At 63.0% G+C, this 114,510-nt stretch carries 99 protein-coding genes and 7 pseudogenes (1 of these 106 only partly in view); 45 read left to right on the top strand and 61 right to left on the bottom strand.

The window, feature by feature from the left end:
* From ACFSQT_RS24250 to ACFSQT_RS24235, 4 genes are all read right to left on the bottom strand, one after another.
* Positions 1-267: the beginning of a transglutaminase family protein gene (locus ACFSQT_RS24250; protein WP_379022877.1), read on the bottom strand. The gene continues 528 nt to the left of window position 1, outside the view; 267 of the gene's 795 nt are visible here — the first part of the coding sequence; it begins with the start codon at positions 265-267; its stop codon lies off the left edge, out of view.
* Between the two features lie 112 nt (positions 268-379).
* Positions 380-1,321 carry an alpha-E domain-containing protein gene (locus ACFSQT_RS24245; RefSeq protein ID WP_379022875.1) on the bottom strand — a complete coding sequence of 314 codons (942 nt, stop codon included), beginning with the start codon at positions 1,319-1,321 and terminating at the stop codon, positions 380-382.
* A gap of 21 nt (positions 1,322-1,342) precedes the next feature.
* On the bottom strand, positions 1,343-2,755 hold the full coding sequence (locus ACFSQT_RS24240; protein ID WP_379022873.1) for a circularly permuted type 2 ATP-grasp protein: 1,413 nt from the start codon (positions 2,753-2,755) through the stop codon (positions 1,343-1,345).
* Between the two features lie 269 nt (positions 2,756-3,024).
* A complete protein-coding gene (locus ACFSQT_RS24235) occupies positions 3,025-3,261 on the bottom strand; it encodes an Lrp/AsnC family transcriptional regulator (protein ID WP_010909609.1) in 237 nt (78 codons plus the stop codon).
* 275 nt (positions 3,262-3,536) lie between these two features.
* Here ACFSQT_RS24235 and ACFSQT_RS24230 point away from each other — a divergent pair, with 275 nt between their 5' ends.
* Complete coding sequence (locus ACFSQT_RS24230) at positions 3,537-3,956, top strand: DUF4864 domain-containing protein (protein ID WP_379022871.1); 420 nt, start codon at positions 3,537-3,539, stop codon at positions 3,954-3,956.
* Positions 3,957-3,959: 3 nt separating this feature from the next.
* Here the strand turns inward: ACFSQT_RS24230 and tgt are convergent, their stop codons facing one another.
* From tgt to coaD, 7 genes are all read right to left on the bottom strand, one after another.
* Positions 3,960-5,090: a tRNA guanosine(34) transglycosylase Tgt gene (gene tgt, locus ACFSQT_RS24225; RefSeq protein ID WP_379022869.1), complete on the bottom strand. Its 1,131-nt coding sequence runs from the start codon at positions 5,088-5,090 to the stop codon at positions 3,960-3,962.
* A complete protein-coding gene (locus tag ACFSQT_RS24220; RefSeq protein ID WP_379022867.1) occupies positions 5,083-5,352 on the bottom strand; it encodes a hypothetical protein in 270 nt (89 codons plus the stop codon). Before ACFSQT_RS24220 ends, tgt begins: the two co-directional genes overlap by 8 nt.
* Positions 5,342-6,430, bottom strand: a complete 1,089-nt coding sequence (gene queA / locus ACFSQT_RS24215; protein WP_379022865.1) for a tRNA preQ1(34) S-adenosylmethionine ribosyltransferase-isomerase QueA — start codon at positions 6,428-6,430, stop codon at positions 5,342-5,344. Before queA ends, ACFSQT_RS24220 begins: the two co-directional genes overlap by 11 nt.
* Positions 6,430-6,879: a DMT family transporter gene (locus ACFSQT_RS24210; protein WP_379022863.1), complete on the bottom strand. Its 450-nt coding sequence runs from the start codon at positions 6,877-6,879 to the stop codon at positions 6,430-6,432. Before ACFSQT_RS24210 ends, queA begins: the two co-directional genes overlap by 1 nt.
* A gap of 12 nt (positions 6,880-6,891) precedes the next feature.
* Positions 6,892-7,404 carry a peptidylprolyl isomerase gene (locus tag ACFSQT_RS24205; protein ID WP_379022862.1) on the bottom strand — a complete coding sequence of 171 codons (513 nt, stop codon included), beginning with the start codon at positions 7,402-7,404 and terminating at the stop codon, positions 6,892-6,894.
* Positions 7,405-7,432: 28 nt separating this feature from the next.
* Positions 7,433-7,927, bottom strand: coding sequence for a peptidylprolyl isomerase (locus ACFSQT_RS24200; protein WP_379022893.1), 495 nt, complete (start codon positions 7,925-7,927; stop codon positions 7,433-7,435).
* Between the two features lie 110 nt (positions 7,928-8,037).
* Positions 8,038-8,538: a pantetheine-phosphate adenylyltransferase gene (gene coaD, locus ACFSQT_RS24195; protein ID WP_379022860.1), complete on the bottom strand. Its 501-nt coding sequence runs from the start codon at positions 8,536-8,538 to the stop codon at positions 8,038-8,040.
* A 195-nt stretch (positions 8,539-8,733) separates the two neighbouring features.
* Between coaD and ACFSQT_RS24190 the strand changes: the two genes are divergently transcribed.
* The gene (locus tag ACFSQT_RS24190; RefSeq protein WP_379022858.1) at positions 8,734-8,886 is read left to right on the top strand and encodes a hypothetical protein; all 153 of its coding nucleotides are present in this window, start codon (positions 8,734-8,736) and stop codon (positions 8,884-8,886) included.
* Positions 8,887-8,953: 67 nt separating this feature from the next.
* Here ACFSQT_RS24190 and gyrA read toward each other — a convergent pair whose 3' ends face one another.
* On the bottom strand, positions 8,954-11,749 hold the full coding sequence (gene gyrA / locus ACFSQT_RS24185) for a DNA gyrase subunit A (RefSeq protein ID WP_379022856.1): 2,796 nt from the start codon (positions 11,747-11,749) through the stop codon (positions 8,954-8,956).
* Between the two features lie 210 nt (positions 11,750-11,959).
* Between gyrA and ACFSQT_RS24180 the strand changes: the two genes are divergently transcribed.
* Positions 11,960-13,660 carry a SulP family inorganic anion transporter gene (locus ACFSQT_RS24180; RefSeq protein WP_379022854.1) on the top strand — a complete coding sequence of 567 codons (1,701 nt, stop codon included), beginning with the start codon at positions 11,960-11,962 and terminating at the stop codon, positions 13,658-13,660.
* Positions 13,657-14,279: pseudogene (locus ACFSQT_RS24175) on the top strand (ParB-like protein). The gene ACFSQT_RS24180 and the pseudogene ACFSQT_RS24175 overlap by 4 nt, the downstream one beginning before the upstream one ends.
* On the opposite strand, the pseudogene ACFSQT_RS24170 reads toward ACFSQT_RS24175, so the two are convergent.
* Positions 14,243-15,143: pseudogene (locus ACFSQT_RS24170) on the bottom strand (helix-turn-helix transcriptional regulator). The pseudogenes ACFSQT_RS24175 and ACFSQT_RS24170 sit on opposite strands and share 37 nt — an antisense overlap.
* An 85-nt stretch (positions 15,144-15,228) precedes the next feature.
* Here ACFSQT_RS24170 and ACFSQT_RS24165 point away from each other — a divergent pair.
* The 3 genes and pseudogenes from ACFSQT_RS24165 (at position 15,229) to ACFSQT_RS24155 (ending at position 16,908) form a co-directional block, all read left to right on the top strand.
* Positions 15,229-15,760 (top strand): annotated as a pseudogene (locus tag ACFSQT_RS24165) (hypothetical protein).
* 32 nt (positions 15,761-15,792) lie between these two features.
* A complete protein-coding gene (locus tag ACFSQT_RS24160) occupies positions 15,793-16,170 on the top strand; it encodes a VOC family protein (protein ID WP_379022852.1) in 378 nt (125 codons plus the stop codon).
* A 108-nt stretch (positions 16,171-16,278) separates the two neighbouring features.
* Complete coding sequence (locus ACFSQT_RS24155) at positions 16,279-16,908, top strand: MarC family protein (protein ID WP_023670949.1); 630 nt, start codon at positions 16,279-16,281, stop codon at positions 16,906-16,908.
* A 29-nt stretch (positions 16,909-16,937) separates the two neighbouring features.
* On the opposite strand, the gene ACFSQT_RS24150 is transcribed toward ACFSQT_RS24155, so the two are convergent.
* Genes ACFSQT_RS24150 through ACFSQT_RS24140 form a run of 3 tightly spaced genes read right to left on the bottom strand, consistent with a single transcriptional unit; the run spans position 16,938 to position 18,375 of the window.
* Complete coding sequence (locus tag ACFSQT_RS24150) at positions 16,938-17,363, bottom strand: OsmC family protein (protein WP_379022850.1); 426 nt, start codon at positions 17,361-17,363, stop codon at positions 16,938-16,940.
* Positions 17,364-17,412: 49 nt separating this feature from the next.
* Positions 17,413-17,826 (bottom strand): DUF2306 domain-containing protein, encoded by a 414-nt coding sequence (locus ACFSQT_RS24145; RefSeq protein ID WP_379022848.1) that lies wholly within the window; start codon positions 17,824-17,826, stop codon positions 17,413-17,415.
* Between the two features lie 27 nt (positions 17,827-17,853).
* The gene (locus tag ACFSQT_RS24140; RefSeq protein WP_379022846.1) at positions 17,854-18,375 is read right to left on the bottom strand and encodes a single-stranded DNA-binding protein; all 522 of its coding nucleotides are present in this window, start codon (positions 18,373-18,375) and stop codon (positions 17,854-17,856) included.
* A gap of 226 nt (positions 18,376-18,601) precedes the next feature.
* Here ACFSQT_RS24140 and ACFSQT_RS24135 point away from each other — a divergent pair, with 226 nt between their 5' ends.
* The 8 genes and pseudogenes from ACFSQT_RS24135 (at position 18,602) to ACFSQT_RS24100 (ending at position 26,722) form a co-directional block, all read left to right on the top strand.
* On the top strand, positions 18,602-18,916 hold the full coding sequence (locus ACFSQT_RS24135) for an ArsR/SmtB family transcription factor (RefSeq protein ID WP_379022844.1): 315 nt from the start codon (positions 18,602-18,604) through the stop codon (positions 18,914-18,916).
* 14 nt (positions 18,917-18,930) lie between these two features.
* Positions 18,931-19,431 (top strand): SRPBCC family protein, encoded by a 501-nt coding sequence (locus ACFSQT_RS24130; protein ID WP_379022842.1) that lies wholly within the window; start codon positions 18,931-18,933, stop codon positions 19,429-19,431.
* A 25-nt stretch (positions 19,432-19,456) separates the two neighbouring features.
* A complete protein-coding gene (locus ACFSQT_RS24125; protein ID WP_379022840.1) occupies positions 19,457-20,062 on the top strand; it encodes an ATP-dependent Clp protease proteolytic subunit in 606 nt (201 codons plus the stop codon).
* An 88-nt stretch (positions 20,063-20,150) separates the two neighbouring features.
* A complete protein-coding gene (locus ACFSQT_RS24120; protein ID WP_379022838.1) occupies positions 20,151-20,453 on the top strand; it encodes a hypothetical protein in 303 nt (100 codons plus the stop codon).
* 700 nt (positions 20,454-21,153) lie between these two features.
* On the top strand, positions 21,154-24,075 hold the full coding sequence (uvrA, locus tag ACFSQT_RS24115; RefSeq protein WP_379022836.1) for an excinuclease ABC subunit UvrA: 2,922 nt from the start codon (positions 21,154-21,156) through the stop codon (positions 24,073-24,075).
* Between the two features lie 34 nt (positions 24,076-24,109).
* Positions 24,110-24,580, top strand: coding sequence for a GNAT family N-acetyltransferase (locus ACFSQT_RS24110; RefSeq protein ID WP_379022834.1), 471 nt, complete (start codon positions 24,110-24,112; stop codon positions 24,578-24,580).
* A 24-nt stretch (positions 24,581-24,604) separates the two neighbouring features.
* On the top strand, positions 24,605-25,411 hold the full coding sequence (locus tag ACFSQT_RS24105; RefSeq protein ID WP_379022832.1) for a DUF72 domain-containing protein: 807 nt from the start codon (positions 24,605-24,607) through the stop codon (positions 25,409-25,411).
* 161 nt (positions 25,412-25,572) lie between these two features.
* Positions 25,573-26,722, top strand: a pseudogene (locus ACFSQT_RS24100) (GGDEF domain-containing protein).
* 38 nt (positions 26,723-26,760) lie between these two features.
* Here the strand turns inward: ACFSQT_RS24100 and ACFSQT_RS24095 are convergent.
* The 7 genes from ACFSQT_RS24095 to urtA all read right to left on the bottom strand — a co-directional run bounded on the left by ACFSQT_RS24095 (position 26,761) and on the right by urtA (position 34,161).
* Positions 26,761-27,294, bottom strand: coding sequence for an inorganic diphosphatase (locus tag ACFSQT_RS24095; protein ID WP_379022830.1), 534 nt, complete (start codon positions 27,292-27,294; stop codon positions 26,761-26,763).
* A gap of 445 nt (positions 27,295-27,739) precedes the next feature.
* Positions 27,740-27,916: a hypothetical protein gene (locus tag ACFSQT_RS24090; protein WP_111546440.1), complete on the bottom strand. Its 177-nt coding sequence runs from the start codon at positions 27,914-27,916 to the stop codon at positions 27,740-27,742.
* 465 nt (positions 27,917-28,381) lie between these two features.
* Complete coding sequence (urtE, locus tag ACFSQT_RS24085) at positions 28,382-29,077, bottom strand: urea ABC transporter ATP-binding subunit UrtE (RefSeq protein WP_379022828.1); 696 nt, start codon at positions 29,075-29,077, stop codon at positions 28,382-28,384.
* A 69-nt stretch (positions 29,078-29,146) separates the two neighbouring features.
* Positions 29,147-29,893, bottom strand: a complete 747-nt coding sequence (urtD, locus tag ACFSQT_RS24080; protein ID WP_379022826.1) for an urea ABC transporter ATP-binding protein UrtD — start codon at positions 29,891-29,893, stop codon at positions 29,147-29,149.
* Positions 29,894-29,899: 6 nt separating this feature from the next.
* A complete protein-coding gene (gene urtC, locus ACFSQT_RS24075; RefSeq protein ID WP_379022824.1) occupies positions 29,900-31,132 on the bottom strand; it encodes an urea ABC transporter permease subunit UrtC in 1,233 nt (410 codons plus the stop codon).
* A complete protein-coding gene (gene urtB / locus ACFSQT_RS24070) occupies positions 31,129-32,742 on the bottom strand; it encodes an urea ABC transporter permease subunit UrtB (protein WP_379022822.1) in 1,614 nt (537 codons plus the stop codon). The genes urtC and urtB overlap by 4 nt, the downstream gene beginning before the upstream one ends.
* A gap of 108 nt (positions 32,743-32,850) precedes the next feature.
* Positions 32,851-34,161: an urea ABC transporter substrate-binding protein gene (urtA, locus tag ACFSQT_RS24065; protein ID WP_379022820.1), complete on the bottom strand. Its 1,311-nt coding sequence runs from the start codon at positions 34,159-34,161 to the stop codon at positions 32,851-32,853.
* 312 nt (positions 34,162-34,473) lie between these two features.
* On the opposite strand from urtA, the gene ACFSQT_RS24060 reads away from it, so the two are divergent.
* Positions 34,474-34,899: a hypothetical protein gene (locus ACFSQT_RS24060; protein WP_379022818.1), complete on the top strand. Its 426-nt coding sequence runs from the start codon at positions 34,474-34,476 to the stop codon at positions 34,897-34,899.
* Positions 34,900-35,015: 116 nt separating this feature from the next.
* A complete protein-coding gene (locus tag ACFSQT_RS24055) occupies positions 35,016-36,929 on the top strand; it encodes a PhoX family protein (RefSeq protein WP_379022816.1) in 1,914 nt (637 codons plus the stop codon).
* Positions 36,930-37,045: 116 nt separating this feature from the next.
* On the opposite strand, the gene ACFSQT_RS24050 is transcribed toward ACFSQT_RS24055, so the two are convergent.
* The 3 genes from ACFSQT_RS24050 to ACFSQT_RS24040 form a co-directional block, all read right to left on the bottom strand.
* Positions 37,046-38,617: a GMC family oxidoreductase gene (locus tag ACFSQT_RS24050; protein ID WP_379022814.1), complete on the bottom strand. Its 1,572-nt coding sequence runs from the start codon at positions 38,615-38,617 to the stop codon at positions 37,046-37,048.
* A 47-nt stretch (positions 38,618-38,664) separates the two neighbouring features.
* Entirely contained in the window at positions 38,665-39,195 is a 531-nt protein-coding gene (locus tag ACFSQT_RS24045) for a gluconate 2-dehydrogenase subunit 3 family protein (RefSeq protein WP_379022812.1), read from the bottom strand.
* 81 nt (positions 39,196-39,276) lie between these two features.
* Positions 39,277-39,672 carry a VOC family protein gene (locus ACFSQT_RS24040; protein WP_379022810.1) on the bottom strand — a complete coding sequence of 132 codons (396 nt, stop codon included), beginning with the start codon at positions 39,670-39,672 and terminating at the stop codon, positions 39,277-39,279.
* Positions 39,673-39,889: 217 nt separating this feature from the next.
* On the opposite strand from ACFSQT_RS24040, the gene ACFSQT_RS24035 reads away from it, so the two are divergent.
* Positions 39,890-40,195, top strand: coding sequence for a ribbon-helix-helix domain-containing protein (locus tag ACFSQT_RS24035; RefSeq protein WP_379022808.1), 306 nt, complete (start codon positions 39,890-39,892; stop codon positions 40,193-40,195).
* On the opposite strand, the gene ACFSQT_RS24030 is transcribed toward ACFSQT_RS24035, so the two are convergent.
* Positions 40,192-40,902: a purine-nucleoside phosphorylase gene (locus tag ACFSQT_RS24030; protein WP_379022806.1), complete on the bottom strand. Its 711-nt coding sequence runs from the start codon at positions 40,900-40,902 to the stop codon at positions 40,192-40,194. The two genes, ACFSQT_RS24035 and ACFSQT_RS24030, sit on opposite strands and share 4 nt — an antisense overlap.
* Positions 40,903-40,988: 86 nt before the next feature.
* The gene (cckA, locus tag ACFSQT_RS24025) at positions 40,989-43,562 is read right to left on the bottom strand and encodes a cell cycle histidine kinase CckA (RefSeq protein WP_379022804.1); all 2,574 of its coding nucleotides are present in this window, start codon (positions 43,560-43,562) and stop codon (positions 40,989-40,991) included.
* A gap of 224 nt (positions 43,563-43,786) precedes the next feature.
* Between cckA and ACFSQT_RS24020 the strand changes: the two genes are divergently transcribed.
* Positions 43,787-44,533: a hypothetical protein gene (locus ACFSQT_RS24020; protein WP_379022802.1), complete on the top strand. Its 747-nt coding sequence runs from the start codon at positions 43,787-43,789 to the stop codon at positions 44,531-44,533.
* Between the two features lie 165 nt (positions 44,534-44,698).
* Here ACFSQT_RS24020 and dksA read toward each other — a convergent pair whose 3' ends face one another.
* The gene (dksA, locus tag ACFSQT_RS24015) at positions 44,699-45,115 is read right to left on the bottom strand and encodes an RNA polymerase-binding protein DksA (protein ID WP_352733669.1); all 417 of its coding nucleotides are present in this window, start codon (positions 45,113-45,115) and stop codon (positions 44,699-44,701) included.
* 319 nt (positions 45,116-45,434) lie between these two features.
* On the opposite strand from dksA, the gene ACFSQT_RS24010 reads away from it, so the two are divergent.
* The 4 genes from ACFSQT_RS24010 (at position 45,435) to ACFSQT_RS23995 (ending at position 49,276) form a co-directional block, all read left to right on the top strand.
* A complete protein-coding gene (locus ACFSQT_RS24010) occupies positions 45,435-45,938 on the top strand; it encodes a SixA phosphatase family protein (RefSeq protein WP_379022799.1) in 504 nt (167 codons plus the stop codon).
* A 63-nt stretch (positions 45,939-46,001) separates the two neighbouring features.
* Positions 46,002-47,480 carry a YcjX family GTP-binding protein gene (locus ACFSQT_RS24005; RefSeq protein ID WP_379022797.1) on the top strand — a complete coding sequence of 493 codons (1,479 nt, stop codon included), beginning with the start codon at positions 46,002-46,004 and terminating at the stop codon, positions 47,478-47,480.
* On the top strand, positions 47,477-48,586 hold the full coding sequence (locus tag ACFSQT_RS24000) for a YcjF family protein (RefSeq protein WP_379022795.1): 1,110 nt from the start codon (positions 47,477-47,479) through the stop codon (positions 48,584-48,586). The genes ACFSQT_RS24005 and ACFSQT_RS24000 overlap by 4 nt, the downstream gene beginning before the upstream one ends.
* Before the next feature lie 135 nt (positions 48,587-48,721).
* Complete coding sequence (locus ACFSQT_RS23995) at positions 48,722-49,276, top strand: hypothetical protein (RefSeq protein ID WP_379022793.1); 555 nt, start codon at positions 48,722-48,724, stop codon at positions 49,274-49,276.
* A 102-nt stretch (positions 49,277-49,378) separates the two neighbouring features.
* Here ACFSQT_RS23995 and ACFSQT_RS23990 read toward each other — a convergent pair whose 3' ends face one another.
* Entirely contained in the window at positions 49,379-49,645 is a 267-nt protein-coding gene (locus ACFSQT_RS23990; protein WP_095085087.1) for a hypothetical protein, read from the bottom strand.
* A gap of 248 nt (positions 49,646-49,893) precedes the next feature.
* Here ACFSQT_RS23990 and ACFSQT_RS23985 point away from each other — a divergent pair, with 248 nt between their 5' ends.
* The 3 genes from ACFSQT_RS23985 (at position 49,894) to ACFSQT_RS23975 (ending at position 53,329) form a co-directional block, all read left to right on the top strand.
* Complete coding sequence (locus ACFSQT_RS23985; protein ID WP_379022791.1) at positions 49,894-51,729, top strand: monovalent cation:proton antiporter-2 (CPA2) family protein; 1,836 nt, start codon at positions 49,894-49,896, stop codon at positions 51,727-51,729.
* A gap of 14 nt (positions 51,730-51,743) precedes the next feature.
* Positions 51,744-52,289, top strand: a complete 546-nt coding sequence (locus tag ACFSQT_RS23980) for a DUF924 family protein (protein ID WP_379022789.1) — start codon at positions 51,744-51,746, stop codon at positions 52,287-52,289.
* A 96-nt stretch (positions 52,290-52,385) separates the two neighbouring features.
* A protein-coding gene (locus ACFSQT_RS23975) for an IS630 family transposase (protein ID WP_379018015.1) occupies positions 52,386-53,329 on the top strand; the annotation gives its coding sequence in 2 pieces (ribosomal slippage) (positions 52,386-52,722 and positions 52,722-53,329; 945 coding nt in all).
* Positions 53,330-53,341: 12 nt separating this feature from the next.
* On the opposite strand, the gene folK is transcribed toward ACFSQT_RS23975, so the two are convergent.
* Genes folK through folP form a run of 3 tightly spaced genes read right to left on the bottom strand, consistent with a single transcriptional unit; the run spans position 53,342 to position 55,052 of the window.
* Positions 53,342-53,854 (bottom strand): 2-amino-4-hydroxy-6-hydroxymethyldihydropteridine diphosphokinase, encoded by a 513-nt coding sequence (folK, locus tag ACFSQT_RS23970; RefSeq protein ID WP_379022787.1) that lies wholly within the window; start codon positions 53,852-53,854, stop codon positions 53,342-53,344.
* Complete coding sequence (gene folB / locus ACFSQT_RS23965) at positions 53,838-54,197, bottom strand: dihydroneopterin aldolase (protein ID WP_056582260.1); 360 nt, start codon at positions 54,195-54,197, stop codon at positions 53,838-53,840. The genes folK and folB overlap by 17 nt, the downstream gene beginning before the upstream one ends.
* Positions 54,198-54,200: 3 nt before the next feature.
* Complete coding sequence (gene folP / locus ACFSQT_RS23960) at positions 54,201-55,052, bottom strand: dihydropteroate synthase (RefSeq protein ID WP_379022785.1); 852 nt, start codon at positions 55,050-55,052, stop codon at positions 54,201-54,203.
* Between the two features lie 138 nt (positions 55,053-55,190).
* On the opposite strand from folP, the gene ACFSQT_RS23955 reads away from it, so the two are divergent.
* Together ACFSQT_RS23955 and ACFSQT_RS23950 are read left to right on the top strand one after the other, a co-directional pair.
* Positions 55,191-55,808: a DUF922 domain-containing Zn-dependent protease gene (locus ACFSQT_RS23955; RefSeq protein ID WP_379022891.1), complete on the top strand. Its 618-nt coding sequence runs from the start codon at positions 55,191-55,193 to the stop codon at positions 55,806-55,808.
* A 215-nt stretch (positions 55,809-56,023) separates the two neighbouring features.
* Complete coding sequence (locus ACFSQT_RS23950) at positions 56,024-57,502, top strand: MDR family MFS transporter (RefSeq protein WP_379022783.1); 1,479 nt, start codon at positions 56,024-56,026, stop codon at positions 57,500-57,502.
* 70 nt (positions 57,503-57,572) lie between these two features.
* Here the strand turns inward: ACFSQT_RS23950 and ACFSQT_RS23945 are convergent.
* The 3 genes and pseudogenes from ACFSQT_RS23945 to ACFSQT_RS23935 all read right to left on the bottom strand — a co-directional run bounded on the left by ACFSQT_RS23945 (position 57,573) and on the right by ACFSQT_RS23935 (position 59,529).
* Positions 57,573-58,602 (bottom strand): annotated as a pseudogene (locus ACFSQT_RS23945) (NAD(P)/FAD-dependent oxidoreductase).
* A 137-nt stretch (positions 58,603-58,739) separates the two neighbouring features.
* Positions 58,740-59,060 carry a 2Fe-2S iron-sulfur cluster-binding protein gene (locus tag ACFSQT_RS23940; protein WP_095085095.1) on the bottom strand — a complete coding sequence of 107 codons (321 nt, stop codon included), beginning with the start codon at positions 59,058-59,060 and terminating at the stop codon, positions 58,740-58,742.
* A gap of 100 nt (positions 59,061-59,160) precedes the next feature.
* Positions 59,161-59,529: an Hpt domain-containing protein gene (locus ACFSQT_RS23935; RefSeq protein ID WP_379022781.1), complete on the bottom strand. Its 369-nt coding sequence runs from the start codon at positions 59,527-59,529 to the stop codon at positions 59,161-59,163.
* Between the two features lie 270 nt (positions 59,530-59,799).
* On the opposite strand from ACFSQT_RS23935, the gene ACFSQT_RS23930 reads away from it, so the two are divergent.
* Positions 59,800-66,372 carry an apolipoprotein A-IV repeat region-like domain-containing protein gene (locus ACFSQT_RS23930; protein WP_379022780.1) on the top strand — a complete coding sequence of 2,191 codons (6,573 nt, stop codon included), beginning with the start codon at positions 59,800-59,802 and terminating at the stop codon, positions 66,370-66,372.
* Between the two features lie 159 nt (positions 66,373-66,531).
* Here ACFSQT_RS23930 and ACFSQT_RS23925 read toward each other — a convergent pair whose 3' ends face one another.
* The 4 genes from ACFSQT_RS23925 to ACFSQT_RS23910 form a co-directional block, all read right to left on the bottom strand.
* Positions 66,532-67,140 (bottom strand): ABC-type transport auxiliary lipoprotein family protein, encoded by a 609-nt coding sequence (locus ACFSQT_RS23925; RefSeq protein ID WP_417568617.1) that lies wholly within the window; start codon positions 67,138-67,140, stop codon positions 66,532-66,534.
* Between the two features lie 79 nt (positions 67,141-67,219).
* Complete coding sequence (locus ACFSQT_RS23920; RefSeq protein ID WP_379022776.1) at positions 67,220-68,593, bottom strand: MlaD family protein; 1,374 nt, start codon at positions 68,591-68,593, stop codon at positions 67,220-67,222.
* Between the two features lie 14 nt (positions 68,594-68,607).
* Positions 68,608-69,429 carry an ABC transporter ATP-binding protein gene (locus ACFSQT_RS23915; protein ID WP_379022774.1) on the bottom strand — a complete coding sequence of 274 codons (822 nt, stop codon included), beginning with the start codon at positions 69,427-69,429 and terminating at the stop codon, positions 68,608-68,610.
* A gap of 1 nt (position 69,430) precedes the next feature.
* Positions 69,431-70,618, bottom strand: coding sequence for an ABC transporter permease (locus tag ACFSQT_RS23910; protein WP_379022772.1), 1,188 nt, complete (start codon positions 70,616-70,618; stop codon positions 69,431-69,433).
* A gap of 78 nt (positions 70,619-70,696) precedes the next feature.
* Between ACFSQT_RS23910 and dgcA the strand changes: the two genes are divergently transcribed.
* Positions 70,697-71,680: an N-acetyl-D-Glu racemase DgcA gene (gene dgcA, locus ACFSQT_RS23905; protein WP_379022770.1), complete on the top strand. Its 984-nt coding sequence runs from the start codon at positions 70,697-70,699 to the stop codon at positions 71,678-71,680.
* Here the strand turns inward: dgcA and ACFSQT_RS23900 are convergent.
* Together ACFSQT_RS23900 and ACFSQT_RS23895 are read right to left on the bottom strand one after the other, a co-directional pair.
* On the bottom strand, positions 71,651-72,865 hold the full coding sequence (locus ACFSQT_RS23900; RefSeq protein ID WP_379022768.1) for an MFS transporter: 1,215 nt from the start codon (positions 72,863-72,865) through the stop codon (positions 71,651-71,653). The genes dgcA and ACFSQT_RS23900 overlap by 30 nt on opposite strands.
* A gap of 125 nt (positions 72,866-72,990) precedes the next feature.
* Positions 72,991-73,773 (bottom strand): UDP-2,3-diacylglucosamine diphosphatase, encoded by a 783-nt coding sequence (locus ACFSQT_RS23895; protein ID WP_379022766.1) that lies wholly within the window; start codon positions 73,771-73,773, stop codon positions 72,991-72,993.
* 152 nt (positions 73,774-73,925) lie between these two features.
* On the opposite strand from ACFSQT_RS23895, the gene ACFSQT_RS23890 reads away from it, so the two are divergent.
* The 3 genes from ACFSQT_RS23890 (at position 73,926) to ACFSQT_RS23880 (ending at position 78,481) form a co-directional block, all read left to right on the top strand.
* Entirely contained in the window at positions 73,926-74,705 is a 780-nt protein-coding gene (locus tag ACFSQT_RS23890) for an SDR family oxidoreductase (protein WP_379022764.1), read from the top strand.
* A 176-nt stretch (positions 74,706-74,881) separates the two neighbouring features.
* Positions 74,882-77,206 carry an NADP-dependent malic enzyme gene (locus ACFSQT_RS23885; RefSeq protein WP_379022762.1) on the top strand — a complete coding sequence of 775 codons (2,325 nt, stop codon included), beginning with the start codon at positions 74,882-74,884 and terminating at the stop codon, positions 77,204-77,206.
* Between the two features lie 75 nt (positions 77,207-77,281).
* The gene (locus ACFSQT_RS23880; protein ID WP_379022760.1) at positions 77,282-78,481 is read left to right on the top strand and encodes a DUF2865 domain-containing protein; all 1,200 of its coding nucleotides are present in this window, start codon (positions 77,282-77,284) and stop codon (positions 78,479-78,481) included.
* Here the strand turns inward: ACFSQT_RS23880 and gltX are convergent.
* The 6 genes from gltX to ACFSQT_RS23850 form a co-directional block, all read right to left on the bottom strand.
* On the bottom strand, positions 78,399-79,772 hold the full coding sequence (gene gltX / locus ACFSQT_RS23875) for a glutamate--tRNA ligase (protein WP_379022758.1): 1,374 nt from the start codon (positions 79,770-79,772) through the stop codon (positions 78,399-78,401). The two genes, ACFSQT_RS23880 and gltX, sit on opposite strands and share 83 nt — an antisense overlap.
* Positions 79,773-79,865: 93 nt before the next feature.
* Positions 79,866-80,198, bottom strand: coding sequence for a hypothetical protein (locus ACFSQT_RS23870; RefSeq protein ID WP_379022756.1), 333 nt, complete (start codon positions 80,196-80,198; stop codon positions 79,866-79,868).
* A gap of 169 nt (positions 80,199-80,367) precedes the next feature.
* Positions 80,368-81,033 (bottom strand): hypothetical protein, encoded by a 666-nt coding sequence (locus ACFSQT_RS23865; RefSeq protein WP_379022754.1) that lies wholly within the window; start codon positions 81,031-81,033, stop codon positions 80,368-80,370.
* A 225-nt stretch (positions 81,034-81,258) separates the two neighbouring features.
* Positions 81,259-83,064 (bottom strand): ABC transporter ATP-binding protein, encoded by a 1,806-nt coding sequence (locus tag ACFSQT_RS23860; protein WP_379022752.1) that lies wholly within the window; start codon positions 83,062-83,064, stop codon positions 81,259-81,261.
* A gap of 458 nt (positions 83,065-83,522) precedes the next feature.
* A complete protein-coding gene (locus ACFSQT_RS23855) occupies positions 83,523-85,199 on the bottom strand; it encodes an NAD+ synthase (RefSeq protein ID WP_379022750.1) in 1,677 nt (558 codons plus the stop codon).
* Between the two features lie 177 nt (positions 85,200-85,376).
* Positions 85,377-86,093: a DNA-3-methyladenine glycosylase I gene (locus tag ACFSQT_RS23850; protein WP_379022748.1), complete on the bottom strand. Its 717-nt coding sequence runs from the start codon at positions 86,091-86,093 to the stop codon at positions 85,377-85,379.
* Between the two features lie 191 nt (positions 86,094-86,284).
* Here ACFSQT_RS23850 and ACFSQT_RS23845 point away from each other — a divergent pair, with 191 nt between their 5' ends.
* Together ACFSQT_RS23845 and ACFSQT_RS23840 are read left to right on the top strand one after the other, a co-directional pair.
* Entirely contained in the window at positions 86,285-86,848 is a 564-nt protein-coding gene (locus ACFSQT_RS23845; protein ID WP_379022746.1) for a DUF1003 domain-containing protein, read from the top strand.
* Positions 86,845-87,432 carry a DedA family protein gene (locus ACFSQT_RS23840; protein WP_379022744.1) on the top strand — a complete coding sequence of 196 codons (588 nt, stop codon included), beginning with the start codon at positions 86,845-86,847 and terminating at the stop codon, positions 87,430-87,432. The genes ACFSQT_RS23845 and ACFSQT_RS23840 overlap by 4 nt, the downstream gene beginning before the upstream one ends.
* 146 nt (positions 87,433-87,578) lie before the next feature.
* On the opposite strand, the gene ACFSQT_RS23835 is transcribed toward ACFSQT_RS23840, so the two are convergent.
* The 3 genes from ACFSQT_RS23835 to ACFSQT_RS23825 all read right to left on the bottom strand — a co-directional run bounded on the left by ACFSQT_RS23835 (position 87,579) and on the right by ACFSQT_RS23825 (position 89,121).
* Complete coding sequence (locus tag ACFSQT_RS23835; protein ID WP_379022742.1) at positions 87,579-88,166, bottom strand: hemerythrin domain-containing protein; 588 nt, start codon at positions 88,164-88,166, stop codon at positions 87,579-87,581.
* 97 nt (positions 88,167-88,263) lie between these two features.
* Positions 88,264-88,623 (bottom strand): diacylglycerol kinase, encoded by a 360-nt coding sequence (locus ACFSQT_RS23830; RefSeq protein WP_379022740.1) that lies wholly within the window; start codon positions 88,621-88,623, stop codon positions 88,264-88,266.
* 81 nt (positions 88,624-88,704) lie between these two features.
* Positions 88,705-89,121, bottom strand: coding sequence for a GFA family protein (locus ACFSQT_RS23825; RefSeq protein WP_379022738.1), 417 nt, complete (start codon positions 89,119-89,121; stop codon positions 88,705-88,707).
* A gap of 430 nt (positions 89,122-89,551) precedes the next feature.
* On the opposite strand from ACFSQT_RS23825, the gene ACFSQT_RS23820 reads away from it, so the two are divergent.
* A complete protein-coding gene (locus ACFSQT_RS23820; protein WP_379022736.1) occupies positions 89,552-90,622 on the top strand; it encodes a GGDEF domain-containing protein in 1,071 nt (356 codons plus the stop codon).
* Between the two features lie 142 nt (positions 90,623-90,764).
* On the opposite strand, the gene ACFSQT_RS23815 is transcribed toward ACFSQT_RS23820, so the two are convergent.
* The 3 genes from ACFSQT_RS23815 to ACFSQT_RS23805 form a co-directional block, all read right to left on the bottom strand.
* Complete coding sequence (locus tag ACFSQT_RS23815) at positions 90,765-92,138, bottom strand: class II 3-deoxy-7-phosphoheptulonate synthase (RefSeq protein ID WP_379022889.1); 1,374 nt, start codon at positions 92,136-92,138, stop codon at positions 90,765-90,767.
* A gap of 216 nt (positions 92,139-92,354) precedes the next feature.
* Positions 92,355-95,852, bottom strand: coding sequence for a transcription-repair coupling factor (gene mfd / locus ACFSQT_RS23810; RefSeq protein WP_379022734.1), 3,498 nt, complete (start codon positions 95,850-95,852; stop codon positions 92,355-92,357).
* Positions 95,853-95,923: 71 nt separating this feature from the next.
* The gene (locus tag ACFSQT_RS23805; protein ID WP_379022732.1) at positions 95,924-96,211 is read right to left on the bottom strand and encodes a succinate dehydrogenase assembly factor 2; all 288 of its coding nucleotides are present in this window, start codon (positions 96,209-96,211) and stop codon (positions 95,924-95,926) included.
* 92 nt (positions 96,212-96,303) lie between these two features.
* Between ACFSQT_RS23805 and recG the strand changes: the two genes are divergently transcribed.
* On the top strand, positions 96,304-98,412 hold the full coding sequence (gene recG / locus ACFSQT_RS23800) for an ATP-dependent DNA helicase RecG (protein ID WP_379022730.1): 2,109 nt from the start codon (positions 96,304-96,306) through the stop codon (positions 98,410-98,412).
* Here the strand turns inward: recG and ACFSQT_RS23795 are convergent.
* The 4 genes from ACFSQT_RS23795 to glmS form a co-directional block, all read right to left on the bottom strand.
* On the bottom strand, positions 98,364-99,119 hold the full coding sequence (locus ACFSQT_RS23795; protein WP_379022728.1) for a DUF502 domain-containing protein: 756 nt from the start codon (positions 99,117-99,119) through the stop codon (positions 98,364-98,366). The genes recG and ACFSQT_RS23795 overlap by 49 nt on opposite strands.
* A 178-nt stretch (positions 99,120-99,297) precedes the next feature.
* Entirely contained in the window at positions 99,298-99,597 is a 300-nt protein-coding gene (locus ACFSQT_RS23790; RefSeq protein ID WP_379022726.1) for a HigA family addiction module antitoxin, read from the bottom strand.
* A 37-nt stretch (positions 99,598-99,634) separates the two neighbouring features.
* Positions 99,635-99,916 carry a type II toxin-antitoxin system RelE/ParE family toxin gene (locus ACFSQT_RS23785; protein ID WP_379022887.1) on the bottom strand — a complete coding sequence of 94 codons (282 nt, stop codon included), beginning with the start codon at positions 99,914-99,916 and terminating at the stop codon, positions 99,635-99,637.
* A 109-nt stretch (positions 99,917-100,025) separates the two neighbouring features.
* Positions 100,026-101,849, bottom strand: a complete 1,824-nt coding sequence (glmS, locus tag ACFSQT_RS23780; protein WP_379022724.1) for a glutamine--fructose-6-phosphate transaminase (isomerizing) — start codon at positions 101,847-101,849, stop codon at positions 100,026-100,028.
* 355 nt (positions 101,850-102,204) lie between these two features.
* Here glmS and ACFSQT_RS23775 point away from each other — a divergent pair, with 355 nt between their 5' ends.
* The gene (locus tag ACFSQT_RS23775; RefSeq protein WP_379022722.1) at positions 102,205-102,426 is read left to right on the top strand and encodes a hypothetical protein; all 222 of its coding nucleotides are present in this window, start codon (positions 102,205-102,207) and stop codon (positions 102,424-102,426) included.
* Between the two features lie 105 nt (positions 102,427-102,531).
* On the opposite strand, the gene glmU is transcribed toward ACFSQT_RS23775, so the two are convergent.
* Entirely contained in the window at positions 102,532-103,908 is a 1,377-nt protein-coding gene (gene glmU, locus ACFSQT_RS23770; protein WP_379022720.1) for a bifunctional UDP-N-acetylglucosamine diphosphorylase/glucosamine-1-phosphate N-acetyltransferase GlmU, read from the bottom strand.
* A 155-nt stretch (positions 103,909-104,063) separates the two neighbouring features.
* The gene (locus ACFSQT_RS23765) at positions 104,064-104,810 is read right to left on the bottom strand and encodes a cytochrome c biogenesis CcdA family protein (protein ID WP_379022718.1); all 747 of its coding nucleotides are present in this window, start codon (positions 104,808-104,810) and stop codon (positions 104,064-104,066) included.
* Positions 104,811-104,990: 180 nt separating this feature from the next.
* Between ACFSQT_RS23765 and ACFSQT_RS23760 the strand changes: the two genes are divergently transcribed.
* The 7 genes and pseudogenes from ACFSQT_RS23760 (at position 104,991) to rpmG (ending at position 114,040) form a co-directional block, all read left to right on the top strand.
* Positions 104,991-105,368, top strand: a complete 378-nt coding sequence (locus tag ACFSQT_RS23760; RefSeq protein ID WP_379022716.1) for a COG4315 family predicted lipoprotein — start codon at positions 104,991-104,993, stop codon at positions 105,366-105,368.
* 368 nt (positions 105,369-105,736) lie between these two features.
* The gene (topA, locus tag ACFSQT_RS23755) at positions 105,737-108,373 is read left to right on the top strand and encodes a type I DNA topoisomerase (RefSeq protein WP_379022714.1); all 2,637 of its coding nucleotides are present in this window, start codon (positions 105,737-105,739) and stop codon (positions 108,371-108,373) included.
* 6 nt (positions 108,374-108,379) lie between these two features.
* Positions 108,380-110,686, top strand: coding sequence for a ribonuclease R (rnr, locus tag ACFSQT_RS23750; protein WP_379022712.1), 2,307 nt, complete (start codon positions 108,380-108,382; stop codon positions 110,684-110,686).
* 11 nt (positions 110,687-110,697) lie between these two features.
* Entirely contained in the window at positions 110,698-111,132 is a 435-nt protein-coding gene (locus ACFSQT_RS23745; RefSeq protein ID WP_379022885.1) for a DUF983 domain-containing protein, read from the top strand.
* A gap of 74 nt (positions 111,133-111,206) precedes the next feature.
* Complete coding sequence (locus tag ACFSQT_RS23740; protein WP_379022710.1) at positions 111,207-111,947, top strand: NUDIX hydrolase; 741 nt, start codon at positions 111,207-111,209, stop codon at positions 111,945-111,947.
* 22 nt (positions 111,948-111,969) lie between these two features.
* Positions 111,970-113,146, top strand: a pseudogene (locus tag ACFSQT_RS23735) (MFS transporter).
* 745 nt (positions 113,147-113,891) lie between these two features.
* Positions 113,892-114,040 (top strand): annotated as a pseudogene (rpmG, locus tag ACFSQT_RS23730) (50S ribosomal protein L33).
* Between the two features lie 112 nt (positions 114,041-114,152).
* Here the strand turns inward: rpmG and ACFSQT_RS23725 are convergent.
* Positions 114,153-114,510 (bottom strand): type 1 glutamine amidotransferase family protein (locus tag ACFSQT_RS23725; RefSeq protein ID WP_465264370.1); only part of this gene is annotated, 358 nt, incomplete at its 5' end.

The raw sequence follows: 114,510 nt of genomic DNA, 5'->3' as shown, positions 1-114,510 counted from the left end.
GGAGACGCCTGCGGTGTCGCGCGTCACCACTTCGCCTGCCGCTTCCACCGTGATGAAGTCGCGCTCGCCCTCGACGCTCAATAGCCTTGTGTCGTTGCCGAAATGGTCGACAAAGCGAACCTCTTCGCGCGCGCCCTCGATGGCCAGCGCCCAGGACAGAACGGTCTGCGTCGACCCGCTAACCGGAAGCAGCCGCAGCCGCTGCAACAGATAGTGCACCGGTGCATCGTAGCGGTATTCGGTCCTGTGGGTGATCTTCAGCCGCATGCACTATGTCCCGCTTGTGAGCATGATCTTGTCCTACTTTTCGCGATCATGCTCACTCTGTTTTTAAGCATGATCTTGTCCGAAAACCGGTACCCACTTTTCGGGATCATCCTCAGTTGAACCGGTAGTCCTGCGCGATCTCGTCGCCGAGCCTGGTGTTCTCACGAATGAAATTGGCCAGGAATTCATGCAGGCCGGCGTCGAATATGTCCTTGATCGACTCGGCTCTCAGCATGGCTTGCGTCTTGTCGGCCGTCGTATGGCAGGCATGGCGTTCGCCGTAGTCGTCGCCGAGGAATTTCAGATGTTCGACCAGGAAGCGATAGCAGAAGGTCAGCGAACGCGGCATGCGCACATTGAGGATCAGATAGTCGGCAATGTTGGTGGGCTTGTAGTCGGCCTCGTAAACCCAGCGGTACGAGCGGTGCGCCGACACCGATCGCAGGATCGATTCCCACTGATAATTGTCGAGCGTCGAGCCGACCCAGGAGATCGACGGCAACAGCACGTAGTATTTCACGTCGAGAATGCGCGCCGTGTTGTCGGCGCGCTCGACATAGGTGCCGAGCTGCGAGAAATCGAAAATCTCGTTGCGCAGCATGGTGCCGTAGAACGAGCCGCGGATCAGCGCCGTCTCGCGCTTGATCGCATCGAGCACACTGGGCAGGTCGCGTTCGTCGATCGGCCTTGCCAGCATCCGCTTCAGCGACATCCAGGCTTCGTTGATGCTTTCCCAGGTCTCACGCGTCAGCGCCGTGCGCACCATGCGGGCGTTGTTGCGGGCCGTCTCGATCGCCGCCATCGTGCTCGACGGGTTCGACGTGTCGCGCAACAGGAAGTCGGCGACATTGGCGGCGGTATAGTCATGGTATTTCTGCGTGAAGGCGACGTCGGAGCCGGCGCTGAGCAGCACCGAATTCCACTCTTCCGAGGCGCTCTGGGTGCGGGTAAGCGCCATGCGCAGGCCGGCATCGACTAGGCGCGCCATGTTTTCTGCCCGCTCGATATAGCGGTTCATCCAATAGAGCCCGTTGGCGGTGCGGCCTAAAAGCATCAAAAACCCTTCAAGTGAAAATCAATCATCGAGCACCCACGTATCCTTGGTGCCGCCGCCTTGCGAGGAATTGACGACCAGCGAACCTTCCTTGAGCGCGACGCGGGTCAATCCGCCGGGCACGATCTGGATGCGGTCGGAGACCAGCACATAGGGCCGCAAATCGACGTGGCGCGGCGCCAGGCCCTTGTCGGTCAGGATCGGGCACGTCGACAGTGCCAGCGTCGGCTGGGCGATGTAGTTCGACGGTTTTGCCGCCAGTTTCTTGGAAAAATCCTCGCATTCCTTCTTGGTCGCCGCTGGTCCGACCAGCATGCCGTAGCCACCGGAGCCGTGCACTTCCTTGATCACCAGCTCGTCGATGTGCTCGAGCACGTATTTCAGGCTGTCCGGTTCCGAGCAGCGCCAGGTCGGAATGTTGCCGAGGATCGCCTTGCGGCCGGTATAGAATTCGACGATCTCGGGCATGTAGGAATAGATCGCCTTGTCGTCGGCGATGCCGGTGCCCGGAGCGTTGGCAATGGTGATGTTGCCGGCGCGGTAGACATCCATGATGCCGGGTATGCCAAGTGCCGAATCCGGCCGGAAGGTCAGCGGGTCGAGGAAAGAATCATCGACGCGGCGGTAAAGCACATCGATCTGCTTGTAGCCTTCGGTGGTGCGCATTGCGACATGACCGTCGACAACACGCAGATCCTGCCCTTCGACAAGCTGCACCCCCATCTGGTCGGCAAGGAAGGCGTGTTCGAAATAGGCGGAGTTGTAGCTGCCGGGCGTGAGCACCGCGATGGTCGGCGTGCCCTTGGTGCTTTGCGGCCGCACCGCCGCCAGCGACTGGCGCAGAAGCTGGGGATAGTTTTCCACTGGCCGCACCTTGATCTTCTGGAACAGCTCGGGGAACAGCTGCATCATCGTCTCGCGGTTCTCCAGCATGTAGGAAACACCGGACGGCGTGCGCGCATTGTCTTCCAGCACATAGAATTCGTCCTCGCTGATGCGGACGATGTCGACGCCGATGATGTGGGTGTAGACGCCGGCCGGCGGCCTGACCCCGATCATTTCCGGCAAAAACGCCTCGTTCCTGGCGATCAATTCCCTCGGAACCCGCCCGGCGCGCAGGATTTCCTGGCGATGGTAGATATCGTCAAGGAAGGCGTTCAGCGCCTGCACGCGCTGTTCGATGCCTTGCGTGAGGCGCCGCCACTCATTGCCCGAAATGATGCGGGGAACGATGTCGAACGGGATCAGCCGTTCGGAGGCTTCCTGCTCGCCGTAGACGGCGAAGGTGATACCAGTCTTGCGGAAGACGCGTTCGGCGTCCTGCATCTTCTCGGTAAGCCTGGCCGGATCCTGCTCCTTCAGCCAGCGATCATAAGCCGAATACGGTCTTCTCAATCCGGAAACTTCCGGAAGCATTTCATCGAACGCTGCCAATCGCATACTCCCCTGTGACGCCATTTCACTGGCGTCGCCGGAGAAAATCAAGCGCAATCGGTGATTTGGAGGATCCAGACGATCAGTATGTCGAGCCTGCCTAAAATTGAGGCAGCGGAAATATGACCTTGATCAGGCTTTGCCTCGTAGCCGGGCAAGTGCGTTCAGCGGCTGGAGCATGACCCCGAAAAGTGGAATCCGGTTTTCTCGGACAAACGGAAAAACACTGAGATAGAGCCCCATCCCGATTCTATCGGGATGGAACGGGCTTAGAAGGCGCGGAACGTGACGACGGTAAAGGTGTCCTTGATGCCGGGGAGAATCTGCACCTTCTCGTTGACGAAATGGCCAACGTCTTCCTCATCGTCGACGTAGAATTTGGCGAGCAGATCGTAATTGCCGGCAGTGGAGTAGATCTCCGAGGCAATCTCGGCGTCGGCAAGCGCGCTGGCGACCTCATAGGATTTGCCGAGCTCGCATTTGATCTGCACGAAAAACGCCTTCATGGCTTCGTCCCGCTAAACGTCCAAGTCCAAGCGGCCCTTCTGGCAGACTGGAGGCGGGCTTTCAAGCGTTGGAATGCGTACTTAGCCGGCCCGGGCCTGGGCTACGGCTTCCCGCGGCTCTGCCACCGGCATGCCACGCGATGATCGCAATCCGCCGAGGCGAGACGAATATTCGCCGCAGCTGAAACCGTGAAGCGCCGCCAAGCGTATGTTAGGATGCTTCCAGGAACAGTTTTTCTGGAGAGACCGCTTTCGAGGGACAACGGAGACAGGCCATGCGCCGCATGTTTTTCGCATTCGCGTTCGTTCCGCTTATCCTGGCCTCGACGGCGTTTGCCGGCGACGCCGAAATCAGGGCGGCGCAAGCTGCCATCGACGGCCAGTTGAAAGCCTTCATCGCCAATGACGGCGCCACCGCCTACAGCTTCGCCGCACCCAATGTGAAGCAGATCTTCCCGACCGTCGACACGTTCATGAACATGGTGACCAACGGCTATCCGCCGGTGCGCAAGCCGCAGACCTACTCCTTCGGCAAGGTCGAGCAGACGAGCCCGACATCGATCGTCCAGCAGGTGTTGATCGTCGGCCCCGACGGCAAGGACTACGAGGCTGTCTACACGCTGCAGCGACAGCCCGACGGCACATTCCAGATCACCGGCTGCAGCCTGCGCGCATCGAACTCGCTCAGCACCTGAGCCTCACACGACTGATATATCGCCCCTCGCCCAGCCCTCGGTGATTTCGGCCGCCCGCGCCTCGAAAGCGCTGCCCTCGATCGCGGCGCGGATGTCCTGCATAAGATTTTGATAATACGAGAGATTGTTCCAGGTCAGGAGCATGGCGCCGAGCGCTTCCTGTGAGCGCACCAGGTGGTGCAGATAGGCGCGTGAGTAGTCCCTCGCCGCCGGGCAGTCGCTTTCCTCGTCGAGGGGGCGCGGATCGTCGGCATGGCGAGCGTTGCGCAGATTGACCTTGCCGCGCCTGGTGTAGGCAAGGCCGTGCCGGCCGGCCCGCGTCGGCATCACGCAATCGAACATGTCGATGCCGCGCGCCACCGACTTCAAAATATCGTCCGGCGTGCCGACGCCCATGAGATAGCGCGGCTTGTTATCAGGCAGTTCGGGACAGGTGATGTCGAGCATCTCGAGCATCACCGCTTGCGGCTCGCCAACGGCCAGGCCGCCGATGGCATAACCCTTCAGATCCATCGCGCTCAGCGCCTGCGCCGACCGTACCCGCAGTGCTGCATTGTCGCCGCCTTGTACGATGCCGAACATCGCCTTGCCCGGCTGGTCGCCGAACGCCGTCTTGCAACGTTCGGCCCAGCGCAGCGACAGCTCCATGGCACGCTCGATCTCCTTCATCTCGGCGGGCAATGCAGTGCATTCGTCGAGCTGCATCTGGATGTCGGAATCGAGCAACCCCTGGATTTCGATCGAGCGCTCCGGCGACATCTCGTAGGCGGCGCCGTCGATATGCGAGCGGAAGGTGACGCCTTTTTCAGTGAGCTTTCTCAGCTTCGACAGCGACATCACCTGGAAGCCGCCGCTGTCGGTCAGGATCGGATGCGGCCAGCGGGCGAATTCATGCAGGCCGCCGAGCCGCGCCACACGCTCGGCGCCGGGCCGCAGCATAAGATGGTAGGTGTTGCCCAGGATGATGTCGGCGCCGACGCCGCGCACCTGATCCATATACATGGTCTTGACGGTGCCGCCGGTGCCGACCGGCATGAAGGCAGGTGTGCGGATTTCACCGCGCGGCATGTCGATCACGCCGCGCCGCGCCTTGCCGTCGGTGGCGAGAACCTTGAAGCTGAACGGCTTAGCCATTGAATTCCTTGTCATGAATCGGGGCGCCAGGTGCCTGCCTGTCGAGCGACTGGCGGTATTGGATGCAGCCGCGCATGAATTTTGGCCAGGGCGGCACCGCGATCGATGGCTCGGTCTTCTCGGGCAGCAGATCCCAGAGCTCCGGATGATGCCAGCAAAGATCATGGCCGGTCGTGTCGCGGTGCGCACGAATGCCGGCGCGCAGTTTTTTGACTTCCGCGATCAGGTTTTCGCGATCAAAGGCTTGCAGATCATCGTCCATCGCTCATCTCCGCTCGATAAAGCAGGCTTGCGTCTCCATAGGAGTAGAACCTGTAACGGTTCTCGATGGCATGCGCATAGGTCGCACGCATCGTGTCGAGGCCGCTGAAGGCCGAAACCAGCATGAACAGGGTCGAGCGCGGCAGATGGAAATTGGTCATCAGCATGTCGGCGGTGCGAAAGCGGTAGCCGGGCGTGATGAAGATATCGGTCGCACCGAACCACGCGGCGAGCGTGCCATCTGCGCGGGCGGCACTCTCCAGCAGGCGTAGCGAGGTCGTGCCGACAGCGACGATGCGCCCACCCTTTGCCCTGGCGGCATTGAGCGCTTCGGCGGTCGCCTCGCTGACCGAGCCGGTCTCGGCGTGCATCTTGTGGTCGGCGGTGTCATCCGCCTTCACCGGCAGGAACGTGCCGGCGCCGACATGCAAGGTGACGAAGCGGCACTCGACACCCTTGGCGTCGAGGGCGGCAAAAAGCTCCGGCGTGAAATGCAGACCCGCCGTGGGCGCCGCAACGGCGCCTTCCTCCCGGGCATAGATGGTCTGGTAGTCAGCCCGATCGCGTTCATCGTCGTCGCGCTTCGAGGCGATGTACGGCGGCAGCGGAATATGGCCGACCGCGCGCAGCGCCTCGTCCAGGAAGGGCCCCGATAGGTCGAAGCCGAGCAGCGCCTCGCCGCCCTCGCCTTTCTCGATCACGGTGGCGTCGAGCTGGCCGAGGAAACAGGAATTGCCGTCATGGCCGAAATGGATGCGGTCGCCGGCGGCAATGCGCTTGCCCGGCCGCATGAAGGCCAGCCAGCGGTCCGGCGCCATGCGCATGTGCAGCGTGGCTTCGACTTGCGCCTGTGCCTCGCCGCGCCGCCTGATGCCCTTCAGCTGCGCCGGAATGACCTTGGTGTCGTTGAAAACCAGCACGTCGCCGGCGCGAAGCAGGGACGGCAGGTCGCCAACCGTCCGGTCATCGAGCCCTTCGCCGGGCTTGACCACAAGCATCTTGGCGCTGTCGCGCGGCTCTGCCGGGCGAAGCGCGATACGCTCCTCCGGCAATTCGAAATCGAAGAGATCGACGCGCATCAGTAGAGCCGGACGAGCAGCGCTCCGGCCAGCAGCAGCACCGCGCCGGCGACACGGCCGAGCGAGATTTCACGCACCGCGACGCCGAGGAAGCCGACGCGATCGATGAGCATGCCGGCGAGCAACTGGCCGGCCACCAGAAACGCCATCAGCGCGGCGGCGCCGATGCGCGGCGTCAAGATCGTCGACAGCGTGACATAGAAGCCGCCGAGCATGCCGCCGACGACGAACAACCAGGGCGCCGGCGCCTTCCAGTCGAGCGTAACGCCTTGCAGCTTCACCACCGAGACGGAGATGATGCCGAGCACGATCGCGCCGGACAGGAACGAAAACGCAGCCGCCGCGACCGGGAGCCCCAGGCCGCGCGCCAGCTGCGAATTGATCGGCGCCTGAATGGCAATGAAGGCGCCGGACAGGATGCCGAAAAGCGACCAGACGACGCCCATCATTGTCGTTTTACCTTACTTGACGTCGGCCGCGACCTTCAGCGACACGATCTTGTCGGGATCCTGCACTGGCTCGCCGCGCTTGATCTTGTCGACATTGTCCATGCCTTCCATGACCTGGCCCCAGACCGTGTACTGGCGATTGAGGAAAGCGGCTTCATCGAAGCAGATGAAGAACTGCGAATTGGCCGAGTTCGGGTTCTGCGAACGGGCCATCGAGCAGGTGCCGCGGCCATGGTTGGCGTTGGAGAATTCGGCCTTCAGGTCCGCTTTGTCGGAGCCGCCCATGCCAGCCCGCGACGGAGCGAAAGAGGGCTTGCTGGAATTGCCGAACTTGACGTCGCCGGTCTGCGCCATGAAGCCGTCGATGACGCGGTGGAAGATCACGCCGTCATAAGCGCCTTCGCGTGCCAGCTCCTTGATGCGGGCGACATGGCCGGGCGCCAGGTCGGGGAAAAGTTCGATGACGACCGTGCCCTTGGTCGTTTCCATGATGAGCGCGTTTTCGCGGTCCTTGATCTCGGCCATGTCAGATATCCTTTTTTCAAAAACAGTTCTATTTGTCGGCGGCGATGCGCACCTTGATCATCCGGTCGGGATCGGTCACCGTGCCATTGTCCGCTTCGTCGCCCTTCTTGATGTGGTCCACTAGGTTCATGCCGCTGACGACATTGCCGACGATGGTGTACTTGCCATCGAGCGGCGGCGCCGGCGCGAACATGATGAAGAACTGCGAATTGGCGGAGTTGGGATCGTCCGAGCGAGCCATGCCGACCACGCCGCGCTTGTATTGCTCGGTCTGTGAGAATTCGGCCGGCAGGTCGGGTTGATCGGAACCGCCGGTGCCGACGGCCTCGGGGCGGAATCCCTTCTTCATGTTGCCGAACTTGACGTCGCCGGTCTGCGCCATGAAGCCGTCGATGACGCGGTGGAAGGCGACGTTGTCATAGGCGCCCTGGCGCACCAGCTTCTTGATTTGGGCAACGTTCTTGGGCGCGAGATCGGGGCGAAGTGCGATGGTCACGTCGCCGTCCTTCAGCGTGATGATCATGGTGTTTTCCGGGTCGGCGGCGAAGGCCGAGACCGACGCGGTCACAAGACCGGCAAGCACAATGAGGAACGAGGCGAGCTTTTTCAGCTGCATAACTATCTCCGGGATTTTTATTTCGCGAATTTGGCGGTGAGCGCACCGGCTACCGCCGCCGGCACGAAGGGGCGGATGTCGCCTCCCATCGAGGCAATCTGGCGGACAAGTGTGGCGGTAATGGTGCGCACGGAGGGGCTGGCGGGCAGAAAGACCGTTTGCAACTCAGGCGCCATGGTCTCGTTCATCCCGGCCATCTGCATCTCGTAGTCGAGGTCGGTGCCGTCGCGCAGGCCGCGGATCATGATCGAGGCGCCCTGCTTCCTGGCCGCCTCGATGACCAGCCCGTCGAAGGCGACGACCTTGATGCGCGCGCCGTCGCGGCCGAACAAGGTCTTGGTTGCATTCTCGATCAGCGCCACCCGTTCCTCGAAGGAAAACAGCGGCTGCTTGCCCGGATGGATGCCGATCGCGGCATAGACGATGTCGGCCACCGCGAGCGACGCTTTCAGCACGTCGAGATGGCCGTTGGTCAACGGGTCGAAGGAGCCGGCATAGAGAGCGATGCGTTCAGTCATGGCTGGTGCTTCTAGCGAGCCTCTCTCGCAAAGGCAAATCCGATCGGCGAGCCGGTCGTGAACCTTTTCCGAGCACATGAACGACAGATGAACACGATGATCACGAAGCCTTCACGCAGCGTTCACTAGGTTGCACCTTCATAAGATGAAACCAAAATCCCATCTATCCGTTGTTAGGCGCAGGAGAACACGTACATGCTGATCTACATGCTCGCCACCGCAATGACCGTCGCCATGCTGATCGCCACCGTATTCGGTTTGCATCAGGAGGCCGAGCGCGTCCGCATCAAGGCCAACACCAAGCGTTTCGAAGGTTTTGGCGCCCGCAAGCCATATCGCCACTACTAAGCCGCCTGAACTTGCCGCCGCGCCGGCCAATGGGCCGGCGTTGCTATGTCAAAACCTGGTGCCGGACTTACTCCGCACCATCCGGGCCGGCGTCCGCCGTCGGATCAATCTCGGCACCGGCGCCTTCGTCGGTTTCCTCGTCGGACTGCGGCTCCGATATCCGCTCGACCGAAACCACCTTTTCACCTTCAGCCGTGTTGAAGATGGTCACGCCCTTGGTGGCGCGGCTGGCAAAGCGGATGCCGTTGACCGGCACCCGGATGACGGTGCCGCCGTCCGACACCAGCATGATCTGGTCGTCATTGCCGACCGGGAAGGTCGCCACCAACTTGCCGATCTCAGCCGTCTTCGACACGTCGGTGGCACGGATGCCCTTGCCGCCGCGCCCGGTCAGGCGGAAATCGTAGGACGAGGAGCGCTTGCCGTAGCCATATTCGGTAACCGTCAGCACGTATTGCTCATGCGCCTTGAGTTCTTCGTAACGGACGTCGGAAAGCTCCGTCTCCTCGCCGATCTCCTCATTGGTGAGCGCGATCTCTTCCTCTTCTCCAGCCGTCTCGGTGGCAAGGCGCCGCTCCGCTGCCGCTCGCTTGAGGTAAGCGGCGCGCTCCGCCGGTGAAGCGTTCACATGCTCGATCACCGACATCGAGATGATGCGGTCGGTCTCGGCCATGGTTATGCCACGCACGCCGACCGAATTGCGGCTCTGGAAGACGCGCACGTCGCCGACCGAGAAGCGGATGCACTGGCCGGAACTGGCGGTCAGCAGCACGTCGTCATTGTCGGTGCAGGTCTCGACGCCGAGGATCTCGTCGCCCTCCTCCTCCAGCTTCATGGCGATCTTGCCGTTGCGGTTGACCTGGACGAAGTCGGAAAGCTTGTTGCGGCGCACGGTGCCGCGCGTGGTGGCGAACATCACGTCGAGCTCACCCCAGCTGGTCTCGTCCTCGGGCAGCGGCATGATCGTGGTGATGCGCTCGCCCTGTTCGAGCGGCAGCATGTTGATCAGCGCCTTGCCGCGTGACTGCGGGTTGCCGATCGGCAGCCGCCAGACCTTCTCCTTGTAGACGATACCGCGCGAGGAGAAGAACAGCACCGGCGTGTGGGTGTTGGCGACGAACAGCCGGGTGACGAAATCCTCTTCCTTGGTCGACATGCCGGAGCGGCCCTTGCCGCCGCGGCGCTGCGCCCGGTAAAGCGACAGCGGCACGCGCTTGATGTACCCGGAATGGCTCACCGTCACGACCATGTCCTCGCGCTGGATCAGGTCCTCGTCTTCCATGTCCGCGCCACCGTCGGTGAGCTCGGTGCGACGTGGCGTGCCGAACTCGTCGCGCACGGCGGCAAGCTCGTCCTTGACGATCTGCTGGACGCGCGCGCGGGACGACAGGATGTCGAGATAGTCGATGATTTCGGCGCCGATCGTGTTCAACTCGTCGGCGATCTCGTCGCGGCCGAGCGCCGTCAGGCGCTGCAGGCGCAGTTCGAGGATGGCACGCGCCTGCTCCTCGGAGAGGTTGTAGGTGCCGTCCTCGTTGATGCGATGACGCGGGTCGTCAATCAAAAGGATCAGCGATTCGACGTCGCCCGACGGCCAGCGCCGCTCCATCAACTGCTCGCGCGCCGTCTGCGGATCCGGCGCGGTGCGGATCAGCTTGATCACTTCATCGATGTTGGCGACGGCGATGGCGAGACCGACCAGCACATGGGCGCGATCGCGCGCCTTGCGCAGCAGGAATTTCGTCCGCCGGGTGATCACCTCCTCACGGAAGGCGACGAACGCCCTCAGCATGTCGGTCAGTGTCAGCAGTTCCGGCTTGCCGCCATTCAGCGCCACCATATTGGCGCCGAAGGAGGTCTGCAGCGGCGTGAAGCGGTAAAGCTGGTTGAGAATGACGTCGGCGACGGCGTCGCGCTTCAACTCGATGACGACACGGTAGCCCTGGCGGTCGCTCTCGTCGCGGATGTCGGAAATGCCCTCGATGCGCTTGTCGCGCACCAGTTCGGCCATCTTCTCGATCATCGATGACTTATTCACCTGGTAGGGAACCTCGGTGATGATGATCGATTCACGGTCGTTGCCGCGCTGTTCGATGTTGACCTTGCCACGCATGACGATGGAGCCGCGGCCGGTCGAATAGGCGCTGTAGATGCCGGAACGGCCCAGCACGATGCCGCCGGTCGGGAAATCCGGTCCCGGAATGATCTCCATCAGCGCCGGCAGGTCGATCGCCGGATTGTCGATGATGGCGATGGCACCGTTGCAGACTTCGCCGAGATTGTGCGGCGGGATGTTGGTCGCCATGCCGACGGCGATGCCGCCGGAGCCGTTGACCAGCAGATTGGGGAACCGCGCCGGCAGAACCTTCGGCTCGCTGCCGGATGCATCGTAAGTATCCTGGAAATCGACGGTGTCCTTGTCGATGTCCTCCAAAAGCTCATGCGCGACCTTGGTCAGCCGCGATTCGGTGTAGCGCATCGCCGCCGGCGGATCGCCGTCGATAGAGCCGAAATTGCCTTGCCCGTCGATCAGCGGCACGCGCAGCGACCAGTCCTGCGCCATGCGCACCAAGGCATCATATATGGAGGCGTCGCCATGCGGATGGTATTTACCCATCACGTCGGCGACCGGGCGCGCCGACTTCACATATTTGCGATTCCAGTGGTAACCGCTCTCATGCGAAGCGAAGAGAATGCGGCGGTGCACCGGTTTCAGGCCGTCGCGCACGTCCGGCAGCGCACGGCTTACGATCACGCTCATCGCGTAATCGAGATAGGAGCGCTGCATCTCCTCGACGATGGATATCGGCTCTATGCCGGTGGGGCCGCCGTCGGCGCCGCGCGGTGTCTTCTGGTCGGTCAAATCGGATCACAATCTAATCAGGAATCACTTGCTGCTTATATAGGAAGCAAGCCCGAAACTCCAACATCCGCGGCACTTTTCCAGTATCAATTTTGATGGTAATTTCAAAAGGATACCACCGATTGCGACGATATGGCCAAGGCGGTTTCGACGGCGCCGAGGCAAAAGTCTGCGATGGACTGTTTTCCCTGAGCGAAAGCCGCGAGAGCAATGAATTGGACCCCGTGGCTGCCTTTGCGAGCGTTGAGCGGTTGGACGCCGAGGGATCTCAATGGTGATCTGATCGCGGGCTTGACGCTGGCGGCGATCGCCATTCCCGAACAGATGGCGACCGCCCGTCTCGGCGGCTTTGCCCCCGGGATCGGCTTCTTCGCCTTTGTTGCCGGTTCGGTGGCGTTTGCCCTGTTCGGCGCCAATCGCCACCTGTCGGCCGGGGCGGATTCGACCATCACGCCCTTGTTTGCCGGCAGCCTCGCCGTGCTCGCCGCATCCGGGTCGCCGCACTATTTGGCGCTGGCTTCCATACTGGCGCTGATGGTCGGGCTGATCGTGACCCTGAGCGGTATTTTTCGTCTTGGCTGGGTTGCCGACCTCTTGTCGGTGCCGGTCACGACGGGTTTTCTGGCCGGCATCGCCGTCCATATCATCGTTTCGCAATTGCCCGGACTGCTCGGCCTGCCCGCCGAGAACGGTGAAACCATGCGCCGTATCGGCGCGATCGCCGGCAGCCTCCATCTCACCAATCCCTGGAGCCTGACGCTCGGCCTTGGCGTGTTCGGAACCGTGTTCTGTGCCGAGCGCATCAGCGCCCGCATCCCCGGCGCGTTGATCGGCATGGTGCTCGCCACCTCGGCGGTAGCCGTTTTCGACCTCAGGAATCGCGGCGTCGAGGTACTCGGCGCCTTGCCCAATGGCCTGCCGCAGGCCGGCCTGCTGCGTGCCAGGCTTGACGATGTGCAGACGTTGGTGCCGCTGGCATTGCTGATCGCCATCGTCGTCATGGTGCAGACGGCGGCCACCTCCCGCTCCTTCGCGCCGCAACAGGGTGACGCTCCCGACATCAATCGCGATTTCGTCGGCGTCGGTGCCGGCAGCATCGCGTCCGGCCTGTTCGGCGCCTTTGCCGTCAATGCCAGCCCGCCGCGCACCGCAATCGTCTCGCAGTCGGGCGGCCGCTCACAGGTCGCCGGCCTCATCGCCGCCGCCATCGTGCTGGCGCTCGGTGCTTTCGGTGGCGGCCTGCTTGCCGATGTTCCGCAGGCCGCACTTGCCGGCGTTCTGCTGTTCGTTGCCCAGCACATTTTGCGCTGGAAGGTGTTCGCCAATGTCTACCGACAGGCGCCGATCGAATTCGCATTGATCCTTATCACCATGGCGGCCATCGTCGTGCTGCCCATCGAGGCCGGCGTGGCGATCGGCATCGGCCTGTCGCTGCTGCATGGCATCTGGAGCGCAACCCAGACGCAGCCGATCGAACTGGAACAGGTGCTGGGTACTTCGGTGTGGTGGCCACCCGGCGAGCCAGCCGCCGGCGAACAGGTCCCCGGCGTGCTGGTCGCGGCATTCCAGGCGCCGCTGTACTTCGTCAATGCCGACGGCTTCAAGCGCGGCCTTGTCGATCTTGTCGACGCCCGGCGTGAAAGCGTGAAGCTGGTCGTGCTGGAAGCCAGCAACATTGTCGAAATCGACTACACGGCCGCTCAAGCGTTGATCGAAACCATCACCCATTGCCGCGAGGCGGGCGCGGTCTTTGCCATCGCGCGGATGGAATCGCTGCGCGCCCAGGCGGCGCTGGCACGATTTGGCATTGCCAACCTGGTTGGTCCGGAGCGGATTTTTCACAGTGTCGATGCCGCCATCAAGGCGCTCGGTCCGGATCAACAGCCGCAACAACAGGACAAAGCCAAATGACGACGCAGCGGGAACCCTTGTTGACACCAGTCGTAGTAGAAGATTTGCGGCCGACACAGATCACCGTCGGCATGCGGGAGGTCGCCTTGAAGCGCCAGATGATCCGCTCGCAGAGCGCGAGGAAGACCGGCACCTTTCTCGGCACCCATATGGTCCCCGTTGTGCTGGGGCCGAAGAAGCGCAACTACGTCACCGATCACCACCATCTCGCCCGCGCCCAGCTCGAGGAAGGCACATCGGGGATGTTCTGGTTACGGTGATCAGCGACCTGTCGGGGCTCGACAAGGACGCCTTCTTCGTCGTGCTCGACAATCGTGGCTGGATGCATCCGTTCGACGAGGACGGCGGGCGCCGGGGCTATGACACAATTCCCAAAACCATGGCCGAACTCGTCGACGACCCCTACAGGAGCATGGCCGGCGAACTGCGCCGACAAGGCGGCTTTGCCAAGGACAGCACCCCGTTCAGCGAATTCCTGTGGGCGGACTTTTTGCGCCGACGCATCGACCGGGATGCTGTGGCGAAGAATTTCGATAGGGCGATGAAAGACGCCCTGAGCCTGGCCAAGGGCAAGGATGCAGACTACCTGCCCGGCTGGTGCGGACCGACATCCGACTGACGCTGCTTGGCCGCAGCGACGGATAAAGCCGGGACAACGCCGCTCGCGCGGCGGGCGCGATACTGGCCCGGCGTTTCGCCCATGACGCGTCGGAACCGGCGATTGAAAGTCGACAAATCGTTGAAGCCTGCGTCGAAGGCGATCGCCGAGACCGCATCGTCTGACAGGCGCAGCCGCACCGCCGCGCGGTGCAACCGGGTCTTGAGCAGGAACTGGTAAGGCGTCATACCCGCGACCTGCCGGAAAATGCGCAGGAAATGATAGGGGCTGGTCGCGGTCTCATCGGCAAGCGCTGAAAGCGAAACCGGCCTGTCGGCATCGAGTTCGATCCGCCGCACCGCTTCGGCCACCCGTTTCTGATCGCGGCGGCTTGGCGCGCGCCTGACATGAGTGGTGCCAGCGGCGGCAGCGACCGAAGCCCCTGCAATGCGCAGGGAAAATTCCTCGAAGGCGTCGATATCGGCCATCTCGCGAGCGGTTTCCGCCTCGGCGAGCAAGGACGCCAAGGCCGGCAAAGGGGGCAGGCGTGGCGTCTCGAAGGCCAGTTTTTTTCGCACCCGGCACACCCGCCACGATGCGTTCCATGTAGGCCGGTCCGAAATGGAACGAGAGGCAACGGTCGCCGTTGCCATGCTCGTGTCCGCATTCATAGCACGTGCTGGGATTGCCGAGCAGGAGCGCGCCGGGCGCCAGCATCGCCGTGCCTTGTTGCGCCCGATAGCGGAAAGTGCCGCTGGTGACCGCGGCGACACAGAAATCCCGATGGGCTTCCTCGAACGGCCGGTCACCGGCGCCGGCCGTGCAGATCATATCCGCCACGTGCCAGCCGGCCCCCGATGCGAGAGTGTGCGTGGTCGCTGTCATGACCGAAATATAGCAATTTTTCCCAAGCCCAGAACCCCGTCACGGCCTACTCCTCCCGGTCTCCTGACAAAAAGAGACCGGAACCATGTACGACCAATCCTCCTTTGCCGAAGCCTTGCACAGTGCCGGACCATTCGATGGACTCGCCGAAAAACTGAAGCTCTATGGCCGCTTCGTCGGCGCCTGGACTTTTGACGCCACGCGCCATCTCGAGGATGGCACGGTGCTGACCGGGCGTGGCGAGGTGCATTTCGGCTGGGTGCTGGAAGGCCGAGCTCTCCAGGATGTGTGGATCCTGCCCGCCCGCGACGCCGGCCCCTCGCCGTCCCTCGGCAAATGGACGTTCTACGGCACGACATTGCGCCTCTACGACCCCGGACGCCTGGCACATCTTCTGGAGCGACCCGCGCAACCAGTACTACAGCCGCCAGGTCGGCCGCGCCCAGGGCGACACCATCGTGCAAGTGGGCACCGATGGCACCGGCTCGTCGGTGCGCTGGAGTTTTTCGCGGATCACCGAGAATTCCTTCCGCTGGCTCGGCGAGCGCTCGCACGACAATGGCGCGACATGGCGGTTGGAAGTCGAGTTCCTGGCGCGCCGAACAGCAGGAAAATGACGCCACAAGACATTGTAAGAATGGAGAAAAACATGTTCGACCATATTTCGATCGGCGTTCGCGATGCCGCCGTTTCCAAGCGCTTTTACGATGCTGCACTGAAGCCGCTGGGCTATAGCTGCCTCAGCCAGTCGCCGGGCTCGCTGGGTTACGGCGCGCAAGGCATCGTGCTGTGGGTCAACGAGGCCGCGCGGCCGGTGCCATCAGACGCAAATTCCGGCCTGCATTTCTGCTTCGCGGCACCGACACGGGCCAGCGTCGACGCTTTCCATGCCGACGCGTTGCGCGAAGGCGGCAGCGACAACGGTGCGCCGGGCCTGCGCGCCGACTATGGCGAAAACTATTACGCCGCCTTTGTCGTTGATCCGGACGGCTATCGTATCGAGGCCTATTGCGGCGCTGCCGGCTGAAGCAAGGTTGTCGAAGTCTTCGGTTTCGTCCCTCCGACAGTTCCCACCGACCGGGCTTTGCTCTACCAATATCATGGTGCGGGCACGGCCCGGCGGGAGGGGTCAGAGATGCCGAGCTTCGACAGCCTGTTCAACGCCTTCGTCACCATTCTCGTGACCATCGATCCGCCTGGCCTGGCGCCGCTGTTCCTCGCCGTGACACGCGGCATGAACCGCGAGGAGCGCCAGCAGGTTTCCGTCCGCGCCTCGATCATCGGTTTTCTGGTGATGGCGCTGTTTGCGGTTGCCGGCGCCTCGATCCTGTCGGTGTTCGGCATCACGCTGCCGGCCTTCCGCGTCGCCGGCGGTTTTCTCTTGTTCTTCATCGCCTTCGAAATGGTGTTCGAGCGCCGGCAGGACCGCAAGGAGAAGATCGGCGACGTCGCCATCACCAAGGACATGATCCACAACATCGCCGCCTTCCCGCTGGCGATCCCGCTGATCGCCGGCCCCGGCGCGATTTCGGCGACGGTGCTGCTCTCCGGCTCGTTTCAGGGTTTTGCCGCGCAGGCGGCGCTGGTCGGCATCATCTTCGTCTGCCTCGCCATCACCTATCTGGTGTTCGTGCTGTCGGAACGCATCGACCGCATCCTCGGCCAGACCGGGCGCTCGATACTGACCCGGCTGCTCGGCGTCATCCTGGCGGCACTTGCCGTGCAGTTCGTGGCGGACGGCATCAAGGCGCTGATGGCCGGCTGACACGCGGCGAACCGCCGCCGAAGCCGGCCCTACTTCGTCATCGTGTCGATGACCTCGAAATCGTGGGTGATCGTGGCGGTCTTGGCCAGCATCGCGGAGGCGGAACAGTATTTTTCGATCGAAAGGTCGATCGCCCGTTTGACCTTGTCGCTGGAGAGCGACCGGCCCTTGACGACGAAATGCATATGGATGCGGGTGAACACCCTGGGCTCGGTTTCGGCCCGGTCGGCGTCGAGCTCGACGACGCAATCCTCGATCGCCTCGCGTCCTTTTTCGAGGATATGCACCACGTCATAGGCCGAACAACCGCCAGTGCCGATCAGCAGCAGTTCCATCGGGCTCGGCCCCGGCGTCTTGCCTTCCGGTCCGAGCGCCGTTCCGAGCACCAGTTTGTGGCCGCTAGCGGACTCGCCGACGAAGGTGCGCTCCTCGACCCATTTTACGCGTGCTTTCACCTGATATTCCTTTCCACTTGAGGTCATCCGCCTCAAGGATCAAATAGGATCATGGCCCGGCTCGCGCGATGCCAAAGACGACATCGTGCATGACCCTGCCCGGCAACAGCGTGAAGATGCCGGCCCCGATCAACGCAAAGACATACAGCACAATCATCGACTTGCGATGCTTGGCGACGCGGTGATTGAGGGCGTGCCACACCGCCAGCGGCACGGTGACCAGCACCAGGATCGACAGGAGATGGATCGGACTGAAAGGGCCGATGAGGCGGATCTGATGAATCCAGAAACTCGAGACGGCGATGACCAGCATCAGCGCGGCCCAGACATAACCCGCGATGCGATGGCGCGGCGTTCCCTTCGGCAGGACCAGTTGCGTGGCTCCTAGCGCCAGGGCGGCGAAGGCCGCAAAGGTATGCCAGGGGACCGGAGAGGGCGCGGCAAGCAGCGGTTGCAGCGACATTGCCGCCTCTCCTGTCGTCAATTGTCCTCAGAACGGGATTTCGTCGTCCAGTTCGCGCGACGAACCACCGCCACCACCGCTCTTGGCACCGCCGCCGCCACGATTGAAGCCTTCGCTCGGGCTGGACTGGCCGAAATCGGACCCGCGGCTGCTGCCGCCACCGGCATAACCGCCGACCTGGCCGCCCTCGCCCTGTCCGCGCGCGTCGAGCATCTGCAGCTCGCCGCGGAATTTCTGCAGCACGACCTCCGTCGTGTACTTGTCGTTGCCGGTCTGGTCCTGCCATTTGCGCGTCTGCAACTGTCCCTCGACATAGACCTTCATGCCCTTCTTCAGATACTGCTCGGCCACCTTGGCGAGCTGGTCATTGAAGATGACGACGTTGTGCCACTCGGTCTTTTCCTTGCGCTCGCCGGAATTCTTGTCGCGCCAGCTTTCCGACGTCGCGATGCGGATGTTGACGACCGGCTCGCCCGAGTTCAGGCGACGGATTTCCGGGTCCGCACCGAGGTTGCCGACCAGAATGACCTTGTTGACGCTACCCGCCATGATATTTCTCCGCGCTCATTCGAAACAAATTTTTGTCGCAGCACCTTACAGGCTGCGGACGTCAGCCGCCTGCTAAGGCTGGCTTTTCCCACAAGGTTTTTGTTCCCTTTTCGTTCCTATATGCATTGCCACTTATTGTCAAGGAATGGCAGCAACATGCAAACCCAACATATGGGTTTCAAACCAGCGCTTGCCAAATCAATAAGTATCGACTTATGCTTTCGCCATGATCGAAGCAGAGATTTTCCGCGCCCTTGCCGACCCGACGCGCCGCGCCGCCTTCGAGCGTCTCGCCTCAGCTGAGATGAGCGTGTCGGAACTGCGCAGCGGCATGACGGTGTCGCAGCCGGCCGTCTCGCAGCATCTGGCGGTGTTGCGCGGCGCTGGCCTGGTGGTCGAGCGGCGGGCTGGCCGCAACGCCTATTACCGCGCCGATCCGCAAGGGCTTGCCCCCCTGCTCTCCTGGATCGAACGCTACCGGACTTTCTGGCCGGAGCGCATCGAAAGGCTGAAGGCGGTTTTGAAGGACATGGATCAATGAAGAGCATCGGATCAATGACAGACCAAGGCCACGCGGGCTCCGAGACCGCGCCTGACGTGATCGAATTTGAGTGCGACCTGCCGGAGCCGCCGGAAAAGGTGTGGCGGGCGCTGACCGTGCCGGAGCTGCTCGCTGCCTGGATGATGCCGAACGACATCAGGCCCGAGAGGGGCAGCCGTTTTGCCTTCGCCGGGCCGGATGCGGCGATCGAATGCGAAATTCTCGACGCCGAACCCGAACGGCTGCTGCGTTATTCCTGGCGCGAGCGGCCGCAGCCAGGCGATGCCGCGCGGCAGCATCCGCTCGACAGCCCACTGGACAGCATTGTGACCTTCACACTGGCCCGCACCGTTTCCGGCGGCACGCATCTGCGCATTGTTCATGACGGCTTTGCCCGAACGGCGATGCCCGCGGTCGCCATGGCAGGCGCCGGTTGCCGGCTTTCGCTCGACGCAAACAGGCCACGAAAGCCAATAGCCGCAAACATGCCATTACTCTTGTTGCGCGCTGCCTGAACGACGAAACGGACGGAGACAATCAATGAGCGGCCTTGCCAATCTGGTGCCGATGGTGATCGAGCAATCGAGCCGCGGCGAACGCGCCTTCGACATTTTCTCGCGGTTGCTGCGCGAACGCATCGTCTTCATCAACGGTGAAATCAACGACGACGTCTCGGCGCTGGTCTGTGCGCAGTTGCTGTCGCTGGAATCTGACAATCCCGACAAGGAGATTTCGCTCTACATCAACTCGCCCGGCGGCGTGGTGACCAGCGGCTTCGCCATCTACGACACCATGCAATATATCAGCTGCCCGGTGTCGACAGTGTGCATGGGCTTTGCCGCGTCGATGGCTTCGTTCCTGCTGATGGCAGGCACGGCCGGGCGTCGCATCTCGCTGCCGAACGCCACCATCCTGCTGCATCAGCCGCTAGGCGGATTCCAGGGCCAGGCCTCCGACATCCAGCGCCATGCCGAGCGCATCGGCCAGACAAAACGGCACATGACCGAACTCTACGCGCAGCATTGCGGCCGCACCTATGAGGAGGTCGAACGTACATTGGACCGCGACCACTTCATGACGGCCCGCGAGGCCCAGGCCTGGGGCCTTGTCGACCACGTTTTCGATACGCGAAAACAGGCGGCGTAAAGTCAGGGCCAGATCATAGTCCTGCGGCTGTCGAAGATTTGACGATGCCCGTCTGGTCCGGTCGGCGACGCGTCCCTATAATCAGGCGATGACCGACACGCATCCTTCCAGAACATTTCACCGCGTCATCGCCGTCGTCGTGGTCGCTCTTGCCGGCCTTATGAGCGGCACGGCACTTGCCGGCGACAGCTCACCGCCGGCGCAGAAAGGCACCCTACCCGGCGTGACCGGCGAGTATCGCATCGCCAAGCCGGCCCCCGGGCCCGATCCTGACGACGCATTCCCCAGCAACGGGAACGGCCAGTTCAAGATCGGCAATACGGATGTCAGGATTTCCGGCAGCATCACCGTTGATGTCGGCACCGGTGGGATCGGCCTGCCGCGTAATTGATATTGCCTGGCGGTGTACCGCGCCGCACACAAAAACGGCCCCGCCGTGCTTTGCGCGTACGGACGGGGCCTTTTTGGATCTCAAATCCAATTTTGCCGGGAGTGTACTGCCGGCGTTTGATTTCGGATGCAACGCGGCGTTCAGCCGACGATCCGACTAGCAGTCTCTGATTTTTACGGGATTACGGGATATGGCAGGTCACGGTTTGTCGGGTGGCGCAGACGCTAAACCCTGGCACTTATGCCTGCCTCGGCTCCAGTGACAACTGGAACCCTAGGGGACGATCCGGTGGCGTCATAGCTCCGCTCCTGTGTCCGTTTCGCGTTGTTGTCCCGAAGCACAAATCGCAAATGCCTGCGGCGTCTCGCAGGCCACCTCTGGGCGGCGAGGCCATCGAAAGACAGCCGGCTTCGTTGACTACCAGAGTCTGCTCCCCTGAGTCGGGGACGTCAACCATCAATAGCCGATTACCGAAAAACGTGATCATTGGGAGGTTACGTACAAGTCAGTTTCTGCACAGCTTTGTCAGGAGCGTGTTCGGCCTTTGTTCTTTCCGCTTGCCCGTTCACGTGAAAGACGGTTAAACGCTTTGTCGAGAATTGTGGCGTCTCTCGACGTGGCGGCAAAATTACCTACATAGGGGATGGCCGGGAAAACCCGCCATTCCAGGAAATTCCAGATTCTGAGGCGGCGACCGGCGATGGCCGACCATAAATATCTCTCCATTCGCGGGGCGCGCGAACACAATCTGAAGAATGTCGATCTCGACCTGCCGCGTGACAGCCTGATCGTCATGACCGGCCTGTCCGGGTCCGGCAAATCGTCGCTTGCCTTCGACACCATCTACGCCGAGGGCCAGCGCCGCTATGTCGAAAGCCTGTCGGCCTATGCGCGGCAATTCCTCGAAATGATGCAGAAGCCGGACGTCGACCAGATCGATGGCCTGTCGCCGGCCATCTCGATCGAGCAGAAGACCACCTCGAAGAACCCGCGCTCGACGGTCGGCACCGTCACCGAGATCTACGACTACATGCGGCTTCTGTTCGCGCGCGTCGGCATCCCCTATTCGCCGGCCACCGGCCTGCCGATCGAAAGCCAGACGGTCAGCCAGATGGTCGATCGTGTGCTGGCGGTCGAGGAAGGCACCCGTCTGTTCATCCTGGCGCCGATGGTGCGCGGCCGCAAAGGCGAGTACCGCAAGGAATTGCTGGAGCTGCAGAAGAAGGGCTTCCAGCGCGTCAAGGTCGACGGCGTCTTCTATGAAATCGCCGACGTGCCGGCGCTGGACAAGAAGTACAAGCATGACCTCGACGTCGTCGTCGACCGCATCGTCGTGCGCGGCGATCTCGCAACCCGGCTTGCCGACTCCATCGAGACCGCGCTGAAGCTCGCCGATGGGCTGGCGGTGGCCGAATTCGCCGACAAACCGCTCGACGCCAGCCAGACCGGCGAGGATTCCGTCAACAAGTCGAAGAACGAGACGCATGAGCGCATCCTGTTCTCGGAGAAATTCGCCTGTCCGGTCTCCGGCTTCACCATTCCGGAAATCGAACCCAGGCTGTTCTCGTTCAACAACCCGTTCGGCGCCTGCCCGACCTGCGACGGTCTCGGCAGCCAGCGCGCCATCGACCCCAATCTCGTCGTGCCGGACGAGAACGTCTCGCTGCGCGACGGCGCCGTCAGTCCGTGGGCGAAATCGACCTCGCCCTATTACGCGCAGACGCTGGAAGCACTCGGCAAGGCCTACAATTTCAAGCTCGGCGACAAGTTCAGGGATTTGAGCGCGGACGCCCAGGAGGCCATCCTGCGCGGCACCGGCGAGCGCGAAATCACCTTCCAGTATGATGACGGCCTGCGCTCCTACAAGACGACCAAGACGTTCGAAGGCGTCATCCCCAATCTCGAGCGCCGCTGGAAGGAGACCGAATCCGCCTGGATGCGCGAGGAGATCGAGCGCTTCATGTCGGCAACGCCTTGCCCGGTCTGCAAGGGCTATCGGCTGAAGCCCGAGTCGCTGGCGGTCAAGATTGCCGGCAAGCACATTGGCGAAGTCACCGAACAGTCGATCCGCAACGCCGACAAGTGGTTTACCGACCTTCCCGCGTCGCTCAACGACAAGCAGAACGAGATCGCCGTGCGCGTCTTGAAGGAGATCCGCGAGCGGCTGCGCTTCCTCAACGATGTCGGGCTCGACTACCTGACGCTGTCGCGCAATTCCGGCACGCTGTCGGGCGGCGAGAGCCAGCGCATTCGCCTGGCCTCGCAGATCGGCTCCGGCCTCACCGGCGTGCTCTATGTTCTGGACGAGCCGTCGATCGGCCTGCATCAGCGCGACAATGCCCGCCTGCTCGACACGCTGAAGCACCTGCGCGACATCGGCAACACGGTGATCGTCGTCGAACATGACGAAGACGCCATCCTGCATGCCGACTATGTCGTCGACATGGGTCCGGCCGCCGGCATCCATGGCGGCGAGATCATCGCCCAGGGCACGCCGCAGCAGGTGATGGCCAATCCCAATTCGATCACCGGCAAATATCTGTCGGGCGCGCTCGATGTGGCGACGCCGGGCGTGCGGCGCGAGGCGAAGAAGAACCGGCGGCTGAAGATCGTCGGCGCGCGCGGCAACAATCTGAAGAACGTCACCGCCGAAATCCCGCTCGGCACCTTCACCGCCGTCACCGGCGTGTCGGGCGGCGGCAAGTCGACCTTCCTGATCGAGACGCTGTTCAAGGCGGCGTCGCGCCGCATCATGGGCTCGCGCGAGCATCCGGCCGACCACGACCGCATCGAGGGCCTCGAATTCCTCGACAAGGTCATCGACATCGACCAGTCACCGATCGGCAGGACCCCGCGCTCGAATCCGGCCACCTACACCGGCGCGTTCACGCCGATCCGCGACTGGTTCGCCGGCCTGCCCGAGGCCAAGGCGCGCGGCTACCAACCCGGCCGTTTCTCCTTCAACGTCAAGGGCGGCCGCTGCGAGGCCTGCCAGGGCGACGGCGTCATCAAGATCGAGATGCATTTCCTGCCCGACGTCTACGTCACCTGCGACGTCTGCCACGGCAAGCGCTACAACCGCGAGACGCTCGATGTCCTGTTCAAGGGCAAGTCGATCGCCGACGTGCTCGACATGACGGTCGAGGAAGGTGTCGACTTCTTCGCTGCCGTGCCCGGCGTGCGCGACAAGCTCGACACGCTGAAGCAGGTCGGCCTCGGCTACATCCATATCGGCCAGCAGGCGACGACGCTGTCGGGCGGCGAGGCGCAGCGCATCAAGCTCGCCAAGGAACTTTCGCGCAAGGCGACCGGCAAGACGCTCTACATCCTCGACGAGCCGACCACTGGCCTGCACTTCCACGATGTCGCCAAGCTCCTGGAAGTGCTGCACGAACTGGTCGACCAGGGCAACACGGTGGTGGTCATCGAGCACAATCTCGAAGTGATCAAGACCGCCGACTGGGTGCTCGACCTCGGCCCCGAAGGTGGCGACGGTGGCGGCGAACTGGTCGCCTCCGGCACACCGGAAGCGATCGTGTGCGAAAAGCGCAGCTACACCGGCCAGTTCCTCAAGGAACTGCTGGAGCGGCGCCCCGGAGGCAAGCGCGAAGCGGCGGAGTGATGGTCGGACCGGCTGGCGCCTGGAGAGCCTTTGAATGACAATCCGAAGCGCGCTCGCCGGTGACCTCGAAACTGTCGTCGCGCTGACGCAAGCGACCTATGCCCCCTACACCGCGCTGTTCGGCGCGCCGCCGATCCCTGTTACCGAGGACTACGAGCCACGCATCGCGCGTGGCGAGGTCTGGCTCTTGGAGCGTGACGGCGACCTTGCCGGACTGCTCACTTTGGAACGCCACCCCGATCACGCGATGATCTTCTCCGTCGCTGTCGCACCCGAATTTCAGGGCAAGGGCCTCGGCATCGCCCTGCTTAAACACGCCGACGAACAGACGCGCCTGTGGGACTTGCCCGAGGTGCGGCTCTACACCAACGCCAGGATGGAGCGGAACATCGCGCTCTACCTGGCCTATGGTTTCCACGAAACGGGTCGCCGGCCCAATCCATACCGGCCGGGATGGGTCCTCGTCGACATGACCAAAGCCGTCGATGAGATCACGACGGCCTGATTTTTCTGAACTCGGGAGGATGACATGAGCAAATCGGGAACAATCCGCTCCGGCATGGGCGGCTGGACATTTGAACCCTGGGATACGTCCTTCTATCCCGAAAAGCTCCCCAAGGCCAAGCAGCTGCAATACGCCAGCCGGCAGGTGCCGAGCATCGAGGTCAACGGCACCTATTATTCGAGCTTCAAGGAGCCGACCTTCGTCAAATGGGCTGATGAAGCGCCAGACGGTTTCGTCTATGCGCTGAAGGGCAACCGTTTCGTCACCAATCGCCGTGTGCTCGGCGAGGCCGGGGAATCGATGATGCGCTTCCTCGGCTCGGGCGTCACCGCACTCGGTGAAAAGCTCGGGCCGATCCTGTGGCAGTTCGCGCCGACGAAAAAGTTCGATCCGGACGATTTCGAAGCCTTCCTCAAGCTGCTCCCGGAAAAGCAGGACGGCGTTGCGCTGCGCCACGCGGTCGAGATTCGCAACGACAGTTTCATCGTGCCGGAATTCGCGACGCTCGCGCGGAAGTACAAGGTCGCGATCGTCTATGCCGACCACGCGAAGTATCCTGACATCGCCGACGTCACCAGCGATTTCATCTATGCGCGCCTGCAGACCGGCAGCGACGACAACCCCGACTGCTACACGCCCAAAGGCCTCGACGAATGGGCGGCGCGCGCCAGGACCTGGGCAGAAGGCAAGCAGCCGGCCGACTTGCGGCGCGCCGATCCCGCCACCGAAGCACCGGTGCAGCCGCGCGACGTGTTCGTCTACTTCATCACCGAGGGCAAGGTGCGCGCGCCGTTCGGAGCGATGGCGCTGATGCAGCGGGTGGCCGACTAAGAACATCGGCATAACTTTCACGCCAAGCGCCTCTCCTATGCGTTTTTGGCACAGCAAGGCGTCCAATCGTGGCAATTTCGCCACCGTCGTAACCTTATCGATACCTCCTTGCTGCATGAATCCAGCCTGGCCAGGATCGCCGCCGGCAAGGAACGAGGGGCATGTCGCTCGACTACACTTCACTTCTGCTGGCTGTTGGTTTTTTCCGCCACCTGCCTGAGCCTGACACTGTTTGGCACGTGGCTCACCGCTCGCTCGGAGAAATTCCTGCTGACATGGGCGATCAGCCTGCTGTTGGTGGTCGGCGACATTTTTGCCTATGACGCCTATATCGACATGCCCGGGCGCCTGCTTGGCATCGCGACCCTTGCCCTGCTCCTGCTTGGTTTTTCGGCTATGCTGGGCGCGGCCTACCAGTTCAGAACCGGTGGCTCACCGATCCGCAGAACGGTGTTTGGCAGCATTTCGCTGGCCGTTGCGCTGCCTGTCATGGCTCTCGGCTATGACGGTCTCGGCTTCATGTTCGAGAACCTGTTTGCCGCCTTGCTTCTGTTCGCAACGGCCTTCGAATACTGGAAGGGCCGCAACGAAGCCCCGGCGCTGACGACCGGCATCACCGCACTCTATTCGGCCACGGCCACGTCCTTCGCTTTCTGCGCCATGGTTCTCGCCTGGGACGGAAAGCTGATCCTTGGCCATGCGCCAAGCAACTGGGCCGAGGAGTTGAGCCTCATAATCGTCATCGCCAGCATGACCGGCATCGGTGCGCTGTCACTGGCGCTCAATCAGGGGCGTCTGGCCAGGCATCATCGCCACAACGCGCTGACCGATCCCTTGACGGGTCTGCTCAACCGCCGTGCCCTGTTCGACCTGCATGGCAATGCCCCGGTCGGCGCCTTCACCTCTGTGGTTGTGTTCGACCTCGACGGCTTCAAGGCCATCAATGACGAATTCGGCCATGCTGCGGGCGACGAGGTGCTGAGGGTGTTCGCCAGGGAGCTCGCCGGCAATCTTCGCCCGGCCGACGTCGCCGCGCGCATGGGCGGCGAGGAATTCGCACTGGTGCTGAAGCGGACCTTGCCCGAAACGGTGGAGGCCACCGCCGAGTCGATACGGGCGGCCTTCGCCGCGCGCCGCATCGAAACCGAGACAGGTCCCTTGACATGCACGGTCAGTGCCGGATTTGCTTTCGGCACCAAGGAGGGCCTCAGCTTCGACAAGGTGCTCAGCGCCGCCGACAAGGCGCTCTACGCCGCCAAGCGTGGCGGCCGCAACCGCGTCACCGCCTCGGCATTCCGGCGCGCGAGTTAGAAATGGACACCTGTACCGAAGCGCACCCTCCGACCAACTCAACGGCGCGCTGAAAAGGCCTTCATACCCCTCTTGATGGCCTTGCGAGCTTCTGCAGCACTTTGCCAGCCCTTGAACTTGATGGTCTTTCCGGTCCCGAGCACCGAGGAGACAAAAAACTGCTCGATTTCGCGCCGCAGGTCGTCTGGAACGTAATCCGCTGCAACAGGTTCATCGGGTGCATCCTCTCTATGTGGACAGAAGACATAACGGTCGTTGCGCAGGGCCTCGCCGCCTGCGTCCTTCTGCTTGACTCGCAGGGCGCCTAACAGGTTGCATTTGATCACAACGCCCGGAGCCGTTGCTGCCTGATGAATCACAAGTCCGTCAAGAGGGTCACCGTCGTCACCCAATGTTGAAGGAATGAAGCCCCAGTCATAGGGATATATCATTCCAACCGGCAAAGGACGGACATAGGCGAACACCTGCGTTCCCGGCTCGAAGGCCAGTTTCGCCGTCGCGCCGCGAGGCGTTTCGATCACCACTCTGGTGAGACCCTTCGTGGTTGTCGGCAGCTTCAGATAGTTGGGCATCCAGATGCCTCGCTTTCGGTCATGTCGAGGCGATTTCGGATGTCTCGCCGTCATTCGCGTTGCGCAGTGGCAAGCGATGGAACCTCGTACCGCGAAGAATGTTCCGCCTTTCAGGAGGTCGGACATGACAAAAGCTTCTCTACACCTTCTGAAGGGCGGCGGGTATTTGATCTCAACCGCCAGCGTAGTCCTACTCGCCATTGTCAGTTGGTCGAGCGCTTCAGAAAGCCCAGTGCTTACCGCCTGCCTGGTAGGCGGCGCAGCATTATCCATCATCGGAATGTTCTGCCGCTGGCTGACATACCAACTTGATAGGAGCCGGCAGGACAGCTAGACGGAAGGCATCTCGGTAGGCTGGAACCGCAGGTAACTGAAGTCGGCGCACAAGGAGGACGGATTGCGGATGTCCGATTTTCGGTCAAGCAAACCTGTTGCGAAACGGCTTCTATGCCGCCATGACGATTTCGTTGAACGCATCGAGATCGACATAGAAGACCTTGGTGATTTCCTCGATCAGTTCGTCACGATCGTACCCTTGGGACCTCAATATATTGATGGCGGTGATGATGTCGACGCGCTCGGTTAGCCGGCGCTTCTGGTAGTCCTCGACGTAACGTTCCATGGCTGTCCCTTAGCCTGTGTGCCCAAACGGGTTGAACGACAAACAGATCGCAGGAGGGAAGCTAGGAATGCTTGCTTGCGTGGAACTTGCCCGGCCTTCGCCGCGCCCCTCGATCTGCGATAATCCAGACTGATACGGAAGCGGCCGACTCACAAAAGCCAACAAAAGACTAGCACGTGGTATTGAGTGTGCCAGAGTTGTGTAGAGATCTTTTGAAGAAAAGATTGGGCGCGGCGGCGCAGGCCTCGTGACTTCGCCGTCCTTGAGCGTAGCGAACGTGAAGCGGAGCGAAGATTCAAGGCGTTATTTCGGAGCGTTGCCACCCGTGCAGAATCTAGGATTGATGGGCACCGGATAGAACTTCTCTTCTGCACCGATGCACTCTTCAACCATAGCACCGGAACACATACCGGATCCTGGGGTCTGCGCCGCGTCGCTTCGCTCCAGGATGACGACAAGACGGATCTACACCGTCAGGAATTTGCGCACATCCGCCCTGTCGAGATCTTCAGCCGGGCCGGTATGGACGATCAGGCCTCGGTCCATGATGTTGACCTCGTCGGCAAGCTCGCGGCAGAAATCGAGATATTGTTCGACCAAAAGCACGGCGATGCCGGCCTGGTCGCGCAGATAGCGGATGGCGCGGCCGATATCCTTGATGATCGATGGCTGGATGCCTTCCGTCGGCTCGTCGAGCACCAGGAGTTTTGGCCGCATCACCAGCGCCCTGCCGATGGCGAGCTGCTGCTGCTGGCCGCCGGAAAGGTCACCGCCACGGCGGCCGAGCATCTGTTTGAGCACCGGAAACAACTCGAAGACGTGGGCGGGCACGTTGCGGTCGGCGCGTTTCAGCGGCGCGAAGCCTGATTCCAGGTTTTCCCGCACGGTGAGCAGCGGAAAGACCTCCCTGCCCTGCGGTACGAATGCGATGCCCGACCGGGCGCGGTCATACGCCGCGCTCCGGTCGAGCGCCTTCCCCTCGAAGGCAACGCTTCCGCTCGTCAGCCGGTGGTGGCCGACGATCGATCTCATCAAACTGGTCTTGCCGACGCCATTGCGGCCGAGCACGCAAGTGATCTTGCCGGCACCGGCCTTCAGCGACACGCCGCGCAGCACCTGGGCAGCGCCGTAATGGAGCGTGGCATCGGAAACTTCGAGCATCTCAGCGCCTTCTCCAGCACCTGAGGAAGGACAAATCGAAGCGATGGAATTGAACCCGCCAGACCATGCTCATCTCCCCAGATAGACTTCGACGACGCGCTCGTCGGCCGACACGAAATCGAGCGTGCCTTCGGACAGCACCGAGCCCTCGTGCAGGCAGGTGACCTTGACGCCGAGTTCGCGCACGAAATGCATGTCGTGCTCGACGACGATGACCGAATGGTCGCGCGCGATGTCCTTGAGCAGTCGTGCGGTTTCCTCGGTCTCGGCATCGGTCATGCCGGCGACCGGCTCGTCGACCAGCAGCAGCTTCGGGTCCTGCGCCAAAAGCATGCCGATCTCCAGCCACTGCTTTTGTCCGTGGCTCAAATTTGCCGCCAGTTGGTCGCGTTTGTCGCCAAGCCGGATGATGCCGAGGATGTCGTCGATCTGCCGCGCTTCGGCGGCCGAGCGGCGGTGGAACAGCGCCGGGAAGATCGAGCGTGGCCCCTTCAGCGCCAGCATCAGATTTTCCTCGATCGTGTGGCACTCGAAGACCGTCGGCTTCTGGAATTTGCGGCCGATGCCCATCATGGCAATCTCGGCTTCATCATGCTTGGTCAGGTCGACCTGGCCGTCGAAGAACACCTCGCCCTCGTCGGGCCGCGTCTTGCCGGTGACGATGTCCATCATCGTCGTCTTGCCGGCGCCGTTGGGGCCGATGATGGCGCGCATCTCGCCCTTGTCGAGCACCAGCGACAGATTGTTGATGGCGCGAAAGCCGTCGAAGGAAACCGAGACGCCGTCTAGATAGAGGATGGTGTTCGACTTGCTCATGGTCGCTCACTCCGCCGGCTGCGGTTCGGGGCTGGACGAGGACCAGTCGCCCGGCCTTGTCGCCGCGCTGCGAACGATCTTCGGAGGCGGCGGCGCCTCAGGATCGGCTCCGGCTTCCTCGGCGATCGAGGCTGCCCGCAACGCCCTGGCGTTGCCGCGCCAGGAATCCCACATGCCGACGATGCCTTTGGGCAGCAAAAGCGTGACGGCGACAAACAGGCCGCCGAGCGCGAACAGCCAGAATTCCGGCAGCACGCCGGTGAACCAGGACTTGCCGGCATTGACCAGCAGCGCGCCGATAATCGGCCCGACAATGGTGCCGCGCCCGCCGACGGCCGCCCAGATCACCACCTCGATCGAATTGGACGGTTCGAATTCGCCGGGATTGATGATGCCGACCTGCGGCACATAGAGCGCGCCGGCAATGCCGGCCATGACCGCCGAGACAGTGAAGGCGAACAGCTTCACATTCTCCGCCCGCCAGCCGAGGAAGCGGGTGCGGCTCTCGGCGTCGCGCACCGCCATCAGGAGCTTGCCGTATTTGGAACCGACGATGGCCCAGGTGACGAAGACGGCGAGCGCCAGCGTCACCGCGCTGGCCGCGAACAATGCCGAGCGTGTCGCGTCGGCCTGCACGTTGAAGCCGAGAATATCCTTGAAATCGGTCAGGCCGTTGTTGCCGCCGAAACCCATGTCGTTGCGGAAGAAGGCGAGCAGCAGCGCATAGGTCATCGCCTGGGTGATGATCGAGAGATAGACGCCGGTGACGCGGCTGCGGAAGGCGAACCAGCCGAAGACGAAGGCGAGCAGGCCGGGCACCGCCAGCACCATGAGGCCGGCGAACCAGAAATGGTCGAAACCGGTCCAGAACCAGGGCAATTCCTTGTAGTTCAGGAACACCATGAAGTCCGGCAGGATGGGGTTGCCATAGACACCGCGCGAGCCGATCTGGCGCATCAGATACATGCCCATCGCATAGCCGCCGAGCGCGAAGAACGCGCCGTGGCCGAGCGAAAGGATGCCGCAATACCCCCAGACAAGGTCGAGCGCGAGCGCCAGCAGCGCATAGCAGAGGTACTTGCCGGTCAGCGCGACGATATAGGGCGGTACGTAGAAGGCGCTGGCCGGCGACACAGCCAGGCTAAGCAGCGGCACGATGATGGCGACAGCCAGCAGGATAAGAATCGTGATGGCGATGCGGCGATCCGCGCCCGCGGCGAAGAAGCGACCGGTGATCATGCTTCCACCGCCCTGCCCTTGAGCGCGAACAGGCCGCGCGGGCGCTTCTGGATGAACAGGATGATCAGGACCAGCACGACGATCTTGCCGAGCACGGCGCCGGCATAGGGTTCGAGGACCTTGTTGACGATGCCGAGCGAGAAGGCGCCGACCAGCGTACCCCACAGATTGCCGACGCCGCCGAAGACCACGACCATGAAGCTGTCGATGATGTAGCCGCGGCCGAGATTGGGCGAGACATTGTCGATCTGGCTGAGCGCGACACCGGCGATACCTGCAATACCGGAACCCAACGCGAAGGTCAGCGCGTCGACCCACGGCGTCCTGATGCCCATCGAGGCCGCCATCCGCCGGTTGGCGGTGACGGCGCGCATCTGCAGTCCCCAGGGCGTGCGCTTCATCACATAGAGCAGCACGGCGAAGACGGTGAGCGCGAAAACCAGGATCCAGAGGCGGTTCCAGGTGATTGCAAGCTGGCCGACATTGAACGAGCCCGACATCCAGGAGGGATTGCCGACTTCCTGGTTGGTTGGCCCGAAGATCGAGCGCACGGCCTGCTGCAGGATCAGCGAAACGCCCCATGTCGCCAGGAGTGTCTCCAGCGGCCGCCCATAGAGGAAGCGGATGACGCCGCGCTCGATGGCAAGACCGACAAGCGCCGCGACGAGAAAGGCAAGCGGCAGCGCGATGACGAGCGACCAGTCGAACAGGCCGGGGAAGGATGTGCGGATCACCTGCTGGACGACAAAGGTCGTGTAGGCGCCGAGCATGACCATCTCGCCATGCGCCATGTTGATGACGCCCATGACGCCGAAGGTGATGGCCAGCCCGATCGCCGCCAGCAGCAGCACCGATCCCAGCGAAATGCCGTACCAGATGTTCTGGCCGGCATCCCAGAATGCCAACGTCGAATTGATGTTGGCAATTGCGGCCGTTGCCGCGTCCTTGACCGCGTCCGAGGTATCAGCTTCGACCGATGTGAGCAGCGAAACCGCATCGCGGTCGCCACGCGCACCGATCAGCGCGATGGCCGCCAGCTTGTCGGCATCCGGCCGATCCGAGACAAGAACCGAAGCGGCGCGGGCCTGTTCGAGCAGGGCCTTGACGCTGGCCACGGTCTCACTGGCGATCGCCGTATCGAGCGGTTCGATGTTGGCGGCATCGGGTGTCTTGAACATGGTGTCGGCGGCAGCGATGCGCACGGCCGGATCCCTGGCGCCGAGCGTCAGCGTTCCCAGCGCGTCGCGGATGGCGCGGCGCAGCGTGTTGTTGACCTTGATCTTGGTGATGTCGTCCTTGGCCGCTTCGCCGGATGCTTGGCCGCTCAATGGATCGAAAAGCTGGACGCTTTCGCCCGCTTCCTTGCCGACGAAGACGAGCGAATCGGCCTTGCGGATATACAGGTTGCCGTCGGCGAGTGCCGCAAGCGGCCGTTCGACAGCCGGTTCACCTGTAGCCGCCAGTTCGTGAACGACAGCCCCCGTCTCGGAAAAGCCCTTGGCCGTCGCGAATTTGGCGATGATGCCGCGCAGGTCGGCTTCGCCAGCACCCGACGACGACAGCGTCGCCAGCAGGAACAACAGCGTCAGGCCCGCGCGGATCAAGGTCATCGGCTTCTGTTAACCCCTTGAAGATTTGGATGGGCGTCCGGACGGTGGAGGAAACCGTCCGGACGCGCGCGGTCTAGGTCATGGACCTACGGTCCAGACCGGGGAGGATCAGTTCGTGCCCTTGCCGCCGCATTTGCCGGTGGCGACATTGAAGTTGCCGCAGGACAGAGGCGCACGCCAATCGGAGATCAGGTCCTTGGAGTCAGGCAGGTAGTCGGACCATTCGTCGCCCATCACCAGGCCCGGCGTGCGCGAAACCGTTTCGAACTGGCCGTCGGCCTGGATTTCGCCGATCAGCACCGGCTTGGTGATATGGTGGTTCGGCATCATCGTCGAATAGCCACCGGTCAGGTTGGGCACCGAAACGCCGACCATGGCGTCGATGACCTTGTCCGGGTCGGTGGTGCCGGCCTTCTCGACCGCCTTCACCCACATGTTGAAGCCGATGTAATGGGCTTCCATCGGGTCGTTGGTGGTGCGCTTGTCGTTCTTGATGAACTTGTGCCAGTCGGCGATGAACTTCTTGTTCTCGGGCGTGTCGACGCTTTCAAAGTAGTTCCAGGCGGCGAGATGGCCGACCAGCGGCGCGGTGTCGAGACCGGCGAGCTCTTCCTCACCGACCGAGAACGCCATGACCGGAATGTCCTCGGCCTTGATGCCCTGGTTGCCGAGTTCCTTGTAGAACGGCACGTTGGCGTCGCCATTGACCGTCGACACGACGGCGGTCTTCTTGCCGGCCGAACCGAATTTCTTGATTGCGGAAACTTCGGTCTGCCAGTCGGAGAAGCCAAACGGCGTGTAGTTGACCATGATGTCCTCCGCCGCGACGCCCTTGGCCTTCAGATAGGCCTCGAGGATTTTGTTGGTGGTGCGCGGATAGACGTAGTCGGTACCTTCGAGCACCCAGCGCTTCACCGAACCGCCGTCTTCGCTCATCAGATAGTCGACGGCCGGAATGGCCTGCTGGTTCGGCGCGGCACCCGTGTAGAACACGTTGCGCTCGCTTTCCTCGCCCTCATACTGGACCGGGTAGAACAGGATGTTGTCCAGTTCGCTGAACACCGGCAGCACCGATTTGCGCGACACCGAGGTCCAGCAGCCGAACACCGCGGCGACCTTGTCCTTGGAGATCAGCTCGCGTGCTTTTTCCGCGAATAGCGGCCAGTTGGAGGCCGGATCGACGACCACGGCTTCAAGCTTCTTGCCGAGCAGGCCGCCCTTGGCGTTCTGCTCGTCGATGAGCATCAGCATGGCGTCCTTCAGCGTCGTCTCCGAGATCGCCATGGTCCCCGATAGCGAATGGAGAATGCCGACCTTGATCGTGTCGTCAGCCGCCCTCGCCGGAGCGGACATCAACAGGCCGGCAGCAACCACGCTCGCCGAAAACATTTTTGTTATTGTCGAGAAATTACCCCTCATGCCTAACACTCCCAGGCTGGTTGATTGCACCGCACCAATGCAATGCAACCCCCATGCCAATCGCCGGGATGACGCTGCACAGGAGGAAATAGCTCAATATTATCAGTCGTTTATTATATTAGCTTTACGAAAACAGGCGAAGCTGGTTAAAAATTGATTGAGGGAAATTTACGCAACACACAAGGCTATTGCCTAATTTTCGCCCAAATTGGCGAAGTGCCTAGTTTTTGACCTTTGGCGGCAGCTCGCAGGCGACAAATGTTGCGGCACGGCGCAAAAATAGGGCAAGGTCGCCCCCAAACGAGCGACGTCATGGTATCCGGCATTTTACGCATTATTATTATCGGCATATGGCTTCTGGCGGCAGCAACCGGCACCGCGCGGGCCGACTTCAGCGACGGCAAGATGCCCGATGGCGTCTATCATTGCGAAGTGTACCTGCTTGGCCTGTTCCTCGACCTCGGCGACATCACCATCAAGGGGAACGTCTACAACGGCCCAGTCTACGCCGGCCTCGGCACCTTCGGGACCGCCCAGCAGGGCTACAATTATCAGATGGATGCCAATGGCGTGATCTCCTGGCTGGGGCCGCTGGGGGGCTATACCGCCGGCGGCAACTCGCTGTCGCTGACCCAGGCGACGCTGGACGGCCAGAGCCCGCCTTCCTTCGACATCATCATGAAGCAGGCCGACGGCGCCTTCACCGCCTCGACCTGCACCCGGGCAAGCGGTCAGTAGGCCATCTCCAGGACGGCCGCCGCTTCGGCTGCCCTGCAAGCCTCATGTCATCTGGATGTTGCCGAAGCTGGATAGGCAGCGGTGCGCCATCACCATCCACCCGAGAGGCAGACACAATGGCTAACTCCCCGTCTTCATCCTCCCCCGTCATTCGCGATGTCATTGCCGAGCGCGTCTCGCGAAGGGCTCTGCTGAAAGGCGGCCTCGCTTCAGGCACGCTGATCGCCGGCGGCAGCTTTGTCGGCTCGTTGTTTGCCGGCGAAACACACGCCGCGACAGCCCTTTCCACGCTCGGCTTTCCCGAGTTGAAGCGCGTCTACGACAAGACCCACGCCGCCGCCGAGGGCTATGAGACCACGATCGTCGCGCGCTGGGGCGACCCGCTTGTGGCCGGCCTGCCGGATTTCGACGGCAACAAGCTCGCCGCCGACGAGCAGGAGAAGCGTTTCGGCTACAATTGCGACTACATCGCCTTCCTACCGCTGCCGAAAGGCACGGTGAATTCCGACCACGGCCTGCTCTGCGTCAACAACGAATACATCTCGCCCAGCGTCATGTTTCCCGGCATGACCGAGGACGACGCCGGCAAGACGATGAGCAAGGAACAGGTCGATCTCGGCATGGCCGCCATGGGTCACTCGATCGTCGAAGTGCTGTTGAAGGACGGCAAGTGGAGCATAGTCGAGGACAGCCCGCTCAATCGCCGCATCACCGCGAACACCGAAATGAAGGTTTCCGGCCCCGTCGCGGGCCGCGCGCTGATGCAGACGTCGGCCGACGCGACCGGCACGAAGGTGCTCGGTACCAGCTACAATTGCAGCGGCGGCTTCACCCCGTGGGGCACCGTGCTGACCTGCGAGGAAGGCGTTTCCGACCTGTTCGGCGGCGACCCGAAGAAGGCGCCGACGGCAGATATCCTCGACCGCTATGGCTTTGACGGTTCCGATATCTATGGCCGCGGCCGCTTCCACGACCGCTTCAATCTCGACAAGGAGCCGAACGAGGCCAACCGCTTCGACTGGGTGGTCGAGATCGACCCCTATGATCCCCGGTCCAAGCCGGTGAAGCGCACGGCACTTGGCCGCATGTCGCATGAGGCCTCCACGGTGGTCCTCAACAAGGACGGCCGTGTCGTCGTCTATATGGGCGACGACGACTATTTCGAATACATGTACCGCTTCGTCTCGAACAAGGCCTACGATCCGGCAAAACCGGCTTCCGGCAACGACCTGCTGGACGACGGCGTGCTTTCGGTCGCGCGTTACGACGCCGATGGCTCCATGACATGGCTGCCTCTGGTTCACGGCCAGGGCAAGCTTATGGCTGAAAACGGCTTTGCCGATCAGGCGGAAGTGCTGCTGAAGACAAGGCTCGCCGCCGATGCCTTGGGTGCAACGCCGATGGACCGGCCGGAGGACATCGAGACCAATCCGGTGACCGGCCGCGTCTATGCGGTGATGACCAAGAACAAGAAGCGCGACCAGTCGAAGGTCAACCCGGCCAACACGCGTCCGGAAAACCTCTGGGGCCACATCGTCGAACTGATCCCGCCAGGCGGCCGCGGTGCCGACGCCGACCACACGGCCGACAAATATGGCTGGGATCTGTTCGTGCTCTGCGGCAACCCCAAGGATGCCGCCGTCGGTGCGACCTTCCATCCCGACACATCGGACAATGGCTGGTTCGTCTGCCCCGACAACATCACCTTCGATCCCACCGGCCGGCTCTGGGTGGCGACCGACGGCGCCAATGATTTCGACCTGCCGGACGGCGTCTATGGCGTCGACACCGAAGGCCCGGCGCGCGGCCTGCCAAAACTGCTGTTCACCTGCCCGCATGGCGCCGAAGCGACCGGCCCGTGCTTCACCCCCGACGGCACGACCTTGTTCCTGTCGGTGCAGCACCCGGCCGAGGACGCCGAGACGCTCGACAAGGTGCAGACGCCGTGGCCCGACTTCAAGGACGGTCAGTTGCCGCGCCCATCGGTGGTCGCCATCCGCCGCAAGGACGGGCAGCCGGTCGGCGCCTGATCAGTCTGGTCCCATAAAAAGAAAAAGGCGGAACGCGCGTTACGCGTTCCGCATGGCGGTCCGGGAGGACGCTGAGGTTTGGCACGGCCCCGATCAGGGGGCGATGTCTTGCCGGCTCAGATGGTCTTGGCCGACATCTGCGCGGCGATGTAGTCGGCCTGGCGGATGGCCAGCGACACGATCGTCAGGGTCGGGTTTTCCGCGGCCCCTGTCGTGAACTGGCTGCCGTCCGACACGAACAGGTTCTTAATGTCGTGTGTCTGGCCGTGTTTGTTGACGACGCCGTCGGCCGCCTTCTCGCTCATCCGGTTGGTGCCGAGATTGTGGGTCGACGGATAGGGCGGCGTCGGGAAGGTGCGTGTGGCGCCGACTGCCGCGTAAAGTGCGGCGGCCTGCTTGTAGGCATGGTTGCGCATCGCGGTGTCGTTCGGATGATCGTCGAAATGCACGTCGGCGATCGGCATGCCGTGCTCGTCCTTCATGTCGGCATGCAGCGTGATGCGGTTCTCCGCGCGCGGCATGTCCTCGCCGACGATCCACAGGCCGGCCATGTGGTCGTAGTGGTCGAGCGCCGTGGTGAAGGAGCGGCCCCAGGCGCCCGGATCGAGGAAGGCGGCCATGAACGGCAGGCCGAGCGACAGCGTCTCGAACTCGTAGCCACCGACGAAACCACGCGACGGATCATGGCGCGCCTCGTCGCGGATGATGCCGGCCATGGTGGTGCCGCGATACATGTGCACCGGCTTGTCGAAGATGGCATAGACCGAGCCGGTGGTGTGGCGCATGTAGTTCTTGCCCACCTGCCCCGACGAGTTGGCGAGACCATCGGGGAATTTTCCCGACGCCGAATTGAGCAGCAGCCGCGGGCTTTCGATCGAATTGCCGGCGACAGCGACGATACGGGCCTTCTGCTCCTGCAGCTTGCCGTCCTTGTCGGCGTAGACGACGCCGGTCACCTTGCCCGAGGCGTCATGATTGATCTTGATCGCCATGGCGTTCGGCCTGACCTCGAGATGACCTGTCGCCTCGCCCTTGGGGATCTCGGTGTAGAGCGTCGACCATTTGGCGCCCCATTTGCAGCCCTGGAAGCAGAAGCCGGTTTGCTGGCAGGACAAGCGGTCATCGCGCTCGACCGAGTTGATCGCCATGTTGCCGGTGTGGCATTCCTTGTAGCCGAGCTTGTCGGCGCCAGCCTTCAACACCTTGAAATTGTTGTTGCCCGGCAGTCTCGGCCAGTCGTTGGTGCCGGTGACGCCCATCTTGGCTTCGGCCTTGGCATAGTAGGGCTCCATCTCGGCCAGCGTGATCGGCCAGTCGAGCAGGTTGGCGCCCTCCAGCTTGCCGTAGGTCGACAGCGTCTTGAACTCATGGTCCTGGAAGCGCAGCGACGCTCCTGCCCAGTGGGTCGTCGACCCGCCGACCGATTTGACGATCCAGGCCGGCAGGTTCGGAAAATCCTTGGCCACGCGCCAGTCGCCGGAGGTGGTCCGCTTGTCCTTCCAGGCAAGCTGGGTGAACGAATCCCACTCGTCGTTGACAAAATCCTCATATTCGTGACGCGCGCCGGCTTCCAGGATGACGACCTCGATACCCTTCTGGGCAAGTTCGTTGCCGAGCGTGCCGCCGCCGGCGCCCGAGCCGATGATGACGACCACGCCGTCGTTGTTCAGATCAAATGCTGCTGCCACGGTTTCCTCCCATGATTTTCTGATTGCGGGTTCAGGGACGTTGGGGCTCAGAGCCACTCGATGTCGTTGAAACCGCGCGCGATGTAGCCGCCCTTGGAAAAGGACTCACCCTCGTAGCCGAAGATCGGCCAGACCTCTTTCTGGTTGTACAGGCTGACGACGAGGCCGCCCTGGATGGCCTGGAAGAACGGCGTCGCTTCGATCTGCTTCAGCACAGCGACGCGCTGGTCCTCCCAGCCAAGGCCACGGTAGCCGCCATCGCCTGACTTCTTGTCGAGGTCGGCGATGCCGTCTTCGATCATCGCCTTGTAGGCGGCGTCCTTGCCGGCCTGCTCGTCATGGCCCTTGACGGCAATGGCGTAATATTTGTCGGGAACCTGATCATGCGGATAGATGTCGCGCGCCATCTGGATCAGCGTCGCCATGGTTTCGGGCTTGAGCGCCGATGTCTCGAGCCCCCAGGCATGTTCGGGGCTGATGACCGCGCTGCCGGAAATGACCAGCAACGCGCCAATGCCACCGCGTTTGAGAAGCTCACGACGTGAAAGTCCCGGCTTCCCATCATAGATCGTGACCATTTTCTTGTTCCTCCCTGCTTGCTGTTCGCGCCCCAAGGGGTGCCGTTGCTGGCGCCGCGCCGGTCCGCGCGGCTGGTTGTCCTATTGGAAGCGGCCTCCGCGTTGCAGAACCTCGATCTTGTAGCCGTCCGGATCCTCGATGAAGAAGAAGCGGGCGATCAGCGACCCGTCATGGTTGAACTCGACGATCTTCTTCGGATTGAGGCCGAGCGCGCCGAGTCGGTCATGTTCGCCGTCGAGGTCGGCCACCGAGACCGCGAGGTGGCCGTAACCATCGCCGAGCCCGTAAGGCTCGGTCCGGCCCTTGTTTACGGTCAGTTCGAGCTCGAACCCCGTCTCGGCGTTGCTGAGGTAAATGAGTGTGAACGTCTCGAAGTCCAGCCTGTCGGCGACATCGAGCCCGAAGGCTTTCCTGTAGAAATCGACGGATCGGGTCTCGTCGAGAACCCGGATCATGGAATGGATCGCCTTGGCCAAATCAGTCTCCGCAGTGGTGCGGAGGCGATTATGGGCGACGCGGGAATAAAATGGTGGCAGCCGGTTACCACGCCCGAACCCTTGAACTGTCCTGCAGGGACGAAAGTCCGATTGCCGTTCCGGCAATTTTGCCCGACAATAGACATGGGGACGGGTCAAGCAGTATGAAACTGCACGCCTGCCCGCCCAAGACCAACAAGCATGGGAGGTTTGTCGGATGTGCAGGGTATTTGCGGGCCAGGACCCCGAAGGCTATCGCCAGATCAACCGGTCGATTCGCATTGACGGCCATTCGACCAGCATCCAGCTTGAGGCGACATTCTGGGCGTTGCTCGATGAAATCGCCGAAAACCAGGGCCTGACGACGCCCAAATTCATCTCGAAGCTTTACGATGAAGCCATCGAGATCAACGGCGCCATTCCAAACTTCGCGTCGATGCTGCGCACCACCTGCGCCCTCTATCTGCGCGGCCATCGGCCGGGCATGGAAGAGCAGATGGTGCCGAAGCGGCAAGCCGCCTAGCTGTCGACCGCGACAGCGAGCGCCAGCCGGCTCATGTCGGTGAACAGCTCCTGGCGCTCGGAATAGTCTGTGAGTTCGCCAGTCTCGATGTTGTCGACCACCGTGCAGATCGACAGCGCCCGAGCCCCGAAATGCTCGGCGATGCGATAGAGCGCGCTGGTTTCCATATCCACGGCCAGGGCTCCTTCCGCCTGCGCATCGGCAAAGCGGCGGCGTCCTTCCGGGTGATAGAAGATGTCGCTGCAAACCGTCAGGCCGGCACAATGGTCGATGCCAAGTTCGGCTGCCTTGGCCAGCGCGGCTGCGAGAAGTGCCGGATCGGGACCGGCAACGGCTTTGTAGAGGCCGAAGACCTGACCGCTTTGGGCGCTTTCCGCCCGCGCCGATTGCGAAATGACAAGGCTGCGCAGCTTAGCCCTGGCGGTCAGGCTGCCGCAGGTGCCGGTGCGGATCAACGTCCGGGCGCCATAACAATCGAGCAATTCATGCACGTAGATCAGAAACGACGAGACACCGATGCCCGTTGCCTGAATGCTGATGGGTCTGCCGCGAAACAGTCCGGTGAAGCCAAGGGCGCCGCGTCGGCGATTGATGCAGCGCGGCGCTTCCAGGAAGGTTTGCGCCATCCATTCGGCGCGCTGCGGGTCACCCGGCAGCAACACCGTCTCGGCGTAGGCACCCTCGTCTGCTTCGTTGTGTGGCGTCAACCGCTGCTCCCCCAAGCCCTCCTGCCGTTTCACCCGCAATCATGGCGTTGTCACGGCGTTGTGCAAGGAAAGAACATTAGGAAATTCTAAGACTCCAGCACATCCTTGACAATCGTCGCCAGTTGCTTGAGCGAAAACGGCTTTGGCAGGAAGCCGAAATGCGCATCCGCCGGCAGGTTTCTGGCGAACGCGTCCTCGGCATAGCCGGAGACGAAGACGAATTTGATGTCCGGCTGGCGCTTGCGCAATTCGCCAAGCAGAGTCGGCCCATCCATTTCCGGCATCACCACGTCCGAAACGACGATGTCGACCTTGCCGTCCAGCGCCTCGAACACTTCCAGCGCCTCGACGCCCGACGATGCCTCGTGCACCGTATAGCCGCGCGACACCAGCGCCCGCATGCCACCCATGCGCACGGCGTCCTCGTCTTCGACGAGCAGCACCGTGGCCGAGCCCGACAGGTCCTTGGCCGCATCGGCGACCTTCACCGGTGCTGCCGGCACGTCGCCGGGCTCGCCTGCTTTTTTCGCTTCCGCGATATGGCGCGGCAGGAAAATGCGGAAAGTCGAGCCCTTGCCGACCTCGGAATCGCAGAAGATGAAGCCGCCGGTCTGCTTTATAATGCCGTAGACCATCGACAGGCCAAGGCCGGTGCCCTTGCCGACCTCCTTGGTGGTGAAGAAGGGCTCGAAAATCTTCTTCAGCACGTCGGGCGCGATGCCGCTGCCGGTGTCCTCGACTTCGACCACGACATAGTCGGCCGGGGTGAGTTCGCGGTAGGAAAAGGCCTTGCACTCCTCGGCAGTCACATTGCGGGTGCGCACGGTGAGATCGCCGCCGACCGGCATCGCATCACGCGCGTTGACCGCAAGGTTGACCACCACCTGTTCGAACTGCCCGATATCGACCTTGACCGGCCACAGGTCGCGGCCATGGTCGACCTTCAGCTTGATGTCGTTGCCGACCAGGCGGGCCAGCAGCATCCTGAGATCGGCAAGCACGTCGGTCAGGTTGAGCACTTCCGGCCGCAACGTCTGCTTGCGCGAGAAGGCCAGCAATTGCCGCACCAGCGAGGCCGCCCGGTTGGCATTCTGCTTGATGTTCATGATGTCGGGGAAGGACGGGTCCGACGGGCGGTGGTTGGTCAACAAAAGGTCGGACGCCATGATGATGGCGGTCAGCACATTGTTGAAGTCGTGCGCGATGCCGCCGGCAAGCTGGCCGACCGCCTGCATCTTCTGGCTTTGCGCCATCTGCCCTTCGAGCGCTTTCTGCTCCGTCGTCTCGACGGCGTAGACGATGGCCGACTCCTCGGCGCCCTCGCCGCCGGTGCCGTCGGCGACCGCGTTGACGTAGAAACGGATGTGCCGGTCGTCGTTGCCGGGCAGCAAGGTATCGATCGGCTCGATGTCGGCCTGCCGCTGCCGCGCCTTTTCGAAAGCCGCGGTGAAGGCCGGCCGGTCGCGCTCATGGATCACCGTGTCGAGCCGCACACGACGGTCGACGGCGTCCCGGTCGACGACGGACGAAAACAGCGACAGGAACGGCGCATTGGTGCGCAGAATGCGCCCGCTGTGGTCGACGCCGGCTATCGCCATCGGTGTCGAGTTGAAGAAGCGGGTGAAGCGCACTTCCGAAGCACGCAGGTCGGCCGAGGCGTCCTCGCCCTGCGTGCGGTTGAGCACAATCGTGCGCGTCGGCCCGTTGAGACCTTCGCGGCTGGCCGAAACGCGGTGCATGAAGCGCACCGGCAGCGCTTCGCCGGTCATCGTCGTCAGGTCGAGATCGATGACCGCGTTGCGTGTCGTTCCGGGATCGGCCTTGACCGAGCGGACCAGTGCCATGCCGTCGCCGGCGACGATCTCCGGCAGGGTGACGGAGCCGGGCGTGAAACTGGTGAGATCGATGCCCAGCCATTCGGCGAGCGTGGCGTTGATATAGGTGACGCGGCCTTCCTGGTCGGCCGAAAAGAAGCCGGCTGGCGCGTGGTCGAGGTGATCGATAGCCTTCTGCAGGTCGAGGAAGAAACGCTCCTGCTCGGCCCGCTCCTGCGAGATGTCGGCAAGCTGCCAGGCCAGCATCGGCAGCCGCTGGCCCGGAACGCTGAAGGCACGGGCACGCGCCCGATACCAGCGGGCGCCGGGCTCGGCACCGGGCCGAATGGATTGCGCAAGCCGAAACTCGCCGTCGCCCGGCTGGCCGTCGCGCAGGCCCGACGCCAGCCGATAGATCGTCACCGAGGCATCCGGAACATCCGAGAGCAATCCCTCGACCGTCTTCAGGTCGGCCGCCGACGTCGCGCCGGTCATGTCGGCATAGGCCCGATTGGCGTAGACGACGCGGCCCTTGGTGTCGGTGACGAGAAGACCCTGAGACATCGAATCGACGAATGCCTTCGACAGTTCGTCACCCGTCGAGCGTGGCGTGATCTGCACGAAGCCGATCGCCGTGGCGAACAGGAAGCCGACACCGATCATCGCCAGCACACCGAGCATGCCGAGCAGGAAAGGGTCGCCGAGGCGCTCGCGGAAAAGGCCGAAGACGATGGCGGCGCCGGTCAGAACGACGATGAAAATGATGAGCCGGGTGACCGCGCCCGGTCGCGTATTCTGGTCGACGATCGGTACCGGATAGAAATCGCCGCGCGCTTCCTTGGCCATGTGCCCCCTGCTCGTGAATTCCGGTGTTCCCACACCCCGCCCCTAGCGGGTTGAATCACATTCTCCTAGTCCGGAAAAGGCCTGGGCGGCAAATGTCGGATAAAAATGATATCTTCCGGCCTCCGGAGTTTTCAAGCTGTTCATCAAGCGAGAAACGCAACTTGCGGGAGCCCGCCGCAACGGTCTAGTGTCGCGTCACTTCCAAGGGCGATCAGGGAAAACCAATGCAATGGCTGGATAGCGTGGCGGGCCCCGGTTATGCCGCAGCACTGTTGTGGACGTTTGCAGCGCTTGTCCTGCTGGTCATCGTTCTCGTCATCATCAAACTCGTGCGCAATCTGACGTTTGGAACCTTCGTTGCCGGCGGCAGGAACCGCAAGACACGGCTGGCCGTCATGGACGCCACAGCCGTCGACAGCCATCGACGGCTGGTGCTGATACGCCGCGACGATATCGAACATCTGCTTCTGATCGGCGGCCCGACCGACGTTGTCGTCGAACGCGACATCCGGCTTTCGGCGCCACGCCGTCCGGCGTTGACCGGAGATGGCGGCTTGCAGCCGGTCCCGGCCGCCGCGGCCCCGGTGGCCAGGCCGCGCGCACCTCAACCCGCTCCGCCGCCGGCGAGGCAGGCACCTGCACCGCAGCCGGTGAACACGGCGCCGCCCGCACGTCCGCGTCAGACAACGCCGACGCCGGCGCCAGCACCAGTTCCAGCACCGAAGCCGGTGGCGCAAAGTTACCAGCCGGCGAATGTCACGCCCCTGCCCGCCTATGGCTCCGCGAATGCCAATGCCGTCCGGCACGCGCCGCCCCCGCCAAGGCAGGACAGCATCGACGATACGCTGATGAAGGAACTCGAAGTGTCGCTTGACCAGCCGCGTTCGAGCGGCCCGGCGGCGAAGGCGCCGCCGTCGCTCGACGACGAGATGACGAGGCTTCTGGGCGAACTCTCCAGCCAGAAGAAATGATCGGATCCTGATCAGCCCGCCAGCCGGAAAACAGCACCCGGTCAAGGTCTTGGGCGTGCTTTCGCCGGTTCAGATGGATGCATGCCAACAGAAATGGCCGGAAAACCGGCCATTTCAACATCAACAACAACGCAACTGTCTTGAACGCAGCCCTTAGGCGATGCGTCAGTCGTCGCGATAGACTTTCTCGCGGCGCTCATGCCGCTCCTGCGCTTCGATCGACAATGTCGCGATCGGACGCGCATCGAGCCGCTTCAGCGCGATCGGCTCGCCGGTCTCCTCGCAATAGCCGTAAGTGCCTTCGTCGATGCGCTGCAGGGCGGAATCGATCTTTGCAATGAGCTTTCGCTGACGGTCGCGAGCTCTGAGTTCGATCGCGCGGTCGGTTTCCGAAGAGGCGCGGTCGGCAAGATCGGGGTGGTTGGCGTTTTCCTGCTGCAGGATTTCGAGTGTTTCGCGCGCTTCGCGCAAGATGTCATTCTTCCAGGTGACGAGCTTTAGGCGGAAGTAGGATTTCTGCCGCTCGTTCATGAACGGCTCGTCTTCGGAGGGTATGTAATCGGCGGTAACGATGTCGTTCATTCGACTCACCCAAACTGCCCCAAATTTGGCGCCTATATATTCGCCGTCCAACGCCTGCACAAGCGCAATCGGCCGCCGACTCACGCAATTGTTAATGTGCGGCGATGGACGCCTTTGCAGCGGCGTATGGTTGTTTTGATATCAAACTACGCAGCGACACTTTGGATCCCGTGCAACATGCTTCCGACGGTGCACAAGCGCCTTTGCGGCACGGCACCATGGGTGATTCGGTGCGTTCGAAGAACACGGGCCATTGTGTGCGACGCCGTTCTCGTGGCTAATCCTGGAAGCTTCGGCATTCGGCGTCAGTGGAGGTTGGGTGAGCACGCTTTATCTGTTGCGACATGCCAAGGCCGGCTGGGCACTGCCCGGCATGCGCGATTTCGACCGCCCGCTCGACGCATCCGGTCGTGCCGACGCCGAGATAATGGGCGCCGCCATGCGGTCCCGCTTCTACGTTCCGGACCTGACCCTCTGTTCCAACGCCAAACGCGCCAAAGAGACGCTGGAGGGCCTGGCCGGCCAGACCGACACCGGCCGGGTCCTGTTCTTCGACGCCCTCTACAGCGAAGACGCAGCCGGTTACCTCCGCCTCATCCGCGACAATGGCGGATCGAGGTCGCTGCTGGTCATCGGTCACAACCCGATGATGGAAGATCTCGCCATGGCGGTTTCGGGCGGCGGCGACGAGACGGCACGGGCCACGCTCAACCATGGGTTCCCGACCACCGGCCTCGCGGTCGTCCGCTTCGACGGCGACCTGGCCAAAGCCGCCCAGGGCGCCGGCCATCTCGAAGCGTTCCTGACGCCGGCAGATCTCTGAAGCCATTTCAAAGCCGGGTTCCACAGCCTATATCGGACGGACCGAAGCCCGAGAGATCATATTTTGGCATCATCGCTGACCACCTTCACCGACGAGGCGAGGATTGCCCTCGATACTCTGTCGGGTCGCGCCACCGGGCTTTTTTCTCCATCGCTGCGATTGGGTGTCACGGGCCTGTCCCGCGCCGGCAAGACGGTCTTCATATCGGCCTTTGTCCACAACCTGATCCATGGCGGGCGCCTGCCGCTGTTCGAGGCCCAGAAATCCGGGCGCATCGCCCGCGCCTTCCTCGAACATCAGCCGGACGATGCCGTGCCGCGCTTCCAATACGAGGACCACATCGCCGCCTTGGTCAACGACCGCGCCTGGCCTGATTCGACGCGCGCCATTTCGGAATTGCGGCTGACCATCGAATATGAATCGGCCTCCGGCTGGAGCCGCATGTTTTCCTCCGGCAAACTGTCGGTCGACATCGTCGACTATCCCGGCGAATGGCTGCTCGACCTGCCGCTGCTCGGCAAATCCTTCGCCGATTTTTCCCGCGAAGCCTTCGAAATGGCCGTTCTGCCGGTGCGCGAGGACCTGTCGCAGGCCTGGCGGGCACTGTCGGCGGAGATCGACCCGAACGCCGATGCCGACGAGATGACGGCGCGCCGCCTGGCCGAAAGCTTCGCCGCCTATCTGAAGGCGTGCAAGCTCGACGAGCGGGCGCTGTCGACCTTGCCGCCCGGCCGCTTCCTGATGCCAGGCGATCTCGAAGGCTCGCCCGCGCTGACCTTTGCGCCCCTGGCGGGGCTCGGCGACCGGCGTCCGCGCCCGGGGTCGCTGCACGCCATGATGGACAGGCGCTACGAGGCCTACAAGACGCATGTCGTCAAACCGTTCTTCCGCGAACACATCACGCGCCTCGATCGCCAGATCGTGCTGATCGACGCCATGCAGGCGCTGAACGCCGGCCCCGGCGCCATGGCCGACCTGGAGCGCGCGGTAACCGAGATCCTCAGCTGTTTCCGTCCCGGCCGCGGCAGTTTCCTCACCGACCTGTTTTCGCGGCGCATCGACCGCATACTGGTTGCCGCGACCAAGGCCGATCATCTGCACCACGAAAGCCATGACCGCCTGCAGGCGGTCGTGCGGCGGCTTGCCGACCGCGCCGTGGCGCGGGCGAATTTCACCGGCGCCGATGTCGATGTTGTCGCCATGGCGGCGGTGCGCGCGACGCGCGAAGGCACCGTCAAGCAGGGTCGAGAGACGCTTCCCGTCATCATCGGCACGCCGATCGCCGGCGAGAAGATCAACGGCGAAGAGTTTGACGGAAAGACGGAAACAGCCATATTTCCCGGTGACTTACCGGAAAAAATTGAAGCGGTGTTCGATATTTCGGGATCCGATCACAGGCAGGACCCCGTGGATCCGGCAATCCGCTTCGTCCGTTTCCGTCCACCAAAGCTCGAACGCACGGCCGAAGGTGTCACGCTGTCGCTGCCGCATATCCGGCTCGACCGTGCCTTGCAGTTCCTGATTGGAGATCATCTGGCATGACCGCGCTCCGCAAGCCGGCCGCATTCCGCATCGAACCGGAAGCCGTGCCAAGACAAGAGGCGACTGAGGCACGCCGTGCCCAGACCGGCGCCCGTAGCCAGGCTGACACCCCGCGAAAACCCCGCGCGATGAAGACCGATGTCGCGATGGTCATCCCGGCGGAAGTCGACGTCTTCGACGAGCCCGACATCATAGCCGCCGAACCGCCGCCGGCGATCGCCCCGAGAAAACGCTCGCTGCTCGGCAGCATCTTCTTCGGCGCCTTTGGTGTGCTGGTATCGCTGGCTGTCGGCCTGTGGACCGATCGGCTCATACGTGACCTCTTTGCGCGCGCCGAATGGCTGGGCTGGCTGGCCGCCGGTATGGCGGCCATCGCCGTGCTGGCGCTACTGGTCATCCTGATCCGCGAATTCCTGGCTATCGCCCGCCTCGCCGAAGTCGAAAAGCTGCAGAAGCGGGCGCTCGATGCCATTGCGCGCGACGATCCCAAGGCGGCACGGTCGGTGGTCGACGAGCTGTCGGCCTTCGTCGCGGCCAAACCCGAGACCGCGGCCGGCCGGCGCGCGCTGGCCGAATTGCGCGGCGAAATCATCGACGGCGGCAATCTGGTGCGCCTGGCCGAAGCCGAAATTCTCGGCCCCCTCGATGTCAGGGCAAAGGTGATGATTCTCGAAGCCGCCAAGCGCGTCTCGCTGGTGACGGCGGTCAGCCCGCGCGCGCTCGTCGACGTCGCCTATGTCGTGTTCGAGGCCGGGCGCCTCATTCGCCGCTTGTCGGAACTCTATGGCGGGCGGCCGGGAACGCTCGGTTTCTTCCGCCTGGCGCGCAGCGTGCTGGCGCATCTGGCGGTTACCGGCTCGATCGCGGTGGGCGACAGTTTCGTCCAGCAGATCGTCGGTCACGGCCTGGCGGCGCGCCTTTCGGCCAAGCTTGGCGAGGGCGTCGTCAACGGCATGATGACGGCGCGCATCGGCATTGCGGCGATGGAGACGGCGCGCCCCCTGCCCTTCAGCGCCGCGAAGCGTCCGGGACTGGGCGATTTCCTGTCGGCGCTGACATCGTTTGCAACCAGGAAGGATGTTGAAACAACCCCATCCGGCAAGTGAACCGGACGGCATCGTCTGGAGCTTCGGAATTGTTGCCGGACTGCTTTGTGACGGCCTCGCAGTGACGAAGCATTAACCAATCTTGTTCATGGTCAGACGGGTTCCAAACAGCCTCTTTGTTGCCGGGTGTCGTCGATGAAAAGCGTAATTCTGTCCAGCGTCTTGCCCCTCGCAACCGTGATCACGGCAGTCGTCGGTATTGCCGGTGCGGCTTCCGCAGCGGAACTGGACACGCAGTTCTTCCAGTCGGCCGAAGGCAAATGGATCGGTCCCGGCGAAATCGTCGCCGGCAAGTACAAGGGCACCAAATTCAACTGCAGCTTCACCGGCTCGACGCCGGACGGCAAGGTCGGCATGGCGCTCGACGGCGGTTGCCGGGTCGGCATGTTCACCCAGCCGATGTCGGCCAAGATCGAGCGCAAGGGCCGCGAGGGCTACAAGGGCAGTTTCATGGGTGGCGCGACCGGTTCCGGCCTCGACATCATCGGCGGCAATGTGGTCGATGCCCGCAAGGTGGTCTTCACCATCAATCGCAACCAGCTGCGCGGCGTCATGCAGGCCCGCATCCCCGACGACAATTCAATGACGGTGACCATTGCGGTGCGCGTCGACGACCAGCTGGTGCCGGTCATCGGCATGAGCCTGAAGCGCGTCGATGCCGTCCAAGTCGGCTCCATCGCGCCGAACTGAACAATCATCGATCTCTAAAAGCAAAAGGCGGCAACCAAATGGTCGCCGCCTCATTCAAATCTTTCGAATCAGGTACTTAGCCCTTGATCTTGTATCAGGGCGTTAACCCTTGATCGCGGCCGTCACTTCGTCATAGGCCTTGCAGGCGTCGGCCAATGTCGTGGTGCCCTGATATTTGGTTGTAACCGCCTGCACCTTGGCCGTCAGATCAGCCGCCTTGGACGGATCCTTGGTGATCGCTTCCTGCAGCGCGGCAGCCATGTCCTGCGCCTTCTTGGTCGCGATCTCGGCCGTGCACTCAGGCGCCTTCGAGCAAGCCGAACCGGCTAGCACCGCCAGGCCGACGGCAACAAACAAAAACTTCTTCATGTCAGTCATCTCCTCAAAAGGGCTCGACTGGATCGTCGCTCACCCTCCAATGGCCGAAGCCGAGGCGTCCTTAGCCTTCGATTGTGGCAAGATGCAACGCGTTCGTAGCGTCAACTTGTGTAACGCGTCTGCAACATCGCCGGCGATCCGGATTCGGGCTGTTCGATCCCCGTCGAAGCCCCTATCTTCGCCGCCTGTCACAGGACTTCGAAAATCGGAATCGGTCCTCAAACGAGCGGAATGGCGGCATGGCGGTAGAGGCATCGAGCAGCGATCTGGTCCAGGTGGTGGCGCTGCTTGCAGCCGGCGTTGTCGCCGTTCCCATCTTCAAGCGCATGGGCCTCGGCTCGATTCTCGGCTATCTCGCCGCCGGTGTGGTGATCGGTCCGTTCGGCCTCCGCGTCTTTTCCGAATCGGAAGCCATTCTTCATGTCGCGGAGCTCGGCGTGGTGATGTTCCTGTTCATCATCGGGCTGGAAATGCAGCCGTCACGACTGTGGGGCCTGCGCCGCGAGATCTTTGGCCTCGGCGCACTGCAGGTCGGCGTCTGCGCGGTCCTGCTGACTGGTGTTGGCGTGGCGGGAGGTTTTCCAATCTCGCAATCCTTCGTCGCCGGCGCCGGCTTCGTGCTCACCTCGACGGCGATCGTCATGCAGCTTCTGGAGGAACGTGGCGAAATCGCCGCACCGAAAGGCCAGCGCATCGTGTCGGTCCTGCTGCTCGAGGACCTCGCCATCGTGCCTCTGCTGGCCCTGATCGCGTTTCTGGCGCCCGGTGGCGCCGACACCAGCCTGTCGGAGCGCCTGACCGAGGTCGGCATCGGCCTTGCCGCGATCGTCGGACTGGTGCTGGCCGGACGCTATCTGCTCAATCCGTTCTTCCGCATCCTGGCGGATGCCCGCGCCCGCGAGGTGATGACGGCCGCGGCCCTCCTGGTCGTCCTTGGATCGGCGCTCGCCATGCAGCTCAGCGGCCTGTCGATGGCGATGGGCGCGTTCCTTGCCGGCGTGCTTCTGTCCGAATCGACCTTCCGCCATCAGCTCGAGGCCGACATCGAACCCTTCCGCGGCATCCTGCTCGGCCTGTTCTTCCTTGCAGTCGGCATGTCGCTCGACCTGCATGTGGTGGTCGCGAACTGGCGGCTGATTGCCATCTATGTCGTCGCCTACATGGTGATGAAGGCGTTCGGCATCTACATCGTCGCCCGCATCCTGAAAACCGGTCATCGCGAAGCTTTGGAGCGCGCGGTCTTCATGGCGCAAGGCGGCGAATTCGCCTTCGTTCTCTATTCCGCGGCCGCCGCGGTCGGCATCATCGACAGCCAGGCCAACGCGACATTGACGGCGATCGTCATCATCTCGATGGTGCTGACGCCGCTGGCGATCGTCGCGCTGCGTTATCTCACGCCGCGCGACGAGCAGTCGCTCGACGGCGTCGACGTTGCCGATGGCCTGACCGGCAGCGTGCTGATCATCGGCTTCGGCCGCTTCGGCCAGATCGCCAGTCAGCCGCTTCTGCTGCGCGGCATCGATGTCTCCATCATCGACAACGAGGTCGAAATGATCCAGGCGGCGGCCGATTTCGGCTTCAAGGTCTATTATGGAGACGGCACGCGGCTGGACATCCTGCATGCGGCCGGCGCCGGCCGGGCGCGCGCCGTGCTGATCTGTGTCGACAAGCCCGATGTGGCCGTTCGTATCGCCCAACTGATCAAGGCCGAATTCCCGCTGCTCATCGTGCTGGCCCGGGCTTTCGACCGCGGCACGGCGCTGCAGCTCATTCGTGCCGGCGTCGACTTCCAACTGCGCGAAACCTTCGAATCGGCGCTCGTTTTCGGCGGCTCGGCGCTGGAATCGCTCGGCGTCGATCCCGAGGACGTGGCTGAAACCATCGAAGACGTCAGGCGCCGCGACACCGCCCGTTTCGAGACGCAACTCGCTGAAGGCGTTCGCGCCGGACAGCGCTTCCTGAAGGGCAATATCGGCACGCCCATTCCTACACCCCTCACCCAGCCGCGCCGTGCCGGCCAGGCACTCAATGAAGAGACGGCCGGTGTGCTGCACAAATCCGAACCCGCGGATTGAACAAGGAATTATGCATGGAATTGGACAGCAGGGCCCTGTCGGTCACCAAATTCTGGCGCGATGCCGGCGAGGATGCATGGTTCGAGAAGAACGAGGCATTCGACGCCGACTTCCGCAACCGCTTTCTCGATCTCCACTACGCCGCCGCGCGGCGTGAATGCGACGACTGGTCGGCACACGCCGAAGGCTCGCTGGCGCTGATGATCCTTCTCGACCAGTTTCCGCGAAACTGCTTTCGCGGCACCGGCCATATGTGCGCGACCGATCCGCTGGCGAAGTACTTTGCTCAAAAGGCCGTCGCGGCCGGCCATGATCTGGCACTGGAACCGGAAGTCCGCGTGTTCCTGTATTTGCCGTTCGAGCATTCGGAAAACCTTGCCGACCAGGACGTGTCGGTCGAGCTGCACAAGGCCAAAGCCGAGTTCAACCTGAAATATGCGCTCGAGCACCGCGACATCATCCGGAATTTTGGCCGTTTTCCGCACCGAAACAGGATGCTTGGCCGCGAGACCACGCCCGAAGAGCAGGCGTTCCTCGACGGCGGTGGCTTCTCCGGTTAATCACGCAGCTAGAGCACGTCCCGCGATCAATGAATCGATTGTGATGTGACGTCGGGCTTCGCGGGTGATTCAACATCCACTTTGATGAGGTGGATGATGGGAAGAGCACTGAGCGACGATCTTCGATCGCGGGTCTTGAAGGCTTCGGACGCGGGCATGTCTGCCCGGCAGGCGGCGGCGCGGTTCGGCGTCGGCATATCGAGTGCAATCCGGTGGATCGCACGGGCGAAGATCGGCGAGCGGACGCCGCGGCCGCAAGGCCGTCGACGCGCGTCCAGCCTCGATGCGCATAAAGCCTTCATCGTGGGGTTGATCGATGAGCGCAAGGACATCACGCTGAACGAGATGGTAGAGCGGCTGGCGGTCGAGCGATCGGCTCGGATCAGTCGCAGCGCCTTAAGCGCCTGGCTTGGCCGGCACGGCTGGACGTTCAAAAAAAGTCCGCACATGCACTGGAGCAGGATCGTCCCGACATCCTGAAGCGCCGTCGTGCGTGGTTCGACGGCCAACTCGATCTCGATCCGGCAAAGCTGGTGTTCATCGATGAAACTGGACTATCGACCAAGATGGCCCGGCTGCGGGGCCGTGCGCCATGCGGTGAGCGTTGCCGGGCGGGCGTGCCGCACGGCCATTGGAAAACCACCACCTTCACCGGCGCACTGCGGCTGACGGGCATGACCGCCCCGTTCGTCTATGACGGCGCCATGAACGGCAACGTATTCCTGGCCTATGTCGAGCAGGTGCTGGTCCCGACCCTGTCGGAGGGCGACATCGTCGTGATGGACAACCTTCCCGCCCACAAGGCCGCCGGCGTTCGCGATGCAATCGAGACGACCGGCGCGAGGCTCATGTTCCTGCCGCCCTACAGCCCCGACTTCAATCCGATCGAAAACGCCTTCTCAAAACTCAAGGCTCTTATGCGGGCCAAAGCCGAGAGGACAATCACAGCCCTGTGGACCGCCGTCGGATCGCTCGTCGACCTCTTCACCCCAGCCGAATGCCAGAACTACTTCAAGGCCGCAGGTTATGACCCAGATTAAACCGGACGTGCTCTAGACCAGCCACCAATCCCGGCCGGATGGCAATCGCTCGATACCGGAAGTGTCGACAGCGACCAGCCGGTCCGTGACGCTGCGGCCACCGACGACCAGGCCGGGCGCGATCTCGGCCAGCGGCGCCAGTACGAAGGCGCGCTCCAGCATGCGCGGATGCGGCACTTCCAGCCCGGTCTCATGAATGACGCGGTCGCCGAACACCAGAATGTCGACATCGATCAGCCGCGGCCCCCAGCGCTCCTCGCGCACCCGCTTCAGTTTGCGCTCGGCATCGAGACAGAGGTCGAGCAAGGCGCGCGGCGCAAGTCCGGTGGAAATCTCTGCAGCCGCATTGAGGAAGTCCGGCTGATCGAGCTTGCCCCAGGGCGGCGTGCGATAGAGCGAGGACACGCCGGTGACGCGCGTATCTGCGTCGGCATCGAGCATGCGCAGCGCCGCGCCCATCGACTTTGCCGGGTCGCCAAGATTGCCGCCAAGGCTGAGATAGACCGTACTATTCGGGCCAGACAACGGTCACCTCGACGTAATCGAGCACACCGGGCACCGGGGCGTTTGGCTTGCGCACAGTGATCTCGGCTTTTTTGATCTGCGGAAACCGCGCCGTCAGCGCCCGGGCCACCTCGAGCGCCAGCGACTCGATCAGGAAGCGGCGCTGCCCCGTGATGATCTTCTCGATCACCGTGAACGCGATACCGTAGTTGACCGTGTCCTCGATCGAATCCTCGACAAGCGCCCGGCCGGGATCGACGGTGAGAGCGGCATCGACATAGAAGCGCTGGCCGAGCCGCTCCTCCTCGTCCAGCACGCCGTGCCGGGCAAAGAAAGCGCAATTCTTCATGCGGATGACATACATCGCTCAGTCTTTCGCCCGGTCGGTTTGACGCGCCAGCATAGCATCTGCGAGCGCCAGTGCGTCCACGTTGAATGCGACATCATGGACGCGAAACAGATCGGCGCCCTTGAGCCGCAAGATGACGCTGGTCGCCGCCGTTCCAACACCTCTGTCAGCCGCATCGCGGCCAGTGACGGTGCCGATGAAGCGCTTGCGCGACGTACCGGCCATCAGCGGCAGCCCGAGTGCATTGAGCTCGGCAAAGCGAGCCATCAGGTCGAGATTTTCCTCCGCCGTCTCCTTGGCGAAGCCGAATCCGGGATCGAGCACGATATGGTCGTCGGCAACGCCGTTCTGATGGGCGATTTCCAGCGATTTTCGCAGGAACGCCAACTGATCGGCAATCACGTCCGGCAGCTTCTCGCGATCCCGCCCGGTATGCATGATGACAAGCCCGGCGCCGGTGTCGGCGGCGACACGGGCAATGTCGGTCTCGCGCTGCAGCCCCCAGACATCGTTGACGATATGCGCGCCGGCGGCCACGGCAAGCCGGGCCGTGTCGGCGCGATAGGTGTCGACCGAAATCAGCGCCTCGCCGGCGCTTGCCAGCGCTTCGATCACCGGCAGGATACGGGCCTGTTCGTCACTCGCCGATATCGCGGCGGCACCCGGGCGGGTCGATTCTCCGCCGACATCGACGACCTGTGCCCCTTCCCCGATCATCCGCCGAGCCTGGGCCAGCGCCTTTTCGGGGGCGTCGAACAGACCGCCGTCGGAAAAGCTGTCGGGCGTGACATTGAGGATGCCGACGACCACGGCCTTGCCGCCAAGGTCGAGATGGCGTCCATGCGCCAACTGCCATCGCCTGGCCGTCATTGTTCAGCAACCATGGGGCTCATCAACCAGGGCTCATCAACCATGTGTGATCCGCAGCGGATCAATTCCGTTGCGCCGGCAACGGCCGTAAAGCAAGGTGGTCGAAGAGGCAACATAATGAAACGATCCATGCTTGGCATGAAACGATCCCTGCTCTGTGCGCTGCTGCTTGCCGTCACCGCCATCCCGGCCGGTGCGGCCAATCTCGTCAAGACGTACAGCTATTTTGCCATTGGCGGCAGCACGCTCGACGACATCGAGGCACAGCTCTCCAAACGCGGACCGGAGGTGAAAAGCACGGGCACGCGGCACCCGGGCGCCACGCAGATGGCCTTCACCACCCGCGTCAGCTATGCGCAGACATCGAACTCCTGCCGGATCGCCGACGCGGCGGTGACCGTCAAGGTGAAGGTGATCCTTCCCGAATGGCGCCGCCCACGCAAGGCCGACGCCGATGTCAGGCTGTTCTGGGACACGCTGTTCGCCGACATCAAGCGCCATGAGGAGCGCCATGTCGAGATTGCCAAGAACCATGGCCGCGAACTCGAAGAGGCCCTGAGAGCTACCTATCCGCAAAAGAATTGTGACGCCGCCAAGGCCAAGGCCGCCGAAATCACCGCGGCCGTTCTCGCCAGGCATGACCAAGCCCAGCTGCAGTTCGATCGTGTCGAAAGCGTCAATTTCGAAAGCCGCATCCTGAGGCTGCTGCGCTATCGCATCGAACGCATCGAGGGCGGGCGGCTGCCGCCGACCTGACTCGAAAGCCGAGCGGCGCCGGCGAAAGCCAATTTCGCCGAAGCGTAGTGCCAACCTCGAAAAACTTTCGAGCGCCCGTCGAAATCGGCCTATACGGGACGACATATATCAGGCTCGCCAGGCGCGGGCCTCAAAACGCCAATGCGATCAAAATGGTCAAAGGACCGGAACGGCCGAACAACGCCGATCGACCGCAAGCTTACGGATGAACGACCATGGACCAGGCTGTCGACAAGCAAACGATGGTGGAAACCGGCACGCCGCTGACCGAAACCGAAAAGAACGCCATCATCGCCGGCGTACTCCTGTCGATGCTGTTGGCGGCACTCGATCAGACCATCGTGGCCCCTGCCATGCCGACCATCGGGCATGCGCTGGGCCATGCGCAATATCTGCCATGGATCGTCACCGGGTACCTCTTGACCGCGACCGCCATGGCGCCGCTCTACGGCAAGATTTCCGACGTCTATGGCCGCCGGCCAACCGTTTATGCGGCGATCCTGATCTTTCTCCTGGGATCGCTGGTCAGCGCCATGGCCCCCAATATGTTTGTGCTGGTTATCGGACGAGCGATCCAGGGCGCTGGTGGCGGCGGCCTGTTCACCTTGACGCAGACTGTCATCGGCGACCTTGTTCCGCCACGCGAGCGGGCGCGCTACACCGCCTGGATCTCCGGCACCTGGGCTGTCGCCAGCATCGCCGGGCCGCTGCTCGGCGGTACCTTTGCCGAACATCTCCATTGGTCGCTGATTTTCTGGATCAACATTCCGCTCGGCCTGCTGGCCATGGCCATCATCAACAAGCCGCTCAAGAAGCTGCCGATCGCCGCAAAGCAGCATCGCATCGACGGCCTGGGCGCGCTGCTGCTTGTCGCGGCCACGGCATTGCTGCTGCTGGCGCTCAACTGGGGCGGCAGCGAATATCCATGGCTTTCGCGCGAAATTCTCGGGCTGTTGGCTGTGTCGGCGATTTTCTGGGCCGCTTTCGCGCTGCGTCTGCTGCGCGCGGCCGAACCGCTCATCTCGCTTGAGGTGCTCGGCAATCCAATCGTTCTCGCCGGCACGTCGTCAGTGTTCCTTTTGCAGGCCGCCAACATCGGTCTGGCGGTCTACCTGCCTGTCTATCTGCAGTCGATCGTCGGTCTCTCCGTCAGCCAGTCGGGTCTTGCGATGCTGGGCCTGCTGCTTGGCACCGTGGCCGGCGCGACACTCAGCGGGCGCATGATACAGCACGTCACCCACTACAAGCGGATCGCGATGGTGGGCGTGCTCTTCTCCACAATATGCCTCGGCCTGCTCGCTCTTGTCGCCGGCAGCGCCTCGCTGCCGGTTGTCGAGATCCTGACGATCTGTGTCGGCCTGGGCAGCGGGACGACCTTCCCAGTTGCCACCATATCGGTCCAGAACGCCGTCGACCCCGCGCACCTTGGCGTTGCAACCGGCGTGCTCACCTTCCTGCGCTCACTAGGCAGCGCGCTGGGCGTCGCCATGCTGGGCGCGGTCGCTCTCGGCTACGGCCTACCGCTCGCCGGTGAAGGCACGCTGGCCCTCGGACAGGTTATTTCAGCCGCGCCATTCGCCATGATCTTCCTTGTCGCCGCGGCGACGCTGCTCATGGCGCTGGTCGCACTCTGCCTGATGCCCGAAATACCGCTTCGCGGTAAGGCCGAGCATGCGCCGGTGATGGCGGAATAGGGCAATCTGCGGGTGCGGTCCGCAATTGTGCCGAAACAGACGGCCGGCGCAATGCCGGGTGTCCAGCGGCTCAGTCGACGACGCCGAGCTTCTTCTGCAGACTGGTCGACGAGGTGGTGTACTGGAAAACGATGCGCTCGCCGGGGCTGATGATGCGCTTGGCGGCCTGCGCCATCAGCGCCACCTCGTGGAAGCCCGACAGGATCAGCTTCAGCTTGCCGGGATACCAGTTGATGTCGCCGACAGCGAAGATGCCTGGCACCGACGTCTGGAATTTCTCGGTATCCACCGGAATGAGGTTCTCGTGAAGATTGAGCCCCCCACTCCGCGATCGGCCCGAGCTTCATGGTCAGGCCGAAGAACGGCAGCATGCGCGTGCAAGGCACCTCAACATCGCCGTCCGGCCCCTTGATGACGGCCGATGAAAGCTGGCCGTCGCCGCCGGTCAAACCGGTCACTTGCCCGACCTGGAACTGCAGCTGCTTCATCTCCTGCATGGCATACATCTTGTTGACGCTGTCGGGCGCGGCGCGGAATTCGGGCCGCCGGTGCACCAGCGTCACGCTTTTCGCCACCGGATGCAGGTTCAGCGTCCAGTCGAGCGCCGAGTCGCCGCCACCGACAATGACAAGGTCGTGGCCGCGAAAATCCTCCATCCTGCGTACCGAATAGAAGACGCTCTTGCCTTCATAGGGTTCGATACCCGGGATCGGCGGCCGCTTGGGCTGGAAGGAGCCGCCGCCGGCGGCAATCACCACCACCTTGGCCTCGAACACCTCGTTCTCGTCCGTGGTGACGCGAAAGCTGCCGTCCGCCAGCTTTTCGAGGCTGGAAACCATGCGGTTGTAGGTGAAGTCAGGCTTGAACGGCGCGATCTGCTCAAGCAGCTTGTCAACCAGCCCTTGGGCCGAGATCCGAGGCCAGCCGGGAATGTCGTAGATCGGCTTCTCCGGATAGAGTTCCGCGCATTGGCCGCCTGGCCGGTCGAGAATGTCGATCAGGTGGCATTTCATGTCGAACAGGCCGAGCTCGAACACGGCAAACAGGCCGACCGGACCTGCCCCGACAATGAGGACGTCTGTGCTGATGATGCCGGTCATGCGATGTGCCTCATGCGCCAAAACAAGCTACAGCGTCCTCTGCGCATCCTGGAGGACGCGCTGCGCTACAGCGGAACGTCGAGACACTGCATGAGCAATCCGCCGCTGCCAAGCAGCAGCCGGCAAAAATCGGTGTCTCAGCCCTGGCGGGCCGGCACCCGCACGACGAGGCCGTCCAGCGCGTCGCGGACCTTGATCTGACACGACAGCCGCGAGTTCGGCTGGACGTCATAGGCGAAGTCCAGCATATCCTCTTCCATCGCTTCCGGCTCGCCGACTTGCGCTGTCCATGCCTCATCGACATAGACATGGCAGGTCGCGCAGGCGCAGGCGCCGCCGCACTCCGCCTCGATCCCCGGCACCGCGTTGCGGATCGCATTCTCCATGACCGTCGAGCCGTTTTCGGCGTCCATGTCGAATTGTGTGCCGTCATGGGCGATGAAGGTCAGCTTGGTCATTTGTCACCTGAAGGGAGTCTCAGCCGAGATAATCACTCCGGCTGACAAGTCAACTGCCGCGCGAAAGCGCCGCTCCGTGACGTTTTTCCACAAACCGGGTTCAGCGACTGATGGCGGCGATGAAATCGCGCACTTCGTCGATCAGCGTGCCAAGCCGACTGAGCATCTGATCGTCCTGCGGCTGGTGCTCGATCTCGGTAGCGCAATCGGCGATGGCGAAGGCACCGACACCCCGCGCCGAACCCTTCAGCCCATGCGCCAGCAGAAGCCGGTCCTTGATGTCGGCATCGACTATTTTGTCGCGCACCGCCAATGCCTGTTGTACAAATAGCGCCAGCACCTCTTGCTCGAGGCTGCGGTCGCCCATGGTCTGGCGGGCAAGGTGTGCCAAATCGACCGGCCGTGACCGCCTGGGTCCGGATACGTCGCCCCCGGGCATTGAGAAGGCAATGCCGCTTTCGCCACGCATGAACACGAACTCCGTTTCTTCGATCGCCCAAAACCTAGGCGAATCCAATGGACAACGGGTTAATGAGTGGCCGGGAAAAATGTTGCGAAAGCGGCGCCGAAATCACGCTTCCGTTAACCCTATATTTAAAGTTTTACGTATCTCGCGGAATGCATGTTTTCTTTACCCCCCTGTGTCATTACGATACGAGGGGTCCATTTTCAGCCTCCTGCGCGGGGTACGACAAACAAAATTATAAGCCCGCGGCAGCTAGTACAGGGTAGCGAAGGCATGGCAAAGAAACCAACGACGACGAGAACTCTCGACAACGACGTGGCCAGGGAACTGGAAAAGGCGCTTGATCTCGACCTCAGCGGCGATGCCGGCGGTGGCGACCTCGACATAGCGGCTTCGATGGAAGATCTGGAAGCGCAGATATCCCAGGCCGCCGACGAACTGGCGCGCGAGGGACGCAACGAGAAGCCGGCGCCCGCGGTCAATCAGAGTCAGGCCGCGCAGAGTCCGGCCGCAAAACCCGCCCTCCAGCCCAAGCCTGCCGAGTTGCGCCCCGTGGAAACACGCAATGGCGCCCAGCCCACTGGTTTCGCGCCGGCCAATGACGATCGCCAGAAGGACTACAAGACGCTCCTGCACAGCCTCAACAGGCGTGCCTCGAACACCATTTACTGGGTCGTCGCCTTTGTCTCACTCGCCTGGATCGCCGGCGCCGGCGGTCTGGCCAACCTCCTTTTCGGACCGAGCATCTGGAGAATCCGCACGCCCGATCAGTTTTTTGCCCGTCCCGAACTGATCGGCCTGGCGATCGCGGCAATCGTGCCCGTCATCCTGTTCTGGGCCTTCGCGACGATGATTCGCCGCGCCCAGGATATGCGCATCGCCGCCCAGTCGATGACCGAAGTGGCCTTCCGCCTGACCGAACCGGAAAACCTTGCCCAGGATCGCGTCATGATGATCGGCCAGGCCGTTCGTCGCGAGGTGGCCGCCATGGGTGAAGGCATCGAGCGCACGCTTGCCCGCGCCGTCGAGCTGGAAACGCTGGTTCATAGCGAGGTCAACCAGATCGAGCGCTCCTACTCGGAGAACGAATCCCGCATCCGTTCGCTGGTCGACGGGCTCGGCAGCGAGCGCGAAGCCGTTGTGACCCATGCCGAGCGCGTGCGCGCCTCGATCACCGGCGCGCATGAGACGCTGAAGGACGAGATCGGCGCCGCCTCCGACATCATCCGCGACAGCATCCTCAATGCGTCAACCAAGCTGTCGATGACGATCACCAATTCCGGCGACACGCTCATCGACCGCATCAATGAAAGCTCGATGTCGATCTTCGATTCGGTGGAAGGCCGGCTCGATTCGATCACCGACCGGCTGTCGACCTCGGGCGAGGCGTTCGCCAGCCTTCTCGACACTCGCATCGCCAAGCTGACCGACACCACCGACGGCCTGACACGGTCGTTGACCGATCTGCTCGACGATCGCACCACCGGCATGGTGTCGCTGCTTGGCGGTGCCGCGCGCACCCTCAATTCCGAATTCGAGGCCAGCCTGAACGGCATCGAGCGGACGCTGGCCGAACGCGGCCAGGCGCTGATCAGTGAGTTCCAGACCCGCGCCGAGGCGCTGGACACCGGAACGCAGAAGCTCAACGCGGCGCTCGAGGCCCGTGCCCGCCAGATCAACGAGACGCTGGTCGAGCGCGCCCGCGAAATCGCGCACACCTTCGCCGAGAGCAAGGACACGCTGTCGGCGATGATCGATCAGGGCAAGACCCAGATCGGCGCCGACATGGCCGACATCGTCACCTCGACCTCCTCCATGCTCGAAGCCCGGGCCAGCGACTTCGCCGGGCGCATGGAAGCCGCGCGTCACGTCGTCTCGCGTTCGTTCGATGGCGACATCCAGCGACTTACCGACGCCCGCGCCGGCATCGAGCAAGCCGTCGAAAATCACAGCCGCATGCTCTCGGAAAGCCGCGAGCAAATGACCGCGGCCATGGAGGCCGACCTGGCGAAGTTCGCCGAAAGCCGCGCCGGCATCGATGCGGCGGTGACCAACCAGGTGCAGAAGCTGGCCGAAGGCCGCAACCTGATCTCACGCGCCCTCGAAGAGGATCTGCGCAAGGTCAATGAATCGCGGGCGGCCATCGATGCATCGCTGGGCGGCCATCTTGAAAGGCTGGAAGAAGGCCGCAACAGGCTCTCCAATGCCTTGAACGAAGACTCCGGAAAGCTGGTGCAAGCACGTACGATCATTGATGAAATGGTTGCCGGCCACGTCGGCAAGCTTGCCGAGGGCCGCAACATCCTGTCGCGCGCCCTGGAAGCTGATCTCGGCAAACTGTCCGACAGTCGCGCCGGTATCGACGGTCTCGTCGCCGGTCAGGTCGAGAAGATCGCCGAGGGTCGTGCCGCGCTCGCCAAGGCGCTGGAAAACGACATCGTCGGCATCAAGAGCCTCATCGAAGCCCATTCCGCCAAGCTGGCGGACGACCGCACGCTGCTTTCCCGTTCCCTCGACGACGATCTGTCCAGCATACGCGGCCTGATCGATAGCCATTCGGGACGGCTGGCCGAAGACCGCAGCCTGCTGTCGCAGACGCTGGAAGCTGACCTTGCCAAATTGGCCGAAAGCCGCTCGAGCATCGATGGGCTGGTTGCCGGTCAGGTCGAGAAGCTGGCCGAAGGCCGCGACATCCTTAAGCGCGCGCTGGAATCCGATCTGAACACGATCAAGGGCGTCATCGCCAGCCAGTCGGAAAGGCTGGCCGAGGATCGCGGCCAGCTTTCACGGGTGCTGGAAGCAGACCTGCAGAATGTGAACAGCGTCATCGCCGATCACATGAACAAGCTCGTTCAGGATCGTTCGACCCTGTCGAAGGCGCTCGAAGACGACCTCGCCAAGCTGGCGGAGAGCCGCTCCAGCATCGATGGATTGGTCGCCGGTCAGGTCGAGAAGCTGTCGGAGGGCCGCAATATCCTGCGGCGTGCCCTGGAAGCCGACCTCAATGCGATCAAGAGCACCGTTGCCGACCAGTCGCAGAAACTGGTCGATGACCGGGCACAGTTTGCCCGCGCGCTCGAGGCTGATATCGAAACCGTCAGCGGCCTGGTCAACAGCCATTCCGAACGGCTCGTGCAGGACCGTTCGACGCTGTCGAATGCACTCGAGACCGACCTCGAAAACGTCAGCGGCCTGGTCAACAATCACGCGGAACGGCTTGTCGAGGAGCGCTCGACCCTGTCGAAGGCGCTCGAAGACGATCTCGCCAAGCTGGCGGAGAGCCGCTCCAGCATCGACGGATTGGTCGCCGGTCAGGTCGAGAAGCTGTCGGAAGGCCGCAACATCCTGCGGCGTGCCCTGGAAGCCGACCTCAATGCGATAAAGAACACCGTTGCCGACCAGTCGCAGAAACTGGTCGATGAACGGGCACAGTTCGCCCGGGCGCTCGAGGCTGATCTCGAAAGCGTCAACGGCCTTGTCAACAGCCACTCCGAACGGCTCGTCCAGGATCGTTCGACGCTGTCGAAGGCACTCGAGGCCGACCTCGAAAACGTCAGCGGCCTGGTCAACAGCCACGCGGAACAGCTTGTCGGGGAGCGCTCGACCCTGTCGAAGGCGCTGGAAGACGATCTCGCCAAGCTGGCGGAGAGCCGCTCCAGCATCGACGGACTGGTCGCCGGCCAGGTCGAGAAGCTCGCCGAAGGCCGCGATATCCTCAAGCGCGCCCTGGAAGCCGACCTGCAGAACCTTTCCGCAAGCCGCGGCGAAATCGACGACATCATCGCCGGACATGTCGGCAAGCTGTCGGAAGGCCGCAATATGCTGGCCCGCGCCTTGGAAGACGATCTCGACAAACTCGCCGAGACCCGCAAGGACGTCGACCGCTCGCTGTCGGGCCATATCGACCAGATCGCCGCAAGAAGCACGGATATTTCCGCCGCTATCGCTGCCGATGTCGAGAAGATCGAGCAGGCGTTCGGCCGCCAGACGGGCATCATCGAGGAGCGCGCCGGCACCATGGAGCGTGCGCTCTCGACAGGCGTCGACAACGTCCGAGCCGTGCTCGAGAAGAGTGCGGTGTTCGTTGCCACCGCGTTGCGCGAAAAGGTCCTGGAAGTCACCAGCACGCTGCATGAGCAGGCCGGTGCCGCGTTCAGTGACGCCGACCGCCAGATCGCGGAGCGCGCCGAGCAGACGTCCGCCGCCCTGCTGGCGAGAGCCGAAGACATCGCCCGCACCTTCGAGGAGGCAGACCGTCGCCTCCACGCCCGTGCCGAAGATACGTCGAACGCCTTGCTGGCCCGCGCGGATGACGCCTCCAGCTCCCTGCTGGCTCGCGCCCATGAAACGGCCGACCAGCTGGCCGCTCGTGCAAGCCAGATCGCCGGCACCTTCGACGTGGCGGACCAGAAGCTCGCCGCCCGCGCCCAGGAAACCGCCGATCAGCTTACCGCCCGCGCCCAGGACACAGCCGACCATATGGCCGCCCGTGCAGCCGAGATTGCCGGCGCGTTCGATGCGGCCGACCAGAAGCTGGTCGCTCGCGCCGTCGAAACGGCCCAGTCGCTGGCCGCGCGCGCCGGCGACATCCTGCGCAACTTCGAAGGCGCCGATCAGCGGCTCGGCATGCGTATCGGCGAATCGGCCGAGGCACTTGCCGCACGTGCCTCTGATCTCGGCCGTATCTTCGATGCCGCAGACCAGCAATTGGTCTCGCGCATCGCCGAAGGTGCGGAAGCGCTGTCGAGCCGTGCGTCGGAAATCGGTCGCATCTTCGACGAAGCCGATCAGCGTCTGGTGTCGCGCATCGCCAACACCTCGTCGACGATCGGCGAGCATGCCGAGACCATCGTCGGCGCCTTTGCCGATACCGAGCAGAGGGTGGCCGAACGCGCAAGGCGGACCGGCCAGGAAATGGCGGTGCACGCCCGCGAGATCGAACAGGCGCTTGCCGGCGCCGACGAGCGGCTCGCATCGAGCGCCGCGGCTGCGGCCGCCCGCGTCGAAGAGCAGGTCTCAGGCGTCGAGAACCGCCTCGCCCACACCGCTGAGACGGTGGGCCAGAAGCTCAGCGAGCAGGTGTCGAACGCCGAGGCGCAACTCGTCTCGCGCGCCAATGTGATCGCGGAGACCTTCACCGCGGTTGGCCAGCATATCGGCCAGAGCACCAATGATGCCGCCAAGACGATCGGCGCCAACACCCGCGAACTCAACACCATGCTCGCGGCGCGTTCGGCCGAAATGTCGAAGATCCTCGACGAAACCGCGCGGCCGCTGGTCGAGCGCTTCGCCCAGGGCGGCTCAGAACTGCAAAAGAGCATGGAAGAGGTCACCGAACGCGCCACCGAGAAGCTGCGCAGCGAGAATGCAGCCCTGGTCAACGCACTCGCCAGCCGCACCGCCGAGACGTTGTCGGCGGTCGAAGGCGCCCGCTCGTCGCTGTCCGACAGCGTCGCCGATCTCATTGGCCGCATGACCAAGTCCAGCTCGCAGCTGGGTCAGTTGATCGAGCAGGCCGCGGTCAATCTCGGCCAGGTCGACGAACGCCTGAGCGGCAGCACGCAAAGCTTCGCCGCCACCACCGAGAAAGCCGCGCAGACCTTTGCCAGCTCGGCACGGCTGGTCGATTCGAACACGACAAGGCTGACGGAACTGTCGTCGTCCACCTTGCGCGAAGTCGCTTCGATCGCCACCAAGTTCGACGAACACAGCCGCCTGCTGGCGAGCGCCTCTGACCTGCTGAGTTCGGCCCAGAGCAATCTCGAGCACACGCTCGAAAGGCAGTCGTCGCTCGAGGATCTCGCTGTCGGCCTGGTTAAGAAGTCGGAAGATCTCGAAAGGGTCATGCGCTCGTTCGAAAATCTCGTCGGCCAGACGCTGCAGAACGCCGAGGGCAAGACGATGGAGTCGGCCGACAAGATCCGCAACGCCATCACCGATGTCGTCGATTCGGCAACCAAGCGCTTCGCCGATGCGACCGAGGAGATGCGGCGCACGGCGGGCTCGATCAAGAGCGAACTCGACCTTACCCGCGCCGAGCTCAAGAAGGGCGTCATCGAGATGCCGGAAGAGGCAAAGGAATCGACCTCGGCCATCCGCCGGGCCGTTTCCGAGCAGATCAACGCCCTGAAAGAGCTTTCGGACATCGTTGCCAAGTCCGGTCGCAGTGGCGGCGGCGATGCCTCCGAGCAACGCAACCTGCGTCCGGCGCCGCAAGCGCCGGCCGCACGCGCCGCCGAACCGCCGCGGCGCGCACCGGCACCGCAGCCGGAACTGCGCGCACCGCAGGCGCCGTTGGGCGGTGCTGCACTGCGCGGCACGCTCGACCTGGAGCGTCCGGCCGAGGCGGCGCCGCGCCAGCGTGCCGATGCCGGCGCCCGCACACCTCAGGGCGGCTGGGTGCGCGATCTCCTGACCGGGGCGTCGCGCGAAGAAGACGCCGCCAGGCCGGCAACGCCGGCGGAAGCACCGCGCGCGGCTCCCGCACAGCGCTCGCCGCTGCATGTCGTGGAATCGCTGAACTCGCTCTCCGTCGATATCGCGCGAGCCATCGACCACGACGCTTCGATCGAGTTGTGGAACCGTTACCGGCGCGGCGAGCGTGACGTCTTCACCCGGCGGCTCTACACGCTGAAGGGCCAGCAGACGTTCGACGAGATCCGTCGCAAATATCAGGCGGAGGCCGAGTTCCGCAGCGCCGTGGACCGTTACTGCGACGATTTCGAGAAGCTGCTCAAGGATGTCTCGCGTAACGATCGCGACAACATCATGGCGCAGACCTATCTGACGTCCGATACCGGCAAGGTCTACACCATGCTGGCCCACGCCAGCGGCCGCCTGCACTGATCGCCCGATAGGGCAAAGACAAAAAGGCGGGAAATTTCCCGCCTTTTTTCATTCTTACCGAATTTTATGCCGTTGGCGCGTCCACACACCGCCGCATCCCTCGCGGGCCTCAGGCATCAGCGTTGTCACAAGCGTTGCGCGATCAAGCCCCTACGCGGATCAGATCACCGTATCCGTCCAGCGCACGATCTGCTTGGCAATGTCCCCAAACGCGTTGTCGAGCGCGCCGACATAGGCGGGATTGCCGCTGCCTGAAACGGGCGCCGATGCGGTGAAGCTCTTGGAGGCTCGCACCTCGCCATTGCGGTCGTTCAATATCCGCACGAACAGGTCGACCTCGGCATGCTCGCCGCCGTCGACGCGCACCTCGAACGAACGGACCTCGACGATTACCTGATAGTCGATCGCCAGGCCCTCGCCCGGCTTGCCGACGCCAGCAAAGCTGCCCGAACGCTGGAACGTCTCGGCCAGCCGCGCCTGCACGATCAGCGGCAGCCGGTCGGCCCATTGCGCGCCCTTGAGATACTGGATCGAGCGATCCGACGGCTTGATGACGATGTTCTGGCTGTCCAGCGCCTTGAGCGCCGACGGCTGGGCGATCAGGATCTGCCGGCGGCTGTGGCCATGCGCGTCGACCGAAGGCGCCGACAGCTCGAAGGTGTCGAGAGGCGCGGGCTTCCCGCCCAACACCGCGCAGCCGGCCAGCGTCAGGGCAAGCAGCGCCGCAGCCGATGTCAACCCGCCCGTTCTCACCCACACAGACTTCACGCGCGATCCCCGTTGTCCCCGGATCGTAAGATCAACCCGCCTTCGCGGCTCATGTTCTTGGGGCGCGCGGAGACCGAAGTCAACGCCGCACCCTGCCATCGAACTGCCGAACCTCACCGTCGCCACCCGAAAGGATGCGCTGCGGATTGCGGCTGAGATCCGTCACCGCCTCCTCGATGCGGCCGATCGATCGGCGGCTGTCCTGCACCAGCGCCTCGACATTCGACAGGCCCTGGCCCGAGAAGCGCGCCAGATTGTCGGTGATGACACCCAGGCGGGCATTCAGCGTGTCGGCAACCTGCTTGAACGATTTCAGCGTATCCCTGGCGTCGGCCATCAAGCCGTTGGCCTGACCCGAGCCGAGCAAGGTGTCGACCTTGGCGAGGATGCCGTCGACACGCACCGAGGCGTCGTTGAGCCGCTGCGCGAGTTGCTTGGCATCCTTGATCGTCTGGTCGATGTCGTCGGCGCGGTTGGCGAACTTGTCTGTCACCTCAGCGATATCCGCGGCCGCCTTGTCGGCGTTTTCGCTGGCCTTCTGGATGTTGGCCAGTGCGGAGCGCACCTGCGCCGGATCGATACCGTCGAGCACGCCGTCGACCTTGGCCAGCGTGCCTTGCGTCCGCTTGGCGAAATCGTTGACGGATCCGACCGCGGTATCGACATTCTTGATCACGCCGTCGAGCTGCCGCGATGTTTCCTTGAGGTTCCCTGTCACCGTGTTCACATTGGCGACAATGCTCTTGATCTGGTCCTTGTCGACGGCATTGAGCAGGCCTTCCGCTGCCTTCAGCGTGCCGTCGAGCTTGCCGGACACGCCTTTCAGTTCGTCGGAGAGCGCGCTGACGCTGGACAGGAACTTGTCGATGCCGTCAGAATTCTTGGCCAGTGCATCGGAGAACGTTTGCGCGTTCTTGACGGTCTGCGTCAGCGGCCCGCGGACGTCCCTGGTGAAGCCTTCGAGTTCCGAGAGCACCTTGTCGGCGCGGGTGAAGATGTTCTGCGCCGTCTGCAGCAGATTGGTCACGGCGGAGGGGTTGGCGACGATCTCGGCGACCTTGCCTTCCTTTTCGGCCTGGTCGAGAAGTTTTACTTCCTTGCGGTCGGCGCCCTTGAGTTCGATATTGGCCTGCCCGGTGAGGCCGGCGAGGCCGATATCGGCCTGCGTCGACTTGGTGATCGGTGTCAGGCGATCGATCTCGGTGTCGGCGATGGCGACGGTCGGATTGTCGACGTCGATATAGACGCGCCTGACATCACCGACCTTGACGCCGTTGAACAGCACGAAACTGCCGCGGCCAAGACCGGAAGCCGAGCCCGGAATACGCACGCGCAGCAACGTCGTCTCGCCCTTGTCGCCGATCGCCGCCGTCCAGTAGACGAAGGCAAACGCCGCCAGGATCGCAGCCAGCGTGAAAATGCCGACAATAACGTAATTGGCTCTGGTTTCCATTGTCCCACTTATGGCTATGCGCGCGCCGCAAGATCAAGTTGCCGGGCGCGTTTTCCGCGGAAATAGGATTTTACCCACGGTTCCTCGCTCTTCAGCATGTCATCGATGGTGCCTTCGACCAGCACTCGCTTCTTGCCAAGGACTGCCACGCGATCGCAAGCGGTGAACAGCGTATCGAGATCGTGCGTCACCATATAGACGGTCAAATCCATCGTATCGCGCAGCTTGACCACCAGTTCGTCGAACTCCGCCGCGCTGATCGGATCGAGGCCGGATGTCGGTTCGTCGAGGAAGACGATGTCTGGATCGAGCGCCAGGGCGCGAGCCAGCGCCGCGCGCTTGATCATGCCGCCGGAAAGTTCGGACGGGAATTTCTGCGCTGCGTCCGGCGGCAGCCCGACCAGCTCGACCTTGAGCATCGCCAGTTCGTCCATCAGCTTTTGCGGCAAATCGAGATATTCGCGCATCGGTACTTGCACGTTCTCCAGTACCGTCAGCGCCGAAAACAGGGCGCCGTGCTGGAACAGCACGCCAAGCCGCATGTCGATGCGCAGGCGCTCCGCCTCATCGGCCTTTTCGACATCGACGCCGAACAGCTTGATCGTGCCCGACTGCTTGCGCGTCAGGCCGAGAATGGTGCGCAACAGAACGGATTTTCCGGCACCCGAGGCGCCGACAAAGCCGAGAATCTCGCCACGCCTGATATCGAGCGACAGCTTGTCGAGTATGAGCTTGTCGGCGAAGGAGACGGTGATGTTGTGCGCGGAAAGCACGATATCGCCCTCGCCGGTTTCGTCCGCGATCGCGACCGCCTTTGTCCTCCTTCGCAGCTTCATCTCAGAACTCGATCGCTGCGTAGAAGATGGCGAAAAGCCCGTCGAGGATGATGACGACGAAAATCGACTTCACCACCGAGGCGGTCACGTGCTGGCCGAGCGATTCCGCGCTGCCGCCGACCTTCATGCCTTCGACCGAGGCAATCGTGCCGATGATCATGGCCATGAACGGCGCCTTGATCAGGCCGGCGAAAATGGTGCTGAGATCGATGGCGACACGCAGCCGGTCGATGAAGGCGGCTGGCGCGATGTCGGAGTACAGCCAGGCCGCGACGATGCCGCCGCCGAGTGCCGCGAAATTGGCGATGATGGTCAGGCACGGCAAGGCGATGACCAGCGCCACCAGCCGCGGAAAGACCAGCACACCGATCGGGTTGAGGCCGATGACCTTCAGCGCGTCGACCTCCTCGCGCATCTTCATCGAGCCGATCTCGGCGGTGATCGCGCTGCCGGAGCGGCCGGCGATCATGATCGCCGTCATCAGCACGCCGAGTTCGCGCAGGATCAGCACGCCGACCAGGTCGACGACGAAGATATCGGCGCCGAAATAGCTGAGCTGATAGGCGCCTTGCTGGGCAACGATTGCGCCGACGATCGCCGACATCAGCACCACGACCGGAATGGCGCCGACGCCCATCCGGTCGATCTGGTTGAAGATCGCCGCCGGATTGACGGCATGGCCACGACCGAGCTTCATCTGCGCGCCACGGATGGTGGCGCCGAGGATGTTCATCGAGGCGAGGAAATCGTCGCGCATCTCGTAGACGCGCCGGCCGACCGCCTCCAGCGCGCGAATGATGATGTTGGGCGGGCCGGCGGCGCCGGATTCGGGTTCGCGTCGAACGGCCTCGCCCACCGCGTCCAGCAGGATGGTAGCGATCTCGCTCTGGCCTTGCATGCTGATCTTGACACCCTTCTTCTCGAAGGCACTGACCAGCCGGTCGATCAGCCAGGCGCCGGCGGTATCCATTTTCTCGATCTTCGAAAGATCGAGCGCCAAAGTCTTGAAACCGCTTCGTTTCTCGATCTTGCGCATTTGCGCGTCGATCAGCGCGACGGTCCGTGTCGTCCAGATACCCGAGAAGGCGCAGCCGAGAACGCTGTCCTCCTCGCCGATCGCCACGCGCGGTTCGTGGTCAGCCTCCCCTGCGGTCGTGCCGCTTGCGTCGCGCTTGCCGATGATCAACATGGCGTCCTGTTTAGCCTGACGGAACCAAGCTGTCGATTTGCCGACTCGCCCGTTGTTGCATAGCCGGAGCAGAAAAATATGGCGCGTGTCATTTCAGTCGAGGCAGAACGTTTCCCGATCGCCGGAACCTTCACCATTTCACGCGGTTCCAAGACCGAAGCCGAGGTCATCACGTGCATGATCAGCGAGGACGGCCACACCGGTCGCGGCGAGTGCGTCCCCTACAAGCGCTATGGCGAGACCATGGACGGCGTCAGCGAGGCGATCGAGGCCATGCGCCAGCGGATCGCCGGCGGCATCAGCCGGGCTGCCTTGCTCGATGCCATGCCGGCCGGAGCTGCCCGCAACGCCATCGACTGCGCGCTGTGGGATCTGGAGGCAAAGATCAGCGGAACATCGGTGGCGAATGCCATGGGCGCTGTTCCTTTAAGGGCGCTGGAAACGGCCTACACGCTGTCGCTGGGTGAGCCGGAGGCGATGGCGGCACAGGCTCGCGCCAACGCGGCGCGGCCGCTGCTCAAGGTCAAGATCGGCGGCGACAACGACATCGCCCGTATCCGCGCCGTCAGGCAGGCCGCACCCGACAGCCGTATCATCCTCGACGCCAATGAGGGCTGGACCGACGACAACATCGTCGCGAACCTCGCCTTTGCCGCCGAGCAAGGCATTGCGCTGATCGAACAGCCGCTGCCGGCCGGCCACGACGAGATCCTGCGCCATATCGCGCACCCCGTGCCGATCTGCGCCGATGAAAGCGTGCATGAGGCTGAGAATCTCGAAGCGCTTGTCGGCCTCTACGAGGCCGTCAACATCAAGCTCGACAAGTCGGGCGGGCTGACGGCCGCATTGACGCTGCGCGATCGCGCCCGTGAACTCGGTTTCGGCGTCATGGTCGGCTGCATGGTCGGTACGTCGCTGGCGATGGCGCCGGCGGTGCTGCTCGCCCAGAATGCCAATTTCGTCGATCTCGACGGTCCGCTGCTGCTTGCCCGCGACCGTGTGCCGGGCCTTGTCTATCGGGGATCGCTGGTGTCACCGCCCGATACGGCGCTGTGGGGCTGAGCGCGCCGCAAGCCCGATCAGCACCAGCCCGACCAAGGCGATCGGGATCATGGCAAAGAAGCCGTCAACGCCGAAACGGTCGTAGAGCGGGCCGGACGCCAGCGTCACCACCGCCATGAAGAAACCATTGGAGAAATAGGCGATGCCTTGTGCGGCACCTGTCCGCTCCTCGGAGACCGTTTCGCCGATCATCTTCTGCAGGCCGATCAGCACCAGCGCCACCGAGACCGAATGCAGCGTCTGGACGCCGAAAAATCCGGCAACGCCAAGGCCGAGCGGCCACACCAGTGGAAAGGCGATCCAGCGCACGATGGCTCCGATCCCTGCCATCACCATGATCGAGGCGACCGAGAACGAGCCGAAAAAGCGGGTGAACATCATGAACATACAGACTTCCGACACCACGCCCCAGGCCCACAAAAGGCCGACGATCGAATCGCTGAGGCCGATCGACTTCCAGTAGATGGAGACGAAGCCGTAGAGGAATGCGTGACTGGCGGTGATGACCCCGACGCCGATGGAAAAATACAGGAAATACGGGTTGAGAAGCTTCGGCGCCGCGTGCTGGATGTCGGTGGCCGACAGCGGCGAGGCGCGTCGCGGACGGCCAAGACGCGGCGCCAGCAAGCCGGCGGCAAGGGCGGCGGCAAGTGCTGCGAAAATGATCACCGGAACGGCCCGAGCGCCGGTTGCCGACAGGATGAAGCCACCGGCGACATTGGCGAACAGATAGGAGATCGAGCCCCATTTGCGCATGCTCGTATAGTTCGAGCCAAAGCGGCGCACACCCGAAAGCGCCAGCGAATCGGCGATCGGCGAATGCGGCGTCCAGACAATGGTCAGCGCCAGCGACACCGCCAGCACCATGGCGTAGGTCGGCGTCAGGAAATAACCGGCCGACAAAAGCAGCGACGCCGCCACCAGCGCGATATAGACATAGGCGCGGTCCCTGGCCCTGTCGGCAAGTGCTGTCAGCAACGGCGTCGTCACCACGCGCAGGAACATCGGTGCCGCCAGGATGACGGCGATCTGCTCGGCATGGAACCCCTTGGCCTGCAGCCACAGCGGGAAATAGGGCAGATGCGTTCCGAGCGGCACGAACAGCGTCGCAAAGATCAGGCTCATGCGCAATTCGAAATGGCGTGGCTTGACGAGTTGTTCGGGCGAAAGCGGCGGCAGCGACATGAATCGATCCAATAACGCTGCACTCGACCGGACGGCAACGTGTATCGATCCCTTAACATGGGCGAAAACCGGACGAAACCGGCTGGCCTAATCGATTAATCCCGAAACCCGCGGCGGATATCGCGTCAGGCCGCCTGCCCCACCCGGTCTTCGAGGAGCAACGGGATGAAGGGTTCGTCCGGCGCCTCGGGCAGCACCTGCGCCCAGGTCAGGATTTCCATCCGGCCGTCGAAATGCTCGACCACCGCCGTGCAGCTTTCCACCCAGTCGCCGGTGTTGATGTATTGGACATCGCCAAAATTCTCGATGGCGGCGTGATGGATATGGCCGCAGATGATGCCGTCGACATGCGAGCGGCGCGCCTCTTCCGCAAGCATGGTCTGGAACGAGCCGATGAAGTTCACCGCTTTCTTGACGTTGACCTTGGCCCATGACGAGAACGACCAGTAAGGCAGGCCGAGCAATTGGCGCAGCCGCGTCACCACGCGGTTGACCAGCATGGCCGCGTCATAGGCGTGGTCGCCGAGATAGGCGAGCCAGCGCGCATTGTGGACGACGGTATCGAACTGGTCGCCATGGATGACGAGCAGCCGCTTGCCGTCGGCGGTTTCGTGGATGGCGCGATCGGCAACGACGATGCCGCCGAAATGCACGCCCTGGAACTGGCGTGCGAATTCGTCATGGTTGCCGGCGATGTAGGTGATGCTGGCGCCCTTGCGGGCCTTGCGCAGCAATTTCTGCACGACGTCATTGTGGCTTTGCGGCCAGTGCCAGGCCCGCCGCAACCGCCAGCCGTCGACGATATCGCCAACCAGATAGATGATATCGGCGTCGTGATATCGAAGGAAATCGATCAGGAATTCGGCCTTGGCCGCCTTCGAGCCGAGATGGACGTCGGAAATGAACATGCTTCGGAAAGTGCGGGGCTCTTGGCCTGACATCGCGATTTCACCCTTGCTTTCGCGCAGGCTATGCCCCGATTCATGCAACAACCGTATGACGGTTGCGATTGGTCCAGCCGAAGGACTAGCTTGCCGCCGGCTCACAAGGAGAAATCATCATGGATCTCGGCATTCGCGGAAAGAAGGCTATCGTCTGCGCTTCGAGCAAGGGGCTTGGGCGCGGCTGCGCCATGGCGCTGGCTGAAGCCGGCTGCGATATCGTTGTCAACGGCCGCAATGCCGAGCTGGTGGCCAAGACCGCCACCGAGCTGCGCCAGCGCTATGGCGTCACGGTGACCGAAGTCGTCGGCGACGTCTCGAAGCCGGAGGTGCAGAAGGCGCTGCTCGCCGCCTGTCCCGAACCGGATATCCTCGTCAACAACAATGGCGGCCCGCCACTGCGAGATTTTCGCGAACTCGATCGCGCAAAGATCCTTGAAGGCGTCACCCAGAACATGGTGACGCCGGTCGAGCTGGTTCAGGCCGTCATCGACGGCATGGCGGCGCGCGGCTTCGGCCGCATCGTCAACATCACCTCGCTGTCGGTCTACGTCCCCATCCCCGGCCTCGACCTGTCGTCGGGCGCGCGCGCCGGCCTGACCTCGTTCCTTGCCGGCGTGGCGCGAACGGTGATCGACCGCAACGTCACCATCAACAACATGCTGCCGGGCAAGCTCGATACCGACCGCCTGCGCGGCCCGCATGAGGCCGGCACACCAGAGGATCCTGCCGCCGCCACTGCGCGCAAGGCCCGCATCAGCGCCGATGTGCCGGCCAAGCGGCTCGGCACGCCGGAGGAGTTCGGCCAGATCTGTGCCTTCCTGTGCTCGGTTCATGCCGGCTACCTGACCGGGCAGAACATACCGGTCGACGGAGGTCTCTACGTCAGCGCCTTTTGATCGACGCGAGTGCCAGGCAGCGGGACTCATCTGCGATGAAATCGGCATAAGCATCTGATAGACCATCGGTTTAGGCGCGCCGCCGGCGAACCCTGCCGGCGCGTCAATTAGCGTCGCGACAAACCTCGGCCGCATGCTAAAAGGAATCTCCAGGCAGATTTCGAGGGAGCGGCCGCATGGAAGGCGAGAGCAAAAAGACGGCACGTTCGGACCTCGACGAAGCCGCCCTCTACTTCCACAAGCATCCAAGACCGGGAAAGCTCGAGATCCAGGCGACCAAGCCGCTCGGCAACCAGCGCGACCTCGCGCTCGCCTATTCGCCAGGCGTCGCCGCCCCTTGCCTCGAAATCCGCGACGATCCGGCGACTGCCGCCGACTACACCGCGCGGGCCAATCTGGTCGGCGTCGTCTCCAACGGATCGGCCGTGCTCGGTCTCGGCAATATCGGCCCGCTGGCCTCCAAGCCGGTCATGGAAGGCAAGGCTGTCCTGTTCAAGAAATTCGCCGGCATCGACGTCTTCGACATCGAGATCGATGCGCCGGAAATCGAGCGCATGGTCGAGACGATCTCGGCGCTGGAACCGACCTTCGGCGGCATCAACCTCGAAGACATCAAGGCGCCCGAATGCTTCGAGGTCGAGGAACAGTTGAAAGCCCGCATGGGCATTCCGGTGTTCCACGACGACCAGCACGGCACCGCCATCATCGTCGCCGCCGCCGTGCTCAATGGACTGGAGTTCGCCGGCAAGACCATCTCGGACATCAAGATCGTCACGTCAGGTGCGGGTGCGGCGGCCCTTGCCTGCCTCAACCTCTTGGTCTCGCTTGGCGCGCGGGTGGAAAACATCTGGGTCACCGACCGTTTCGGCGTCGCCTACAAGGGCCGCGTCGACGAGATGGACCGCTGGAAAGACCCCTATGTGAAGGACACCGACGCGCGCACGCTGGCCGATGTCATCCCCGGCGCCGACGTCTTCCTCGGCCTCTCGGCGGCAGGCGTGCTGAAGCCGGAACTGTTGCAGCACATGGCCCCGAAACCGTTGATCCTGGCGCTGGCCAACCCCAATCCGGAGATCATGCCGGAAGCGGCGCGCGCCGCGCGTCCCGATGCGATGATCTGCACGGGCAGGTCCGATTTTCCCAATCAGGTCAACAACGTACTGTGCTTTCCTTACATCTTTCGCGGTGCGCTAGATTGTGGCGCCAGCGCCATCAACGAGGAGATGAAGATGGCGGCGGTGCGGGCGATCGCAGCGCTTGCCCGAGAAGAACCCTCCGATGTCGCGGCACGCGCCTATTCCGGCGAGACGCCGATCTTCGGGCCCGAGTTCCTGATCCCCTCGCCCTTCGATCCGCGCCTGATCCTGCGCATCGCTCCGGCGGTCGCCAGGGCGGCCTGCGACACTGGTGTCGCGACAAGGCCGATCAGCGACTTCGCCGCCTATATCGACAAGCTGAACCGCTTTGTCTTCCGCTCCGGCCTGGTGATGAAGCCGGTGTTCTCGTCCGCCAAGGCGTCGGCCGCCAAGCGCGTCATCTATGCCGACGGTGAAGACGAGCGCGTATTGCGCGCCGCCCAGGTGGTGCTCGAGGAAGGCATCGCCGAGCCGATCCTGATCGGCCGCCCGCATGTCATCGATGTGCGCCTGAAGCGCTACGGCTTGCGCATCAAGCCCGGCGTCGATTTCGGCCTGATCAATCCCGAGGACGATCCGCGCTATCGCCACTATGTCGACCTGCTCATCGAACTCGCCGGCCGGCGCGGTGTGACGACGGAAGCGGCGCGCACCATGGTGCGCACCGACAACACGGTCATCGCCGCGCTGGCGCTGAAGCGCGGCGATGCCGACGCCATGGTTTGCGGGCTTGAAGGGCGCTTCGAGCGGCATCTGCGCAATGTCACTTTGATCATCGGTCCTCGCGCCGGCATCAAGGATCATGACCTGTCGACACTTTCGATGCTGATCTCGCAGCGCGGCATTATCTTCCTGACCGACACGCATGTCTCCGTCGACCCGACGGCCGAAGAGATTGCCGAAATGACGGTGCTGGCGGCGGAAGAAATCCAGCGCTTCGGCATCGAGCCGAAGGCGGCGCTGCTGTCGCATTCGGATTTCGGCTCGCGCGATTCGCCGAGCGCGCTCAAGATGCGGCAAGCGGCGGCGATCCTGGCGCGCATCGCGCCCGAGCTGGAGTGCGACGGCGAGATGCATGCGGACACTGCCTTGTCGGAGCATCTGCGCCAGCGCGTCTATCCTCACTCCAGACTGAAGGGTGAAGCCAATCTGCTGGTCTTCCCCAACCTCGATTCCGCCAACATCACGCTGACCGCGCTCAGGACCATGATGGACGCGCTGCATGTCGGACCGATCCTGCTCGGCACCGACATGCCGGCGCATATTTTGACGCCGTCGGTCACGTCGCGCGGCGTCGTCAACATGACGGCGCTTGCCGTGGTCGAAGCCGCCCACAAGGCGCAAGCGGTCGTCAATCTGGGCTAAACACGGATTTCGCGGTAAACTGCAGTTAACCGCGGACACGGTAGCCTTGCGGACGAACAGGCGGAGTTTGGGCGGATGGCAAGCGGAGGGTGGAAGCAGGCGCGTGCTGCCGTGCTGCTTGGCCTTTTGCTGTCCGGCAGCTGGGTAGCCGAGCCACAGGCCGCCTCGCGGGCCTGCCGGCAGCTGGAAGCCGATCTTGCCGCTGCCTCACGCGGCGGCGGTGGCGGTCCGGCGTTGATCCGGAAATACGACGCCGCTATCGAACGGCAAGTCGAACAGATATCGAGGGCCCGCAGCCAGTCCAGCAGCGCCGGTTGCGGTTTTTCACTGTTCAGCCGCAACGTCCGCGAGTGCGCCGCGCTCAACGCCACCATCGACCGCATGAGTACCAATCTCGATAGCCTGCAGGCCAAGCGCGCCCGGCTCGCCAGCGGCGGCTCACGCCGCGACCGCGGCCGCATCCTGGCGGCGCTCGACGCCAAGGGTTGCCGAGACGACACCGTTGCACCGCAGCGCGCGCCGCTGCAGGAAGCGAATCGGGAAGACGGCAACGCAAACCTGTTCGACCAGCTTTTCGGCGGCAATAGCCAGCAGCTCGATATGCTCGATGAGCCTGACGATCTCGGCGAGGAACGCAATGGCAGCCGGGTGCTCAACCGGCCCGGCGTACCGGATTTTCCGGGCGGCGGCGGTGAGTTCCACACCACATGCGTGCGCACCTGCGACGGCTACTTCTTCCCGATGTCGAACTCGGCCTCCACAAGCGATTTCGAACGCGACCAGAAGAATTGCGAATCGAGCTGCCCGGGCACCGAGATGCAGGTTTTCTATTCACGCGGCATGGACGATGATTCGGCTGACATGACGTCGTCGGTCACCGGCAGGCCCTACAGCGAATTGCCGACCGCCTATCTCTACAAGCAGTCCAACATGTCGCGACCGCCGGCTTGCGGCTGCAACGCCGCGCAGAATTTCCAGATCATCGCCGGCAATCCGCCGAACCCTGAGCAGTCGCAGCCCGAAACGGACGCGGCACCGTTCATTCCGACCCCGGTTTCCAAGCCCGATCCGGGTACCGATCCGGAAACCCTGGCCAATCTTGAGGGCGGTCTCGACCGCGAGGCGATCAAGCGGCTTTCCGCCAAGCCGGTGCCGTCGCCGGTGTCCGCCTTGCCGCCGGAGCAGCGCAAGGTCAGGGTCGTCGGGCCAGCGTTCCTTCCCGACCCATCAGCGGCAATAGATCTGCAAGCTCCGGCCCCGAAGGCAGTCCGGTAAGGGCGAGCCTCAGCGGCATGAACAACGCCTTGCCCTTGCGGCCGGTCGCTTCCCTGATCTTGCCCGTCCAGTCCTTCCAGATCGTCCCGCTCCAGGGTTCCTCAGGCAGAAGATCGAAGGCCTGGCCTAGGAAATCGCGATCGTCATCGGAAAATTCCGGCCTCTCCAGCGGACCCTCGCGCAAAATACGCCACCATCTCACCGCATCGGCCAGCCTGTCGAGATTGCCGCGCACCGCCAGCCAGAACGGTTCAGCCTGCTCACCCGAGACGCCGAGCACTATCAGCCGGTCCTGCACCTCGGAGAACGGCATATGGTGCAACAGCGCCCGGTTGAGTACGAACAGTTCGTCGGGATCGAACTTCGCCGCCGATTTCGATGTCGCCGCCGGATCGAAGCGTTCGGCGAGTTCGGCCATATCAGGCACCGCCGCGACATTCTCCGAGGTGCCGACCAGCACGGCCAGCGAAGCGACGGCCATCGGCTCGATGCCGTCCTCGCGCAGGCTTTCGATGGAGAGCGCGCCGGTGCGCTTCGACAGCCCCTCGCCCGATGCCGTGGTCAGGAGGTTGTGGTGGCCGAACACCGGCGGCTCGGCGGCCAGCGCCTGGAACAGGGCGATCTGCACGCCGGTGTTGGTGACATGGTCGTCGCCGCGGATGACATGGCTGACGCCCATCTCGATGTCGTCGACCACCGAAGGCAGCGTATAGAGATAGGTGCCGTCCTCGCGCAGCAGGACCGGGTCCGACAGCGAGGCAAGGTCGACGGTTTCCTCGCCGCGCACCAGATCGTGCCAATGGATTTCGGTGCGTTCGGGCTGCAGCGGATCGCCGGAGAAATTGGGCAACAGGAAACGCCAGTGCGGCCGGCGGCCATCGGCCTGGTATTCGGCGATCTGCTCCTGCGAAAGCGCCAGCGCCTCGCGGCCATAGACCGGCGGCAGGCCGCGCGTGCGGCGCACCTTGCGCCTGAGATCGAGTTCCTCCGGCGTTTCGTAGCAGGCGTAGAGAACGCCGGCCGCCTTCAGCCTCTCGACCGCCGCGTCATAGACCTCGAAGCGCCGCGACTGGTATTCGGTGGCATCCGGGAAAATGCCGAGCCAATGCAGGTCGTAGAGGATGGCGTCGGAAAATTCCTGCTTCGAGCGGGCAATGTCGGTGTCGTCGAAACGCTGGATGAAGCGGCCCTTGTTGTTCATGGCAAACAGCCAGTTGAACAGGGCGGTGCGCGCATTGCCGATATGGATGCGGCCGGTTGGCGACGGGGCGAAACGAACGGTAACTGTCATGAACGGGGCGTACCGGATGCTTTTGTGGTTGACAAGACGCGCCCCCGCGCCGTGCGGCAGACATAGAACATGGCAACCGGAATGAAAAGGCGATCAGTGGCCGAAGTCATCGGAACTGAGGCGGGTCCAGCGGTCGCCCATCAACCCACCGATGAAGATGTCGCCGGAGCGGACCGCTTCCGTGACCTCAGCGATTCGCGAGCGGACCATCGTCCCCCCGGCATAGCGGAAGAAGAGATTCTTGTAGCCGAAGAGCTGAGGCCTGAATCTGCTCTGCGACTGCCCGGTGATGCCCACGCAGCCCATATCCCACGCGGCCGCGACAAGGCCATCCAGCGTCGCGCCCCAGTGAGATCCGGACGCCTGGATCTGCAACAGGCTCGCGATGCCGCCGGCTTGACCGTAGAAGGCATAGCAACCGAGCATTTTGCCCGTTTCATCGTAAGTCCCGCCGAAATGAAGTGGCCCGTCGGCCCGCTTCTCGGCCGCCAGCGCGAGCAGCCGTGGCAGCTCGCCATCCTTCCAACTCGGTCGAAGAGCGTAATCGGACAGGAGGGTCGGCAGCCGCTCGGCAAATTGCGCGGCATCGATCGGCTCATGTTGGACCCGTTGCGACGATGAAAGCTGGACGGGATGCTCGAACTTTCTTTTCGCAAGAGCATCGAATGCTCGCGCGCTGGGATCGAGTGCAAGGCGAGGCAGATTTACGGTGCAGCACTGCGACGGCCATTCCGGCCGGCCGGAAAATACAGGTCCATCCCAGACAATGCACCGGCAGGAGCTGATACTTCATCGGGCGCGCGAAGGGCAAGGATGTCCGGTTTGTCGAATCGGTCAGCTGCAGGTCGAATTCGCCTTGATTCAAGGCACGCAGCAATTGTGGTGCGGCCGAGCCATGATCGGTGCCGGCCATCAGCGGACCGATGATCGCCGCATTCAATGCCGTTCCGTTGAGCTCGAAGCGGGCTTTCAAGACGCCGAGGAACCCACCCAGACGACCCTGCGGATTGATCTGGACAAGAGCGTTGCTCGCACCGGACTGGCCGGCAGGGTCAAGATAAATCTCTCTCATATACTCGGCCGTCTCCGCGATCGCGCGATCGAGGAGGTGACGCCGCCGGCGGCGAAACTTCGTCAGGAAGAGTGCGGCGACGCGCTCGAGATCTTCGGCTACGAGCGGCCGAACCGAGCCGTGCCGAGATTCCAGCACCGACGGCGCGGCCATCTTTTCCGGACCGGCATTTGCGGAAACAAGATGCATCGTGAAGCCTATCTGCCGCAGGGCGAAATCCTGCGCAGGTTAATCGGATTCCAGAATATGCATAGACCGTCTCTGGGTTGCTTTGAGCAGATGTATACCAACCAGTGGTAGCAACAACGTAAACAAGACGTCTCAAAACTCAGGATCTGGAAACGCACTGGATACCGCTTCCGCAATAGCGCCCGACTGAGGTGGCCTCCGGCCGAAGCCGGAGGCCACCTCAGGTCAGATGACCAGGCCCTTGGTCAGTTCAAGTGCCTGTCGCTCGAACAGCCGGCGGTAGATGCCGCCCTTCAGCCGGATCAGCTCGCCATGCGAGCCTTCCTCGACGATGTCGCCGCGATCGAAGACCAGCAGCCTGTCGAGCGCCCGCACCGTCGAAAGCCGGTGCGCGATGACCAGCGTCGTGCGGCCGACCATCAGCCGCTCCATTGCTTGCTGGATCAGCACTTCCGATTCCGAATCGAGGCTTGATGTCGCCTCGTCCAGGATCAGGATGCGCGCATCGGCAAGGAAAGCGCGCGCGATCGCCACGCGCTGCCGCTCGCCGCCCGACAGTTTTACGCCGCGTTCGCCGACCAGCGTGCCGTAGCCCTTCGGCAGGTTGGCGATGAAGTCGTGCGCACTCGCCAGCTTCGCGGCGTGTTCGATCTCATCCTGCGTCGCTGTCGGCCGGGCATAGGCAATGTTCTCGGCCAGCGACCGGTGGAACAGGATCGGCTCCTGCTGGACGATGGCGATCTGCCCGCGCAGTGACGCTTGCGCCACCTGTGAGATGTCCTGGCCGTCGACCAGGATTTTCCCCGCGTTCACATCATAGAGCCGCTGGATAAGCTTGACGAAAGTCGTTTTGCCCGAACCCGAATGGCCGACGAGCCCGACCCGTTCACCCGGCGCGATATTGACCGAGAAGTCGCGGTAAAGCGGCGATCGATGGTTGCCGTAGTGGAAGGTGACGTTGTCGAAGCTGATGTGGCCTCGCGTGATCCGGATCGGCTTGGCGCCGGGACGGTCTTCGATGCCGAGCGGTTCGGACTGGAAATCGACCAGTTCCTCCATGTCGTTGATCGAGCGCTGCAGGTTGCGGATATGCGTGCCGATATCCCTGAGATAACCCTGCAGCACGAAAAACGAGGTCAGCACGAAGGCGACGTCGCCGGCGCTCGCTTGCCCCCATGACCACAGCATCAGCGCCAGGCCGATCACAGCGGCCCTCATGACCAGCAGCAGCGCCCCTTGCGTGGTGCCGTTGATGGTGCCGCGCACCCAGGTGCGCCGCGTGCGCGCGCGCCATTTGGCGACAACCCTGGCGAGGCGGCGCTCCTCGCGCGCCTCGGCGCCAAAGCCCTTGACCACGGCGTTGCAGCTGACCGCGTCGGCCAGCGAACCGCCGAGGCGCGTGTCCCAAGTGTTGGCGAGCCTTGCCGCCGGTGCGACATAGCCAAGCGACAGCATCGCCGTCACCGTGATGAACAGTACCGAACCGGCGGCGACGACCGCGCCCATCAGCGGCCAGAACCAGCCAAGCAGCAGCGTCGAGCCGACTAGCATGATGACGGACGGCAGCAGCGCGATCAGGATCGTGTCGTTGAGCAGGTCGAGCGCCCACATGCCGCGCGTCACCTTGCGCACGGTCGAACCGGCAAAGCTGTTGGCGTGCCAGTCGGTGGAGAAGCGCTGGACGCGATGGAAGGCGTCAGCGGCGATATCCGCCATCATCTTAAGCGTCAACTCGACGATCGCCATGAACGCAAGGTTGCGCAGCACGACGCCGGTCAATGCCAGGACCATCAGTATCGAAAACGATGTCATCGCCGCATTCCAGGCAACCGCGTCGGCGCCGGCGCTGCTGGCGACGGCGTCGACCAGCCGGCCGGAATAGAGCGGCGTCAAGACGTCGGCCAGCGTCGACAGCAGGAAGCCGCCCATGATGAGCGAAAGCCGCCATGGCTGGCGCCGCCAATGGGTGAGCGTGAAACCAAGAACGCTGCGAAAGGCGCTCGCGCGCAAATCGATCTTAAAACGAGCCATGATGTCATTCGGGCGCAAACGAGCCCGATCCCAGTAAGGTCGAAAATTGAAGAAGCCGCGCAAGGGGCCAATGGTTGCCCAGAATGCGGAGTGGCGTATTTGGCGTCTCGCCCGTTAGCGGGCGGCGACCGGCATCGGCATAAGCCTGTGCTCAATCCGGCATCCGTGCGAAGGGTAAACCTTCGCGGAACGCCTGATGAGACCTAGGCTTCGCGGCCTCGCATTACCATTTGAAATACTGCCATTCGGACCTCCCGCTGAGAATCGCGGAACGGTCCTTATAGAGATGCCCTGATGCATCGCCAAGACGAGCTCTCGCCAAAAGCTCATCTGGTCCAGGCACTGAGGTTATTTTGCAACAATGGTTCGGCGAGCAGTTCTTACGGCACCACGAGATGGGCCTTCCGATCGGCAATCGCGGTCGTCACATCGATGCTACCCTTGCTCTGCCGCGAAGACTAGCCGCGATCCCTGAAACGGTTGGTGATGGGGTAGCGGCGGTCGCGGCCGAAGTTCTTCCTGGTGATCTTCACGCCGGGTGCAGCCTGCCGGCGCTTGTATTCGGCGATGTAGAGCAGGTGCTCGATGCGCGTCACCGTCGCCCGGTCGTGACCGCGTGCAACGATGTCGTCGACCCCCATCTCGTTCTCGACCAGGCATTCGAGGATATCGTCCAGCACCGGATAGGGCGGCAGCGAATCCTGGTCGGTCTGGTTTTCGCGCAACTCCGCCGACGGCGCCTTGTCGATGATGTTCTTCGGGATCACCTCGCCCGAAGGCCCGAGCGCGCCCGGCGGCACGTGGCTGTTGCGCCAGCGCGACAGCGCATAGACCTGCATCTTGTAAAGGTCCTTTATCGGATTGAAGCCGCCATTCATGTCACCGTAGAGCGTGGCATAGCCGACCGACATCTCGCTCTTGTTGCCGGTGGTGACGACCATCGAGCCAAACTTGTTGGAGATCGCCATCAGGATGGTGCCGCGCGCGCGGCTCTGCAAATTCTCCTCGGTGATGCCTTCCTTGGTGCCTTCGAACATCTGCGTCAGTGCGTGCAGGAAGCCTTCGACCGGTTCGAAGATCGGCACGATGTCATAACGGCAGCCAAGCGCGCGGGCGCAGTCCTCGGCATCCTTGAGTGAGTCCTTCGAAGTATAGCGGTAGGGCATCATCACTGCGCGCAAGCGTTCCTCGCCAAGCGCATCGACGGCAAGGGCCGCGCAGATCGCCGAATCGATGCCGCCGGACAGGCCGAGCACGACGTTCTTGAAGCCGTTCTTGTTGACGTAGTCGCGCAGGCCCAGCATGCAGGCGCGGTAGTCTGCCTCCTCCCTGTCCGGGATCTTCGACATCGGCCCTTCCGAGCAGATCCAGCCGCCATCCGTTCGTTTCCAGGTGGTGATGTCGACCGCTTCCTCGAACTGGCTCATCTGGAACGCCAGCGTCTTGTCGGAGCCGATGGCAAACGACGCGCCGTCGAAGATCAGCTCGTCCTGGCCGCCGAGCTGGTTGGCATAGATCATCGGCAGCCCGCATTCGATGACCTGGCGGATGACGACCTGATGGCGGACATCGATCTTGGCGCGATAATAGGGCGACCCGTTCGGCACCAGCAGGATTTCCGCCCCGCTTTCGGCCAGCGTCTCGCAGATGTCGACATCGCCCCAGATGTCCTCGCAGATCGGAACTCCGATCCGCACGCCGCGGAAATTGACCGGCCCCTGGATCTCGGGCCCGGCCTGGAAGACGCGCTTCTCGTCGAATTCGCCATAATTCGGCAGATCGAGCTTGTAGCGCTCGGCGATGATCTTGCCGCCATCGGCGAAGACAATCGAATTGTGCGTGCCGCTCTTGCGCTTCAACGGCGTGCCGATGATGACGCCGGGGCCGCCATCGGCGGTGTCGGCGGCAAAATCCTGTGCCGCTTTTTCGCAGGCCTTCAGGAAGGCCGGCTTCAGCACCAGATCCTCCGGCGGATAGCCGGCGAGGAAAAGCTCGGTATAGAGCACGAGATCGGCGCCCTGGCGGGCGGCATCCGCCCTCGCCTCGCGCGCCTTGGCGAGATTGCCTGATATGTCGCCGACAGTCGGGTTGAGCTGGGCGACGGCTATGCGCAGGATGTCGAGCTTTTTGGTCATGCCTGCTGACTTAGCGCGGCAGAATTCGCCGGGCAATGGCGTTCGGTTGGACCACTCCAGACCGAATACATTCGTGTCCGGACCGAATACCATCTGTCATTCGTGGCTTACCGATCGACGAATGTCGATCGTGGCTTACCGCTTAAAGATGTCAGATCGTGGCTGGGCGACCACGGATCAGTCGTCGCCCATATATTCGCGCAACGCTGCCGGCGAATGGTTTTCGCCGATCGACATCGCCAGGATGCGTGAGATGTGACGGCGCGGCAGGCCCGTCTGCGCCACCCATTCGTTGATCTGGGCCTGGATCTTGTCGAGGTCTCTCTTCGAAGTGGGGCTTTCGGCGATGTCGAGGCCGGCGTCACGAAGGGCTGCCGCCATATCAGCCGAAATGACGAAGGCATCCCAGCCGAGCCAGCGCAGGAAATACTGGCCGGTGTTGCCGCCAAGCCGGCTGCCATGCTTGCCGAGATAGGCCATCAGCCCGACCTGATCATCGGCCGGCCACTCGGCAAGGAAGTTGCCGAAGCCGCCATGCTCTTTCGACACGCGTTCGACGAAGGCCGCGTTGTCGCGAACTGATTTGATCTTCTGCGGGTTGCGCACGATGCGCTGATCGGACGCCAGATCGTGCCAGAAATCGTCTGGCTGGAACAACAGACGCTTCGGCTCGAAATGGAGAAAGGCCTCTTCGAAGCCTTGCCATTTCTGCTCGATGACGCGCCAGACAAAACCGGCGGCAAAGACGCGCTCGGCCATGACAGACAGAATGCGATCGTCCGCGATGTCAGCCACGTCCGCATTGTCTGGCGCCGGCCCCAAAAGCGAGGAAAGCTCCGCCTCGCCGCCCTTGCGTTTTGCGGCGCGCAGGCGAATTTTCTGAAAATCGGCCATCGATCCCTCGCTGTTCGCGACAATGTAACACTTCCCGTGGGAGCCGGCAGCCTCTACCTCTTGGTGCATGTCGCTCAGAAGTGGCCCCGGTTTTGGGGCAACGACATGCACAAGAACAAAGACCTAAAGCGCGTCGCCTGAATCCGTTTCAACGCGACGCTTTAGGGCAAGCCAAGCCCTTGGAGACGGCCATGAACAAGACGATCGACGACCTGGCGAACCGCTGGCTCAAGCGACAGCCGGACGGGCTCAGCCAGCTCGAAAACCGGGTGCTGCAATCGACGCTCGAACGCACCACCATCTCGCGGGACACCAACAAGGCTGTAGCTTTCCACCAGACCTTCGGCGACCGTCTCGCCGATACGATCGCGCGGATCGGCGGCTCGTGGTCCTTCATCCTGACCTTCATCGCCTTTCTGATCCTGTGGACCGCAGGCAATGTCTGGCTCTTGTCGCGCGACGCTTTCGACCCCTACCCGTTCATCTTCCTCAACCTCGTGCTGTCGATGATCGCTGCCTTGCAGGCGCCGGTGATCATGATGGCGCAGAACCGCCAGACCGAACGCGACCGCATCGACGCCGCCCACGATTATGAGGTCAACCTGAAGGCCGAGATCGAGATCATGGCGCTGCATGAAAAGCTGGACGAACTCCGCCACGGCCAGATTCTCGGCATGCGCGACGAGATCGTGCGGCTGGCCGACCTCGTCAGGCAGATCGACGAAAGGCTGTCGCAGCAGCAATCGCCTTCATGACCGACACGGTCCATCACCTCATCGAACAATACGGCCTGCTGGCCGTCTTTCTCGGCTGCGTCGCCGAGGGCGAAAGTGCTGCCATCCTCGGTGGCTTCTTCGCGCACCAGCAAGTCTTCGTGCTGTGGCACGCCTTCCTCGCGGCCGCCCTTGGCGCCTTCGTCGGCGACACCTTCTTCTTCATTCTTGGACGAAGCTTTGCCGACCATCCTTATGTCGTCAGGTTGCGCAAGCGGCCCGGCTTTCGCCGTGCCTTTCGCCTGCTCAATACCCATCCCGACATTTTCGTGCTGTCGAACCGCTATGTCTACGGCATGCGCCTTGTCGGTGGCGTCGCGGCCGGCCTTTCCAACATCGCAGCACCCCGCTTCGTCATCCTCAACGCCATTTCATCGACGACCTGGGCGGTGCTGTTCAGCACCATCGGCTATGTCTTTGGGCTGGGGGCCGAACACTTCATCGGCCAGGCATTGATGCGTCACGAGCGGTTGCTGGTCGGGCTCGGCATCGGCTTGACGGTGGCGATCCTTGCCTGGTTCGTCGCCCGGCATGTCGCCAGGAAAGAACGTGCCAAAGAGACTTGATCCGGACGTGCTTGAGATTCAGGTCAGGCCGCGCCGAGAATGGCGGATTCCGAGAACCGGAACGGAGCGTACTTTTGGGTACGTGAGTACCGGAAGCGCAGGAAGCCGGCATTCGCAGGCCGGCATCACCTGAATATCTAGCACGTCTAGTCGATGCCGAGCGCCTGATCACCCCGATCGAGGATCAGAGGGATGATCAAATCTTCTTCGTCGGCAAGATGCCGGGTCAGCATGGCGATCAGCCGGCTGTTTTCATCGGCATAGGCGTCGGCGGCGAAGCGCTGTCTGTCCTCGCTCTCCTGAAGCGTCTTGATGAAGGCGTTGGCGGCCTCGGCATTGCGCTCCAGCCCTTCGTGGATGGTGTGGTGATCGGCATCGAGGATCTCGAAACCGCGCTTCAGCCGTGTTTCCGCCTTGGCGAACACCGGGAAATAGTGATGATCCTCGACATTGTGGTGGCCATCGAGGTTGCCGAGAAAATGGTTGAGGCGCGGCGCGAACCAGCGCGCGAAGTCGGGCGCCGTCAGCCTGCCCTCGCGGTAGTCGCCGATGCCCTTGGTCAGCATGCCGCCGAGTTCGCGGAACATGTCGTGCCGCTGCAGCCACATATTGGCAATGCCGTGGATGTTGGCGTGGCCCTGCCAGTCTTCACGCGGGTATTTTTGCGCCAGCCAGCGCAGATCGTCCGGCAGGCCGGCTCGCTCGAGCAGGGGAAGAACGGTGGCGTCCGACATGACAGTCTCCTCAGACCATGATCCCGAGAAATGGGTTTTTCGGGATGGATCATGGTCGGGATCAGGTGGTGGTGACCGTCATATAGGAGCCGGGATGCTAGATCGGTAGCCCGATGATGCGTTCGATGATGGCGATGCCCCAGACGCCGGCGACGATGACCACCGAAATCAGCACCGCCAGCGAACCGCAATCCTTGGCCAGCTGGATATCGACATTGAACTCGCGGCTGAAGGCGTCGCAGGCCGCCTCGATGCCGGTGTTCAGCACCTCGACCATGATCAGCAACAGCACCGCGCCGATCAGCAAGGCATAGCCGCGCCACGAGATCGAAACGAACCAGCCGAGCGGCAAGGCGAGCGCGAGCAGCATCAGCTCCTGCTGAAAAGCCTTCTCGCTGACAGCCAGCTTGCGAAACGCCCGCACCGAATTGAAAAAAGCGTCGATCAGCCGCTGCATGCCAAACCCCTTTCCGAATCACCGGCACGGGATAATGCAATGGCTGGCCAGATCAATGGAATAAGGCGAGTTGTCCAAGATTCATTCGGCGACCGGTATGGACGGCGTCGACTTTTCAAACTGCGGCAGCCCGTCGTTGATCGAGTAATAGTCGCCCTTGTCGCCGACGAAGATATGGCATCCGCCCTCCAGGCCCGTCGGCCTGTCGAACGATCCCGCCATGACCGAAATGTAGTTCTGGTCTCTTGGCTTCCAGAACAGCAGCGACCCGCATGCCTTGCAAAAACCACGCCTGGCGAAGGTAGACGCTTCGTACCAAGTGATGCTTTCCGCGCCCTCGATCGCGATGTCGATGTCCGCGACATTGGTCGCGGCGTAGAAATGTCCGCTTTGCTTCCTGCATTGCGAGCAATGACAATAGACGACGCCGCGCAGCGCTCCACGCGTTCTGAAGCGAACCGCTCCGCACAGACACGATCCCAGGTGACTGTCACTCATTTCGACCCTCCTTGAAGAAAACTCTGCCTGACATCAGCATCGTCGTCAGGATTCCAGCTTTGCGATGGCCATACGCAAGCAAATGCGACATTTGCTGGTGAAATTAAGTTTCATTTTTCAGCAGCGTGATGCTCGAATTTCGCATTCGAAGCCACCAAACTGGCATCATCCCGGATGAGCTGGCGTTCATCCCGGATTGTTGGTACGCAAATTAATGCTTCTACAGCCGCGGGGAGAGAAAAACCTGTCGAGGCTCAACGGATTAAGGAAACTTTAGCGCTCCCGCATTTATTGTCACGGCGAGCGAAGGTCGTGGGTGGGGACGCATCCCTTCGCAAGGTGTTCTGAACTATCGGATAGTGTTCCCATGTCGGCGACAAATGGAACCCGCTAATTCTGCGCGGAATCCGAGGGGAAGAGTGCTCAGAACATGCAGCCGGCAGCCGTCCCGACCGAACGAAGCGCCGATATGGCGGCCACTGTTGTCGCCACAATGCGCCAGTTGGGCGTACTCGGCCTGCCGCGCAACTACGAGATTTTCTATGAGGCACTGAGCGGCACCAATCGCGAGCTCAGCCTCGCCGTCGTTTCGCTGAGCAACCGGCCGACACAGGATGAACTGGACCAGATCGGCCGCGCCTTCTTTGCCCATAACCATGGCCCCGGGATCGTCGAGCATGCCAGGGACGTGATTGCCAGGGAGCTTGAGGAGGTCGCTTCGCTGCTGAGGAGCGAGCGCAGCCACATCGAGAAATACGGCAGGATCCTCGATGAGACGTCGAGCGGACTAAGCAACCGCAGCCTTCTCTCCCAGGATCTTTTGCACAAGATCGCCAACGCCATGTCGATTGCCACCGATTCGACGATCGATCACGGCAAGCAGGTGGCCTCGACGCTTCGCGACAAGACGGCCGAACTCGAGAGCGTCAAGTCGAAGCTCGAGGAATACAAGCGGCTGGCCGACACCGATCCGTTGACCCATATCTGGAATCGCCGCGCCTTCGATAAGGAAATCACCAGGATCTACAACAGCAACAAGGGTATCCTGTTCAACGCCTTGATCCTTGCCGACATCGATCGCTTCAAGGACATCAACGACCGCTACGGCCACCCGGTCGGCGACAAGATCATTCAGATCATCGCCGACATTTTTCGGACCAGCATTCGCGGCGACATGTTCGTCGCCCGCACCGGCGGCGAGGAGTTCGCGCTGATCATCGAGGGTACCAGCGAGGACGCCACCTACGAGATCGCGGAGCGTATCCGCGCCCTGATCGAGCAGACGCCGTTCACCAGCAGCCAGACCGGCACGAACTATGGCACCGTCACCGTCTCGATGGGCATCTGCATGGCATCCGAGGCCGAGGGGCCCGAGGATCTCTACACCAAGGCCGACCGGGCGCTCTATCGCTCCAAGGTCAGCGGCCGCAACCGCGTGACCAAGCATTCGACGATGGCCGGTCGCGCCGGCAAGAGCTGGCTGCTCTACAAGAAGGACTGAGCGCCGCTCGTCTTTCGATCCGCCACCGTTCCGCGCGTGACCCCAAGGGCGCCAACATTGCGTTGCTGACGTGCCGTGGCTTTGCCAAGGCCAAGCCAATCGAGCGACAGACCTGGCGTCAACCTTCAGGCCGAAATCGAGCTCAACCGTTCGCAACCTGCTTGTGCTGCACCGGGTGGCTCTTCTTCAACAGATCCGAGACCAGGAACGCCAGTTCGATCGCCTGGTCGGCGTTCAGGCGTGGATCGCAGTGGGTGTGGTAGCGGTCCTGCAATTCCTCGGCGGTGATGGCGCGGGCGCCACCGGTGCACTCGGTGACGTTCTTGCCGGTCATTTCGACATGGATGCCGCCCGGATGCGTGCCTTCGGCGCGGTGCACCTCGAAGAAGGTCTGCACCTCCTTGAGGATGCGGTCGAACGGCCGGGTCTTGTAACCGGCGGCCTCGATCGTGTTGCCGTGCATCGGGTCGGACGACCACACCACGCTGCGGCCTTCCTTCTGCACCGCGCGCACCAGCTTCGGCAGATGGTCCGCAACCTTGTCGGAGCCGAAGCGTGCGATCAGCGTCAGCCGACCAGGCTCGTTCTCCGGGTTGAGCAGATCGATCAGCTCCAGCAATCCATCCGGCGTCAGCGACGGACCGCACTTCAGGCCAAGCGGATTCTTGATGCCGCGGCAATATTCGACATGCGCATGGTCGGGCTGGCGGGTTCGATCGCCGATCCAGATCATATGGCCCGACGTGGCGTACCAGTCGCCGGAGGTCGAATCGACACGGGTCAGCGCCTCCTCGTAGCCGAGCAGCAGCGCCTCGTGGCTGGTGTAGAAATCGGTCTCGCGCAGCGCGTAGTTGGTTTCCGAGGTGATGCCTACAGCCTTCATGAAGTCCATCGTTTCGGTGATGCGGTTGGCGAGGGACTCATACTTCTCGCCTTGCGGGCTGTCGGAGACGAAGCCGAGCATCCAGCTATGCACATTCTCCAGGCTGGCATAACCGCCCTGGGCGAAGGCGCGCAAAAGGTTGAGCGTCGCCGCCGACTGGCGATACGCCATTTCCTGCCGGGCCGGATCGGGAATGCGCGACTTGGCATCGAACTCGATGCCGTTGATGATGTCGCCGCGATAGCTGGGCAGCGTCACATCGCCCTTGGTCTCGTTGTCGGACGAACGCGGCTTGGCGAACTGGCCGGCAACGCGGCCGACCTTCACCACCGGCTGCGCGCCGGCAAAGGTCAGCACCACCGACATCTGCAGGAAGACGCGGAAGAAGTCGCGGATGTTGTCCGCGCCATGTTCGGCAAAACTCTCGGCGCAATCGCCGCCCTGGAGGAGGAAGGCGTCACCGGCAGCGACCGCCGCCAACTGCTTCTTCAGCTTGCGCGCCTCACCTGCAAAAACCAGCGGCGGAAAGGTGGCGAGCTGGGCTTCCGTGTTCTTCAGCGCGGCAAGGTCCGGATAGGCAGGAACCTGCTTGATCGGCATCGTTCTCCACGAATTCGGCGACCATTTCGTCATCGCTGCACCCAACGCTCTTTCCGAGCAATTCCAGGAAAAGCGTGAAACGGTTTTCCGTCCGGAATTGCGTCAAACAACAAAGCGGGCACCATCGCCCGCCAATCCGCCCCATATGGGGATCGCGGCTCCATACACGAAGCCGATTTCCTATTCTAGACCGGATTTGGCCGCGTGGCGAATGCAGCGCCTGGCGAGAGCGGTGTCCCGATCGCTGTTTTACGCAGCCTTCTCCACCAGCCGCGCCAGTTGCGTCATGACGACCGCTGAGCCCGCCAGCCGCTTTTCGGCCGTCGGCCAGTCGCGCGCGAACACGACGCTGTGGTCGGGCCGGATCTTGGCCAGCGAACCCTGCTCGCCAATGAACCTGACCAGCCCGACCGGGTTGGAGAATTCGCGTTTGCGGAAATGGATGACGACGCCCTTCGGCCCGGCGTCGAGTTTTTCGACATTAGCCTTGCGGCAGAGCGCCTTGATGAAGACGATCTTCAAGAGATGCTTCACCTCCTCGGGCAGCGGGCCGAAGCGGTCGATCAGCTCGGCGCCGAAGGCATCGATCTCCTCAGTGTTTTCGAGGTCGCCGAGGCGGCGGTAGAGCGCCAGCCTGAGCTGCAGGTCCGGCACATAGCTTTCCGGGATCATCACCGCCGTGCCGACGGCGATCTGCGGCGACCAGCCGCCGTCCTGGACTTCGCCGGAATCCTTCACCTCGGCAACGGCCTCCTCCAGCATCTGCTGGTAGAGCTCGAAACCGACCTCCTTGATGTGGCCGGACTGTTCTTCACCGAGAAGATTGCCGGCGCCTCTGATATCGAGGTCGTGGCTGGCCAGCTGGAAGCCGGCGCCCAGCGTGTCGAGCGACTGCAACACCTTCAGCCGGCGCTCGGCGGTGTCGGTCAGCTTGCGGTTGGCCGGCAGCGTGAACAGCGCATAGGCACGCACCTTCGAGCGTCCGACGCGGCCGCGCAGCTGGTAGAGCTGCGATAGCCCGAACATGTCGGCGCGATGGATGATCAGCGTGTTGGCGGTCGGGATGTCGAGGCCGGATTCGACGATAGTCGTCGACAAAAGCACGTCGTACTGGCCGTCGTAGAAGGCATTCATGATGTCGTCGAGTTCGCCCGGCGGCATCTGGCCATGGGCCACCGCCACTTTCAACTCCGGCACGGATTCTCTCAGGAAATCATGGATTTCCGCCAGATCGCTGATGCGGGGAACGACATAGAAGGAGTGGCCGCCGCGATAGCGCTCCCGAAGCAGCGTCTCGCGGATGACCAGCGGATCGAAGGGCGAGATGAAGGTGCGCACCGCCATGCGGTCGACCGGCGGCGTGGCGATCAGCGACAGTTCGCGCACCCCGGTCAGCGCCAGTTGCAGCGTGCGCGGTATCGGCGTCGCCGACAGCGTCAGCACGTGGACATCGGTCTTCAGATCCTTCAGCCGTTCCTTGTGCTTGACGCCAAAGTGCTGCTCCTCGTCGATGATCAAAAGGCCGAGGTTCTTGAACGAGATCGAGGCGCCAAGCAGCGCGTGGGTGCCGACGACGATGTCGACCTGGCCCTCGGTGATGCCTTTCTTGGTCTCGGCCAGTTCCTTGGCGCCGACCAGCCGCGACGCCTGGGCGACCCGGATCGGCAGGCCGGAAAAACGCTGCGAAAAGGTCTTGAAGTGCTGGCGCGACAACAGCGTGGTCGGCACCACCACCGCCACCTGAAAGCCTTCCATCGCCGCGATGAAGGCGGCCCGCAGCGCGACTTCCGTCTTGCCGAAGCCGACATCGCCACAGATCAGCCGGTCCATCGGCTTGCCGGCGCCAAGGTCATCGCGGACCGAATCGATCGCCGTTTGCTGGTCGTCTGTCTCCTCGTAGGGGAAGCGGGCGGCGAACTCACCATAGAGGCTGTCCGCCGGCACCAGCGCCGGTGCGGCGCGCATCTGCCGTTCGGCGGCGATGCGGATCAGTTGCCCGGCCATGTCGAGCAGGCGTTTCTTCAGCCGCGCCTTGCGCGACTGCCAGGCGCCGCCGCCGAGCTTGTCCAGCGTCGCCTCGGCCGAATCCGAGCCGTAGCGCGACAGCAGCTCGATGTTTTCGACCGGCAGGAACAGCCGGTCGTCGCCGGCATAGTGGATTTCCAGGCAGTCATGCGGCGCGCCGACCGCCTCGATGGTGCGCAGGCCGATGAAACGGCCAATGCCATGGTCGGCGTGGACGACGATGTCGCCGGCCGACAGTGCGGAGGCTTCGGCGATGAAGTCGGAGGCCCGCTTCTTGCGCTTCGAACGCCGGATCAGCCGGTCGCCGAGAATGTCCTGTTCGGCGACGACGACCAGTCTTCCGGTCTCGAAACCGGATTCCAGTGGCAGCACGGCAAGAGCCGCCTGCCCCGGCTCGAGCTGTTCGGCTTCCGCTAGCGTGGCGACCTGCTTGAGATTGCCGAGATGGTGCTCGCCAAGGATCTGGCCAAGCCGGTCGAGCGAACCTTCGGTCCAGCCGGCAATGACGACGCGGCGGCGCGCCGCGCGCTCGTCGGCGATGTGCCTGACGACGACGTCGAAGACATTGACGCCGGGATCGGCACGCTCCTCGACGAAGCTGCGGCCATGGCGCGAGCCGGCGTGATAGACCTTCTTCGCGCCGGCATCGGGTGCGTCGAACGGCGTGAAATCGATCGCCTCACGCGGCCCGAGCGACGCGATCAGGTTTTCCGGCGAGAGATAGAGCAGGTCCGGCGGCACCGGCTTGTAGGGCACGGCATCCTTGAGCGCGCCGTCGGCCTGCTTTCTCCGCGCTTCGTAGTGGTCGAGGATCAGCGTGTGTCGTTCCGCCAGCGCCTCATGCGCCAGATGATCGAACACAACAGGTGTGTCCGGCAGATAGTCGAACACAGTCTCCAGCCGCTCGTAGAAGAACGGCAACCAGTGTTCCATGCCGGCAAAGCGTCGTCCTTCGCTGACCGCCGCATAGAGCCCGTCGTCGCGCTGGGGTGCGCCAAAGGCTTCGATGTGGGAGCGGCGGAAGCGGCTGATGGTATCGGGCGTCAGCGCCACTTCGCTCATCGCCTGCAGCGCCATCGACTTGCGCTGGCCGGTGGTGCGCTGCGTGGCGGCGTCGAAGACGCGGATCGATTCCAGCGTGTCGCCGAAGAAATCGAGCCTGAGCGCCTCGGTCCAGCCGGGGGCGAACAGGTCGAGAATGCCGCCGCGCACGGCGAATTCACCGATGCCACGCACGGTAGGCACGCGCTCGAAACCGGACGTTTCCAGCCGCGACACCAGCGCGTTCATGTCGATCTGGTTGCCGGGCCTGGCGTGGAAGGTCTGTGCCTCGACCAGGCCGGCCGGCGGAATGCGCTGCAGCAATGCATTGGCGGTGGTCAGGATGACGGCGCGGTGCGGCTTCTTCTCCAGCGCGATCATCGCCGTCAATGCATCGAGCCGCTTGGCGGCGGCATCCGAGCCGGGCGAAACGCGGTCGTAGGGCAAGCAATCCCAAGCCGGCAGTTCGAGAACCGGCAGGCCGGGCGCCGCGAAGGACAGCGCCTCGATGATCGCCGGCAGACGCTGGCCGTCGCGCGCCACGAACAGCACCGGCTTGTCGGGCGCGATCTCGAGTGCCGCCTGCACCAGCGCAAAGGCTTCGTAACCGTCGGCGACGCCGTCGACGATGAACTGGCCGGCGCGACCTTTCGGCAGACCGATGGTGGGAATGAGGCTCATCAAATCACGGTCTTGTTTGTCGCAATTCCGGGCGGAAAACCGCTTCGCACTTTTCCTGGAATTGCTTGTGTTCAGAATGTCATGGAGTGGCGGAAAGCCAGGATCTTTTGCAGGACGGCACTATCCATATCCTGGGGAACCGGGCGTTCGCCGGTGACCATGGGCAGGAATTCGGTGTCGGGAATGTCGAGGAGCCTCTCATATTGGTCGATTTCGTCGCCGGTCAAGGCGCCGATCTCGGCGTCGGCAAAGGTGCCGAGGATCAGGTCCATCTCGCGCATGCCGCGATGCCAGGAGCGAAACAAAAGCTTGCGGCGGCGGGCGTCCAGCCCTTCGCTTGATCTCGTCGTCCCGGTCATCGTGCTGCATCCTCACTTGCTGCGGCGCATATAGCGTGGATAGAAGGGGCTGTCAGCCTTGCGCTGAGGCCGTCGCGACATAAGCTGACATCATGCGTCCTTCCATCCTCGATCCGTTGTTTGTCCCGATCACCTCGCTGGCCGGCGTGGGACCGAAGGTCGGCGCGCTGATCGAGAAAGTCGTGACGGCCGATCTCGGTGATCGCGCCGCGCGCGCCGGCGACCTTCTGTTCGTGCTGCCGCACACCGTCATCGACCGCCGCAACCGGCCGGGCATCGCGCTCGCCGCCGAAGGCGCGATCGTCACGCTTGAGGTGCGTATCGACCGCCACCAGCCGCCGCCGCGTGGCAACAGGTCGGTGCCCTACCGGGTCTACGCCCATGACGACAGCGGCGAGATCGCACTGACTTTCTTCCATGCCCATGCCTCCTATCTCGAAAAGGCGATGCCCGAGGGCGAGCATGTCGTGGTCTCCGGTCGCATGGAATGGTTCAACGGCCGCCCGACCATGGTCCACCCCGACCATATCGCGCTGGCCAGCGAAGCGGAAAACCTGCCGCTGGTTGAGCCGGTCTATCCACTCACCACCGGGCTTTCGGGCAAGGTGCTGCGCCGGGCGATCGGCCAGGCGCTGGCGCGCTTGCCCGCATTGGCCGAATGGCAGGACGGCGCCTTCATGCGCCGGCACACCTTTCCGGCCTTTGGCGATGCGCTCGCCCGCATCCACAACCCGGCCGACCCGATCGACGTCTCCATTGACGGCGCCGCGTGGCGGCGCCTCGCCTATGACGAGTTTCTGGCGGGCCAGGTCTCGCTGGCGCTGGTGCGGGCAAAAATCCGCCGCCTGTCCGGCCGCCCCCTGGTCGGCGACGGCAGCATCGTCGAGAAACTGCGTGCCGCACTCCCCTATTCGCTGACCGCGAGCCAGGAATTCGCACTGGCCGAAATCAATGCCGATCTCGCCGATCCCGAACGCATGCTGCGGCTTCTGCAGGGCGATGTCGGCTCCGGCAAGACGGTCGTCGCGCTGCTGGCCATGGCGCGTGCGGTCGAGGCCGGTGGCCAGGCAGCACTCATGGCGCCGACCGAAATCCTGGCCCGCCAGCATCTGGCGACGATCGCGCCACTTGCCGCCAAGGTCGGGCTGCGCATCGCTATCCTGACAGGCCGCGAGAAAGGCCGCGAGCGCACCGACACGCTGACCGGTCTGGCGAGCGGCGAGATCGACATCGTCGTCGGCACGCACGCCCTGTTCCAGGAGACCGTCACATTCCACGATCTGGTCTTCGCCGTCATCGACGAACAGCATCGTTTCGGCGTCCACCAGCGGCTCGCCATCACTGCCAAGGGCGATGCGCCCGACATGCTGGTGATGACCGCCACGCCGATCCCGCGCACGCTGGTCCTGACCGCCTTCGGCGACATGGACGTGTCGAAGCTGACGGAGAAGCCGGCCGGCCGCCAGCCGATCCGCACCGTCACGCTGCCGCTCGAGCGGCTCGACGAACTGGTCGGCCGCATGGTGGATGCCGTCGCCGGCGGCCAGAAGATCTACTGGATCTGTCCGCTGGTCGAGGAATCCGAAGAGATCAAGCTGATGTCGGCCGAGGACCGCTTCGCCTCGCTGCAGCCGCTGTTTGGTGACCGGATCGGCCTTGTCCATGGCCGCATGAAGGGTGCCGACAAGGACGAGGCGATGCGCGCCTTCAAGCAGGGCGAGACACGCATCCTGATCGCCACCACCGTGATCGAGGTCGGCGTCGACGTGCCGGACGCCACGGTTATGGTCATCGAACATGCCGAGCGCTTCGGCCTTGCCCAGTTGCACCAGTTGCGTGGGCGGGTCGGGCGCGGCGACAAGCCTTCCTCTTGCGTGCTGCTCTACAAGGACCCGCTCGGCGAGACCGCAAAACGCCGGCTGTCGGTGATGCGCGAGACCGAGGACGGATTCCTGATCGCGGAAGAAGACCTGAAGTTGCGCGGCGAAGGCGAATTGCTGGGCACCCGCCAGTCAGGCACGCCGGGTTTCCAGGTGGCACGCATCGAGGCGCATGCCGACCTTTTAGAGGCCGCCCGCGACGACGCCAAGCTGATCCTGTCTCGCGACCCGGAGCTGCAATCCGAGCGTGGCGAGGCGTTGCGCCTGTTGCTTTACTTGTTCGGCCGCGACGAAGCCGTGCGGCTGCTGCGCGCCGGCTGAGCCAAGGCGGCAACCGACGGGTTGGCAAGCACTCCATCGATCGGCTCGCCGTTCACGACGACCATTTGCTTGACCTCGGGCGCCACCAGCCCGGCGGAAACGATCAGCTTGGCGCCGTCCTCGATCGTCATGTCGAGCAGCACGATGTCGGACTTCGGCACATACATGAGAAAACCGGTCGTGGGATTCGGCGTGCAGGGCATGAACACCGCGATCAGCGGATCGCCGGCCTGGTCGAGCTTCTGGTTGATCTCGGTCTCCTTCTCGCTGGCGACGAACACCAGCGACCAGACGCCTTTGCGCGGATATTCGACCAGCCCGACCTGCCGGAACATATCCCCCTTGTTCGACAGCACGGTCTCGAAAATCTGCTTCAGCGAGCCATAGATGCCGCGCACCAGCGGCATGCGGCCAAGCAGGCGCTCGCCGAAGTTGACGATGGCGCGGCCGACAATGTTGGCCGTCAGGAAACCGATCAGCGTGATCAGGATCAAGGCGACGATCAGCCCGAAACCCGGGACCGGAAACGGCAGGTAGGTGTCCGGGCTGTAGCGTGCCGGAATATAGGGCTTCACCCAGGAATCGACCCAGCCGATGAACGACCAGGCGATATAGGCGGTGATCGCCAGCGGCGCGCAGACGACGAAGCCCGTGAGGAAATAGTTTCTCAGCCGGGTCATGCCGGAGGTCTTGGGAGCGTCGGACATGGTTCACCGGAGACGCGGGTTGCAGCGCAACATTAGAGCATGATCCCGAAAAGTGGGAACCGGTTTTCGGAAAAAGATCATGCTCAAAAAGAAAAAGAGCCGCTGTGATGCAAATGCCATCACAGCGGCTTCGTGAACCGGAAGGCGCTTTGGAGCTGCGACGTTTTTAAAGGGCTGATTATGCCGCCGCTTCCAGCGGCTCAATCTTCTCAAGTTCCGGCGCCAGTTTCCTGGCTTCGATTTCAAGTTCATAGGCCTGCTGAAAATTCATCCAGAATTCGGGCGTGGTGTTGAAAAATCTGGCGAGGCGAAGAGCCGTATCGGGGGTCAAGCCGATCTCCTCCTTGGCGATACGCTCGATACGGGTGCGCGGAAGATTTAGCTTTTTCGCCAGTGCGCCGGCACTCATGCCAAGCGGAACAAGATATTCTTCGCGCAGGAATTCTCCAGGATGAACTGGACGTGTGAACTTGAGCATAGTTCAGGATCCTCAAGGGTTCAGGGCAAGAGCCCGCTCAGTGGCAGTCAACGATCTCCACGTCTTCGGCGCCAGCAGCGGTCCATCTGAAGCAGATGCGCCATTGGTCGTTGATGCAAATCGAATGCTGTCCAACTCGGCTCCCTTTTAGGGCTTCAAGGTGGTTTCCCGGTGGCGATCGAAGGTCATTCAGTTGCACGGCATTTTCGATCGCACGAAGGCGGCGTTCGCCACGGGCGACCAGATCCGGCGGAAAGCCTTTTGGTGCCTTCCCCTCGGCAACCGCTTCCACCGCCTTGCCTTTGAAGGAAACGATCAAATACACGCCCTCGCTCTGTATCATACACTGATACAAGACGGTGCGCAAGGCGCCGGTCGATACGAGTATGATATCGGTCGATCGGTGGCAGATCGAGATTTGCCGAGAGCTATTCCACCGTCACCGATTTCGCCAGATTGCGCGGCTGGTCGACATCGGTGCCCATGAACACAGCGGTGAAATAGGCGAGCATCTGGATCGGCAGCGCGTAGATGATCGGCGAGATGATTTCCGGCACGTCCGGCAGCACGATCGTCTCCATCGTCTTCACGCTCGTCAGTGCCGCCCCCTTACGGTCGGTGATCAGGATGATCTTGCCGCCGCGCGCCGCCACTTCCTGCATGTTCGACACGGTCTTTTCGAAGATGCGGTCGTGCGGCGCGATGACGATGACCGGCATGTTCTCGTCGATCAGGGCGATCGGCCCATGCTTTAGCTCGCCCGCGGCATAGCCCTCGGCGTGGATATAGGAGATTTCCTTGAGCTTTAGCGCCCCTTCCATGGCCAGCGGGAAATTGGTGTCGCGGCCGAGATAGAGCACGTTCTTGTAGTGCGCGAGGTCGCGCGCGATCTTTTCGATCTGATGGTCGAGCTTCAGCACCTGGTTGGCGTAGCGCGGCGCTTCCGCCAGTTCGCGCACAAAGGTCTTTTCCTGCTCGCGCGAGATCGTGTCGCGAGCCACGCCGGCGCGCACGGCAAGCGATGCCAGCACCGAAAGCTGGCACGTGAAGGCCTTGGTCGAGGCGACGCCGATCTCCGGGCCGGCGAGCGTCGGCAGCACCACGTCGGATTCGCGCGCCATGGTCGATTCACGCACATTGACGACGGCGCCGATCTTCATCCCCGCCTTGCGGCAGTAGCGCAACGAGGCCAGCGTGTCGGCGGTCTCGCCCGACTGCGAGATGAAGAAAGCCGCGTCGTTCTTCGACAATGGCATTTCGCGGTAGCGGAATTCGGAGGCGACATCGATGTCGACCGGCAGTCGTGCGTAGCGCTCGAACCAGTATTTGCCTATCAGGCCGGCGAGATAGGCGGTACCGCAGGCCGAAATCGCCAGCCGCTCGATCTTGGCGAAATCGAACGGCAGATCGAGCGGCTTGGACACGCCGCCGACGAAGTCGATATAATTCGCCAGCGTGTGCGAGATCACCTCGGGCTGTTCATGGATTTCCTTTTCCATGAAATGGCGCCGGTTGCCCTTGTCGACCATGAAGCTGGTCGACAGCGACTGCTGGCGCTTGCGGTCGACCTTTTTGCCGTCAATGTCGAAGATCGTGACGCCTTCACGGCGCACCACCGCCCAATCGCCGTCTTCGAGATAGGTGATCGAATTGGTGAACGGGGCGAGCGCGATGGCGTCGGAACCTAAAAACATCTCGCCGTCACCATGGCCGACAGCCAGCGGCGGACCATTGCGCGCGCCGACGATCAGGTCCTCATCGCCCTTGAACATGATCGCCAGTGCAAAGGCGCCCGCCAGCCGCTTCAGCGCCTGGTGCGCGGCCTCGACCGGCTTCAGCCCCCTGGCCAGTTCGCGCGCCACCAGATGGGCGACGACCTCGGTGTCGGTCTGCGAAGAAAAACTGTAGCCGTCACGCTCCAGTTCGTCGCGCAATTCAGCAAAGTTCTCGATGATGCCATTGTGGACGATGGCGACGCCGTCGGAAAAATGCGGATGCGCATTGGTCTCGTTGGGCACGCCATGCGTTGCCCAGCGCGTGTGGCCGATGCCGATCGTGCCATCAAGCGGATCGTCCTTGAGCCGGCGCTCAAGGTTGATCAGCTTGCCTTCGGCGCGGCGGCGGGCAAGCTCACCATGTTCGATGGTGGCGACACCGGCCGAGTCATAGCCGCGATATTCGAGCCGCTTCAGCGCGTCGACGATAAGCGGCGCAACCTGCGAGTGGCCGACGATTCCAACGATACCGCACATGCAGACAGTCCCCAATTCCCCATGGAAAACCAGCACTATTTAGGGATGGCCGGCCTGCCGCGAAAGTCACATTGCATTTCGTCCGATGTAACGGAACGCTCTTGCACGCATGCACCATGACAGACCGCTCTTGCAATCCGGTTACTGCAATCGTTCGGTTTTTCAGCCATTCGGTTTCCCTTCGGGAAACATTTGGCTAAGCTCCGACCATGAATGAAACCCTATCAACCATTGCACTCTGGCGCCCGGTCGGGCCTGAAGAGCTCAAGCTCATCGAGGCTTCGGACATGCGGGCATTTCCGCCACGCCGGCCCGAACAGCCGATTTCTATCCGGTCCTGTCGGAAGCCAATGCCGTGCAGATCGCGCGCGACTGGAACGTGCCGGCAAGCGGAGCAGGCTTCGTGACGCGGTTTAACGTGCTGAAAAGCCTTGTCGACCGCTACCGGGTCGAGCACGCCGGCAGCAAGGCCCATCTGGGATACTGGATACCCGCCGAGGATCTCGATGATTTCAACAAGGCTATCGTCGGAAAGATCGAGGTGACAGCCATCTTCGGCAGGGACATGACCGGCTGACCGCTAGAGCAATTCCAGGAAAAGTGTGAAACGGTTTTCCGTCCGGAATTGCGTCAAAACAAAGAGTTAGCGCGGTTCGCGGTTTCCGTGAAACGGCGAACTGCGCTAGTGGTCGGCGCCAGCGGCCTTCTTCTTCGCCGCCGCGGCCGAAGCAAAGCGCTCGCGCAATTCCTTGCCCTTGCCGGGGATCGTCTTCTGGCGGGCGCGGCCGAAGGCCAGCGCATCGTCCGGCACGCTTTCGGTGATCACGCTGCCCGAAGCGATGTAGCCGCCCTTGCCTATCGACACGGGCGCCACCAGCGAGGAATTCGAGCCGACAAAGGCGCCTTCGCCGATGTCGGTGAAGAATTTCGAATAGCCGTCATAATTGCAGGTGATGGTGCCGGCGCCGATATTGGCGCCCGCGCCAACGCGCGCATCGCCGATATAGGTCAGGTGGTTGACCTTGGCGCCCTCCTCGATGGTCGCCTGCTTGACCTCGCAGAAATTGCCGACCTTGGCCTTGTTCCTGAGATCGGCACCCGGTCGCAGCCGCGCGAATGGCCCGACATCGCAATTCGATGCGATGGTGGCGCCCTCGATATGGCTGAAGGCATGGATCTTGGCGCCGCCAGCGATTTTCACGCCTGGACCGAACCAGACATTGGGCTCGACGATCGTATCAGTGCCGATTTCGGTGTCGTGCGAAAAGAACACGGTTTCCGGTGCGATCAGCGTCACGCCCGACAGCATCGCTTCATGGCGGCGGCGCGCCTGCCAGATGCCTTCGGCCTGCGCCAGTTCGGCGCGGTTGTTGATGCCGAGCGCGCTCTCGAAACTGGCTTCGGTGGCGACGACATCGAGTCCCTTCGCGCTGGCAATCTCGACGATGTCGGTGAGATAATACTCGCCCTTGGCGTTCTTGTTGCCGACAGCGTCGAGCAGCGTCAGCGCCTGGCTGCCGGCCACCGCCATCATGCCAGCATTGCAGAAGCCGATTTTTTTCTCCTCCTCGGAGCAGTCCTTCTCCTCGCGAATGGCAATCAGCTTGCCGCCTTTTTCGATCAGCCTGCCGTAGCCGGTCGGATTGGGCGGGCGGAAACCGATGACCACGACGGCAGCGCCTTCCGCCAGCTTCAGCCGCGCCATGGTGAGCGCGTCGGCGTCGATCAAGGGTGTGTCGCCGAACATCACCAGGATATCGCTGTAACCCTTTGATATCGCTTCGCGCGCGGCCAGCACGGCATGCGCGGTGCCGAGGCGCTTTTCCTGCACGAAGGTCTCGGCTGTCGGCGCGAATTTTGCCGCTGCCTTGCGCATCTCGTCGGCGCCATGACCAATCACCAGCGCCTGGCTGCCGGCACCGGCGGCTTCGGCCGCCTTGACCACATGGGCGACCATCGGCAGGCTGGCAATCTGGTGCAGCACCTTCGGCAGCGCGCTTTTCATGCGTGTGCCCTCGCCGGCGGCTAGGATGACGGACAGGCAGGATCTCTGGCTCATGGACGGACAACCATATGAAAAGGGTTGGGAATCAAGACAGGATAGCAGTGGCGCCATGCTGCACCAATGCGGTTAAATTCCGGTGAGATGGCGGAAGCAGCGGACTCTTAATCAGCTGGCCCACGGCGCGCATTTAGCATTTTTGGGCAATGGGACTACCCCAGCCGTCCCAGCACCGGGAAATTCTCCAGCAGCCAATAGGATACCGTCTGCACGCCGCCAGTCAGGAAAAACACACCGGCGACGACCAGCAGCGCGCCGATGGCCTTTTCAACGCGGCCGAGATGGACGCGGAATTTGCCTAGGAAGCGCATGAAGGCGCCGGAAAACAGCGCCGCGATCAGGAACGGGATACCAAGACCGAGCGAATAGGCAGCGAGCAGCAGCGCGCCCTCGCCCACGGTCTCACGACCGCCGGCCAGCGTCAGGATCGGTCCCAGCACCGGCCCGATGCAGGGCGTCCAGCCGAAGGCGAAGGCCAGACCCATGACATAGGCGGCGACCACACTTGCCGGTTTTCCCTGCGACTGGAAGCGCGCCTCGCGCGACAACAGCGGAATGCGCAGGATGCCGAGGAAATTCAGGCCCATCAGGATGATCAGCACACCGGCCACCATCGCCAGCGGCTCCTGCCAGACCCGCAGCCAATGGCCTATGGTCGAGGCGCCGGCGCCGAGCGCCACGAACACGGTCGAGAAACCGAGCACGAAGGCAATCGAGGAATAAAGCAGCGCGCCGCGCGTGCCTTCCCGCGCCGTCATCCCCGCATTGCCGCGAAAATCGTCGACCGAGACGCCGGCCATATAGCAGAGATAGGGCGGCACCAGCGGCAGCACACAGGGTGACAGGAACGAGATGGCTCCCGCCCCGACCGCGCTGACATAGCCGATGTCCAATGCCATTCCAAAACTCCGACGGTACCGGCGCCGATATAGGCTCGACGTTGCTTCTCCACCAATCACCATTTTGTGGCAAGTCGTCACCGCATGCGCGGGCCGGGGAAGAAACCACGACCCGAGGGCGTTGACACAACGAGGCCGCGATTTCCCGTGCGCCTCCAGGTATCAGCCAGGGAGATTTCCATGAAAACCATAACCGTAGGGCTGGCAGCGCTTTTGCTCAGCACCGCCGCATCCTTCGCCGCCGACGCGTGGAAGGAAGCCGAGGTCAATGGCACCAAGATCTACACCGACGCCAAGGGCATGACGCTTTATACCTATGACAAAGACGAGAAGGGCAAGAGCAACTGCTACGACAAATGCGCCACCAACTGGCCGCCGCTGAAGGCCGAGGCCGGCGCCAAGGCGGATGACGAATGGAGCGTTGTCGACCGTACCGACGGCACCAAGATGTGGGCCTATGACGGCAAGCCGGTCTATACCTTCATCAAGGACAAGAAGGCCGGCGACATGAGCGGCGACGGCGTCGCCAACGTCTGGCACGTCGTCAAGGCCGACTAGCGCCTCGATGCCATGTCCCGCCTGCTGGTGGGACATCAGTTGGTCGCCGGGCATCCTCCATGCAGCCGGCGGCCAGCTTTTTTGTGGACCGTGGCGCCCTTCCCCCGGAGCGGCGGTCCGACTGGTTTTCCTCGCCTCGCCTGAAATGAACGGGGCCGTTTTGGTGACCAGGGACCACCATCTCCCTCGGGCTGAATTCTGTGATTTCCATCATACACTCTAAGAGTGTATCGCTGCGAACAGCCCTGCAATTTGGGCGCTTCCCCTTGACCGGATGCAAAAGCGCGGCCATGTGAGCGACAAATAGAACGAGATTTCGTCGCGCGCAGCGGAATGCTTCTGCCGCACCACAGCTGATATGAGACCTCATGGACGTCGTCGTCGTCGAATCGCCGGCCAAGGCGAAGACAATCAACAAATACCTCGGCAAGAACTACAAGGTTCTGGCCTCGTTCGGCCATGTCCGCGATTTGCCGGCCAAGGACGGCTCGGTGCGTCCGGACGAGGATTTCGCCATGTCCTGGGCGGTCGACACCGCCTCGGGCAAGCGCCTTGCCGACATCGCCAAGGCGGTCAAGGATGCCGACGGCCTGATCCTCGCCACCGATCCGGATCGCGAGGGTGAAGCGATTTCCTGGCACGTGCTGGAAGTGCTGAAGCAGAAGCGCGCGCTCAAGGACAAGCCGGTCAGCCGCGTCGTCTTCAACGCCATCACCAAGACGTCGGTGCTGGAAGCGATGGCCAATCCGCGCCAGATCGATGCGCCGCTGGTCGATGCCTATCTCGCCCGCCGGGCGCTCGACTATCTCGTCGGCTTCACGCTGTCGCCGGTTCTGTGGCGCAAGCTGCCGGGTGCCCGTTCGGCCGGCCGCGTCCAGTCGGTTGCGCTGCGGCTGGTCTGCGACCGCGAATCCGAGATCGAGCGCTTCATCCGCGAGGAATACTGGCAGATAGCCGCCCTCCTCGGCACGCCGCGCAACGAGAATTTCGAAGCGCGCCTGACCGCATTCGATCGCAAGAAGCTGCAGAAGCTCGACATTTCCAACAAGGCGCAGGCCGACGACATCAAGTCGATGCTCGAAGGCGCGACCTTCAAGTCGGTGTCGGTGGAAGCCAAGCCGACCAAGCGCAATCCCGGTCCGCCCTTCACCACCTCGACGCTGCAGCAGGCCGCCTCATCGGGCCTCGGCTTCTCGGCCAGCCGCACCATGCAGGTGGCGCAGCGCCTCTATGAAGGCATGGAGATCGGCGGCGAAACCACCGGCCTGATCACCTATATGCGAACCGACGGCGTGCAGATGGCGCCGGAGGCGATTTCGGCCGCCCGCGACGCCATCGTCAAGGAATTCGGCCCCAAATATCTGCCGGAAAAGCCGCGCCAATATACCGCCAAGGCCAAGAACGCCCAGGAAGCGCACGAAGCGATCCGCCCGACGGATTTCATGCGCACCCCGGCATCGGTCAGGCAATATCTCGATTCCGATCAGATGCGGCTCTACGAATTGATCTGGAAGCGCGCCATCGCCAGCCAGATGCAGCCGGCCGAGATCGAACGCACCACGGCCGAGATCGAGGCGGTCAACGGCACCCGCACCGCCGAGCTTCGCGCCATCGGTTCGGTCGTGCGCTTCGACGGCTTCATCGCCGCCTATACCGACCAGAAGGACGACGATTCGGAAGACGAGGAAAACCGCCGCCTGCCCGAGATCCGCGCCGGTGAGCAGCTTGCCCGCCAGGCGATCAACGCCACCCAGCACACCACCGAGCCGCCGCCGCGTTACTCCGAAGCGTCGCTGATCAAGAAGCTGGAAGAGCTCGGCATCGGCCGGCCTTCCACCTACACGGCGATCCTGAAGACGCTCGAGGACCGCGACTATGTCAGCATCGACAAGCGCCGGCTGGTGCCGCAGGCCAAGGGCCGCTTGCTGACGGCCTTCCTCGAAAGCTTCTTCAAGCGCTATGTCGAATACGACTTCACCGCTTCCCTCGAGGAAAAGCTCGACGAGATCTCCGACGGCAAGCTCGCCTGGAGGGACGTGCTGCGCGATTTCTGGAGAGACTTTTCCGGCGCCGTCGCCGACATCAAGGAGTTGCGCGTCACCGACGTGCTCGATGCGCTCAACGAGGAACTGGCGCCGCTGGTGTTTCCCGCGCGCGAGGACGGTTCGAACCCGCGCATCTGCCCGAAATGCGGCACCGGCAATCTGTCGCTGAAGCTCGGCAAGTTCGGCGCCTTCGTCGGCTGCTCGAACTATCCTGAATGCTCCTTCACCCGCCAGCTCGGCGACGCCGCCAACCCCAATGGCGAGAACGGCAACGGCGAGGACGGCATCAAGGTCATTGGCAAGGACCCTTACACGTCAGAGGAAATCACGCTGCGCAGCGGCCGTTTCGGCCCTTATCTGCAGCGTGGCGACGGCAAGGAGGCCAAGCGCTCCAGCCTGCCCAAGGGCTGGACGGCTGAAACCATCGACCACGAGAAGGCGCTCGCCCTGCTGTCGCTGCCGCGTGATGTCGGCCAGCATCCGGAAACGGCCAAGATGATCTCGGCCGGGCTCGGCCGCTACGGCCCGTTCGTGCTGCATGACGGCACTTACGCCAATCTCGAAAGCATCGAGGACGTGTTCTCGATCGGCCTCAACCGCGCCGTGTCGGTGATCGCCGAGAAGCAGTCGAAGGGCAAGGGCGGCCGCAATGGCGGCACACCGGCAGCCCTCAAGGAACTTGGCGACCATCCCGATGGCGGCGGCAAGATCGTCGTGCGCGACGGCAAATACGGGCCCTACGTGAATTTCGGCAAGGTCAATGCCACCCTGCCCAAGGGCAAGGATCCGCAATCGGTGACGGTCGAGGACGCGCTGGCGCTGATTGCCGAGAAGGAAGCCAAGGGCGGTGGCGGCAAGAAGCCGTTCCGCAAGGCGGCAGCGGCCAAGGCCCCGACAACCAAGAAAACGACAGCCAAGAAAGCGGCGGCCAAGAAGACAGCCGCGAAGAAAAAAGGGTAGGACGGCGTGGCGCGCAGGATCACCGGAAGAAGCCACGGCGATCCGCGCACCGCCGACACGAGGGCCAAGGTCAAGGACGACTATCGGCCGTCGCGTGACGAAATCCTGCGCTACATCGCCGAAAATCCAGATCGCGCCGGCAAACGCGACATCGCCAAGGCGTTCGCGCTGCGCGGTGACGACCGCATCTGGCTGAAGGATATTTTGCGCGACCTGCAGGACGAAGGCGTCCTGACCAGGGAGCGCAAGCAGCTCGCCCGCGTCGGCGCCCTGCCCCATGTCGCCGTGCTCGACATCTTTGGCCGCGACGGCGATGGCATTTTGCTCGCGCATCCGTCGGAGGCCGTCGGCACTGGAGAACCACCTGTCGTCTCGATCCGGGTGTCGCGCGGCGGCAGCGGCCCGGCGCCAGGCATCGGCGACCGCGTGCTAGCAAAAACCTTCCCGACCAACGAAGCGACGGGCCCCGCCTATACCGGGCGGGTGATGAAGATCTTCGAGAAGCGCAGCGATGCCGTTCTCGGGATCTTTCGCATCCTGCAGGACGGCACCTTCCGCATCGAGCCGGTGGAACGGCGCCAGCCCGAACTGATCGTCGACAAGGAATTCCAGAACGGCGCCAGGAACGGCGACCTGGTCGAGGTCGAGCCCGCGCGCGCCTCTCGCTACGGGCTGCCGAGAGCCAAGGTGCTCAACGTGCTGGGCTCGCTGACCAGCGAAAAGGCGGTCTCGATGATCGCCATCCACGCGCATGACATTCCGCATATCTTCCCGGCCGACGTCATCGCCGAATCCGAAGCGGTCAAGCCTGCTACGCTTGATCACCGCGAGGACTGGCGCGACCTGCCGTTGATCACCATCGATCCGGGCGACGCCAAGGACCATGACGACGCCGTCTTCGCCACATCAGACCTCGACGGGAACAACCCAGGCGGCGTGGTCGCCACGGTGGCGATCGCCGATGTCGCCGCCTATGTCCGCTATGGCACGGCACTCGACCGCGAAGCGCTGAAGCGCGGCAATTCGGTCTATTTCCCGGATCGCGTGGTGCCGATGCTGCCCGAGCGCATCTCCAACGATCTCTGCTCGCTGCGCGAAGGCCAGGATCGGCCGGCGCTGGCCGTACGCATGGTTTTTTCGGCCGATGGCCGCAAGCTCAGGCACTCCTTCCATCGCGTCATGATGAAGTCGGCGGCGAAGCTTGCCTACCAGCAGGCACAGGCGGCAATCGACGGCGTGCCGGACGACAAGACCGGCCCGATCCTCGACACCGTGCTGAAGCCGCTGTGGGACGCCTATGCGATCCTCAAGCGTGGCCGCGACGGTCGCCAGCCGCTCGAACTCGACTTGCCGGAGCGCAAGATCCTGCTCAAGCCGGATGGCACCGTCGATCGCGTCATCGTGCCGGATCGGCTGGATGCCCATAAGCTGATCGAAGAATTCATGATCCAGGCCAATGTCGCCGCCGCCGAGACTCTGGAGGCGAAGAAGCAGGCGCTGGTCTACCGTGTCCACGACGCGCCTTCGCTGGCCAAGCAGGAATCGCTGCGCGAATTCCTGCAGACGCTCGGCCTGTCGCTGGCGCGCGGCGCGCAGATGCGGCCGAGCCAGTTCAACGGCATTCTTGAGCGCGTGCGCGGCGCCGACAATGAAGGCCTGGTCAACGAAGTGGTGCTGCGCTCGCAGAGCCAGGCCGAATATTCGCCGAAGAACATCAGCCATTTCGGCCTCAACCTGAAGCGCTACGCGCATTTCACGTCGCCGATCCGCCGCTACGCCGACCTCATCGTGCATCGCGGACTTATTGCCGCACTCGGCCTCGGTCCGGGCGGGCTGACGCAGGACGAGGCAGCGCGGCTCGAAGACGTTGCGGTGCTGATCTCAGGCACGGAACGGCGCGCAATGGCCGCCGAGCGCGACACCGTCGACCGGCTGATCGCCGCCTATCTCGCCGAGCGCGTCGACGACCGGTTCGACGCCCGCATTTCCGGCGTCACCAAATCGGGACTATTTGTCCAATTGCCGCAGTACGGCGCGGATGGTTTCATCCCGGTGTCAACATTGAATGGCGATTACTATATATACGACGAAACGGCCCGCTCCCTGTTCGGAGAACGCTCGGGCAAAGGCTACCAGCTCGCGGATCGCGTCGAGGTCCGGCTCGTCGAAGTGGCGCCAATGGCCGGCGCCATTCGCTTCGAGATGTTGACCGACCCAAAGCCTTTGCCGGACTCCAAGCGGTCGTTTCACAAGGCCAAAGGCCGCGCCCGCGCGTCGCAATCGCGACCGGGTTCGCGCGGCAGGAGACGATGATGACAACAGCCATGGAAGAACAGGTTTTCGGCGGAGAACATCACTCGGGCCGGGCCGCCCGCCCGCTGTGGACGGCGATGAAGCGTGGCATGCTCGGCCGCTGCCCGCATTGCGGCGAAGGCAAGCTATTTCGCGCCTTCACCAAGACCGTCGACACATGCAGCGTCTGCGGCGAGGAACTGCATCACCATCGCGCCGACGACCTTCCGGCCTATCTCGTCATCGTCATCGTCGGCCACCTCGTGCTCGGCGCCTTCATGGGTATCGAGGCGACATCGACCCTGTCCACGTGGCAGCACATCGCCATCTGGGTACCGCTGACCATCATCCTGGCGGTGGCGCTGCTGCAGCCGGTCAAGGGTGCCGTCATCGGACTGCAATGGGCCTTCTATATGCACGGATTCGGTGGCGAGAAGGATGTGATCGAACCACATCCCGGGATCTAAAACGCCGCCTGGCGCAACATACCGACCGTGAAAGGCCGCTTTCGCTTGCCAGAAGTTTCCGTTAGGTCCTGCGCATGGACGGTATGACCAAGGCGGAAGTCGACAGGATCGAGCGGAGCATGATCGCGCATAGCGGCCAGCCAATTCGTCCGCGCGACGCGGCGACCCTGATCCTGCTTGACCGCAAGGGCGATGAGGTGCTGGTCCTGATGGGCCGCCGCCACCCCGGCCACGCCTTCATGCCCGGCAAGTTCGTCTTTCCCGGCGGCCGCACTGATCCGGCCGACAGCCGCGTCCCGGTCGCCGCCGCATTGCATCCGGAGCAGGAAGCAAAGTTGATCGCCGGGCCTGGCCGCACAAGCGTCGCACGGGCGCGCGCGATCGCCTTGTCGGCCATCCGCGAGACCTATGAGGAAGCCGGGCTGCTGATCGGCCGCAAAGGCGCTTTCGCCACCGCCAGAGCCGATTGGCAGGGCTTTGCCGAACACGGCGTGCACCCCTCTCTCGATATGCTGCGTTTCGTCGCGCGCGCCATCACACCGCCCAACCGGGTGCGCCGCTTCGACACGCGCTTCTTCAGCGCCTGGCGCGACGATGTCGCCGTCGAACTGCCGGGGGGCGGCCCGACAAACGAACTCGAAGAGCTGGTCTGGCTACCGCTTGCCAAGGCCAGGGAAGCCGACATACCCGACATCACCCGAATGATCCTGGGCGAACTGGAAGAGCGCCTCGCCCATGATCCGCTGTTGCGCCCGGGTGGCCCCGTGCCCTTCTACCGGCTTGTCCGCAACCGCTTCACCCGCGAAATTCTGTAGAATATCGAGTATTCAGCATCCCATGACGGTCGATACCCAACCACAGGCCGACGAGCGCGTACATTGGCTGCCGATGGTGGCGGCGATCTCGTCGATCAGCGTCGTCGGCATCGCCATCGGCCTCGGCATGCCGTTGCTCAGCGTCATTCTTGAAACGCGCGGCCATTCGGCCTCGATGATCGGTCTCAACACGGCTGTCGCCGGCCTGGCCTCGATCGCCGGCGCGCCGCTGGCCACACCGCTCGCCATGCGGTTCGGCGTTGCCTGGACCATGATTGCCATGATCGCCGCTGGCGCCCTGGCCTTCATCGGCTTTCATTTCGCACCCGATTTCTGGATGTGGTTTCCGCTGCGCGTTGTGCTGCATATCGCGCTGACGGTGCTGTTCATCCTGTCGGAATTCTGGATCAGCACTTCGGCCCCGCCGCACCGGCGCGGGCTTGTCCTCGGCATCTACGCCACTGTTCTGTCGCTCGGCTTTGCCGCGGGGCCGTGGCTGTTCGCCCATCTTGGCAGTTCCGGCTTCAGGCCGTTCGGCGTCATCATCGCACTGGTGACGCTGGCCGCCATACCGGTGCTGGCGGCGCGCAACGAGAGCCCGACCATTGTCTCCGATGGCGAGACCAGCAATTTCCTGCGCTACATCTGGCTGGTGCCGTCGGCGACTGCAGCCGTGCTGGTGTTCGGCGCGGTCGAAACCGGCGGCTTTGCGCTGTTCCCGGTCTACGGCAACCGTATCGGCTACTCCGAGGCCGATGCAGCCCTGCTCCTGACCATGATTGGCCTCGGCAACGTGCTGCTGCAGATCCCGATCGGCATGATCAGCGACCGCGTCCGCGACCGCCGCTATCTGCTGATTGCCTGCGCCACCGTCGGCCTTGCCGGCACGATCTTCATGCCCTTCTTTGCCCAGAATTGGCACCTGATGGCGGCACTTCTGTTCGTCTGGGGCGGCGTTGTCGCTGCCATGTACACGATCGGCCTTGCCCACCTCGGCTCGCAGCTTTCCGGCCACGAACTGGCGTCCGCCAACGCCGCTTTCGTGCTTTGCTACGGCGTCGGCATGGTGCTCGGCCCGCAAGCGATCGGCATCGGAATGGATGCGTCGGTCCATCCGGTTCGGCTGGTCGCTCGGCCTGTTCTTCGCCGCCTACATCGCCCTGGTCAGCGTCAGGCTGATCCGCAAGATCCTCCTTTAGCGCGACACTTCTTCCAGCCTGCATTTCACGCGGCGACACTACACGCTGCTGACAGAACGTGTCAGCAGCCCCCGATTATAAGGTTGCCTCAAACATCTGAAGTTGAGGATCCTCCCATGATCGACAGCGGCTTTGAAACCACTTCGTTGCGAATGACACTGCTCCCTGCTCGTGACCTTCCAGGCGCCGGCCGCCGATGTCGACCGCATCATGGACGCGGTGGTTGCGATAGCGCCGCTGGCGATGGGCAAATACGACCGCAATGCCTATCAGTCGGCGCATGGCATCGAACGCTACAGGCCGCTTGACGGTGCGGCCGCCGGCGCCGAAACCGAGTTGCGGCGACGCCCCGGCACGGTCGAGGTTTCGTTCGAATTGCCCGACGACCAGACACTGGCCGCCCGGGTGGTCGAGGCGATTTTCCAGGCGCACAGCTACCAGGAACCGGTGATCCGCATTCAGCCGATCCTCGCCAGCCGCTCCAAGGGGCTGGACGACCGCGCCAATCCGAATCGCTGGTGGAACACGACCGGGGACTGGAGAAGGTTGCCCCCGTTAGGGAAGAAGCTTAGAGCGGCCTTCCCTTCCCCCTTGTGGGAGAAGGAAGAGACAGCACCGCCGGGCTTGACTTTCCAGGCACGTTCTTTATGTGTCGCGCCAAGTTTCCCGCGTCCGGGTGTTTCCGTGCTCCAGCGGCCAAAACCCCACGAACATAACGGACTGAAATCATGGCCAAGCCGCAAACATCAAGATCAAGCTCTGTCGACCGCCGACACCGGTTTTCTTCTACGTGACCAGCAAGACAGCCGCACCAAGACCGACAAGCTGTCGTTCCGCAAGTACGACCCGGTCGCCAAGAAGCACGTCGAATTCAAGGAAACCAAGATCAAGTAATCTGGTTTCCTCCGCGAATGCCGAACGCCGCCCATTGGGCGGCGTTTTCGTTTGCAGGGCCATCGGGCGGACGTCTGCTTGAGGCCAATGCAAACCCTACCCTTGGCCCGTCTCACACTTTTCCTGGAATCGCTTCAGGGTTGCCGTGGTGCGACCGCCTCGAGCGCCATTTGACCGGGCAAGGTGGCGTGGCTGGAATTTTGCCAGCCACCGGCGGGCGCGGAAAATACTGGGTCGTGACCTGCACCGCCTCGGCTGTCGCCTCATCGAACAGCAGCGAAATCAGTTTCAAGGCTTCGTCGAGGCCTGATGAGATGCCGCCACCGGTCAGTCGGTTGCCGGATTTGATGAAGCGCGCATGCGTCGTATCGACCTCGATCTTCGGAAAACTCTGCAGGCATTTGACGAACGCCCAATGGGTCGTGGCCTTGTGACCGTCAAGCAGCCCGGCGCGGGCAAGCAACAGGGCT

The sequence above is a fragment of the Mesorhizobium calcicola genome (assembly GCF_042682105.1).
Classification (GTDB): domain Bacteria; phylum Pseudomonadota; class Alphaproteobacteria; order Rhizobiales; family Rhizobiaceae; genus Mesorhizobium; species Mesorhizobium calcicola.
The sequence above is the reverse complement of the archived record's forward strand: the minus strand, read 5'-3'. Positions and strand labels throughout refer to the sequence as shown.

Excerpts from the sequence above, each read along its gene's own strand:
- ACFSQT_RS23995 (WP_379022793.1), top strand. The coding sequence starts at position 48,722 with ATGAAAAGCGTAATTCTGTCCAGCGTCTTGCCCCTCGCAACCGTGATC.
- tgt (WP_379022869.1), bottom strand. The coding sequence starts at position 5,090 with ATGGCTAAGCCGTTCAGCTTCAAGGTTCTCGCCACCGACGGCAAGGCG.
- ACFSQT_RS23860 (WP_379022752.1), bottom strand. The coding sequence starts at position 83,064 with ATGGCTCGTTTTAAGATCGATTTGCGCGCGAGCGCCTTTCGCAGCGTT.
- ACFSQT_RS23865 (WP_379022754.1), bottom strand. The coding sequence starts at position 81,033 with ATGCATCTTGTTTCCGCAAATGCCGGTCCGGAAAAGATGGCCGCGCCG.
- glmU (WP_379022720.1), bottom strand. The coding sequence starts at position 103,908 with ATGAGCCAGAGATCCTGCCTGTCCGTCATCCTAGCCGCCGGCGAGGGC.
- ACFSQT_RS24160 (WP_379022852.1), top strand. The coding sequence starts at position 15,793 with ATGTTCGACCATATTTCGATCGGCGTTCGCGATGCCGCCGTTTCCAAG.
- ACFSQT_RS24145 (WP_379022848.1), bottom strand. The coding sequence starts at position 17,826 with ATGTCGCTGCAACCGCTGCTTGCCGCGCCCTCTCCGGTCCCCTGGCAT.
- ACFSQT_RS23790 (WP_379022726.1), bottom strand. The coding sequence starts at position 99,597 with ATGCTCAAGTTCACACGTCCAGTTCATCCTGGAGAATTCCTGCGCGAA.
- ACFSQT_RS24135 (WP_379022844.1), top strand. The coding sequence starts at position 18,602 with ATGATCGAAGCAGAGATTTTCCGCGCCCTTGCCGACCCGACGCGCCGC.
- ACFSQT_RS24190 (WP_379022858.1), top strand. The coding sequence starts at position 8,734 with ATGCTGATCTACATGCTCGCCACCGCAATGACCGTCGCCATGCTGATC.
- ACFSQT_RS23820 (WP_379022736.1), top strand. The coding sequence starts at position 89,552 with ATGCAGCCGGCAGCCGTCCCGACCGAACGAAGCGCCGATATGGCGGCC.
- ACFSQT_RS23870 (WP_379022756.1), bottom strand. The coding sequence starts at position 80,198 with ATGCTCGGTTGCTATGCCTTCTACGGTCAAGCCGGCGGCATCGCGAGC.
- ACFSQT_RS24110 (WP_379022834.1), top strand. The coding sequence starts at position 24,110 with ATGACAATCCGAAGCGCGCTCGCCGGTGACCTCGAAACTGTCGTCGCG.
- urtC (WP_379022824.1), bottom strand. The coding sequence starts at position 31,132 with ATGATCACCGGTCGCTTCTTCGCCGCGGGCGCGGATCGCCGCATCGCC.
- ACFSQT_RS24095 (WP_379022830.1), bottom strand. The coding sequence starts at position 27,294 with ATGCCCAACTATCTGAAGCTGCCGACAACCACGAAGGGTCTCACCAGA.
- ACFSQT_RS24200 (WP_379022893.1), bottom strand. The coding sequence starts at position 7,927 with ATGATCATCACGCTGAAGGACGGCGACGTGACCATCGCACTTCGCCCC.
- ACFSQT_RS24020 (WP_379022802.1), top strand. The coding sequence starts at position 43,787 with ATGCAATGGCTGGATAGCGTGGCGGGCCCCGGTTATGCCGCAGCACTG.
- ACFSQT_RS23795 (WP_379022728.1), bottom strand. The coding sequence starts at position 99,119 with ATGTCCGACGCTCCCAAGACCTCCGGCATGACCCGGCTGAGAAACTAT.
- ACFSQT_RS24055 (WP_379022816.1), top strand. The coding sequence starts at position 35,016 with ATGGCTAACTCCCCGTCTTCATCCTCCCCCGTCATTCGCGATGTCATT.
- ACFSQT_RS24120 (WP_379022838.1), top strand. The coding sequence starts at position 20,151 with ATGACCGACACGCATCCTTCCAGAACATTTCACCGCGTCATCGCCGTC.
- ACFSQT_RS24105 (WP_379022832.1), top strand. The coding sequence starts at position 24,605 with ATGAGCAAATCGGGAACAATCCGCTCCGGCATGGGCGGCTGGACATTT.
- ACFSQT_RS23830 (WP_379022740.1), bottom strand. The coding sequence starts at position 88,623 with ATGCAGCGGCTGATCGACGCTTTTTTCAATTCGGTGCGGGCGTTTCGC.
- ACFSQT_RS23920 (WP_379022776.1), bottom strand. The coding sequence starts at position 68,593 with ATGGAAACCAGAGCCAATTACGTTATTGTCGGCATTTTCACGCTGGCT.
- cckA (WP_379022804.1), bottom strand. The coding sequence starts at position 43,562 with ATGGCCAAGGAAGCGCGCGGCGATTTCTATCCGGTACCGATCGTCGAC.
- urtD (WP_379022826.1), bottom strand. The coding sequence starts at position 29,893 with ATGAGCAAGTCGAACACCATCCTCTATCTAGACGGCGTCTCGGTTTCC.
- ACFSQT_RS23840 (WP_379022744.1), top strand. The coding sequence starts at position 86,845 with ATGACCGACACGGTCCATCACCTCATCGAACAATACGGCCTGCTGGCC.
- ACFSQT_RS23930 (WP_379022780.1), top strand. The coding sequence starts at position 59,800 with ATGGCAAAGAAACCAACGACGACGAGAACTCTCGACAACGACGTGGCC.
- mfd (WP_379022734.1), bottom strand. The coding sequence starts at position 95,852 with ATGAGCCTCATTCCCACCATCGGTCTGCCGAAAGGTCGCGCCGGCCAG.
- ACFSQT_RS23895 (WP_379022766.1), bottom strand. The coding sequence starts at position 73,773 with ATGTTCATTTCCGACGTCCATCTCGGCTCGAAGGCGGCCAAGGCCGAA.
- ACFSQT_RS23950 (WP_379022783.1), top strand. The coding sequence starts at position 56,024 with ATGGACCAGGCTGTCGACAAGCAAACGATGGTGGAAACCGGCACGCCG.
- urtB (WP_379022822.1), bottom strand. The coding sequence starts at position 32,742 with ATGACCTTGATCCGCGCGGGCCTGACGCTGTTGTTCCTGCTGGCGACG.
- ACFSQT_RS23825 (WP_379022738.1), bottom strand. The coding sequence starts at position 89,121 with ATGAGTGACAGTCACCTGGGATCGTGTCTGTGCGGAGCGGTTCGCTTC.
- folB (WP_056582260.1), bottom strand. The coding sequence starts at position 54,197 with ATGTATGTCATCCGCATGAAGAATTGCGCTTTCTTTGCCCGGCACGGC.
- ACFSQT_RS23835 (WP_379022742.1), bottom strand. The coding sequence starts at position 88,166 with ATGTCGGACGCCACCGTTCTTCCCCTGCTCGAGCGAGCCGGCCTGCCG.
- glmS (WP_379022724.1), bottom strand. The coding sequence starts at position 101,849 with ATGTGCGGTATCGTTGGAATCGTCGGCCACTCGCAGGTTGCGCCGCTT.
- ACFSQT_RS24245 (WP_379022875.1), bottom strand. The coding sequence starts at position 1,321 with ATGCTTTTAGGCCGCACCGCCAACGGGCTCTATTGGATGAACCGCTAT.
- ACFSQT_RS24125 (WP_379022840.1), top strand. The coding sequence starts at position 19,457 with ATGAGCGGCCTTGCCAATCTGGTGCCGATGGTGATCGAGCAATCGAGC.
- ACFSQT_RS24035 (WP_379022808.1), top strand. The coding sequence starts at position 39,890 with ATGTGCAGGGTATTTGCGGGCCAGGACCCCGAAGGCTATCGCCAGATC.
- ACFSQT_RS23935 (WP_379022781.1), bottom strand. The coding sequence starts at position 59,529 with ATGCGTGGCGAAAGCGGCATTGCCTTCTCAATGCCCGGGGGCGACGTA.
- ACFSQT_RS24130 (WP_379022842.1), top strand. The coding sequence starts at position 18,931 with ATGACAGACCAAGGCCACGCGGGCTCCGAGACCGCGCCTGACGTGATC.
- ACFSQT_RS23880 (WP_379022760.1), top strand. The coding sequence starts at position 77,282 with ATGGCAAGCGGAGGGTGGAAGCAGGCGCGTGCTGCCGTGCTGCTTGGC.
- ACFSQT_RS23915 (WP_379022774.1), bottom strand. The coding sequence starts at position 69,429 with ATGAAGCTGCGAAGGAGGACAAAGGCGGTCGCGATCGCGGACGAAACC.
- ACFSQT_RS23990 (WP_095085087.1), bottom strand. The coding sequence starts at position 49,645 with ATGAAGAAGTTTTTGTTTGTTGCCGTCGGCCTGGCGGTGCTAGCCGGT.
- ACFSQT_RS24155 (WP_023670949.1), top strand. The coding sequence starts at position 16,279 with ATGCCGAGCTTCGACAGCCTGTTCAACGCCTTCGTCACCATTCTCGTG.
- ACFSQT_RS23980 (WP_379022789.1), top strand. The coding sequence starts at position 51,744 with ATGGAATTGGACAGCAGGGCCCTGTCGGTCACCAAATTCTGGCGCGAT.
- ACFSQT_RS23760 (WP_379022716.1), top strand. The coding sequence starts at position 104,991 with ATGAAAACCATAACCGTAGGGCTGGCAGCGCTTTTGCTCAGCACCGCC.
- recG (WP_379022730.1), top strand. The coding sequence starts at position 96,304 with ATGCGTCCTTCCATCCTCGATCCGTTGTTTGTCCCGATCACCTCGCTG.
- ACFSQT_RS23765 (WP_379022718.1), bottom strand. The coding sequence starts at position 104,810 with ATGGCATTGGACATCGGCTATGTCAGCGCGGTCGGGGCGGGAGCCATC.
- ACFSQT_RS23855 (WP_379022750.1), bottom strand. The coding sequence starts at position 85,199 with ATGACCAAAAAGCTCGACATCCTGCGCATAGCCGTCGCCCAGCTCAAC.
- ACFSQT_RS24220 (WP_379022867.1), bottom strand. The coding sequence starts at position 5,352 with ATGGACGATGATCTGCAAGCCTTTGATCGCGAAAACCTGATCGCGGAA.
- ACFSQT_RS24230 (WP_379022871.1), top strand. The coding sequence starts at position 3,537 with ATGCGCCGCATGTTTTTCGCATTCGCGTTCGTTCCGCTTATCCTGGCC.
- ACFSQT_RS23940 (WP_095085095.1), bottom strand. The coding sequence starts at position 59,060 with ATGACCAAGCTGACCTTCATCGCCCATGACGGCACACAATTCGACATG.
- ACFSQT_RS23745 (WP_379022885.1), top strand. The coding sequence starts at position 110,698 with ATGGAAGAACAGGTTTTCGGCGGAGAACATCACTCGGGCCGGGCCGCC.
- ACFSQT_RS24090 (WP_111546440.1), bottom strand. The coding sequence starts at position 27,916 with ATGGAACGTTACGTCGAGGACTACCAGAAGCGCCGGCTAACCGAGCGC.
- ACFSQT_RS23805 (WP_379022732.1), bottom strand. The coding sequence starts at position 96,211 with ATGACCGGGACGACGAGATCAAGCGAAGGGCTGGACGCCCGCCGCCGC.
- ACFSQT_RS23900 (WP_379022768.1), bottom strand. The coding sequence starts at position 72,865 with ATGTCGCTGCCGCCGCTTTCGCCCGAACAACTCGTCAAGCCACGCCAT.
- uvrA (WP_379022836.1), top strand. The coding sequence starts at position 21,154 with ATGGCCGACCATAAATATCTCTCCATTCGCGGGGCGCGCGAACACAAT.
- ACFSQT_RS24205 (WP_379022862.1), bottom strand. The coding sequence starts at position 7,404 with ATGGCCGAGATCAAGGACCGCGAAAACGCGCTCATCATGGAAACGACC.
- urtE (WP_379022828.1), bottom strand. The coding sequence starts at position 29,077 with ATGCTCGAAGTTTCCGATGCCACGCTCCATTACGGCGCTGCCCAGGTG.
- ACFSQT_RS24060 (WP_379022818.1), top strand. The coding sequence starts at position 34,474 with ATGGTATCCGGCATTTTACGCATTATTATTATCGGCATATGGCTTCTG.
- ACFSQT_RS23955 (WP_379022891.1), top strand. The coding sequence starts at position 55,191 with ATGAAACGATCCCTGCTCTGTGCGCTGCTGCTTGCCGTCACCGCCATC.
- ACFSQT_RS23885 (WP_379022762.1), top strand. The coding sequence starts at position 74,882 with ATGGAAGGCGAGAGCAAAAAGACGGCACGTTCGGACCTCGACGAAGCC.
- coaD (WP_379022860.1), bottom strand. The coding sequence starts at position 8,538 with ATGACTGAACGCATCGCTCTCTATGCCGGCTCCTTCGACCCGTTGACC.
- ACFSQT_RS24210 (WP_379022863.1), bottom strand. The coding sequence starts at position 6,879 with ATGATGGGCGTCGTCTGGTCGCTTTTCGGCATCCTGTCCGGCGCCTTC.
- ACFSQT_RS24180 (WP_379022854.1), top strand. The coding sequence starts at position 11,960 with ATGAATTGGACCCCGTGGCTGCCTTTGCGAGCGTTGAGCGGTTGGACG.
- ACFSQT_RS24000 (WP_379022795.1), top strand. The coding sequence starts at position 47,477 with ATGACCGCGCTCCGCAAGCCGGCCGCATTCCGCATCGAACCGGAAGCC.
- queA (WP_379022865.1), bottom strand. The coding sequence starts at position 6,430 with ATGCGCGTCGATCTCTTCGATTTCGAATTGCCGGAGGAGCGTATCGCG.
- ACFSQT_RS24140 (WP_379022846.1), bottom strand. The coding sequence starts at position 18,375 with ATGGCGGGTAGCGTCAACAAGGTCATTCTGGTCGGCAACCTCGGTGCG.
- ACFSQT_RS23740 (WP_379022710.1), top strand. The coding sequence starts at position 111,207 with ATGGACGGTATGACCAAGGCGGAAGTCGACAGGATCGAGCGGAGCATG.
- ACFSQT_RS23985 (WP_379022791.1), top strand. The coding sequence starts at position 49,894 with ATGGCGGTAGAGGCATCGAGCAGCGATCTGGTCCAGGTGGTGGCGCTG.
- ACFSQT_RS24235 (WP_010909609.1), bottom strand. The coding sequence starts at position 3,261 with ATGAAGGCGTTTTTCGTGCAGATCAAATGCGAGCTCGGCAAATCCTAT.
- ACFSQT_RS23850 (WP_379022748.1), bottom strand. The coding sequence starts at position 86,093 with ATGGCCGATTTTCAGAAAATTCGCCTGCGCGCCGCAAAACGCAAGGGC.
- gltX (WP_379022758.1), bottom strand. The coding sequence starts at position 79,772 with ATGACAGTTACCGTTCGTTTCGCCCCGTCGCCAACCGGCCGCATCCAT.
- ACFSQT_RS24045 (WP_379022812.1), bottom strand. The coding sequence starts at position 39,195 with ATGGTCACGATCTATGATGGGAAGCCGGGACTTTCACGTCGTGAGCTT.
- dgcA (WP_379022770.1), top strand. The coding sequence starts at position 70,697 with ATGGCGCGTGTCATTTCAGTCGAGGCAGAACGTTTCCCGATCGCCGGA.
- ACFSQT_RS23845 (WP_379022746.1), top strand. The coding sequence starts at position 86,285 with ATGAACAAGACGATCGACGACCTGGCGAACCGCTGGCTCAAGCGACAG.
- ACFSQT_RS23910 (WP_379022772.1), bottom strand. The coding sequence starts at position 70,618 with ATGTTGATCATCGGCAAGCGCGACGCAAGCGGCACGACCGCAGGGGAG.
- dksA (WP_352733669.1), bottom strand. The coding sequence starts at position 45,115 with ATGAACGACATCGTTACCGCCGATTACATACCCTCCGAAGACGAGCCG.
- ACFSQT_RS23815 (WP_379022889.1), bottom strand. The coding sequence starts at position 92,138 with ATGACGAAATGGTCGCCGAATTCGTGGAGAACGATGCCGATCAAGCAG.
- urtA (WP_379022820.1), bottom strand. The coding sequence starts at position 34,161 with ATGAGGGGTAATTTCTCGACAATAACAAAAATGTTTTCGGCGAGCGTG.
- ACFSQT_RS23890 (WP_379022764.1), top strand. The coding sequence starts at position 73,926 with ATGGATCTCGGCATTCGCGGAAAGAAGGCTATCGTCTGCGCTTCGAGC.
- folP (WP_379022785.1), bottom strand. The coding sequence starts at position 55,052 with ATGACGGCCAGGCGATGGCAGTTGGCGCATGGACGCCATCTCGACCTT.
- topA (WP_379022714.1), top strand. The coding sequence starts at position 105,737 with ATGGACGTCGTCGTCGTCGAATCGCCGGCCAAGGCGAAGACAATCAAC.